General features: G+C 67.1%; 92 protein-coding genes, 1 tRNA gene and 2 pseudogenes (1 of these 95 running past the window's edge). 66 read left to right on the forward strand and 29 right to left on the reverse strand.

Annotated features, from left to right (window positions below; translation table 11 throughout):
- Positions 1 to 187: 187 nt before the first annotated feature.
- The 3 genes from ACWPKK_RS13445 to ACWPKK_RS13455 all read right to left on the reverse strand — a co-directional run bounded on the left by ACWPKK_RS13445 (position 188) and on the right by ACWPKK_RS13455 (position 4,445).
- Complete coding sequence (locus ACWPKK_RS13445; RefSeq protein ID WP_149168370.1) at positions 188 to 1,201, reverse strand: NAD(P)-dependent oxidoreductase; 1,014 nt, start codon at positions 1,199 to 1,201, stop codon at positions 188 to 190.
- A gap of 722 nt (positions 1,202 to 1,923) precedes the next feature.
- Positions 1,924 to 3,342: a hypothetical protein gene (locus ACWPKK_RS13450; RefSeq protein ID WP_452004823.1), complete on the reverse strand. Its 1,419-nt coding sequence runs from the start codon at positions 3,340 to 3,342 to the stop codon at positions 1,924 to 1,926.
- On the reverse strand, positions 3,339 to 4,445 hold the full coding sequence (locus ACWPKK_RS13455) for a hypothetical protein (protein WP_324865605.1): 1,107 nt from the start codon (positions 4,443 to 4,445) through the stop codon (positions 3,339 to 3,341). Before ACWPKK_RS13455 ends, ACWPKK_RS13450 begins: the two co-directional genes overlap by 4 nt.
- A 414-nt stretch (positions 4,446 to 4,859) precedes the next feature.
- Between ACWPKK_RS13455 and ACWPKK_RS13460 the strand changes: the two genes are divergently transcribed.
- Positions 4,860 to 5,264 (forward strand): 6,7-dimethyl-8-ribityllumazine synthase, encoded by a 405-nt coding sequence (locus tag ACWPKK_RS13460; protein WP_324865607.1) that lies wholly within the window; start codon positions 4,860 to 4,862, stop codon positions 5,262 to 5,264.
- 91 nt (positions 5,265 to 5,355) lie between these two features.
- On the opposite strand, the gene ACWPKK_RS13465 is transcribed toward ACWPKK_RS13460, so the two are convergent.
- The 3 genes from ACWPKK_RS13465 to ACWPKK_RS13475 form a co-directional block, all read right to left on the reverse strand.
- Positions 5,356 to 5,550, reverse strand: coding sequence for a hypothetical protein (locus ACWPKK_RS13465; RefSeq protein ID WP_452004827.1), 195 nt, complete (start codon positions 5,548 to 5,550; stop codon positions 5,356 to 5,358).
- A gap of 138 nt (positions 5,551 to 5,688) precedes the next feature.
- The gene (locus ACWPKK_RS13470; RefSeq protein WP_324865611.1) at positions 5,689 to 8,196 is read right to left on the reverse strand and encodes a hybrid sensor histidine kinase/response regulator; all 2,508 of its coding nucleotides are present in this window, start codon (positions 8,194 to 8,196) and stop codon (positions 5,689 to 5,691) included.
- Between the two features lie 117 nt (positions 8,197 to 8,313).
- On the reverse strand, positions 8,314 to 9,204 hold the full coding sequence (locus tag ACWPKK_RS13475) for a LysR family transcriptional regulator (protein WP_452004830.1): 891 nt from the start codon (positions 9,202 to 9,204) through the stop codon (positions 8,314 to 8,316).
- Between the two features lie 75 nt (positions 9,205 to 9,279).
- On the opposite strand from ACWPKK_RS13475, the gene ACWPKK_RS13480 reads away from it, so the two are divergent.
- Both ACWPKK_RS13480 and ACWPKK_RS13485 read left to right on the forward strand, forming a co-directional pair.
- A complete protein-coding gene (locus ACWPKK_RS13480) occupies positions 9,280 to 10,524 on the forward strand; it encodes an MFS transporter (protein WP_452004833.1) in 1,245 nt (414 codons plus the stop codon).
- 5 nt (positions 10,525 to 10,529) lie between these two features.
- A complete protein-coding gene (locus ACWPKK_RS13485; protein WP_452004835.1) occupies positions 10,530 to 11,075 on the forward strand; it encodes an N-acetyltransferase family protein in 546 nt (181 codons plus the stop codon).
- A gap of 36 nt (positions 11,076 to 11,111) precedes the next feature.
- Here ACWPKK_RS13485 and ACWPKK_RS13490 read toward each other — a convergent pair whose 3' ends face one another.
- Entirely contained in the window at positions 11,112 to 11,405 is a 294-nt protein-coding gene (locus ACWPKK_RS13490) for a HEPN domain-containing protein (RefSeq protein WP_452006635.1), read from the reverse strand.
- A gap of 60 nt (positions 11,406 to 11,465) precedes the next feature.
- Here ACWPKK_RS13490 and ACWPKK_RS13495 point away from each other — a divergent pair, with 60 nt between their 5' ends.
- The 3 genes from ACWPKK_RS13495 to ACWPKK_RS13505 all read left to right on the forward strand — a co-directional run bounded on the left by ACWPKK_RS13495 (position 11,466) and on the right by ACWPKK_RS13505 (position 14,665).
- On the forward strand, positions 11,466 to 11,978 hold the full coding sequence (locus ACWPKK_RS13495; RefSeq protein WP_452004837.1) for a winged helix-turn-helix domain-containing protein: 513 nt from the start codon (positions 11,466 to 11,468) through the stop codon (positions 11,976 to 11,978).
- Between the two features lie 38 nt (positions 11,979 to 12,016).
- The gene (locus ACWPKK_RS13500; protein ID WP_452004840.1) at positions 12,017 to 12,391 is read left to right on the forward strand and encodes an IS630 family transposase; all 375 of its coding nucleotides are present in this window, start codon (positions 12,017 to 12,019) and stop codon (positions 12,389 to 12,391) included.
- A 198-nt stretch (positions 12,392 to 12,589) separates the two neighbouring features.
- Positions 12,590 to 14,665 carry a recombinase family protein gene (locus ACWPKK_RS13505; RefSeq protein WP_452004842.1) on the forward strand — a complete coding sequence of 692 codons (2,076 nt, stop codon included), beginning with the start codon at positions 12,590 to 12,592 and terminating at the stop codon, positions 14,663 to 14,665.
- Between the two features lie 104 nt (positions 14,666 to 14,769).
- On the opposite strand, the gene ACWPKK_RS13510 is transcribed toward ACWPKK_RS13505, so the two are convergent.
- From ACWPKK_RS13510 to pyk, 4 genes are all read right to left on the reverse strand, one after another.
- Complete coding sequence (locus tag ACWPKK_RS13510; protein ID WP_452004845.1) at positions 14,770 to 14,970, reverse strand: hypothetical protein; 201 nt, start codon at positions 14,968 to 14,970, stop codon at positions 14,770 to 14,772.
- A gap of 19 nt (positions 14,971 to 14,989) precedes the next feature.
- Complete coding sequence (locus ACWPKK_RS13515) at positions 14,990 to 15,673, reverse strand: hypothetical protein (RefSeq protein ID WP_452004848.1); 684 nt, start codon at positions 15,671 to 15,673, stop codon at positions 14,990 to 14,992.
- Between the two features lie 156 nt (positions 15,674 to 15,829).
- On the reverse strand, positions 15,830 to 16,084 hold the full coding sequence (locus tag ACWPKK_RS13520) for a hypothetical protein (protein ID WP_452004850.1): 255 nt from the start codon (positions 16,082 to 16,084) through the stop codon (positions 15,830 to 15,832).
- A gap of 95 nt (positions 16,085 to 16,179) precedes the next feature.
- Entirely contained in the window at positions 16,180 to 17,679 is a 1,500-nt protein-coding gene (gene pyk, locus ACWPKK_RS13525) for a pyruvate kinase (protein ID WP_452004853.1), read from the reverse strand.
- A gap of 395 nt (positions 17,680 to 18,074) precedes the next feature.
- On the opposite strand from pyk, the gene ACWPKK_RS13530 reads away from it, so the two are divergent.
- Positions 18,075 to 19,160, forward strand: a complete 1,086-nt coding sequence (locus ACWPKK_RS13530; protein WP_452004856.1) for a LacI family DNA-binding transcriptional regulator — start codon at positions 18,075 to 18,077, stop codon at positions 19,158 to 19,160.
- A gap of 35 nt (positions 19,161 to 19,195) precedes the next feature.
- Here ACWPKK_RS13530 and ACWPKK_RS13535 read toward each other — a convergent pair whose 3' ends face one another.
- Positions 19,196 to 19,375 carry a hypothetical protein gene (locus ACWPKK_RS13535; RefSeq protein WP_324865625.1) on the reverse strand — a complete coding sequence of 60 codons (180 nt, stop codon included), beginning with the start codon at positions 19,373 to 19,375 and terminating at the stop codon, positions 19,196 to 19,198.
- 636 nt (positions 19,376 to 20,011) lie between these two features.
- Between ACWPKK_RS13535 and ACWPKK_RS13540 the strand changes: the two genes are divergently transcribed.
- The 6 genes from ACWPKK_RS13540 to ACWPKK_RS13565 all read left to right on the forward strand — a co-directional run bounded on the left by ACWPKK_RS13540 (position 20,012) and on the right by ACWPKK_RS13565 (position 31,143).
- Positions 20,012 to 21,361, forward strand: a complete 1,350-nt coding sequence (locus tag ACWPKK_RS13540) for an MFS transporter (RefSeq protein ID WP_452004859.1) — start codon at positions 20,012 to 20,014, stop codon at positions 21,359 to 21,361.
- Between the two features lie 98 nt (positions 21,362 to 21,459).
- Positions 21,460 to 22,794, forward strand: a complete 1,335-nt coding sequence (gudD, locus tag ACWPKK_RS13545) for a glucarate dehydratase (protein ID WP_452004862.1) — start codon at positions 21,460 to 21,462, stop codon at positions 22,792 to 22,794.
- Between the two features lie 42 nt (positions 22,795 to 22,836).
- Positions 22,837 to 23,727: a 2-hydroxy-3-oxopropionate reductase gene (gene glxR / locus ACWPKK_RS13550; RefSeq protein WP_452004865.1), complete on the forward strand. Its 891-nt coding sequence runs from the start codon at positions 22,837 to 22,839 to the stop codon at positions 23,725 to 23,727.
- A gap of 15 nt (positions 23,728 to 23,742) precedes the next feature.
- Positions 23,743 to 25,023, forward strand: a complete 1,281-nt coding sequence (locus ACWPKK_RS13555) for a glycerate kinase type-2 family protein (RefSeq protein ID WP_452004868.1) — start codon at positions 23,743 to 23,745, stop codon at positions 25,021 to 25,023.
- 5 nt (positions 25,024 to 25,028) lie between these two features.
- Positions 25,029 to 25,802: an HpcH/HpaI aldolase family protein gene (locus tag ACWPKK_RS13560; RefSeq protein ID WP_452004871.1), complete on the forward strand. Its 774-nt coding sequence runs from the start codon at positions 25,029 to 25,031 to the stop codon at positions 25,800 to 25,802.
- A 499-nt stretch (positions 25,803 to 26,301) separates the two neighbouring features.
- Positions 26,302 to 31,143 (forward strand): NAD-glutamate dehydrogenase, encoded by a 4,842-nt coding sequence (locus ACWPKK_RS13565; RefSeq protein ID WP_452004874.1) that lies wholly within the window; start codon positions 26,302 to 26,304, stop codon positions 31,141 to 31,143.
- 206 nt (positions 31,144 to 31,349) lie between these two features.
- On the opposite strand, the gene ACWPKK_RS13570 is transcribed toward ACWPKK_RS13565, so the two are convergent.
- Positions 31,350 to 32,381, reverse strand: coding sequence for a helix-turn-helix transcriptional regulator (locus tag ACWPKK_RS13570; protein WP_452004876.1), 1,032 nt, complete (start codon positions 32,379 to 32,381; stop codon positions 31,350 to 31,352).
- Between the two features lie 209 nt (positions 32,382 to 32,590).
- On the opposite strand from ACWPKK_RS13570, the gene ACWPKK_RS13575 reads away from it, so the two are divergent.
- Complete coding sequence (locus ACWPKK_RS13575) at positions 32,591 to 34,585, forward strand: TonB-dependent receptor domain-containing protein (protein ID WP_452004879.1); 1,995 nt, start codon at positions 32,591 to 32,593, stop codon at positions 34,583 to 34,585.
- A gap of 26 nt (positions 34,586 to 34,611) precedes the next feature.
- A complete protein-coding gene (locus ACWPKK_RS13580) occupies positions 34,612 to 34,899 on the forward strand; it encodes a DUF2218 domain-containing protein (protein ID WP_452004882.1) in 288 nt (95 codons plus the stop codon).
- Positions 34,900 to 35,473: 574 nt separating this feature from the next.
- On the opposite strand, the gene ACWPKK_RS13585 is transcribed toward ACWPKK_RS13580, so the two are convergent.
- A complete protein-coding gene (locus ACWPKK_RS13585) occupies positions 35,474 to 36,283 on the reverse strand; it encodes a MarR family transcriptional regulator (RefSeq protein ID WP_452004884.1) in 810 nt (269 codons plus the stop codon).
- Between the two features lie 1,063 nt (positions 36,284 to 37,346).
- Here ACWPKK_RS13585 and ACWPKK_RS13590 point away from each other — a divergent pair.
- From ACWPKK_RS13590 to ACWPKK_RS13605, 4 genes are all read left to right on the forward strand, one after another.
- Entirely contained in the window at positions 37,347 to 38,294 is a 948-nt protein-coding gene (locus ACWPKK_RS13590; RefSeq protein WP_149228246.1) for a replication initiator protein A, read from the forward strand.
- A 302-nt stretch (positions 38,295 to 38,596) separates the two neighbouring features.
- The gene (locus ACWPKK_RS13595) at positions 38,597 to 39,619 is read left to right on the forward strand and encodes an AAA family ATPase (protein WP_452004887.1); all 1,023 of its coding nucleotides are present in this window, start codon (positions 38,597 to 38,599) and stop codon (positions 39,617 to 39,619) included.
- On the forward strand, positions 39,609 to 40,463 hold the full coding sequence (locus ACWPKK_RS13600) for a ParB/RepB/Spo0J family partition protein (protein ID WP_452004890.1): 855 nt from the start codon (positions 39,609 to 39,611) through the stop codon (positions 40,461 to 40,463). The genes ACWPKK_RS13595 and ACWPKK_RS13600 overlap by 11 nt, the downstream gene beginning before the upstream one ends.
- Before the next feature lie 248 nt (positions 40,464 to 40,711).
- Entirely contained in the window at positions 40,712 to 42,175 is a 1,464-nt protein-coding gene (locus ACWPKK_RS13605) for an ABC transporter substrate-binding protein (RefSeq protein ID WP_452004893.1), read from the forward strand.
- An 88-nt stretch (positions 42,176 to 42,263) separates the two neighbouring features.
- Here the strand turns inward: ACWPKK_RS13605 and ACWPKK_RS13610 are convergent, their stop codons facing one another.
- Positions 42,264 to 42,956: a hypothetical protein gene (locus tag ACWPKK_RS13610; protein ID WP_452004896.1), complete on the reverse strand. Its 693-nt coding sequence runs from the start codon at positions 42,954 to 42,956 to the stop codon at positions 42,264 to 42,266.
- Positions 42,957 to 43,127: 171 nt separating this feature from the next.
- Positions 43,128 to 45,092, reverse strand: a complete 1,965-nt coding sequence (locus ACWPKK_RS13615; RefSeq protein ID WP_452004898.1) for an ATP-binding protein — start codon at positions 45,090 to 45,092, stop codon at positions 43,128 to 43,130.
- Between the two features lie 441 nt (positions 45,093 to 45,533).
- Between ACWPKK_RS13615 and ACWPKK_RS13620 the strand changes: the two are divergent.
- The 13 genes and pseudogenes from ACWPKK_RS13620 to ACWPKK_RS13680 all read left to right on the forward strand — a co-directional run.
- A pseudogene (locus tag ACWPKK_RS13620) lies at positions 45,534 to 45,911 on the forward strand (LytS/YhcK type 5TM receptor domain-containing protein); the annotation flags it as partial.
- Positions 45,912 to 46,001: 90 nt separating this feature from the next.
- On the forward strand, positions 46,002 to 48,509 hold the full coding sequence (locus ACWPKK_RS13625; protein ID WP_452006637.1) for a response regulator: 2,508 nt from the start codon (positions 46,002 to 46,004) through the stop codon (positions 48,507 to 48,509).
- 95 nt (positions 48,510 to 48,604) lie between these two features.
- The gene (locus ACWPKK_RS13630) at positions 48,605 to 49,954 is read left to right on the forward strand and encodes an AlbA family DNA-binding domain-containing protein (RefSeq protein WP_452004901.1); all 1,350 of its coding nucleotides are present in this window, start codon (positions 48,605 to 48,607) and stop codon (positions 49,952 to 49,954) included.
- A 389-nt stretch (positions 49,955 to 50,343) separates the two neighbouring features.
- Entirely contained in the window at positions 50,344 to 50,667 is a 324-nt protein-coding gene (locus tag ACWPKK_RS13635; RefSeq protein ID WP_452004903.1) for a DUF3800 domain-containing protein, read from the forward strand.
- A 114-nt stretch (positions 50,668 to 50,781) separates the two neighbouring features.
- On the forward strand, positions 50,782 to 51,432 hold the full coding sequence (locus ACWPKK_RS13640; protein WP_452004905.1) for a hypothetical protein: 651 nt from the start codon (positions 50,782 to 50,784) through the stop codon (positions 51,430 to 51,432).
- A 243-nt stretch (positions 51,433 to 51,675) separates the two neighbouring features.
- Complete coding sequence (locus ACWPKK_RS13645) at positions 51,676 to 52,395, forward strand: hypothetical protein (protein ID WP_452004907.1); 720 nt, start codon at positions 51,676 to 51,678, stop codon at positions 52,393 to 52,395.
- A gap of 171 nt (positions 52,396 to 52,566) precedes the next feature.
- The gene (locus ACWPKK_RS13650) at positions 52,567 to 53,472 is read left to right on the forward strand and encodes an SMP-30/gluconolactonase/LRE family protein (RefSeq protein ID WP_452004909.1); all 906 of its coding nucleotides are present in this window, start codon (positions 52,567 to 52,569) and stop codon (positions 53,470 to 53,472) included.
- Positions 53,473 to 53,474: 2 nt separating this feature from the next.
- Positions 53,475 to 54,425: a LysR family transcriptional regulator gene (locus ACWPKK_RS13655; RefSeq protein ID WP_452004912.1), complete on the forward strand. Its 951-nt coding sequence runs from the start codon at positions 53,475 to 53,477 to the stop codon at positions 54,423 to 54,425.
- Between the two features lie 182 nt (positions 54,426 to 54,607).
- Positions 54,608 to 55,144 carry a formate dehydrogenase subunit gamma gene (locus ACWPKK_RS13660; protein ID WP_452004915.1) on the forward strand — a complete coding sequence of 179 codons (537 nt, stop codon included), beginning with the start codon at positions 54,608 to 54,610 and terminating at the stop codon, positions 55,142 to 55,144.
- A complete protein-coding gene (locus ACWPKK_RS13665) occupies positions 55,141 to 56,721 on the forward strand; it encodes a formate dehydrogenase beta subunit (RefSeq protein WP_452004917.1) in 1,581 nt (526 codons plus the stop codon). The genes ACWPKK_RS13660 and ACWPKK_RS13665 overlap by 4 nt, the downstream gene beginning before the upstream one ends.
- A gap of 23 nt (positions 56,722 to 56,744) precedes the next feature.
- The gene (fdhF, locus tag ACWPKK_RS13670) at positions 56,745 to 59,600 is read left to right on the forward strand and encodes a formate dehydrogenase subunit alpha (protein ID WP_452004920.1); all 2,856 of its coding nucleotides are present in this window, start codon (positions 56,745 to 56,747) and stop codon (positions 59,598 to 59,600) included.
- Between the two features lie 20 nt (positions 59,601 to 59,620).
- Positions 59,621 to 60,448: a formate dehydrogenase accessory sulfurtransferase FdhD gene (gene fdhD, locus ACWPKK_RS13675; RefSeq protein WP_452004923.1), complete on the forward strand. Its 828-nt coding sequence runs from the start codon at positions 59,621 to 59,623 to the stop codon at positions 60,446 to 60,448.
- A gap of 25 nt (positions 60,449 to 60,473) precedes the next feature.
- Positions 60,474 to 60,701: a formate dehydrogenase subunit delta gene (locus ACWPKK_RS13680; RefSeq protein ID WP_452004926.1), complete on the forward strand. Its 228-nt coding sequence runs from the start codon at positions 60,474 to 60,476 to the stop codon at positions 60,699 to 60,701.
- Between the two features lie 155 nt (positions 60,702 to 60,856).
- On the opposite strand, the gene ACWPKK_RS13685 is transcribed toward ACWPKK_RS13680, so the two are convergent.
- Complete coding sequence (locus ACWPKK_RS13685) at positions 60,857 to 62,362, reverse strand: L,D-transpeptidase family protein (RefSeq protein WP_452004929.1); 1,506 nt, start codon at positions 62,360 to 62,362, stop codon at positions 60,857 to 60,859.
- 412 nt (positions 62,363 to 62,774) lie between these two features.
- Here ACWPKK_RS13685 and urtA point away from each other — a divergent pair, with 412 nt between their 5' ends.
- The 7 genes from urtA (at position 62,775) to ACWPKK_RS13720 (ending at position 69,247) form a co-directional block, all read left to right on the forward strand.
- Complete coding sequence (gene urtA / locus ACWPKK_RS13690) at positions 62,775 to 64,025, forward strand: urea ABC transporter substrate-binding protein (RefSeq protein ID WP_452006639.1); 1,251 nt, start codon at positions 62,775 to 62,777, stop codon at positions 64,023 to 64,025.
- Positions 64,026 to 64,151: 126 nt separating this feature from the next.
- Positions 64,152 to 65,774 carry an urea ABC transporter permease subunit UrtB gene (gene urtB / locus ACWPKK_RS13695; protein WP_324868181.1) on the forward strand — a complete coding sequence of 541 codons (1,623 nt, stop codon included), beginning with the start codon at positions 64,152 to 64,154 and terminating at the stop codon, positions 65,772 to 65,774.
- A 4-nt stretch (positions 65,775 to 65,778) separates the two neighbouring features.
- Positions 65,779 to 66,942: an urea ABC transporter permease subunit UrtC gene (urtC, locus tag ACWPKK_RS13700; protein ID WP_452004931.1), complete on the forward strand. Its 1,164-nt coding sequence runs from the start codon at positions 65,779 to 65,781 to the stop codon at positions 66,940 to 66,942.
- Between the two features lie 3 nt (positions 66,943 to 66,945).
- Positions 66,946 to 67,692, forward strand: coding sequence for an urea ABC transporter ATP-binding protein UrtD (gene urtD / locus ACWPKK_RS13705; protein WP_452004933.1), 747 nt, complete (start codon positions 66,946 to 66,948; stop codon positions 67,690 to 67,692).
- 14 nt (positions 67,693 to 67,706) lie between these two features.
- Positions 67,707 to 68,402 (forward strand): urea ABC transporter ATP-binding subunit UrtE, encoded by a 696-nt coding sequence (gene urtE, locus ACWPKK_RS13710; RefSeq protein WP_324868187.1) that lies wholly within the window; start codon positions 67,707 to 67,709, stop codon positions 68,400 to 68,402.
- 112 nt (positions 68,403 to 68,514) lie between these two features.
- Positions 68,515 to 68,907 (forward strand): COG4315 family predicted lipoprotein, encoded by a 393-nt coding sequence (locus tag ACWPKK_RS13715; RefSeq protein ID WP_452004937.1) that lies wholly within the window; start codon positions 68,515 to 68,517, stop codon positions 68,905 to 68,907.
- A 187-nt stretch (positions 68,908 to 69,094) separates the two neighbouring features.
- A complete protein-coding gene (locus tag ACWPKK_RS13720) occupies positions 69,095 to 69,247 on the forward strand; it encodes a hypothetical protein (protein WP_188092578.1) in 153 nt (50 codons plus the stop codon).
- 40 nt (positions 69,248 to 69,287) lie between these two features.
- Here the strand turns inward: ACWPKK_RS13720 and ACWPKK_RS13725 are convergent, their stop codons facing one another.
- The 3 genes from ACWPKK_RS13725 to ACWPKK_RS13735 form a co-directional block, all read right to left on the reverse strand.
- A complete protein-coding gene (locus ACWPKK_RS13725) occupies positions 69,288 to 70,184 on the reverse strand; it encodes a 5'-nucleotidase, lipoprotein e(P4) family (protein ID WP_452004940.1) in 897 nt (298 codons plus the stop codon).
- A gap of 83 nt (positions 70,185 to 70,267) precedes the next feature.
- Complete coding sequence (locus tag ACWPKK_RS13730) at positions 70,268 to 71,167, reverse strand: pyridoxamine 5'-phosphate oxidase family protein (protein WP_452004943.1); 900 nt, start codon at positions 71,165 to 71,167, stop codon at positions 70,268 to 70,270.
- Positions 71,168 to 71,203: 36 nt separating this feature from the next.
- A complete protein-coding gene (locus ACWPKK_RS13735) occupies positions 71,204 to 71,848 on the reverse strand; it encodes a glutathione S-transferase family protein (RefSeq protein WP_452004945.1) in 645 nt (214 codons plus the stop codon).
- Positions 71,849 to 71,956: 108 nt separating this feature from the next.
- On the opposite strand from ACWPKK_RS13735, the gene ACWPKK_RS13740 reads away from it, so the two are divergent.
- The gene (locus tag ACWPKK_RS13740) at positions 71,957 to 72,856 is read left to right on the forward strand and encodes a LysR family transcriptional regulator (protein WP_452004947.1); all 900 of its coding nucleotides are present in this window, start codon (positions 71,957 to 71,959) and stop codon (positions 72,854 to 72,856) included.
- Between the two features lie 22 nt (positions 72,857 to 72,878).
- Here ACWPKK_RS13740 and ACWPKK_RS13745 read toward each other — a convergent pair whose 3' ends face one another.
- Positions 72,879 to 73,841 carry a formylglycine-generating enzyme family protein gene (locus tag ACWPKK_RS13745; protein WP_452004949.1) on the reverse strand — a complete coding sequence of 321 codons (963 nt, stop codon included), beginning with the start codon at positions 73,839 to 73,841 and terminating at the stop codon, positions 72,879 to 72,881.
- Between the two features lie 242 nt (positions 73,842 to 74,083).
- On the opposite strand from ACWPKK_RS13745, the gene ACWPKK_RS13750 reads away from it, so the two are divergent.
- Complete coding sequence (locus ACWPKK_RS13750; RefSeq protein ID WP_452004951.1) at positions 74,084 to 74,605, forward strand: ferritin-like domain-containing protein; 522 nt, start codon at positions 74,084 to 74,086, stop codon at positions 74,603 to 74,605.
- A 93-nt stretch (positions 74,606 to 74,698) separates the two neighbouring features.
- On the opposite strand, the gene ACWPKK_RS13755 is transcribed toward ACWPKK_RS13750, so the two are convergent.
- Positions 74,699 to 74,866 carry a hypothetical protein gene (locus ACWPKK_RS13755; RefSeq protein ID WP_324868203.1) on the reverse strand — a complete coding sequence of 56 codons (168 nt, stop codon included), beginning with the start codon at positions 74,864 to 74,866 and terminating at the stop codon, positions 74,699 to 74,701.
- Between the two features lie 187 nt (positions 74,867 to 75,053).
- Between ACWPKK_RS13755 and ACWPKK_RS13760 the strand changes: the two genes are divergently transcribed.
- From ACWPKK_RS13760 to ACWPKK_RS13790, 7 genes are all read left to right on the forward strand, one after another.
- Positions 75,054 to 75,800 carry a glycine zipper 2TM domain-containing protein gene (locus ACWPKK_RS13760; RefSeq protein WP_452004954.1) on the forward strand — a complete coding sequence of 249 codons (747 nt, stop codon included), beginning with the start codon at positions 75,054 to 75,056 and terminating at the stop codon, positions 75,798 to 75,800.
- A 74-nt stretch (positions 75,801 to 75,874) separates the two neighbouring features.
- Positions 75,875 to 76,393, forward strand: a complete 519-nt coding sequence (locus ACWPKK_RS13765; RefSeq protein WP_452004957.1) for a PaaI family thioesterase — start codon at positions 75,875 to 75,877, stop codon at positions 76,391 to 76,393.
- 182 nt (positions 76,394 to 76,575) lie between these two features.
- Positions 76,576 to 77,040 carry a 50S ribosomal protein L13 gene (rplM, locus tag ACWPKK_RS13770; RefSeq protein ID WP_014187880.1) on the forward strand — a complete coding sequence of 155 codons (465 nt, stop codon included), beginning with the start codon at positions 76,576 to 76,578 and terminating at the stop codon, positions 77,038 to 77,040.
- A 2-nt stretch (positions 77,041 to 77,042) separates the two neighbouring features.
- Positions 77,043 to 77,531, forward strand: coding sequence for a 30S ribosomal protein S9 (gene rpsI / locus ACWPKK_RS13775; protein WP_324868211.1), 489 nt, complete (start codon positions 77,043 to 77,045; stop codon positions 77,529 to 77,531).
- A 122-nt stretch (positions 77,532 to 77,653) separates the two neighbouring features.
- Positions 77,654 to 78,730, forward strand: coding sequence for an N-acetyl-gamma-glutamyl-phosphate reductase (gene argC / locus ACWPKK_RS13780; RefSeq protein ID WP_452004961.1), 1,077 nt, complete (start codon positions 77,654 to 77,656; stop codon positions 78,728 to 78,730).
- Between the two features lie 166 nt (positions 78,731 to 78,896).
- Complete coding sequence (locus ACWPKK_RS13785) at positions 78,897 to 79,433, forward strand: gamma carbonic anhydrase family protein (RefSeq protein ID WP_111068422.1); 537 nt, start codon at positions 78,897 to 78,899, stop codon at positions 79,431 to 79,433.
- Positions 79,434 to 79,603: 170 nt separating this feature from the next.
- On the forward strand, positions 79,604 to 80,200 hold the full coding sequence (locus tag ACWPKK_RS13790; protein WP_149228278.1) for an OmpA family protein: 597 nt from the start codon (positions 79,604 to 79,606) through the stop codon (positions 80,198 to 80,200).
- A 123-nt stretch (positions 80,201 to 80,323) separates the two neighbouring features.
- Here ACWPKK_RS13790 and ACWPKK_RS13795 read toward each other — a convergent pair whose 3' ends face one another.
- On the reverse strand, positions 80,324 to 81,001 hold the full coding sequence (locus ACWPKK_RS13795; RefSeq protein ID WP_452004964.1) for a pyridoxamine 5'-phosphate oxidase family protein: 678 nt from the start codon (positions 80,999 to 81,001) through the stop codon (positions 80,324 to 80,326).
- 121 nt (positions 81,002 to 81,122) lie between these two features.
- On the opposite strand from ACWPKK_RS13795, the gene pdxR reads away from it, so the two are divergent.
- Entirely contained in the window at positions 81,123 to 82,604 is a 1,482-nt protein-coding gene (gene pdxR, locus ACWPKK_RS13800; protein ID WP_452004967.1) for a MocR-like pyridoxine biosynthesis transcription factor PdxR, read from the forward strand.
- A gap of 9 nt (positions 82,605 to 82,613) precedes the next feature.
- Here pdxR and ACWPKK_RS13805 read toward each other — a convergent pair whose 3' ends face one another.
- The 3 genes from ACWPKK_RS13805 to ACWPKK_RS13815 form a co-directional block, all read right to left on the reverse strand.
- A complete protein-coding gene (locus ACWPKK_RS13805; protein ID WP_452004969.1) occupies positions 82,614 to 83,204 on the reverse strand; it encodes a hypothetical protein in 591 nt (196 codons plus the stop codon).
- A 9-nt stretch (positions 83,205 to 83,213) separates the two neighbouring features.
- Positions 83,214 to 83,381 (reverse strand): hypothetical protein, encoded by a 168-nt coding sequence (locus tag ACWPKK_RS13810; protein ID WP_452004971.1) that lies wholly within the window; start codon positions 83,379 to 83,381, stop codon positions 83,214 to 83,216.
- A gap of 90 nt (positions 83,382 to 83,471) precedes the next feature.
- Entirely contained in the window at positions 83,472 to 84,401 is a 930-nt protein-coding gene (locus ACWPKK_RS13815) for a glycosyl transferase (RefSeq protein ID WP_452004973.1), read from the reverse strand.
- Positions 84,402 to 84,683: 282 nt separating this feature from the next.
- Between ACWPKK_RS13815 and treS the strand changes: the two genes are divergently transcribed.
- The 7 genes from treS (at position 84,684) to ACWPKK_RS13850 (ending at position 98,390) form a co-directional block, all read left to right on the forward strand.
- Positions 84,684 to 88,061, forward strand: coding sequence for a maltose alpha-D-glucosyltransferase (gene treS, locus ACWPKK_RS13820; protein ID WP_452004976.1), 3,378 nt, complete (start codon positions 84,684 to 84,686; stop codon positions 88,059 to 88,061).
- A gap of 266 nt (positions 88,062 to 88,327) precedes the next feature.
- Positions 88,328 to 90,616, forward strand: coding sequence for a 1,4-alpha-glucan branching protein GlgB (gene glgB, locus ACWPKK_RS13825; protein ID WP_452004978.1), 2,289 nt, complete (start codon positions 88,328 to 88,330; stop codon positions 90,614 to 90,616).
- A gap of 273 nt (positions 90,617 to 90,889) precedes the next feature.
- Positions 90,890 to 92,350 (forward strand): class I SAM-dependent methyltransferase, encoded by a 1,461-nt coding sequence (locus ACWPKK_RS13830; protein ID WP_452004981.1) that lies wholly within the window; start codon positions 90,890 to 90,892, stop codon positions 92,348 to 92,350.
- A gap of 138 nt (positions 92,351 to 92,488) precedes the next feature.
- Entirely contained in the window at positions 92,489 to 94,627 is a 2,139-nt protein-coding gene (gene glgX, locus ACWPKK_RS13835; protein ID WP_324868231.1) for a glycogen debranching protein GlgX, read from the forward strand.
- A gap of 158 nt (positions 94,628 to 94,785) precedes the next feature.
- Positions 94,786 to 95,859, forward strand: coding sequence for a response regulator (locus ACWPKK_RS13840; RefSeq protein ID WP_452004984.1), 1,074 nt, complete (start codon positions 94,786 to 94,788; stop codon positions 95,857 to 95,859).
- A 108-nt stretch (positions 95,860 to 95,967) separates the two neighbouring features.
- A complete protein-coding gene (gene malQ / locus ACWPKK_RS13845; protein ID WP_452004986.1) occupies positions 95,968 to 98,157 on the forward strand; it encodes a 4-alpha-glucanotransferase in 2,190 nt (729 codons plus the stop codon).
- Between the two features lie 159 nt (positions 98,158 to 98,316).
- A tRNA-Gln gene (locus ACWPKK_RS13850) sits at positions 98,317 to 98,390 on the forward strand.
- 180 nt (positions 98,391 to 98,570) lie between these two features.
- Here the strand turns inward: ACWPKK_RS13850 and ACWPKK_RS13855 are convergent.
- A pseudogene (locus ACWPKK_RS13855) lies at positions 98,571 to 99,185 on the reverse strand (IS3 family transposase); the annotation flags it as partial.
- Between the two features lie 757 nt (positions 99,186 to 99,942).
- On the opposite strand from ACWPKK_RS13855, the gene ACWPKK_RS13860 reads away from it, so the two are divergent.
- From ACWPKK_RS13860 to ACWPKK_RS13880, 5 genes are all read left to right on the forward strand, one after another.
- Positions 99,943 to 100,656, forward strand: a complete 714-nt coding sequence (locus ACWPKK_RS13860; RefSeq protein WP_324868237.1) for a hypothetical protein — start codon at positions 99,943 to 99,945, stop codon at positions 100,654 to 100,656.
- 28 nt (positions 100,657 to 100,684) lie between these two features.
- A complete protein-coding gene (locus tag ACWPKK_RS13865; RefSeq protein ID WP_452004988.1) occupies positions 100,685 to 101,530 on the forward strand; it encodes a response regulator transcription factor in 846 nt (281 codons plus the stop codon).
- Positions 101,531 to 101,588: 58 nt separating this feature from the next.
- Positions 101,589 to 103,118 carry a sensor histidine kinase gene (locus tag ACWPKK_RS13870; RefSeq protein ID WP_452004990.1) on the forward strand — a complete coding sequence of 510 codons (1,530 nt, stop codon included), beginning with the start codon at positions 101,589 to 101,591 and terminating at the stop codon, positions 103,116 to 103,118.
- A 135-nt stretch (positions 103,119 to 103,253) separates the two neighbouring features.
- Positions 103,254 to 103,748 carry an Lrp/AsnC ligand binding domain-containing protein gene (locus tag ACWPKK_RS13875; RefSeq protein ID WP_324868243.1) on the forward strand — a complete coding sequence of 165 codons (495 nt, stop codon included), beginning with the start codon at positions 103,254 to 103,256 and terminating at the stop codon, positions 103,746 to 103,748.
- 275 nt (positions 103,749 to 104,023) lie between these two features.
- A complete protein-coding gene (locus ACWPKK_RS13880; RefSeq protein ID WP_452004994.1) occupies positions 104,024 to 107,005 on the forward strand; it encodes a methyl-accepting chemotaxis protein in 2,982 nt (993 codons plus the stop codon).
- A 40-nt stretch (positions 107,006 to 107,045) separates the two neighbouring features.
- On the opposite strand, the gene ACWPKK_RS13885 is transcribed toward ACWPKK_RS13880, so the two are convergent.
- Both ACWPKK_RS13885 and ACWPKK_RS13890 read right to left on the reverse strand, forming a co-directional pair.
- Positions 107,046 to 107,609, reverse strand: coding sequence for a TetR/AcrR family transcriptional regulator (locus tag ACWPKK_RS13885; protein ID WP_452004996.1), 564 nt, complete (start codon positions 107,607 to 107,609; stop codon positions 107,046 to 107,048).
- Between the two features lie 90 nt (positions 107,610 to 107,699).
- The gene (locus tag ACWPKK_RS13890) at positions 107,700 to 109,430 is read right to left on the reverse strand and encodes an AMP-binding protein (RefSeq protein WP_452004998.1); all 1,731 of its coding nucleotides are present in this window, start codon (positions 109,428 to 109,430) and stop codon (positions 107,700 to 107,702) included.
- 200 nt (positions 109,431 to 109,630) lie between these two features.
- Between ACWPKK_RS13890 and ACWPKK_RS13895 the strand changes: the two genes are divergently transcribed.
- From ACWPKK_RS13895 to ACWPKK_RS13915, 5 genes are all read left to right on the forward strand, one after another.
- Complete coding sequence (locus ACWPKK_RS13895) at positions 109,631 to 110,518, forward strand: ABC transporter ATP-binding protein (RefSeq protein ID WP_211102933.1); 888 nt, start codon at positions 109,631 to 109,633, stop codon at positions 110,516 to 110,518.
- Positions 110,518 to 112,476 (forward strand): AMP-binding protein, encoded by a 1,959-nt coding sequence (locus ACWPKK_RS13900; protein WP_452005001.1) that lies wholly within the window; start codon positions 110,518 to 110,520, stop codon positions 112,474 to 112,476. The genes ACWPKK_RS13895 and ACWPKK_RS13900 overlap by 1 nt, the downstream gene beginning before the upstream one ends.
- A 159-nt stretch (positions 112,477 to 112,635) precedes the next feature.
- On the forward strand, positions 112,636 to 113,523 hold the full coding sequence (locus tag ACWPKK_RS13905) for a branched-chain amino acid ABC transporter permease (RefSeq protein WP_014187949.1): 888 nt from the start codon (positions 112,636 to 112,638) through the stop codon (positions 113,521 to 113,523).
- A gap of 7 nt (positions 113,524 to 113,530) precedes the next feature.
- The gene (locus tag ACWPKK_RS13910) at positions 113,531 to 114,604 is read left to right on the forward strand and encodes a branched-chain amino acid ABC transporter permease (protein WP_452005004.1); all 1,074 of its coding nucleotides are present in this window, start codon (positions 113,531 to 113,533) and stop codon (positions 114,602 to 114,604) included.
- Positions 114,605 to 114,657: 53 nt separating this feature from the next.
- Positions 114,658 to 115,343 carry the 5' portion of an ABC transporter substrate-binding protein gene (locus tag ACWPKK_RS13915; RefSeq protein WP_452005006.1) on the forward strand. 607 nt of this gene lie beyond the right edge of the window, so only the first 686 of its 1,293 coding nucleotides appear in the window; it begins with the start codon at positions 114,658 to 114,660; the stop codon falls past the right edge of the window.

A 115,343-nucleotide genomic window follows, 5' to 3' on the forward strand; every position in this document is an offset into this window, starting at 1 on the left:
TGAACACACCACGTTCCAGGCCTTGCACCCTCTTCTGATCGGCACAACGCCTATCATCGAGGCCGACTACCAGCCCTGGCCAAGGCAATCCTCGACCTTCGCGAACACTTCAAGGCCCGCCGCAACAGATCCATGCGGTGATCCCGGGGAATCGGTGAAGGGTGCGCTCACACCGCTTACGTCGCAACTATAGCTGTGCGCTGTCCTGTTTTCTCAGCCACGTTTCGATCACAGACGGATTGACAACGTATTCAGGCACCCGCCACTCTGCCACCGCTAGAAGGTTCTCGCAGAATGCCTCCGGCAGGCGCATCTGAGACTCTACCGTATGTCCTACCATGTGTGGGGTAAGGATGGCGTTTGGAAGGTCGCGCAGCGGACTATTCTCTTTCAGCGGCTCTGGGTCGAACACATCGAGGGCGATGCGCATAGCAGGTCGCTCTGCGGCGAGCGCGGCGAGCGTATCGTCGGGGACGATGCCGCCCCGCGTGATGTTGACAAACACCACGTCCGGTTTCATCCGGCGCAACGCGTCAAGATCCAGCATTCCTCGTGATTCAGGATTGAGCGAAGCCGCCATGATAACGACATCGCTTGTCGCGAGCACCTCATCGAGGCTCTGCGCGGCGACATATGCGGGCATCGGTCGCGTCGTGCGCACCGAGGCGACGAGCCTCACACCCCATGCAGACAGCCGTTCCGCGATAGCCTGTCCAATTTTGCCAAAGCCTATCAGGCCAACTTTCTTTCCCATGAGCATCCGCGCACGGACCTGCGAGGGACGCGGCAGGTTTTCGCGAAGGTAGCGCTCAGTGCCATGAAGGTCATAGAGCGAAGCCAGCGTGAAGAGAACTGCGGCCTCGGCCATGCTGACGGAGTTTTCCGTAATTTGGCCATTCGCCACGAGTATGCCGTTTGCTGTCGCGGCCGAAACATCGAACCCTTCGACCCCTGTGAACGGGGAAACCAATGCGCGCAAACGCGGCATCTTGGCAAACAACTCCCGGTCGGCTGTAAAGCTTGAGGACGCGCCAAGGATTTCCAAACACTGCAGCGCGTCAACTGCGGCAAGCAGATCGTTTCGTGTTAAGAACCGCGCCACACTATGGCCGCGCCGTTGCAACTCGTCATGGGCTGGATTGAAGAATCGATCAAAGGAGGACGATCCCACTAAAGCAACAATCAAGATTTTAACCTCCACATGAGTTACCTAGGACAATCCTAGATGGCAGGTCCCACCATTCAAGACCGAGCGTACGTTGTAGTCGTAGACTGCGACCAGATCTGGCTAAATTGCATATCTTCGCTTAGTGTGTACGAACACAGAAATCCAGTGGACCTCACGGCCGATCACCCCGTCGTCCATGAAACCTATTTCGCTACGTCGCCGAGCCACTTATCAGCGGCAACCTCAATGTGATCCACCACCGTTCCGAAAAAGAACTGTCAACGAGCCATATTCTGTCGACACCGCCTTGATTGTCCCGCGGGACAAGCTCGATTTGCCTGCCGCTGTTTCCGGCGACTGGCTTTTCTGCCCTGCTAACCCTTGCAATCGGCACGAGAAGATGACAATCCCAAAAAAATCCAGCTTCTAAGCCAATTCATTTAATCTAGTACCGGCGACCTCGCGCCTCACCTTCAGGCCATGATTGGCTGGAGAACCCAAAGCATCTGCTGACCTATAGAAACGGATAGCTCGGCTCCTGATCAAAAGACTTAATCTACCACAACTGCACCGGCTATCGATACCTGTCCTGGTGGCTTATCCCCGAGTGTCCGGTGGCACAACGAGGCTCTCGCCTTCATTGCCGACGAGGCCACCTTCTGGATCGGCGCATGATAGGAATTATAACCCACAACGCGCAAAGTCGAGATATCCCCTCTCCCCAGGGGGGAGAGGGGGATTAGCCTCCCTATCCCCTACTCCGCGAACTCTCCCGTCGCGGCCATGATGACGGTGCGGAGCCGGTCGGCCCTGGCGGGGCCGGCGACCATTTCCAGCAGGCGCAGGGCGTAGAAAAGGTTGATCTCCGCCGTCTCCGCATCGTCCGGGTCGCCGGCCGCCCTGGGATACTGCGCCAGCAACGCCTGTGCCCGCTCCAGCAGGCCTTTTTCCATCGACGCCATGGCATCCTTCAGCGGCTGGTGCAGGCCGAGCGCGTCGGCCAGCCCCTCGCACCGGCGCAAGGCGCGGGCATGGTCCTCCGCCGCGCTCTGGGCGTCGTCGTCCACGGCAACCGGCCGCCCATTGGCGGCGGGGGCCGCTACCGCGGTCAGGATGCCCTGGGGCGCGGTGTCGAGAACGCTGCCGGTCACCATGGTCCGCACCGCCGCCTTCACCGCGTCCAGCCGCTCGCGATAGACCGGCTCGGCCAGGAAATCCATGACGGCGGAGGTGGTGTTGACGCTGGCGACCAGCCGTTCGGCAATGGCGATGGCCTCCTCCGGAGCGATGGAGACGGCAGCCTCGCCGCCGTTGCCAAAGCCGTTCCCGTCCAGGCGGGCGCTCCGCTCCTCCAGGTTGGTGACCACCAGCCCGCTCAGTTGGGCGAAGATCACCGGCTGTTCCCGCCGCGCCTTGCCGAGGTCGATGTCGTTCAGCACGGTCAGCAGGTCGGCCGGGTTCGCCATGCGGGAGGAGGCGACCAGCAGCAGGTCATAGACCAGCGTCGGCGATTGGCGCGCCGCCGCCTGGGCCGCCTGCTCGATGGCTTCCACATGGTGGTCGTCCAGCTTCGGCAGCGGCTTGGGCGCCAGCGTGTCCTTCAGCGCCTCCACCGTCAGGCCGATGTCCAGGAAGGCGGCGACGTCCAGAACCTGCCGCCGCAGCTCCTCGTCGCCGTGAAGCAGCCGCCACACCATCTGGCGCGATCCGTCCTGCTCCACCGCGCTCCGAATGGCCTGGGCGGCCATCGGCCACAGCCGACGCCCGATGTTGCGCAACGCGTTGATGTTGCCGGGCGCGGTCTCCTGCACCTGCCGGTCGAGCTGGTCGATCAGGGCGGTGTCGCCGCATTCCGTCACCAGCCGCCAGACCGGTTCGATCACCCGCCGCTCGATGCGGCCAAGCGGCACGTCGACCCCGCTGAAGCTCTCCAGCACATCCTCGAACGGCATGCACAGGACACGCTTCATCGTCGGGCGGCGGCCGGGCCGCACCTGGACCAGCCGCGGGCGGATGGCGGCGAAGGTCTGGCGCACGTCGGGATGGTCGCGCACCCGCTCCAGCAGGCGGACGACCTCGATGAACTTGTCCTCGGGGATGTCGAACAGCCGGCTTTCCAGCCCCGGCAGGCGGTCGACCTTGCCCTGTCCGCTTCCGTCCGCCGGTTCCGTCATGGCGAGCGCGCTTTCACCGCCTCGATCCGGCGGATGGCGTCCATGTCCATCTGGCCGGTGCGCCAGTCCTCCAGCATGCGGACGGAGCGGCGCTGGGCCAGCCTCACCTGCTTGGAATCCTCCACGAAGTCGCGGCTGGACTCCTTCCTCGGCAGCAGGGGCAGGATGCGGAACAGGTCGTTGACGGTCGCGGCCTGCTGGTGGTGGTCCTCGGTCTGCGCCACTTCCCAGGCCCCGGTGATGTGGCTCCAGCCGTCGAGCAGCCACGCCATCCGCGCCGCCTGGGCGCGCACGCGGACGATCTCGCTGTCCCAGTCGCGCATCAGCGGACCGATCGCCTCGATGCGGCGGTGGAAGTCGCCCAGCACCTTGTCGCCGATGGCGATGGTGTGCTGCGCCACCTCCGCGCAGAAGGCCGCGACCGGGGCGGCGTCGCCCGGCACCTCGCGCGCCCAGTCGGTCAGGCTGTCGCGGAACCCCTTCAGGTCCATCAGCCCGCGCGTCAGCCGGCCGGGCTTTGGCGAGCGCGCCAGCCCGACCGGGGCGGCGACCGCGGCGACGTCGGCCAACCGGGAATAGAGCAGGGTCGCGTCCATCCGCAGGCTTTCCGCCGCGCGGGTCATCAACTGGCGGGTCAAGCGCTGCCCTTCGTCGGTGTCGATGCCGGCCTTCAGCATGTCCGGCGATTCCAGCCCGACCGCCTTCAGGATCGACAGGATCAGCAGGTAATGGGTGAGGGTGCTCTGCTCCTCATCATCCTCCAGGGCGCGGCGGGCGGCCTGCGCCGCCTTCGGCCCGGCCAGCCCGCGCCGCGCCGCCTTCAGCGTCGCCCGGCGGATCTCGTGGGGGGAACAGGCGTCCTCCTTCACGATCAGGTCGTGGAGATAGCGGTCGTGCATGGTCATCGACACCATGTCGGGCACCGATTTCCAGGCGACCACATAGATGCCCATGCCCTGCGACAGGCTGGGAATCAGCACCTCCAGCTTTGACCGTTCGCCGCGGCGCACGCGGGTCTGGGACAGCAGCGGCGTGGTGAAGGCCACCGCGGCCCCCCGTTCCTCGAAGGTCGACGGCGCGTATTCGATCGCACCCTTCAACATGATTGCCGTTCCGGATTCGCCTGACCGATCTGTTACGGCCGCGCCGCCCTTCAGGCCAGGACCGGCGCGAACCTCACGCTCCCATCATTACATGGTCGCAACACAAGCGGCGGCGAGCAATTTGTACCGATTTGTAGCACGCTGCGACGGCCTGCCGCAGTTGGGAGCGAACCGTAGGCGAAACTTAACCTTGACCGCAAAGGGCTATCCTTCGCCGAAGCCTTGACGTAATGCGGCGGAAGACGGGCCGCATTTGAGAATCCGAGCCGGAAATCTTTCGAAGGTCGGCGGAAATTTTCAAACAGGCGACGCCCCTTGCGCTTTGCGCGGCGACGCGACAGTTTGGGCGCAGGTTCAGACCGTAATACTTCAGACCGCCGGACTTCGGGCCGCCAATCAGGGGAGAGACAGAGGGTGAGCAACATCGGCATCGTGCTCGGACGGTTCCACCGCAAGGAAGGGGAAGAGATGTTGGACGAGGCGCGCGCGGTCGCCGCCCGCCGCGGCCTCGGCATCGTCGCGGAGGTTTGGGTTCCCGGCTCGATGGAAAAGCCGCTGGCGATCAAGCGCCTGCTGATGCGCGACGACGTCGCCGGCGCGGTGGCGCTGGGCATCATCGAGCGGGGCGAGACCGAACATGGCAACGTCATGGGCCATGCGGTGATCCGCAGCCTGATCGACCTGCAGCTTCAGTTCATGAAGCCGGTTGGCGTCGGCATCCTCGGGCCGGGCATCAACCCGTCGCAAATCCCGGCGCGCATCCGACCCTACGCCGCCGCCGCGGTGAACGCCTGCGCCGACCTGATCGAGCAGGGCTGACGCGGTTGCATTTCGGCGGGGCTCCAGCGATGCGCAACACGCATCGCCCCGCCGAACGGCAGGCCGCCCCCGGTCGTCGGGGCGCCCGCACCTAACGGGACCGCCGCGACGCTCCCAAAGCATTCGCAAGGACGACCAGCCCCAGCCCAAGCAGCGCCAGCAGTGCGCCGGGCATGGCGATCAGCAGCGCCAGGGTGCTCTCCGGCGCGTCCAGCCCCATGAACATCACCGCCAGCACTGCCCAAGCCCCTCCGCAGAGCATGGCGAGCCATCCGAGAATACTCACGATCCCTCTTCCCACAGAGCCCCCGCACGACAGCACAACTGTCCAGCTTAAGGCCGCGCGGCGGTCGAACAAAGTCCGAGCCGGACCCGGAGCCGCGACATTTGCGCCTTTCCAAATGGCGAAGGGGCGCAGGCCCGATCACTGCAATCCCAGCAGTTCGCCGAGCGCATGGCTGAGCTGGCGCGGCGTCACCGGCTTGTGGATGATGCCCAGCCCGTGGGCGGCGGCGTCGCGTTCGCACTCGGGGCCGGTCTCGCCGGTCAGGATCAGGCCCGGAACCGGCGGCTCGTCCGCCTGCTCGAACAGGGCGCGGATGCCGGCGACGGCTTCCGTGCCGTAGCGGCCTTCGCGCAGGCGGTAGTCGGCGACGACCAGATCGGGGCGGCGGCCGCTGCGGCGCAGCGCCTCCACCGCCTTGTCGGCGGAACCGGCGACCAGCACCTCATAGCCCCATTCGCGGAAGATCGTCTCCAGCCCCAGCAGCACGATGGCGTCGTCGTCCACCACCACGGCGAAGCGGCCGTGGCCGGTCGTCGCCGCTTCCGCCGGGCTGAGCGGACGCTCGACGGTCCGGCCGAGCGGCAGGGCGATGACGAAGCTGGTCCCCTGCCCCGGTTTCGACTGGACGTCCACGGGATGGTTCAGCAGCTGCGACAGCCGCCGCACGATGGCAAGGCCGAGGCCGAGGCCGCGGTTGCGGTCGCGTTCCGGATTGCCGACCTGATGGAACTCCTCCCAGATGCGTTCCAGATGGTCGGGCGGGATGCCGATGCCGGTGTCGCGCACCTCGATCAGCAGGCGGCCGCCGGTCTGCCGGCATTCGATGTCGATCCGGCCGCTCTCGGTGTAGCGCAGCGCGTTCTCCACCAGATTGCGCACCATGCGGGTCAGCAGCGTGCGGTCGGTGCGGGCGGAAGCGTTGCAGGACAGGACATGCAGGTCCAGCCCCTTGGCCGCCGCGACCGGCCGGTAGGAGGCGGCGATGTGGTCGAACAGCGGGACCATGGGCACGGTCTCGATGTTCGGCTGCACCACCCCGGCGTCGAGCCGCGACATGTCCAGCAGGCTGTCGAGCAGCTCCTTCAGCGCGTCCAGCCCGCGGCCGAGATGCATCAGCGCGTTGGCACCCTGGCTGCCCTGCACATGGGGCTTCAGCACGTCGACGAACAGCAGAAGCGCCTGAAGCGGCTGGCGCAGGTCGTGGCTGGCGGCGGCCAGGAACTTGCCCTTGGCCTGGTCGGCCGCCTCCGCCGTTTCCTTCGCCTGCATCAGCGCCTGCTGCGCCTGCCGGCGGGCGGTGATGTCGCGGAAATAGACAGAAAGCCCGTCCGGGCTTGGATACATGCTGATCTCGACCCAATCGCCGAGGATGGGCGACTTGACCTCGACGGTCATCTCCCGCCCTTCGCGCACCGCCTGCTTCTGCGCCTCGAACGCCTCGCTGCCCAGCACCTTGGGGAAGGCGTCCCAGATGCGCCGGCCCAGCAGTGTGTCGCGCGACCGGCCCCAGAGCTGCTCCGCCTTGCGGTTGATGTAGGTGAAGCGCCAGTCGTGATCGATGGCATAGAAGGCGTCGCTGATGCTTTCCAGGATCATCACCGCCCGCTCGTGCGATGCGCGCGCCTCCTCCTCCGCGCGCTTGCGCATGGTGATGTCGCGGGAGAAGCAGCCGACCCCCTCCGCCGTCGGCAGCATGCGGATCTCCAGCCACAGCGTGGTGTCCTCGCCGTCCAGGCGTTTCTCCATGCTGGTCGGCACCCGTTCCGTCATGGTCTTGCGGCACAGCGCCTCGAGGTCGGAGCCGGCAAGCTGGGGCCAGATCTCCCACAGGCGGCGGCCACGGATCGCCGACAGCGGCTGGTGGTCAAGCTGTTCGGCCCGCCGGTTCTGGTAGATCACCCGGTAATCGCGGTCGAGCGCCACCAGCGCCTCGTCGATGCTGTCCAGGATGTCGCTTGCACGCTTGCGCGCGTCGGCGATGGCCTCCTCCATCCGCCGCTCGTCGGAGCGGTCGTGCAGGATCCACAGGTAACCCTCCTCGTCGCCCTGCAGCGGCAGGATGGTCAGCGCCCCCCAGACCGTGCCCCCGTCGCTGCGGCGGAAGGCGCGCTCCTCCTGGATGCGTCCTTCGGCCAGCGCCCGCAGCCTCAGCGCGTCGGGCACGCCGGCCACGACATCTTCCGGCGGGAAGAGAAAGGCAACCGGACGGCCTTGCGCCTCTTCCTCCGTCCAGCCCAGGATGCGGACGGAACCGGGATTCCAGCTGGTCACCCTGCCGTCCGGCGATAAGGTCAGGATGGCGTGGCCGACGGCGCTGTCCAGGATGGCGCGCAGCCGCCTTTCGCTGTCGGCGTGGGCGGCACGGCTGTGCTCCAGGGCATCGAAGGCGGTTCGGAGATCCTCGTTGAGCGCGGTGACCGTCAGCAGGTCGTCGCAGCCGGTGCAGGCGTTGGCGAGGGCGGCGCTCAGCCGCGCGTTTTCCCGCTCCAGCTCTTCCACCCGCGCCGCCAGCTGCGCATCGGGAGCGGTACCCGGTTGGACAGTCGGCTGAGTGTTCGGGGAAGCGTTCGGTTGGGCATCCGGACCCGCCCCGCCCCCCATCCGGCTGGTCGCGGGCTCATCCGGGAGAGACTGCGGCTTGGTCATAGGCGCTCAAGAAAAACGAAAGTCTCAGTAGACGAGAGTGCGCAAGACCGAAAGCCCCTGTAAACCCTCCAAAGGAAATAGGACTGATGATTGAAGAAGCGATCAATTTTATCTTTATCAATACCGCATATTTGTAATCGCCCCGACCATTGCCCGCACACCGGGATCAGGCACTTTGTCACGCCGCAAAACCAACCCTAGCGTGCGAACCAGCGGCGGAGACAGGGATTGGACTGCGAAGCGGTCGCAGTCGCTTGGTCCCTGGACGGTGACCGACGGCAGGATCGACCGGCCGAGACCGGCGGCGACGAGGTTCTTGATCGCCTCGACATTGCCGAGTTCCATCGCCGGGCGCGGCTGCACGCCGCCGGCCATGAACCAGCCGTCGATCACCGCCCGCATGGTGCCGCCGCGCTCGTAGAGGATCAGCGCTCCGTCCGCCAGCGCCGCCGGGGCGATGCCGTCCGGCGCCGGCCCATCCCCGATCCGCGGCCCGACGCAGACCAGGTCCTCGCTGCACACCGGTTCGATGGACAGGCCGGCGCGGACGGCCGGCAGCGTGACCAGCGCGAGGTCCAGCGTTCCGGCCTCCACCGCGTCCAGGATGTCGGGCGTGTTGCCGGTGACGACGATGATCTCCAGCCCCGGATGGGCGGCGCGGAGCGCGGTCAGGATCGGCGGCAGCCGGTAGATGCAGGCGGTCGCCCCGGTGCCGATGCGCACGCGTCCCGACTGCCCGGCGCGGTGCCGTCCCATGGCGGCGGATGCTGCCTCCACCTCGTCGCGCATGCGGCGGATGAAGGGCAGCAGGTCGCGGCCGGCCGCCGTCGGCAGGGCGCGCTTGCCCACCCGCTCCACCAGCCGCACGCCGAACCGCTCCTCAAGATTGCGGATCTGCATGCTGACCGCCGGCTGGGTCAGCCCGAGCCGGCTTGCCGCCTCGGTGAAGCCGCCATGCTCGATGACGGTGGCGAAGGTGATGAGTTGGTCGAGATTCAGGCCGCGCATACCCACAGCCTTCCTTATGATTCCGATCAAATCAATAAGTTTGCCTTTTCCGCGATGCTCCGCGACGGTGGGGCCATGACGACCGTCTCCCCGGCCCCTTCCCCGCCCCCCTCCTCCACATGGCTCGTGCTGCTGTGCGCCAGCCGCTTCGCCACGTCGCTGTCCTTCATGGTCTATGCCGGCGCGCTCGTGCCGGCGATGCAGGCCTGGGGCATGTCGGCGGGGGAGGCCGGATCGATCCAGACCGTCTTCAACATCGGCTATGCCCTGTCGCTGGTGGGGTCCTCTTGGTTCGCCGACAGCCTGGGCGCCAAGCGCGTGTTCCTGTGGGCAAGCTGGGCGACGGCCCTGACCGGCCTCGCCTTCGCCTTCTTCGCCCGCTCGGCGGAAAGCGGTCTGCTGCTGTTCGCGCTGATGGGCCTGACGCAGGGCGGAACCTATGCCCCCTCCATCATGCTGGTGGCGCAGGGCGTGCCGACGGCGCGGCGGGGTGCGGCGGTCGGCTGGCTGCTGGGGGCGGGGTCGCTCGGCTATTTCGCCTCCATCGCGCTTGCAGCATGGTTGGCGGAGCGGTTCGGCTACGAGGCCGCCTTCATCGCCTGCGGGCTGGGGCCGCTGCTGGCGGCACTGCTCGCCACGCCGGGACTGCGCGGGCGCGCCAATCTGGTCGCCGGCGGTAGCGCCCGGCGGCTGCGCGGCGCCTTCCGCTTCCTGGCCGACCGCCGGTCCTTCCTGCTGACCGCCGGCTACACCACCCATTGCTGGGAACTGCTGGGCATGTGGGCCTGGCTTCCGGCCTTCCTCACCGCCAGCCTTTCCGAGTCCGGAGGCGCCGGCATGCGCGGGCTGTGGATCGCCGCGGCCATCCATCTCTCGGGCTTCCTGTCGTCGCTGCTGATGGGGCGGGCGTCGGACCGGCTGGGCCGGCGGGCCGTTCTGGTGGCGATGGGGCTGCTGGGGGCGGCCTGTTCCTTCACCATCGGCTGGATGGACGGGATGCCGCTGGTCCTGGTGCTGGCGGTGGCCGCCCTCTATGGCTTCTCGGCGCTGGGCGACTCCCCCGTCCTGTCCACGGCGATGACGGAATCGGTCGAACCCGGCAGCCTCGGCGCGGCGCTGGCCGTGCGCTCCATCCTGGGTTTCGGCGCCGGGGGCGCCGCACCGCTGGCGGTCGGGCTGGTGCTGGACCAGGCCGGCGGCATGGGTGGCCAGATGGGCGGCTCGTCCTGGGGCTGGGGTTTCGCGCTTCTCGGCGTTGGCGGCGGGTTGGCGACCGTCTGCGCCCTTCTTCTTCCCGCCGACCGTCCTCACCGGAGTTGATACATATGCCTGCCATCACCGTGCGGGCGTCCACCGACGCCGACATCCCCTCCATCGCCGCGATCTATGCCCGCCATGTCCTGCACGGCACCGCGTCCTTCGAGGAGGTTCCGCCGGACGAAGCCGAAATGGCCCGCCGCCGCGCCGACATCCTGGCCCGCGGCCTGCCCTATCTGGTGGCGGAGTGCGAGGGGCGACTTGCCGGCTACGCCTATGCCGGGCTCTACCGCACACGCAGCGCCTACCGCTTCACGCTGGAGAATTCCGTCTACGTCGCCGACGGCATGGGCCGGCGCGGCATCGGCCGGGCGCTTATGGAGCCGCTGATCGAAATCTGCGAGGCGGCGGGATACCGCCGGATGATCGCGGTGATCGGCGACAGCGCCAACCAAGGCTCCATCGGCCTGCATGCCGCCTGCGGCTTCCGTCCCGTCGGGGTGCTGCCGGCGGTCGGCTTCAAGTTCGGCCGCTGGCTGGACAGCGTCCTGATGGAACGCCCGCTGGGCGAGGGCAGCGACGGGCTGCCGGCGGAACGAGGAGAGAAAGTGTAGGCTGGCAGACTGAACGGCCAGAATAGCCAGCCGCTGTTATCTGCCAGAGGGAACAATCACCATTTGAGCCAACTGAAGCGCCCGGTCGGCATCATCGGCGGAAAAATGCTCTTTGACGTAATAATCCGCACGTACCCTCAGGCGCTTTAGTTCCCCATGGACCCGCTTGGCTGCAACAATGTAACGCGGTGGATTGGAGTCCAACTTCATACCCTTCAGGAGATCATGTACGTCCGAATGCCGGGCGTACTCTCCTGTCGCATCAAGACGGAAATAGGCAGCGGATGCGTGATATACCGGCTCACGCCTGAACTGACTCTCGGGCCGCAGGGGGTTCCCAAATTATAGCGAGCATGATTCACTGAAGCTCCACCGGGAGTGGGGGTGACCATGTCGGCAATCCTGAAGATCGCGGACGGGATGACGGCGGCGGACCTGCGGCTCTGGGCACGGCGGTGCGGCAACGGTCGGGCGGCAGCGCGGGCGTATGCCATCGCCAACGCCTTGGATGGGCTGGACCGGGCGGAGGCCGCACGCTTGGCTGGGATGGAGCGGCAGGCGCTGCGGGACGCGGTGCGGCGCTACAACGTGGAAGGGGTCGCGGGCCTGTTCGACCGGCCCAAGGGGCACCGGGCGGAGTGGCTGAGCGACGCGGAGCAGGCGGCCTTGGCGGCCGCGGTCTTCAAAGGACCGGACCCCGCCGTAGATGGGGTCTGCACCTGGACCTGCGAGGCCCTGGCGGTGTGGATCGCCGCCAAGTTCGGCAAAACCTTTCATCCGCACAGCGTCGGGCGGACGTTGCGGCGGCTGGGCCTCTCGCGCCAGAAGGCCCGGCCCGTTCACCCGAAAACCGAGAGCAAAGCGCAGGAGCGCTTCAAAAAAGGGGGCTTCGCCGCGCCCTGACGGCGGCCGCCGAGGCGCACCCGGGCAAGCGCCTGCGCGTGTTTTTCCAAGATGAGGCGCGGTTCGGGCAGAAGGGGCGGCTGTGTCATCGCTGGTGGCTGAAGGGCCAGCGTCCCCCCGGCCTCTGCGACCAGAGGTTCGACTGGACTTACCTCTATGCCGCCGTCGAACCCAAGACGGGGGAAGGCTTTGCCCTCGTCCTGCCCACGGTGTCCACCGTCGCCATGAACCGCTTCCTCGCCGACTTCGCCGCCACCCTGGCCCCGGACGACCACGCCGTCATGATCCTCGACGGCGCCGGTTGGCACGCCAGCAAGAGCCTGGTCGTGCCCGCCAATCTCACCCTCGTGCCCTTGCCGCCCTATTCGCCCGAGTGCAACCCGGTCGAAAACACACCGGCAGGGAACCTCTGAAACGACGGTTCTGTTGACACCACGGCTGGGGCATGAGGCTCTTCATGCTCTGGCCGTCTGGATGGCGCGACATCATGAGCAGTTCAAGGCAGGAAGCGATCCAGTGGCTGGAACTGCCGCCCGACCGGCGGCGGCGACTGATCGTGCTGGTGGCCAGCCTGATCCGAAGCCGCCTGGTTGCGGCCCAGGAGGCCAGTGATGAACCAAGATTCGCCTCTAACCGAGCCGCCGTTCCCCGACAAGGTCCGATCCCGCCATCGTGATCGGCAGGCGGTGGTCTATGTCCGCCAGTCAACCATGCGGCAGGTCGAGCGGAACCAGGAATCGACCCGCCTGCAATATGCGCTCGCGGAGCGGGCTTGCCGGCTCGGATGGCGCCGCGAGCAGGTGATGGTCATCGACGATGATCTCGGGCGCTCCGCCGTCTCCACCTTGGACAGACCCGGCTTCCAGCGCCTTGTTGCCGAAGTTGGCCTCAACCATGTCGGCCTCGTGCTCGGCATTGAGGTGTCCCGACTGGCGCGCTCGTGCCGCGACTGGCACCAACTGCTGGAAATGTGCGCGCTCTTCGACACCCTGATCGGCGACGCCGATGGGATCTACGACCCGTCCATTTACAACGATCGTCTGCTGCTGGGGCTGAAGGGCACGATGAGCGAGGCGGAGTTGCACATCCTGAAGGCCCGCATGCTCGAGGGTCGGCGTGCCAAAGCCGCGCGTGGCGCCTTGGTCGTGGGCTTGCCGCGTGGTTTCGTCATCCGACCGTCCGGCGAGGTTGCCCTCGATCCGGATGAGCAGGTCCAGGCCGCCGTCCGGCTGGTTTTCGCTGTGTTCGAGCGTCGGCGCTCGGTGAACGGGGTGCTGCGCTATCTGGTCGAGCATGATCTCAGGCTCCCCGACCGCATCCGAACGGGACCGCGCAAGGGTGAGGTGCGCTGGAGCCGTCCCAACCGGGCCACCATCGGCGACATGCTCCATCATCCCGCCTATGCCGGCGCCTACGTGTATGGCCGGCGGCGACAAGATGCCCGACTGCGGCAACCGGGCAAACCCCACAGCGGCCGGCGCCTCGTGCACGATCCCGCCGCGTGGACGGTACTGCGCCGGGACTGCTGGCCGGCCTATATTGACTGGAACACCTTCGAGCGGAATCAGGAGCAGATGGCTGCGAACCGCTCCCGACAGAATGGCGTTCCCCGCGGTGGACCGGCTCTCCTCGCGGGGCTGGTGCGGTGCGGCCGATGCGGGCGGCGCATGTCCATGAGCTACCGCGACGGGGGAACCGAGGCGCGCTATCTGTGCTGCCAACTCCAGACGACGTTCGGTGGACCGCGCTGCCAATCGGTCAGCGCCCGACCGGTGGACGCGCTGGTCGCCGCTCTGATGCTCGAGGCGCTTGCCCCCTCGGCGATCGAATTGAGCCTCCAGGCCGCCGAGGACCTCGAACTCGAACGCGAGCAACGGCACCGGCAATGGCGGCTTCGGCTCGAGCGCGCCGATTATGAGATGACATCGGCGCGACGGCGCTACGAGGCCGTGGACCCGGAAAACCGTCTGGTTGCCCGCACCCTGGAACGGGACTGGGAGGCGGCCATCGCCGCCAGAGATGCCGCGCAAGCCGAGCATGACCGAGCCTTGGCGCGGGAACCTTTGCGCCTGAGCGAAGCCGAAAAGCAGGCGGTGCATCAGTTGGCCGCGGACGTCCCGGCGCTGTGGAGAGAGGCCACGACCACAGCAGCGGATCGGCAGGCGATCGCACGGGCCATGCTGGACCGGGTGGTCATCCGCGTCGAGGAGGACACCGAATGGGTCCGGGTCGAATGCCACTGGGCCGGCGGCGTCCAGACTCACCATGAGGTCACGCGCCCAATCCGCCGTTTCAAGCAGTTGAAGAATTATGAGCGGCTGATCGCCCGCTTGAGCGAACTGCGCGGTGAAGGGCGAACGGCGGAGGTGATCGCCGAGGTTCTGAACACGGAGGGCTGGCGGCCAGCGAAACGGGCGATGTTCAACGCGCCCATGGTCCGCCGTCTGCTTCAGCGGCACGGGATCGCAGCCCTACGACCAATCTGGTCACAGGACGTGCCGCGAGGCGCGGAGGACGAGTTGACCCTTCAAGAGGTTGCCGAACACCTGGGAGTGCATCGCCAAACGGTCTACGGCTGGCTCCGACGCGGACGCATCAAGGGCCATCTGGCACAGGTCGGCGGCCAACGGATTTGGCTTGTCCGCTTGCGGGATCTCCCAACTCAGGACGCCTCCGTTACCGGCTGAGCCCTTCAGCAGGAACCCAACAGAGAGAGGTCCCATGGCAAAACTATCGAGCGGGTCTGGCTCTTCTTGCGTGAGAAGCTGATGTCGCTGCGGGTCTTTCCCGATCAGGACGCCATCATCGACGCTTGCTGCGACGCCTGGAACGCGCTCGTCGCCGAAACCGGCCGCATCAAATCCCTCTGCTTCCCGCCTTGGCTCCAGAAGGTCATTTCATAGGAGAGGCGGTAATAAACCGCGTAGTAAGCCGCGTGAGCGGCAGAGCGCCAATCTGCTTCATTCTGGTCATCTTTGGTCAGCAGGCACATCGCAACCGCCACCCATAAACTAGGCTGCATCAGCTCCCCGCATGTATCGCAAATGTGCCCGCCCAAAGAGTTCCGGCTTTATTTCCTCGACCAGTCTTTGTATATGATCTTCCTGCTCGGCAAACTGCCTATGTGGCTTTTCCACATCCGCACAGACTAATACTTTTACAAAATAGAGACGCTCATCGCCGAGGTCTTCGGCACCCACCTCACAATCAACCCCAAAGGCGCGATCGGCGAAATATTTATAAACCTGCGCCGCGAGCTGATCGAGGTCGTCCTGCTCTTTTTTGCCTTCAGGCAAGGTAGAGGAAAACGTTTCAGGAAACCTGACTGCCTTTTCCGCACCCCCTGCGGCCAATGCATCCCTGGTTTGAGCCAGAACCCCTTCACAGGCGTTCTTTATACGCCGCCAAACCTCACCGACAGTTGCGCGATACTGTGGCGTTCTACGCTCGATGTCAGCAAGCTCGCGATTTGCTCGATCGATCCACGGGACAAGGTCGCTCTGCGAATATCTGACGAATTCAGAAAACCCCGCCACGAAAAGGTCGAGGTCGCGAGCACTTGCACCGGGCAGCTTTTCCAGAATTTTCCTGACCGATTCGATCCACCCTTCCGCCAACCGCTCGAAGTGCAACATCTGCGAAACAGCGGCACGGAACTGCGGCTCAGCCTCCTTGAGGGCAAGGCGCAGAATCACATCATCCACCTCCGCCTGGGTAGGCGGTGGTGGGTTCGGTATTAAGTTCTCAATCTTGAATGCCGTTTGGCTCATACAGCCCAAGGTGATGCTTCCTCGAAAACGAGTCAACCTTCTGCGCACTGGGTTTCGGCTGACCCGATCAATCCGTCCACCTCAGTCCGCCCCCAGCAGCTCGTCCCGGTGCGAACTGGGCGCCTTCGCCATCGGCACCGTCCGCGGCAGCTCCACCGTGGGCAGCCGCCAGTCGACCGGCGGTGCCGATCCCGGCGTCGGCCGATGCTGGTCCAGCACCGCCAGCAGGGTCAGCAGCGCCAGGGCCAGCGCCACCACCAGCAGCCGACGGTCCACCCCGGCCAGCGGGCCTTTCCCGTCGCCGGCTCCGGCGTCGTTGCGATCCGGCAGGGCCATGCTGCGTCCTCCCCTTCCCGTCGGGCCTCTTTCGACAGGCCTCATGTGCCGGGATCAGATTGAACCATACGGCCGATCGTCACAACAGGCGGCGCTCACGGAAAACACGCCGCGGTCTCGCGTTGCATCGAGGAGCCCTGCGACGGCCGCTCCACCCAGGCGATCCGCAGGATGTTGGTGTTGCCCGGAACTCCGAAGGGTACGCCGGCGGTGATGACAACGCGCTGGCCTTCCTGGGCAAGCCCGCTGGCATGGGCATAGCGGACGGCTTTCTGCACCATCTCGGAGAAGCTGCCGATGTCGCGCGTGTGGAGGCTGTGCACGCCATAGGCAAGCTGCAGCCGGCGCGCCGTGGCCATGTTCGAGGTCAGGCAAAGGACCGGCACGTCCGGCCGTTCCCGGCTGGCGCGCAAGGTCGTCGAGCCGGAGGTGGTGTAGGTCACGACCGCCGCCGCATGGATCGTCCTGGCGACCTGCCCGGCCGCCGCGGTGATCGCGTCGGCGGAGGTTTCCTGCAGGCTCGGGTGCTGGGATTCGACGATCTTGCGGTAAAGCGGGTCGGCTTCGACGCGCTGCGCGATGCGGTCCATGATCGACACCGCTTCCACCGGATACTCGCCCGACGCCGTTTCGGCCGACAGCATGACGGCGTCGGCTCCGTCATAGACGGCGGTCGCGACATCCGATGCCTCGGCCCGCGTCGGCGCCGGCGCCGACACCATCGATTCCAGCATCTGGGTGGCGACGATCACCGGCTTGCCGGCCAAGCGGGCCTCGCGCACGATCCGCTTCTGAAGCGCCGGGACATCCTCCGGCGGCAATTCGACGCCGAGGTCGCCGCGCGCGACCATCACGCCGTCCGACAGTTCGACGATCAGTTCCAGATGCTCGATCGCCTGCGGCTTCTCCATCTTCGACAGCAGCGCGGCACGCCCGCCGATCAGGCGGCGCGCTTCCGCCACGTCCTCCGGCCGTTGCACGAAGCTGAGCGCGACCCAGTCCACGCGCTGCTCCAGCGCGAAGTCCAGATCCAGGCGGTCCTTGGCGGTCAGCGGCGACAGCGGCAGCACCACGCCCGGCACGTTCACGCCCTTGCGGTCCGACAGGCGGGTGCCGCTGACCACAACCGTATCGGCATGGTCCGACCCGCAGGCGGTGACGCTGAGCCGGACCCGTCCGTCGTCCAGCAGCAGTTCGGCCCCCGGCCGGAGGGCCGCGAAGATTTCGGGATGCGGCATGCCCACGCGCGTCCCGTCACCCGGTTCGGACGACAGGTCCAGCCGCAGCGCCTGCCCCGGGCTGAGGGTGATCGACCCGTCGCGGAAGGTGGCGAGCCGCAGCTTCGGCCCCTGCAAATCGGCCATGATCGCGATGGGACGGCCGAATTCCTGCTCCATCTCGCGGATCACCCGCAGCCGCTCGCCATGGTCCGCGTGGCTGCCATGACTGAAATTCAGGCGGAAGACGTCGACCCCGGCGACGAACAGCTCGCGGATGCGCTCCGGCGTGGAACTGGACGGTCCGAGTGTCGCCACGATCTTGGTCTTGCGCTGACGCGGCGGAAGGCCTGACGGACTGCTGCGGAGAAGGGCCATGGGCTGGTTACTCCTGAACTTGGTGCCTGGAACATTGGGCATGGCGGAATGCGGCACGGCGCGTGGGCTGCGGCATCGCCGGAACGGCGGAGCACCGGCGCCGCCCGGAACGGGGCCGGCGCAGCGGGCGAAGGATCGTGGACCGCGCTTCCGGCCGGCGGCGGATCGGATCCGATCTCAGCCACGCCGTCTTATGACAGCGCTGTCAATCGGCACCGTATCGCCGTGCCCATGGCTTGAGAAGAATTTTCTTCGTCGTTTCCTGCGACAAGTCGCCCATCCTCTCGTTCATCTTGCCGAAGGGGCTTGGACTGGACCCTCGGGAACTTGGCAAACGGCGCTCGACAGCCCTATGTTGTCCTGAACTCTTGAACCGGCTTACCGAAGGTACACTCGTGTCGGATCCCCTGCCCACCCATGCCAAACGGAAGCCGGGCAAGAAGGCGCCCCAGCCGGATCAAAAAAAAGCCGCGCCCCGGACTTCCAGCCGCTCTTCCGGCAGCGTCACGCTGGAAGAAGTGGCGCGGATGGCCGGGGTGGCGCCGATCACCGTCTCACGGGCGATCAACCGGCCGGAACTGGTGACCAAGGACACGCTGGAGCATGTGCGGGAGGTGATCGCCCGCAGCGGCTATGTGCCGAACCTGCTGGCCGGCGGCCTCGCCTCCAAGCGCAGCCGGCTGGTGGCGGCGATCGTCCCGACCATCGGCAACTCGATCTTCGCCGAAGCGGTCGAATGCCTGACCGACCGGCTGGGCGAGGCCGGCTACAAGGTGCTGCTGGGCCTGTCGGGCTATCCGGCCTCGCGGGAGGACGAACTGCTCGCCACGGTGCTGAGCCGCCGCCCCGACGCGGTGTTCCTCACCGGCATCACCCATTCGCCGCAAAGCCGGCAGCGGCTTCTGGCGGCGAAGATTCCGGTCGTGGAGACCTGGGATCTCACGCCCACGCCCATCGACATGCTCGTCGGCTTCTCGCATGAGAAGCTCGGGCGCGCGGTGGCCGCCTATCTGATCGGCAAGGGATACCGCCGCCTCGGGCTGGTCTGGGCGAGCGACGAACGCGCCGCCGTCCGCCGCCGGGGCTTCGAGGAGGCCGCGGCCGAACGCGGGGTCACCGACATCCAGGTCGCGATCCTGCCGGCGCCCGGCAACCTGAAGCTTGGGCGCGAAGGGCTGGCGAAGCTGCTGGATGGGCCGCAGCCTCCGGATGCCGTCTTCTGCAGCTCCGACGCGCTTGCGCAAGGTGTCCTGACGGAAGCCCAGGCCCGCGGCCTGTCGGTGCCGGGCGATCTCGCGATCATGGGCTTCGGCGACCTGGAATTCGCCCCCTACACCTATCCCGCCCTCTCCACCGTGCGGATCGACCGGCAGGCGATCGGCCGGCTGTCGGCCGAAGCGATGCTCGCGCGGTTCGAAGACAAGCCCGTCGAGAAGATCGTCGACATCGGCTTCGAGATCGTGGAGCGGGAAAGCACCTGAGCCCGGTCTGTCCGCCAGTCAGGTGAAGGACCCGATCAGGTAAAGGGAAGATCGATGCCGAGCACCGGAACATTCCGGACCCACTCCGCATGGCCGGTTTCGGCCTCGCCTGAGTCGAACCCGTGCAGCACGGCGAGTTCCACCGCCGCCGCGAGTATCGCCATGACCATGAACTTCAAGGCGAAACGTTGAAATTCCGCCGGCTGTTCTGACATTTTGCGCTCCTGATCACGATGCGCAGGCATCGGGTGAAAGGGTGGCGGGGCCATTCCCGCCGTTGCCCGAGATTATTGACAGCGCTGTCACTATGCACAACAGCCGGTGCCGCATGACTGGCTTTACGATGCTGCAGCGCAGCGCAGCGCTATTATGGGTCCCGGCCCCTCCGCTCCTTACCGGTCGCAGCGCTATTATTTGGCCATGACTTGCGGGCTTCATAGAAGAACCCCGGACATGGCCATGAATATGCCCTCTCCCCAGAAGTATAGCCTGACCTAGGCAAACGATGCGGCGCCCTGCCGCAGATCCCAAGAAGAGCTTTTTATTTTCAGCATCTTAGGGGCTGCGCGCCCCTTTTTTCTTTGACAGCGTTGTCATAGACGCCGCGAAAGAGGCGAATTTTGCCCTTGGATCTACCGAATGGCAGCGCTATCAATTCGTCACTGATAGCGCTGCGAAACCAAGGGACCGCCCGCTGGCAGGACCCGCAGAAGCGCCAAACCGTGACCTTCCGCAAGGCACACGCCAAAGCCCCCAAAAAGCAAGAATCGGGCTGGAGCCGGGCGGTATCATAGGGAGCAATGTCCATGTCCGCTGAAGCCTCCATACCAACCGACACGGTGGTTGACGGAATGGCCACACCGCCAACAGCAGAAAAGGCAGCAGCCGCCCAGGCGAAGCCGACGCATGTGCGCTACCTGATCGTGCTCATGCTGTTCATCCTGACCGCCGTGAACTATGCCGACCGCGCCACGCTGTCGATCGCCGGTCCCGCCGCCTCCAAGCAGCTCGGCCTAGACGCCGTCGCCATGGGGTACGTCTTCTCCGCCTTCGGCTGGGCCTATGTGATGGCCCAGCTTCCCGGCGGCTGGCTGCTAGACCGGTTCGGCTCCAAGACCATCTACTTCTTCAGCCTGATCACCTGGTCGATCTTCACCCTGCTGCAGGGCTTCGTCGGCTTCCTCGGCGCCGGCACGGCGATCCTCACGCTGTTCGCCCTGCGCTTCATGGTCGGCCTGACCGAAGCGCCGTCCTTCCCGGCGAACTCGCGCATCGTCTCCGCCTGGTTCCCGACGGCGGAGCGCGGCACCGCCTCCGCCGTCTTCAACTCGGCGCAGTATTTTGCCACCGTGATCTTTGCCCCGCTGATGGCGTGGATCACCGCGACCTACGGCTGGCAGTACGTCTTCTACGTCATGGGCGTGCTGGGCATCGTGCTCGGCTTCGTCTGGATGAAGGTTCTGTACAGCCCGAAGGACCACCCGCTCATCAACAAAGCCGAGCTCGATCACATCGAGCAGGGCGGCGGTCTGGTCGACATGGACAACGCGAAGAAGGCCAAGGCCGGCGGCGGTCCGAAGCTCGGCTACCTGAAGCAGCTGCTGTCCAACCGCATGCTGCTGGGCATCTACATCGGCCAATACGCCATCACCACGCTGACCTACTTCTTCCTGACCTGGTTCCCGGTCTACCTCGTCCAGGGCCGTGGCATGACCATCCTGAAAGCCGGCCTGATCGCCTCGGTTCCCGCCATCGCCGGCTTCATCGGCGGCGTGCTGGGCGGCGTGATCTCCGACTGGCTGATCAAGAAGGGCTACTCGCTGTCCGTTGCCCGCAAGACGCCGATCGTGCTCGGCATGCTGATGTCGATGAGCATGATCGCCTGCAACTACGTCGATGCCGAATGGCTGGTCGTCGCCATCATGGCGCTCGCCTTCTTCGGCAAGGGCGTCGGGGCGCTGGGCTGGGCCGTCGTCGCCGACACCTCGCCGAAGGAGATCGGCGGCCTGTCGGGCGGCCTGTTCAACACCTTCGGCAACACCGCCGGCATCACCACCCCGATCGTCATCGGCTATCTGGTCGCCGGTTCCGGGTCCTTCGACGGTGCGCTGATCTTCGTCGCCGCCAACGCCGCCGTCGCGATCCTCAGCTACCTGTTCATCGTCGGCGAGATCAAGCGCGTGGAACTGAAGACGCTCTGACCCCTCCACGCCGCACCCCGATCCGCCCCCCTCATCTCACGATCATCCGAAAGCGGAGCGCGGCTCCGATGGCCGCGCCCCTTCCCTGGAGACCCACCATGGCTTCCCAATCCTCCCCCAAAGTCACCGAAATGCTGGTCGTGCCGGTCGCCGGCCATGATGGCATGCTGCTGAACCTGTCGGGCGCCCACGCCCCCTTCTTCACCCGCAACGTGGTGATCCTGAAGGACAGCGCCGGCCACACCGGCGTCGGCGAGGTCCCCGGCGGCGAGAAGATCCGTCAGACCCTGGAGGACGCCCGCGCCCTGGTGGTCGGCCAGCCGATCGGCGCCTTCAACAACATCCTGAACGCCGCCCGCAAGGCCTTCGCCGACCGCGATTCCGGCGGCCGCGGCCTGCAGACCTTCGACCTGCGCATCGCCATCCATGCCGTCACCGCTCTGGAAGCGGCCCTGCTCGACCTGCTGGGCCAGTACCTGGAGGTTCCGGTCGCCGCCCTGCTCGGCGAGGGGCAGCAGCGCGACGCGGTCGAGATGCTGGGCTACCTGTTCTATGTCGGCGACCGCACCAAGACCGACCTGCCCTATCGCAGCGAACCCGATGCCAGGAACGACTGGTTCCGCCTGCGCCATGAAGAGGCCCTGACGCCCGAGGCGGTGGTCCGGTTGGCCGAGGCCGCCCATGACCGCTACGGCTTCAACGACTTCAAGCTGAAGGGCGGTGTCCTGGCCGGCGAGCAGGAGATCGAGGCGGTGACCGCGCTCGCCAAGCGCTTCCCCCAGGCGCGCATCACGCTCGACCCCAACGGCGCCTGGTCGCTGGAAGAGGCGATCCGCCTGTGCAAGGGCAAGGGCGACGTGCTGGCCTATGCCGAGGACCCCTGCGGCGCCGAAAAGGGCTATTCGGGCCGCGAGGTGATGGCGGAGTTCCGCCGCGCCACCGGGCTGCCGACGGCGACCAACATGATCGCCACCGACTGGCGCCAGATGGGCCACGCCATCCAGCTGCAGTCGGTCGACATCCCGCTGGCCGACCCGCATTTCTGGACCATGCAGGGCTCCGTCCGCGTCGCCCAGATGTGCCATGAATGGGGCCTGACCTGGGGGTCGCACTCCAACAACCACTTCGACATCTCGCTGGCGATGTTCACCCACGTCGCCGCCGCGGCGCCGGGCAAGATCACCGCGATCGACACACACTGGATCTGGCAGGACGGCCAGCGCCTCACCAAGGAGCCGTTCCAGATCAAGGGCGGTCTGGTTGCCGTGCCGCAGAAGCCGGGGCTGGGCGTCGAGATCGACATGGACCAGCTGGCGAAGGCGCATGAGCTCTACAAGGAACACGGCCTGGGCGCCCGCGACGACGCCATCGCCATGCAGTACCTGATCTCCGGCTGGACCTTCGACAACAAGCGCCCCTGCCTGGTTCGCTGAACCCCGCCCCGCGACGACAAGATTGCTTTGGAAGGAAAAGAGATGAGCAAGATCGGCTTTATCGGACTGGGGATCATGGGCGCGCCGATGGCGGGCCACCTTCAGGCGGCGGGTCACGCGCTGTTCGTCCACACCGTCGGCCCGGTGCCCGACAGCCTGACCGCCGGCGGCGCCGTGACCTGCGGCTCCGGCAAGGAAGTGGCGGAACAGGCCGAGATCGTCTTCATCATGGTCCCCGACACCCCCGACGTCGAAAAGGTCCTGTTCAGTGCCGACGGCGTCGCCGAGGGCCTCGGCGCCGGCAAGATCGTGGTGGACATGTCCTCGATCTCCCCGGTCGCCACAAAGGACTTCGCCCGCCGCGTCAACGAGCTGGGCTGCGACTATCTCGACGCGCCGGTGTCCGGCGGCGAGGTCGGCGCCAAGGCCGCTTCCCTCACCATCATGGTCGGCGGGCCGGAGACGGCCTTCGACACCGTCAAGCCGCTGTTCGAGCTGATGGGCAAGAACATCACCCTGGTCGGCGGCAACGGCGACGGCCAGACCACCAAGGTCGCCAACCAGATCATCGTCGCGCTCACCATCGAGGCGGTCGGCGAGGCCCTGCTGCTCGCCGCCAAGGCCGGCGCCGATCCGGCCAAGGTCCGTCAGGCCCTGATGGGCGGCTTCGCCAACTCCCGCATCCTCGAGGTCCATGGCGAGCGCATGGTCAAGCGGACCTTCGATCCGGGCTTCCGCATCGAGCTGCACCAGAAGGACCTCAACCTGGCGCTCGCCACCGCCCGCTCGCTCGGCGTCAGCCTGCCCAACACCGCCACCGCCCAGGAGCTGTTCAACGCCTGCGCCGCCAATGGCGGCAAGGCCTGGGACCATTCCGGCATGGTCCGCGCCCTGGAGATGCTCGCCAACTTCGAGATCGGCCAGAAGGTCTAAAAGGAGGCTCCGTCCATGTCGACCGTTCCGCGCGATCTGCTGCGCCAGATGTTCGATGCCGCCATCGCCGCCGCCCAGCCGGCGCTGTGCGTGCCGGCCAACCTGCCGGACCCGCCGAAAGGCCGGCTGGTGGTGATCGGTGCCGGCAAGGCCTCGGCGGCGATGGCGCGGGCGGTCGAGGACCATTGGCCGGGAGACCTCTCCGGGCTGGTGGTCACCCGCTACGGCTATGCCGTGCCGTGCCGGCGCATCGAGATCGTCGAGGCCGCCCACCCGGTGCCCGATGCCGCCGGGCTGGCCGCCGCCGAGCGCATCCGGGCGCTGGTCTCCGGCCTCGGGGCGGACGATCTGGTGCTGTGCCTGATCTCCGGCGGCGGCTCGGCGCTGCTGGCGCTGCCGCAGGGCGGCGTGACGCTGGCGGACAAGCAGGCGGTCAACCGCGCCCTGCTCGCCTCCGGCGCCACCATCTCCGAGATGAACTGCGTGCGCCGCCACCTGTCGGCGGTGAAGGGCGGCCGGCTCGCCGCCGCCTGCGCCCCGGCCCGGGTGCTGACCCTGCTGCTGTCCGACGTGCCCGGCGACAATCCGATGGACATCGCGTCGGGCCCCACCGTCGGCGACCCCACCAGCTGCGCCGACGCCCTCGCCATCCTCCGCCGCTACGGCATCACAGTGCCGCCCGCGGTGCTGGAGCTGCTGGAAAGCGGGCGCGGCGAAAGCGTCAAGCCGGACGACCCGCGGCTGGCGGGCTGCGAAGCCCGCCTGATCGCCACGCCGCAGATGGCGCTGGAGGCGGCGGCGGCGGTGGCCCGCAAGGCCGGCTACCCGGTGCACATCCTGAGCGACCGCATCGAAGGCGAGGCGCGCGACGTCGGCAAGGTGCTGGGCGGCCTCGCCCTGCAGGTGGCCGACCGCGCCCAGCCCTTCACCGCGCCCTGCATCCTGCTGTCGGGTGGCGAGACCACGGTGACGGTGCGCGGTGGGGGCCGCGGCGGCCGCAATGTGGAGTTCCTGCTGTCGCTCGCCATCGCGCTGGACGGCCATGCGGCCATCCACGCCATCGCCGGCGACACCGACGGGGTGGACGGGCAGGAGGAGATCGCCGGCGCCATCATTGGCCCCGACACGCTGGCGCGGGCCTGGAGCCTCGGCCTCAAGCCGCGCGACAGCCTGGCCGACAACGACGGCCACGGCTTCTTCGAGGCGATGGGCGACGGCGTGGTGACCGGCCCGACCCTGACCAATGTCAATGATTTCCGCGCGATCCTGATCGACGCGTGCCGAGCGACGAGGTGACAGCCATGACCATTCCCCAGAATACCTTCAAGCGCGCGATCGACGCCGGCCGCTTGCAGATCGGCCTGTGGTCGATCCTGTCGAGCCATGTGACGGTGGAGATCATCGCCGGCTCCGGCTTCGACTGGCTGGTGCTGGACACCGAGCATTCGCCCAACGAGCTGCCGATGGTCTACAGCCAGCTGCAGGCGGCGGCAGCCGGCGGCCGGGCGCATCCGGTGGTGCGGGTGCCGTGGAACGACATGGTGACGCTGAAGCGCTACCTGGACATCGGCGTGCAGTCCTTCCTGATTCCCTATGTCGAGAGCGCGGAGGAGGCGGCGAACGCGGTGGCCTACACCCGCTATCCGCCGCATGGCGTGCGCGGCTATTCGGCGGCGCCGCGGGCGAGCGGCTTCGGCCGGATCAAGGACTATCCGCAGCTGTGCGAGGCGGAGCTTGCGGTCCTGGTGCAGGTGGAAAGCCGCCGTGGCCTGGACAACATCGAGGAGATCGCGGCGGTGGACGGCGTGACGGGCGTCTTCATCGGCCCCGGCGACCTTGCGGCGGCTCTGGGCCATGTCGGCAACCCCAAGCACCCGGAGGTGCAGGCGGCGATCGAGGACGCCATCGCCCGCATCCGCGCCTGCGGCAAGCCGGCCGGCATCCTGTCGGCGGACGAGGCGCTCGCCAAGCGCTACATCGAGCTGGGCTGCAGCTTCGTCGCCGTCGGCTCCGACCTCGGCATCCTCGCCCGCACATCCGAACAGCTCGCCGCCAAGTTCAAGACGAACGCCTGACGCTGCGACCGCTTCCCCAAGGCTGGCGTGCGTCCGCAATTTTTACGATCTTTCCGCGAACGCACGCCGTCCCATCGACACCCTGTCGCAAAACTCTCCGGCGGAGATCGGAACCGCCGTCCGGTCAGCACCGCTGACCTTCTTGCGAGCCCATTTTCCAGGCTTTCCGCCGATTTGCCGGTAGAAGGCCGAACTGCCCGAATCGATTCGGCTTCCCCACCCCCGCAGGCCCCCGGCGACCACCGGGAGGTGCGGCAGAAGGGCACTGTGCGTCTTTGCCGCGGTACCGGCGGCGGGAGCGCGGTGGCGGGGATGTGAACGGGCTATGGATAAATTCGGCGACTATGTCACTGGGTTGTCCGAATCTTTGGGGAAATAACCCGAAAGGAGTGCGAATCGCCGCTTGGTCAGAAATCCTGCCGTTTATTTGCCGTCGAATTGATTGGGTGGGGATGGTACTACCAATCCAAAGAAAACCCGAGAGGAGACATCCACCATCATGCGGACGGCGACGAAGGATCTGGCGGGCGACTTGCGGCAGCAGCTGGCCGAACTGGTGCGCAGCCGGGTTCCGAACGCGCGGGCGGAGCGCTTCGTTAAGCGTTTCTACGCCAACGTGCCCCCCGACGACCTGCTGCGCGGCACACCGGAACAGCTTTACGGTGCGGCGCTCGCGATGTGGCAATGGGCACAGCAGCGCACGCCCGGCAAGCCCAAGGTTCGGGTCTATGCGCCGCGGCTGGACGAGCACGGCTGGCAGTCCGAACGCTCGGTGGTGGAGATCGTCAACGACGACATGCCCTTCCTGGTCGATTCCGTCACGGCGGAGCTGAACCGGCAGGGCGTCACCGTCCACCTCGTCATCCATCCCGTCACCCGCGTCGTCCGCGACGCCGAGGGCCGCATCGTCGAGCTTCTGGAAGCCGACGAAGAGAAGGACGGCGCGCGCGACGAATCCTTCATGCACTGCTCCATCGACCCGTTGTCGGATCCGGCCGCCCAGGCCCGTCTGCGCGCCGGCATCGAACGGGTGCTGGCCGATGTCCGCGCCGCGGTGGAGGACTGGAACCCGATGCGCGAGCGCGTCCGCGCCGCCCGCGACGACATCGCCCACGCCCCCGATGCCGAGGAATCCAAGGAAGCCACCGACTTCCTGACCTGGGTCGACGACGGCAACATGACCCTGCTGGGCAGCCGCCTCTACACCGCCACCATCGGCGGCGACGGGCGGGAGCCCTGGCTGGAGCTGGTCGAGGGCAGCGGGCTGGGCGTGCTGCGCGACCCGGAGATCACCGTCTTCGACGAGCACGGCCACGCCGCCGTCCTGCCCGCCGAAATCCGCGCCTTCCTGCACCAGCCGCGCGCGCTCCTGGTGACCAAGGGCACCCGGCAGGCCACCGTCCACCGCTCGGTGCCGCTCGACGCCATCCTGGTCAAGCGCTTCGACGGGCAGGGCAATGTCCTCGGCATCACCCTGTCGGTCGGCCTGTTCACCTCCGTCGCCTACAACCGCAGCCCGCGCGAGATCCCGTTCCTGCGCCGCAAGGTCGCCCGCGTCATGGGCCGCGCCGGCTTCGATCCGTCGGGCCATGACGGCAAGGCGCTGCTGAACATCCTGGAGACCTATCCGCGCGACGAGCTGTTCCAGACCCCGTCCGACGAGCTGTTCGAAACCGCTCTCGGCATCCTGCACCTGCAGGAACGCCAGCGCCTTGCCCTGTTCGTCCGCCGCGATCCCTTCGAACGCTTCGTCTCGGCGCTGGTCTTCGTGCCGCGCGACCGCTACGACACGGCGCTCCGCCGCAAGATCCAGGGCGTGCTGGAGACGGCCTTCCACGGCAGCTGCACCTCCTACTTCACCCAGCTGTCGGACAGCGCGCTCGCCCGCCTGCACCTGATGGTGAAGACGGAGCCGGGCAAGATTCCCGCCGCCGACATCAGCGAGATCGAGGCCCGGCTGGTCCAGGTCTCCCGCAGCTGGGCCGACCGGCTGCGCGATGCGCTGGTCGAGGCGCATGGCGAGGAAATCGGCAACGCCCGCCTGCGCCGCTATGCCGACGCCTTCCCGGCCGGCTACCGCGAGACCTTCACGGCGGAAACCGCCGTCCACGACATCGACCGCATCGAACGCGCGCTCTCCGAACAGCGGCTCGGCATCGTGCTGTTCCACCCGCTGGAGGCGGACGGCGACGAGCTGCACGTCAAGATCTACCACCAGGGCCGGCCGGTGCCGCTGTCCGACGTGCTGCCGATGCTGGAGCACATGGACCTGAAGGTGATCACCGAACAGCCCTACGAGGTCCGCCCGGCCGGCGGCGCCCCGTCGGTCTGGATCCACGACTTCTCCGCCCGCACCCAGACCGGCCTGCCCGTCGACTGCGTCAAGGTCAAGCAGACCTTCCAGGAGGCCTTCGCCGACATCTGGGACGGCCGGATGGAGGATGACGGCTTCAACCGGCTGGTGCTGCGCGCCGGGCTGGGGGCCCGTGAGGTCACGGTTCTGCGCGCCTATGCCAAGTACCTGAAGCAGGCCCGCTTCGCCTACGCCCAGGACACCATCGAGGCGACGCTGTCCGGCCATCCGCAGATCGCCCGCCTGCTGTCCCGCCTCTTCGCCGCCCGCTTCGACCCGGCCAACCAGGCAGACGAAGCGCCGATCCTTGAGCAAATCGAGGACGCGCTTGACGCCGTCACCAACCTGGACGACGACCGCATCCTGCGCCGTTTCGTCAACCTGATCCGCGCCACCCTGCGCACCAACGCCTACCAGACTGCCCCGGAGGGCACGCCGAAACCGCACCTGTCCTTCAAGCTGGACAGCGGCTCCATCGAAGAACTGCCGCTGCCCCGCCCGTGGGTGGAGGTCTTCGTCTACAGCCCGCGCATGGAAGGCGTCCATCTGCGCGGCGGCAAGGTCGCCCGCGGCGGCATCCGCTGGTCCGATAGGCGTGAGGATTTCCGCACCGAGATCCTCGGCCTGATGAAGGCGCAGATGGTGAAGAACACCGTCATCGTGCCGGTGGGATCCAAGGGCGGCTTCGTCGTCAAGCGGCCTCCCGCTCCCAGCGCCGGCCGCGAGGCGGCGCTCGCCGAAGGCATCGAGTGCTACAAGACGCTGATGCGCGGCCTGCTGGACATCACCGACAATCTGGCCGCCGACGGCTCGGTGGTGCCGCCGAAGAACGTGGTGCGCCACGATGTGGAGCGTTGGGGGGACGACCCCTATCTGGTGGTCGCCGCCGACAAGGGCACGGCCACCTTCTCCGACATCGCCAACGGGGTGTCGGTCAACCATGGCTTCTGGCTGGGCGATGCCTTCGCCTCGGGCGGCTCGGCCGGTTACGACCACAAGGTGATGGGCATCACCGCCCGCGGCGCCTGGGAGTCGGTGAAGCGCCATTTCCGCGAGATGGGCACCGACATCCAGACCACTGACTTCACCGTGGTCGGCGTCGGCGACATGTCGGGCGACGTGTTCGGCAACGGCATGCTGCTGTCCCGCCACATCCGCCTGCTGGCGGCCTTCGACCACCGCCACATCTTCCTCGATCCCGATCCCGACGCCGCGACCAGCTGGGAGGAGCGCAACCGGCTGTTCGCCCTGCCCCGCTCCTCCTGGGCCGACTACGACCGCTCCAAGCTGTCGAAGGGCGCGATGATCGTGGAGCGCAGCGCCAAGACGGTGGAGCTGACGGCGGAGGTCCGCGCCTGCTTCGGCATCGAGCAGACCCACCTGTCCCCGACTGAACTGATGCGCCGCCTGCTGACCGCGGAAGTCGATCTGCTGTGGTTCGGCGGCATCGGCACCTACATCAAGGCGTCGACCGAGACGAACGCCGAGGCCGGCGACAAGGCCAACGACGCGCTGCGCGTCGACGGCGGCCAGATCCGCGCCAAGGTGGTCGGCGAAGGCGCCAATCTGGGCGTCACCCAGCGCGGCCGCATCGAAGCGGCGCAGAAGGGCCGCGACGGCAAGGGCGTGCGGCTGAACACCGACGCCATCGACAATTCCGCCGGCGTCGACACCTCCGACCATGAGGTGAACATCAAGATCCTGCTGGGCGACGTCATGGCGCGCGGCGACATGACGCTGAAGCAGCGCGACACCCTGCTGTCGGCGATGACCGACGAGGTGGCGGGTCTGGTGCTGGCCGACAACTACCGGCAGACCGGCGCGCTGACCATCGCCGAGGCGCAAGGCGCCGCCCTGCTGGAGGCGCAGTCCCGCTTCATCCGCAACCTGGAGCGCAACGGCCGGCTGAACCGCGCCATCGAGTATCTGCCGACCGACGAGGAACTGGCCCAGCGCATGGCCGAGCGTCGCGGCCTGACCCGGCCGGAGCTGGCGGTGCTGCTGGCCTACGCCAAGATCACGCTGTATGACGATCTGCTGGCGTCGGAACTGCCGGACGATCCGGCGACGGTCGAGGACCTGCTGCGCTACTTCCCGCAGCCGCTGCGCGATGGCCATCGCGAGGCGATCTTCCGCCACCGCCTGCGCCGCGAGATCATCGCCTCCGCCGTCACCAACAGCCTGGTCAACCGCGTCGGCCCCACCTTCGTCCGCGACATGGTGGAGAAGACCGGCCTCGGCCCGGCGGACGTCGCCCGCGCCTATGCCATCACCCGCGACGTGTTCCAGCTTCGCCCGCTGTGGGATGCCATCGACGGTCTGGACAATGCGGTCCCGGCCGCCCTGCAGACCACGCTGATGCTGGAGACGGTCCATCTGATGGATCGTGCGGTCGCCTGGTTCCTGGCCCACAGCCCGCATCCGCTGGATCTGGGCCGGGAGTCCGCCGCCTTCCGTCCGGGGGTGGAGGCTTTGGCCGCCGGGCTCGACCATTTCCTGGATGCCGAGGAATCCTCCCGCCTCGCCGCCCGCGTCGCCGACGCCACCGCCCAGGGCGTGCCGGAGGATCTGGCCCGCCGGGTCGCCGCCTTGCCGGTGCTGGCCGCCGCCCCGGATCTGGTGCGGATCGCCGAGCGCACCGGCCGTGCGGTGGAGGGCGTCGCCTCGGTCTATTTCGGGCTGGGCCGCCGCTTCGGCCTGGAATGGCTGCGCGACCGCGCCGACGGCGCCAAGGTCGACAACCACTGGCAGCGTCAGGCGGTCGCCGCGATCATCGACGACCTGTTCGCCCACCAGAGCGCGCTGACCATCCGCGTGCTGGAGAGCGAGGGCGACGAGTCCGCGGCGGTCGATGCCTGGATCGCCAGCCGCAGCCTGGTGGTGGAGCGCGTCGAGCAGCTTCTGGCCGAGTTGCGCGCCCAGCCGGCGGTCGACCTCGCCATGCTGGCGGTCGCCAACCGGCAGCTGCGTGGCCTGATCGCGGGGTGATGAGCACACAGGGATAGGAGACGCTCGGTTCGGACGGCCCGGTCGCGCAGGTCTGCGCAGCTGGGCCGCCGGAACGCCGGCGCCTTTGCAGGCACGTTCGGGCGCCGGTTTTCAGTCTCCTCGCCTTGGGCGGATCCGCTTGACCGCGGGTCCGCCCATTTTCTATTTCGAAAGCAACCTCTGCGGATAGCGGACCGCTCTGCGATTCAACTTCTGCCCGCAGCCGGCGGGAGGGCGATGCGGGTCGCCCGCGCCTCCCGCGGACAGCGGCCGAAGTGCCGCTTGAAGGCGGTGGCGAAGTTGGCCGGGCTGGAATAGCCGGCGAGATAGGCGGCCTCCGTCACGCTGACGCCGTCGCACTCCAGCGCCGTCCGCGCCCGCTCCATCCGGCGCGCCCGCTCATACTCGAACACCGACATGCCGTGGCCGGCCCGGAACAGCCGGTGCAGCGTGCTGACGCTCATCCCGGCATGGCGGGCGACCTCCTCCAGCCGCAGCGGCGCGTCGTCGTCCGGGTCGCGGCTTTCCAGATACTCGCAGGCGATGCGCAGGCGGGTGCGGTCCCGGCTGCTCAACGGGTTGGCGGCCGGCATGTCGACCATGCCCAGCGCATCGGCGACGATCTCCAGCGCGTGGCTTTCCAGATAGAGGCTTTCCAGCATCGGCGGGCAGGCGATGGGGCCGGTCAGCCGTTCCGCCAGCGCCACCTGCCGCGGCGTCGGCCGCAGCGTCAGGCTGGCGCCATGCGTCCGGCAGAAGCGCCGCAGGCTCCCCTCCCCCGCCACCTCGCGGGCGACAGGGCCGCCATCGGTGTCGAACCAGTCCGGCGGCAGGCCCAGCGTGATCTTGCGCACCCAGTTGCCGCGCATCGCGCGGCGCTGGAACCGGTCCTCCTCCGTGCGGGACAGCAGGAACAGGACGGGCTCCCGCGCGGCCGACAAGGCATAGCGGCGCTCGCCGAGCGAGATGTCGACCTCGCCCCGCAGGAACAGCGCCACCGTCAGCCCCGCCCCGGCCGCCGCCGCCGTCGTCATGTCGCGCAGATCGACCGCGTCGGTGGCGTGCAGCGACAGGCCGCTGCGCAGCATTTCCATGCGGAACCGGCCGCGCAGCACGATGTCGTCGGGATCGAGCGAGGGGACGATCGCCGGCAGCGCCTCGCCCCCGCGGTTGCCGCGCGCCACCAGATCCCGCCAGCGGAGCGGACTTTCAGCCCCTAATACGTCGCCATCCGTCATCGCCCCATCCCCGTCATCTGGCGAACCGGCAAAGGAGTTTGACCGGCACGCAAAGGCATCGTCGGCGCAGTGCGGGCTATACCAGCGTGAACAGCGTCCAGCACGCTGGAACCAAGTTGCGAATGCGTCGCATTCTCGGATATCACAGCGGGGGCCGATGGTCCAGCGGGCGTGATCCGGGGGTGACGCGAAAGGATGGACTGCCGACCATGACCAGCCGATTCCGTCACCGGATCACCAGCACGACCGCCCTCCTCACCCTGTCGCTGATGGCGCAGGCCGTCCCGGCCCTGGCCCAGGACAAAGTCCAGGATAAGGCCGTCACCCTCCCCTCCGTCGCGGTGGAGGGAGAGGCGCCCCGCCCGGTGGAGGCGGCGACCGTCATCGACCGAAAGACCATCGACCGCGAGGTGCCGCAGACCCTGCGCGACCTGTTCCAGGACGAGCCGAGCATCACCGTCCCCGGCAGCAGCACCGCGGCGCAGAAGATCTATCTGCACGGCATCGACCAGAGCAAGCTGAACGTCACCATCGACGGTGCGGCCCAGCGCAACGGCATCTGGCACCACAACGGCAACCTGACGCTCGACCCGACCTTCCTGAAGTCGGTGCAGGTCGATCCAGGCGTGTCGCCGGCCGATGCCGGTCCGGGCGCGCTCGGCGGCGCGGTCGCCTTCAAGACGAAGGACGCCACCGACATGCTCCTGCCGGGGCAGGATGTCGGCGCCACCGCCATCCTCGGCTACGACACCAACTCCAAGACCTGGCGGACAACCGGCGCCGGCTATGCCGCCAAAAACGGCTTCGAGATCCTCGGCATCGGCACCCTGTCGCGCGGCAAGAACTACGAGAACGGCAACGGCGTGACCGAGGCCGGCACCGGCACCGATCTGGTCGGCGGCCTGGGCAAGCTGGCCTACGAGTCCGACAGCGGCCACCGCTTCTCGGTGTCGGGCGAACATGTGCGCGACGACGCAGTGCGCCGCCTGCGCTCCAACCTCGGCATCGTCGGCGGGCCGACCGGGCCGCTGATGAACAGCAACACCGCGACCCGCACCACCGCCGTCGTCAGCTATGAGACCACGCAGCCGACCGACTGGTTCAATCCCGGCGTCACTTTCACCTACACCCGCAATCGGCTGGAGCGGCCGAACGAGAACCGCCGCACCACCGCGCACGGCGCCTTCAATAGCGAGGTCGACACCATCGGCCTGACGGTGAAGAACAGCTTCGCCATCCCCACCGGCACCCTGACCGCCGGCTTCGACCTGTCCCGCGACGACATCCACATCGACCGCTTCCACTTCACCACCGACGCGGACGAGCGGATCACCAATGTCGGCGGCTTCCTGCAGGCGCGTCTGGCGCCGGTGGAGCGGCTGCGCCTGTCGACCGGCGTCCGCATCGACCACCAGAGCTACCGCTCGGTCGACAAGAAGACCTTCGACAACACCGGCATCAGCCCCAACCTGTCGGCCGACTACGCCGTGACCGACCGGCTCACCGCCTTCGGCGGCTACAGCTACAACTGGGGCGGGCTGGAGATGGCCGAGGCCGCCCTGTTCCACGCCGCCAACTATCGCTATACCAGCGACCTGGAGCCGGTGACCGCCCACAACATGCGCGCCGGCCTGCGCTACGCCCACCAGGGCCTGCGGCTGGAGGCGGCGGCCTTCCTGACCTACATGGAGAACCCGGTCGCCTGGAACTATACCACCTACACCCGCGTCAACGGCGAGGATCTGCGCACGAGGGGCTTCGACCTGACCGCCGGCTATGACTGGAGCAATGCCGGGATCAGTGCGAAATACACCCACACCGCCGTGAAGTACGGCAACCGCATGGCGCTGTCGTCGGACTACAATACGGCGGTCCCGGTCGGCGACCTCTTCGCGTTGCGCGGCCATTACGGCTTCGAGGATCTGCGCCTGACGCTGGGCGCCTCGGCGGAGATCGCGCTGAAGGTCGAGGACGACGCGCTGCGGGCCAACGGGTTCCGGTCGATCGACGGCTATCAGGTCGTCAACCTCTTCACCGAATGGAAGCCGCTGGCGACGGCGCCCAACTGGACCCTGCGGGCCGAGGCCAACAACATCTTCGACGCGGCCTATGTCAGCCGGTCCAGCTACGGCCAGACCTCCACCGTGCAGCCGGCGCTCGCGGAGGGGCGGACCTTCTATCTCACCTCCACCGTCAAGTTCTGAGCGGGCCTACGATAGGGAGCGCATCCATGCTGACCGAAACGGCCACTGTTCCGACGGCCCTTGCCAGCCGGTACCTGCAGCAGCTCTGCAAGCATTTCGCCCACAAGATCGCGGTGCGCTACGACGCCGCCAGCGGCGAGGCGCAATTCCCCTGGGGACGCTGCACGATGACGGCGTCCGACGGCATCCTGACCCTGCGTTGCGAGGCGGCGGACACCGAGGCGCTGGCCCGCGTCAAAGCGGTGGTGGACGACCATCTGGTCCGCTTCGCCTGGAAGGAGGGGCTGAAGCCGGACTGGACTCCCGCCGGCTGACGCCCGCCGGTCCGATACCGCCCGGTCCGGCATTCGGCGGTCTTCATCAGCCGCCGGATCCGGGCCCTTCGCCGTTTCCGTTCCATCCGCCAGCCGGCACCGCGCCAGTTCGCGCTGCCGCTCGGCCATCGCCGCCTCGCGGGCACGGGCACGGCGGCGCTGCTCCTCGGTGCGGGCGCGCAAGCACTGTTCCTGGCGCAGGCGGGAGGCCAGACGCCGCAGGTCGTCGGCGGCCCGGCTCTCCGCCACCGCCGGCAGTGCGGCCAGAGCGTCGCGGAAGTCGCCCAGCGTCGGGAACCGGCTCCAGCCGCTGCGGAAATTCGACCAGACCGCCTCGAATGCCGCCATCCAGCGGTCGGCCGGCCAATCGGCCATCGCCCGCACGTCCGCCTCCAGCAGCTCGGCATCCGGCAGTTCCAGCGCGAAGCGGTCGGCCAGCTTTTCCAGCCCGATCAGCACATTCTCGATCCCGATCGGCGGCGTCAGCGTGCCGATCGCCTGCTCCACCCGGTCGGCCAGCGCACCGATCTCGTCGGGCGACAGATCCTGTGTCTCGAACCGCAGGTCGGCGACCTCAAGACTGGCCAGCGAGGCGAAGGCGCAGGGCAGCGAGGGTTTCGCGGTTGCGGACGGCAGCATTGGACGCTGCGTCGGGCGCGGATCCGCTGCGGGGAAGGACGGAACGGCGATCATGGCGGGGCTCCCGGCGGTGGTTGCGGATGGCGGACGGAATGGAGGGGGACGGCTCGGTTGCGGGATCGCGGGGCTCATCGGTCGGAGCGACCAGCTCGCGGAGGATCCAGCGCCGCCATGCGGCCCCCGGATCCGGCGGGCGGTAGCCGTTGCGGGCATGGGCCTTGCGGCACCAGGCCACGAACTTTGCGGTCACCCGGCCGGCATCGACCTCCGGCCGCTCCTGCGCCGCCCAGGCGAGATCGGCGGCATCGGGCTGCCAATCGACCGGCAAAGCCCCATCCCGCAGACCCATCTTCCCAGTCGCCATCTCCCCGCCAGATGGGGAGGAGGAGGATTCAGGATTCTGAGATTCCAAGGAGAAGCCGGCCGGCGAACCGCCCATGTCAGCCGGCTGACAGGACAGGCCGGCGGTGACGCCCTCCATCCCCACCAGCTGATAGGCGAAACCGCGCAGGCCGCGCCGCGGCTTGGCGCAGACCAGCGAAGCCGACGAACCCTGCAGGCTCTTCAGCACGGCATTGAACCAGGCGCGGCTTTGCCCAAGCTCCTCCGCCAGCTCTCCTTGCGTGGCGGTGCAGACACCGTCGCGGTCGGCATGGGCATAGAGCGCGGACAATACCGCGATGTCGGCGGCCTGGATGCCGGGCACGGCAATCCAGCGCCTGTACATGTCGATGTACGACTTCATTGAGACACCCGTCTGTCGGTCGATCCGTGGACGGGTGGAGACAAAGGGAGAGCGTCGACGGACTCGGGATGAATCCGCTTGGCTTCACGGGCCTGCCCTGCCATCATGGAGTCGCCAAACCGCCAGATGTGGGGTGCCCGGGTTTCCCTCGGTCTCCTCCGTCCGACACGAAGGGCCCGGAGCAATCCGGGCCTTTTGTGTTTGCGGAGGTCGGTCCTCCGTTACGTCATGGTGCTCTCCTTCAAGATGCCAGGATTCACACTGGCTCGTGGCGTCGGCCAGGAACTGGCATGGACGCAGGTTGATGGCGTGAGGGCGGTTTTCGCCCGTTTTTTGAAATGTGTACGTGCCGTTGCGCGTCTGTCCACGGTCTTCGGAAAGTGGCACATCAGCGACGTCGCAATGGGCGGCGGCGGGATTCTTCAGCGGGAATCAATCACTTGTGGCGGCATGTCGTCGGCCGTCCCGCTGCGAGTGTCGCCGTTGTGCCGAAAGATTCGGGTCCGAACGTCGCCGTTGTGCCGAAAGATTCTTGAGGATGAGAGCTTTGTGTCTGCCGGATCCTGGTTCCGAACGTCGCCGTTCTGCCGAATAATGGAGCCCTCCCCACCCCCGGCCTGCCAGAATCGGCGGAGAATCGGGCGGGAATCGGCCCTCCGGCGGATCGTCCGAACGTCGTCGTTCTGCCAGTCAGGGGCCGTTCAGGGGGCATTCCGACCCTGGCCCAGGCAGTGATGCAGGGCAATAATCCAACGAATACAACTACTTATGACGAGCGCCACCCGTTCCGCCACCCCCCGGCACGGCAGAACGCAGACGTTGATGCCGCCACCGACCGGGTGAGAGCCCTCAGGGGCACCCCCGACCGCCTCCCATGGCCGCCCGCCGGCCCCCATCGGGAAAACTGGCAGAACGGCGACGTGCGACCGGGCAAATCGCACCGTTCGCGGGAATCTTTCGGCAGAACGGCGACGTTTGGGCCGGAGCGGTGGAACAGGGGGGCGGGCTTGTGGATTATGGCTGCAACCCACTTGAAGCCGCACAGCACCCGCGGAGAGATCGCATGTCACAGACCACCAACGCCGAGCTGCTCGACCGGCCGCTGCAATTGGCTCTGCGGCTCGATTCACCGCTGACCGGCGATGTCCAGAACGACCGCCACATGATGGTCTACAGCCTGTTCGGCCTGTCGAAGGACAAGGCGGAATCGCTGCCGACCTATGACGACGGCAAGGTGCGGATCGAGGTGCGGGCACCGAAGAATGTCGGCGTCGCCACCATCTGGGACAAGGCGGTGCTGCTCTACGCCATTTCCCTGCTGCGCGAGAAGATGGAATCGGGCAAGGGCCCGTCCAAGCTGGGCGAGCTTCACTTCACCACCAGCGACCTCCAGCGCATCGTCGGCAAGACCGCGGGCGGCAGCGCCTATGACAAGATCGAAGGGGCGCTGGAACGGCTGCAGGGCACGCAGATCAAGACCAACCTGGAAACCGGCGGGGAGGGCGAAAGCGGCGCCTTCTCGTGGATTTCCGACTACAAGCTGCTCTACCAGCGCAAGAAGGACGGCGAGCGTGCGGTGCGCGGGCTGAAGCTGACCCTGTCGGGCTGGGTCACCCGTGCGGCTCTCGGCCACAATCTGCTGAGCTACGACGACCAGTATTTCGCGTTGAAGCCGGTGGAAAAGCGCCTTTACGAAATCGCGCGCGCCCACCTCGCCCGCGGCCATGCCTTCTGGATGGCGCTGGAGCCGTTGCGCAAACGCGTCGGTTCCGACAACGACCTGCGCAAGTTCAAGAACGCGCTGGGTCCAGTCCTGGCCGCCGACCGCATCCCCGGCTATGGCGTGCGCATCGTGGAGACGGCGGAATACAAGGAGACGATGAAGGCGCGCGGCGCCGTTCTGGGCCGCGTGCTGAACGCCGACCTGCCGGTGCTGTTCTGGAAGAAGGACCAGGGCCAGCCGGAAAACTGGATCGACGTTCCCAAGGTGGAATACGACGAGACGGTGTGAATGGCAGCTGGTCCTGATACAGCCATCACGTCTGGAGATCGTTCGCAGGCAAAGCCCCTCTCCCCTTGTGGGAGAGGGGTTGGGGTGAGGGGTTGCAAATTCCAATAGTTTCAATGGTCTGCGACCGCCGCACCCCTCTTCCCAACCCTTCTACCACAAGGGGAGAAGGGCATTCGAAGTGGAACGCCGTCACCTGAATCCCAAAAGCGATCCCCCCTTCCCCCTTCGGTAGACACCCGTTGCCGGAGTGGCGACGACTTGGTAGGGTCGCCGTAACCGGTGCCGGGGCAGGAGGACGGGGCGTGACAGGGGAACAGTTGAAGGCGTTGCGGGAACGGCGCGGCCTGACCCAGACGCAGATGGCGGCGTTCGTCAACGAACTCACCGGCCGCAAATACGACAAGCAACGGCTCAGCAAGTGGGAAACCGGCAAGGAAGCCCTGCCCCGCGACGTGCTGGGACGGCTTCTGCTGCTGGATCTGGAACGGCCGGAAAGCGCCCTGCCCCGCCGCGGCACCACGGTCGCCGTCGGCCTGCAGAAAGGCGGCACGGCCAAGACCGCGACCTCCATCAACCTCGCCTTCATCCTGGCGCGCGCCGGCAACCGCGTGCTGCTGGTCGATGCCGATCCGCAGGGCAACGCCACCGTGCATGTCGGCGTGCCGCAGACCGACGTGGTGGCGCTGACCGAGGCCGGGAAGGTCCTCTATCACGCGCTGATGGGCAAGACCCCGCTCGACGCGGTGATCCGCCCGACCGGCGTCGAGGGGTTGGACGTCGTGCCGTCCAGCATCGCGCTGGCGAGTGCCGATACGGAACTGCCGGGCAACCTGACCAATGCGCAGACCGCGCTGGCCGAGATGCTGGACGGCGTGCGGGAGCGCTATGACGTGATCGTCATCGATTGCGCCCCCAATCTGGGTGCCGTGACCATCAACGCCCTGACAGCCGCCGATTATGTGCTGGTGCCCTGTCAGGCGGAGCCGCACGCCATCCTCGGCGTCAGCGCCTTTCTCGACACCGTCGCCAAGATCCAGCGCCGGCTGAACCCGCGGCTGGAGGTGCTGGGCATCCTGCCGACCATGGTCAACCCGCGCCAGACCCAGGACCGGTCGTCGCTGGACGACATCCAGCGGCTGTGGGGCGACAGCCGCCGCGTGTTCCCGCCGGTGCCGCGCGCGACCATCTATGCCCAGGCGGCCGGCGCCAACGTCATCACGCTGGATGCCGACATCGGTGCCCCCGGTGTGGAGAGCTATGCCGCCATCGCCGCTGCGCTGCTGACCGCCATGGGCCGCCTGCAGGAGACCGTCGATGCCGCCTAAGAAGCTGACCCGCCAGACAGCCGCCACCGTGCTTCAGGCCAAGGAGGCCGGCTTCGCCGCCGAGACCGACCGCATGTTCGGGCTGAGCGGCGTGCTGCCCCGGCTGGTCGAGATCGATCTGGCTGCCGTCGAGACCAACCCCGGCCAGCCGCGCACGGTGTTCGACGACGAGTCCCTGCGCTCGCTGGCGGACTCCATCGCCCATCACGGGTTGCAGCAACCCGTGCTGGTGCAGGAGGGGGCGGAGAAGGGGCGCTACCGTCTGGTGGCCGGCGAGCGGCGGCTGCGCGCCCACCGTCTGCTCGGCCGCGGCACCATCGCCGCGATCATCACCAAGGGCCGCCCTGAAGAGATCGCGCTGATCGAGAATGTCCAGCGCGTGGATCTGGACGCCATCGACCTCGCCCGCGGCCTGTCGCAGCTGATCGAGGCGCACGGCTACACCCAGGCGGAGGTGGCGGCGGCCGTCGGCTGTTCGGAGGCCGAGGTGTCCAAGCGCCTGAAGGTGCTGCGCCTGCCCGACGACATCCTGGCCGACTACCGCGCCAACCCGGACGCGGTCTCCCGCTCCGCCCTGGTCGAACTGGCCTTCGTCGAGGACGAGGCGGAGCTGCGCCGGCTTTGGCAGACGGCCCGCACCGGCGGACTGACGGTGGGCGCGGTGCGGGCGGCACGGCCGGCGGCATCCTCCACGGCCGAGCCGATGCGGGTGCTGGGCAAGGCGATCAACCGCATGGACAAGGATCTGGCCGCCATCGACACGGTCGCCCAATCCCTGCAGCGCGAACATCGCGAAAGACTGCAGGCCCTGCGCGACCGCATCGACGCCCTGCTGAACGGCTGAGGGTTTCGCACTCGAAAGCACGCAAGGGTTGCTCGGCCGATAGCACGCGACCGCCGGTTGCTTTCGAGTGCGAAAGCCTCTGGCGGTCGTCCAGGGTGACCGCCTGCCCTGCCCCATGGTAAGGATTGCCGGCAAGACTACGACGCGACGGATCAGCGATGCCGGCTGTGCAGAGACGACATTTTCTTGGCGCGTTCGGGGGCCTTCTCGGAGCCGCCGCGCTGTCCGGCGCGGTGCCGCGACCGGCGTTGGCCGCCGCCGGCACCCTGCGGATCGGGCTGAAGTCACTGCCGGCGGCGCTCAATCCGCTGACCGTCAGCGATCTGGTCGCGCGGCAGATCCTGGGCTCGATGTATGAAAGCCTGACCAGCGTCGATACGCAGGGCCGCATCCTGCCGGGTCTCGCCACCGCTTGGGAAGCCTCGGAGGACGCGCGGCATTGGCGGCTGACGATCCGCGACGGCGTGACCTTCCACACCGGACGCCCCTTAACCGCCGCGGCCGTCAAGCGCAGTTTCGAAGCGGCTCTGGCGGGTGACGGCGCCAACTTCGCATTGCTGGCCCTGTCCAAGGTCCGCGGCTTTCGCGAACTGCGGGCAAAGACGACCAGCGAGCTGTCGGGCGTCACCGTGATCGACGACCGGACGCTGGAGGTGGTCTGCGACGAACCCAACGCCGTCTTCCCCTTCGCCCGCATCCACATCGTCGATGTCGAGGCGGCCGAGCAGGCCGGTCCCGACTGGTTCCGCACCATGTCGGCGGGCACCGGCCCCTACCGGCTGGCCCGCTCGACCGAGGGCATCCGCATCGATGTGGAGGCCAATCCCGGCTGGCGCGGCGGTGCGGTGCCGTTCGAGCGGGTGTCCTTCCTCGCCACCGGCATCGGCAATGACGGCATCACGCTGTTCAACGACAGCCAGGTCGATTTCACCTTCGTCGACACCGATGCGCTGCGCGGGGTGATGGACGATCCCGGATTCAAAAGGTCGCTGTCCAACGTGCAGCGGATGCAGATGCGGGTGGTGGCGCTCGATCCGCGCCGGGTGAAGGCCTTTGCCGATTTGCGGGTGCGCCGGGCAATGTCGCTGCTGATCGACCGCAACGCGATGGCGGAGCGCTTCTTCCGCGGCGTGGCTGCCGTCCATAATGGCGTCGTTCCGCCGGCCCTGCTGTCGAACGAAAGGCTGGAGCCGCTGGCCTACGATCCGACCTTGGCGGCACGCCTGCTGGAGGAGGCGGGTTATCCGGCTGGGCGCGGCATCGATCCTTTCACCGTCACCGTCGTGCCGGAATACCGGCGCGAGTTCGTCTATTACGTGTCGCAATGGAACAATGCCGGTATCCCGGCGAAGCTGGTCACCGCCCCGCGGCAGGAGTTCATCGCCCGTTCCCGCCGGCGCGACTATGATTCCTTCCTGTTCGGCTGGACCGCCACCTATCCCGACCCGATGAACTTCCTGGACGAGCTGTTCAGCAGCCGCAGCCGCTTCAATCCCGTCGGCTGGTCCAATGCGGAGTTCGACGGCTTGGTCGAACGCGCGATGGCCATCGCGGACCCTGACCGCCGCGCCGAGGTCTACAAGGACGCCGAGTGTCTGGTGATGAAGGATCTGCCGGTGATCCCGCTGGTGGTGCCTGATTACGTGGCGTTGCGCGGCAATGTGCTGAGCGAGAATTTCATCACGCCCTTCGGCGGCCTCAACTTTGGCTGATCAGGCGAAGGGCAGGGCGGCGCCGACAAGAAAAAAGCCCCTGTCCGGCTGACGGACAGGGGCTTTTCGCTGAAGCCGCCGGGTGGTGTCAGGCGTCCTGTGACCGCGCTTCGCGCAGACAGTCGGCGCTCTTGGCCTCGCGGAGGCAGTCGGCAGCCTTCGCTTCACGCAGGCAGTCGGCGCTCTTGGCCTCGCGGAGGCAGTCGGCCGCCTTCGCTTCGCGCAGGCAGTCGGCGCTCTTGGCCTCGCGGAGGCAGTCGGCCGCCTTCGCTTCGCGCAGGCAGTCGGCGCTCTTGGCCTCGCGCAGGCAATCGGCAGCCTTCGCTTCACGGAGGCAATCAGCGGCCTTCGCCTCGCGCAGGCAGTCGGCAGCCTCCGCCTCACGGAGGCAATCCGCCGCCTTCGCTTCGCGCAGGCAATCCGCGGTGGCGAACAGGCGAGCGGTGTCGGCGCGGGCGGCGGCCATGCGGTCGGCAGCGACGGCGACGCCGTTGTGGTGGAGGTATTCGCCATACACCGCCTCGCAGAAGCGGAAATAGGCGCGGGTGTCGGCGACGATGAACTCGTGCCACAGATCGTCGCAAGCGGCGGACTGCGGAACGATGTCGCGGTCCGGATGCTCGGCGCAGGCCAGCAGGAAGGCCTTCAACTGGTGCAGCGCGATCTCGGACGTGGCGCGGGTCATGCCCGCGGCGACCGCCCGGTCAACCACATATCCGAAGTCGAAACCGGCGATGATGTCCCGGGCACGCGTGATGTCGGTCGTGGTGGCGCCGCGCATGGGATCCTCCGAGGTTGCTTGTTTCCAGCCCGTGACGCGGGTTGCAAGACTGGTTCCGGGCATGGCGTCAATGTTGTGCCACAGCACAGCCGGATATGTGAGATTATTTTTAGTCCTAAGCGTCCGGCGGCCGGCCGATGACTTCGGCCGACCAGGGTATCGACCAGGGTATTATGCGGGGCGGGAGGTATCGGCGGTGACGGACAGGGCCGGCCGCGAGGCGGTCATCGCCTCCACCAGCGTCGACAGGCGGTCGGGCATGATCGGCTTGGCGGCCACGATCACGCCCATCTCAGTCGCCCGGCTGGTCACCGCCCCGTCGAGCCGGCCGGAGATCAGCACCGCCGGAATGCGCAGGCCCAGCCGCGTCCACACCTCGGCGATGAAATCCAGGCCGTTTTCGGTGGCGGACAGGTGATAGTCGGCGATCACCGCATCGGGACGGACGGTCCCGTCCTCCACCGCCCGCAGGCCCTGCGCGACGGTGGAGGCGCCGACGACGCGATGGCCGGCACTGGTCAGGAACATGGAGATGGCGGACAGCACGAAACTGTCGTCGTCGATCACCAGGATCGCGATCTCCCCCTCCTTCGCCGGTGCGTCCGCCAGCGTCGCCATCGTGGCGGCAGGGGCAGGGGCAGGGGCAGGAGCAGGAATTGAGGTAGGGCCGGGTGGAGCGGCGGAGACGGCCGGCCGGGCCACCGGAACGGGGGTCCCAGGCTCCACTGCAACGCTCTCCACCGCAGCGGCCTCCACCGGGGCCAGCGGAATGGTGACGGAGAAGACCGATCCCTTGCCCAGCGTCGAGCGCACCTTCACCGGGTGGTCCAGCACCGTCGCCAGCCGCTTGACGATCGACAGCCCAAGGCCGATGCCGTTGTCGCGGTTGCGCTCCGGGTTGCCGATCTGGTGGAACTCCTCGAAGATGGCGTCCAGCCTGTCTTCGGGGATGCCGATGCCGGTGTCCCGCACCTCGACGATCAGGTTGCCGCCGGATTCCAGACAGGCGACCTGCACCTGCCCGCTGGCCGTGTAGCGGATCGCGTTGTCGATCAGATTGCCCAGCAGGCGCAGCAGCAGAATGCGGTCGGTCACCACCGGCGCCCGGTATTGCGGCACGGCGAAGGCGAGCCCCTTGTTGCGGGCCACCGGGCCGTACTGCGATTCCAGCGCGTCGAACAGGTCGGCGACCTCGTGCACGGCCTTGTTCGCCGCAACGCCGCCGGCGTCCAGCCGCGACACCTCCAGCAGCTCGTCCAGCAGCTGTTTCAGGGTCATCACGACCTGTTCGATCTTGCGCGCCGATTCCGCCACCTTCGGGGTGGGGGCGGTGGCGCGCAGCATCGCGGTCAGCATCAGCAGCGATTGGGCCGGCTGGCGCAGGTCGTGGCTGGCGGCGGCCATGAACTTGGCCTTCGACGCCACCGCCTGCTCCGCCCGTTCCTTGGCGACGCGCAGGTCGATGGCGTTCTGCCGGAAGGTGGCGAGTGCCTTTGCCATGCGGCCGATCTCGTCGTCGCGGTGGCGCACCGGCACGTCCACCGACACGTCGCCCGCCGCCAGATCGGCCATGGCGCGGGTCATGCCGGCGATGGGCAGGGTCATGCCGCGGGTCGCCCACACCACCCCCAGGATCACCAGAAGCAGCGTGACGGCGCCGGTCCCGCCCAGCACCAGCACATGGTGGCGGATGGCCGCGTCGGTCGGACCGGTGTCCAGCCGGACCAGCAGGGTGCCGATGTTGCGGACGGCGCCGGTCCGGTCCTGGTGGGTCAGCGGCACGGCGGCGGCGGTGGCGGTGGCGTCGCTGACGATGGCCGCGCCCGGCTTGCGGAAGGTGGCGAAGCGTTCGCCATGGGTCCCCAGGATCACCGCCTCGGCGAAGCTGTCGATCGAGCGCAGCGGCATCAGCGCCGTCGCCGCCTCTTCGGGATCGAGGTCCCACAGCGCGTTCGCCACGTCGTCCAGCACGATCCTGGTCGCCATCTCCGCCCGGATGGCCAGCTCGGCCCGGGTGTTGCGCACGTCGGCCTGGATCAGGACCACCATGGGCACGGCGATCAGCACCGACACCAGCAGCACCGCCGATGCCGTCGTTCGGGCGACCAGGCTCCGTGAAAAAACCTTGAACAGCATGCCGAAGCCCACGAAAACACGACGACCACGAACAATTCGCGCGGGGCATCCTAGCCGAAGCGGCGGCCAAACACGACAGCCGCGTGGTGCCGATCCTGCCGCCGGCATCGTTCCGGCGACCAAAGGGGCGGTTCGACCGCTTTCGGCAGCGGGACTATATAAAAAGCCCATATGACTGTTTCGAATCGTTTCTTTTTCTTGTTGCATTGCCTGTGTAAAAGTTCGCTTCCGATTTCGGACCCCGGAATTGGGAGCGGGATCGGGATTGCCGCTGGGGGGCGGAGCATGGGAACCGGCATCATCATCGCCCTTGCGCACGGCGTCGGGCTGCTGGCGCTGGTCCTGCTTGCCTACCGTTATGTGCTGCGGCGGTTCGGGACGCGGCGCCTGCCCTTCGCCCTGATGTCGGGCCTGCTGTTCGGCGTGGCCGCCGCCATCTCGATGCTCGACGCCTACCCGGTCGAAGGCGGGGTGCTGGTCGACCTGCGCAACGTGATGATCGGGCTGGCCGGGCTGTTCGGCGGCTGGCCCGCCGCCCTGATCTCCGCCGCCGCCGCGGGCGGGGTGCGGCTGTGGCTGGGCGGCATGGGCTCGCTGACCGGTCTGGTGGGCATCCTGCTGACCGCGCTGGTGGCGCCGCTGCTGGCCCGGCCGATGGAGCGGCGAGCCGCCGGCGCAGCCAACCGGGGAGAAGGGAAGGGCGCCTACGGCTTCGGCCTGCTGTCCCTGTTCGGTCTCGCCATCACGCCGCTGACCCTGCTGGCCTTCCTGCTGCTGCCCGACCTGGGGCTCGCCATGCGGGTGCTGGAGGAGGCGGCGCTGCCGCTGACCGCCTTCACCACGCTCGGCATCGGCCTGCTCGGCACCATGCTGGCGCGGGAGCACCGCCGCGTCGACGACGAGAACGCGCTGACCGAGAACGCCGCCCTCTTCCGCGCCGTGTTCGACAGCTCCGCCGACAGCCTGGCGATCATCCGCGTCGGCGACAACGGCGGCTTCACCCTGCACAGCGCCAACGCCGCCGCCATCCGGACGATGGGAGACCGCGCCGCCGACGCGCCGGGCAAGCCGCTGGACAGCCTGCTGCCGCCCGATCTGGCCGCCAAGGCGATGGCCGACCTGCAATCCTGCATCGACGCCGGCGCCCCCACCCGCTTCGAGGAGCAGCACACCCACGACGGCGTCACCCGCTGGTGGGAGGTGTCGCAGGTGCCGATCCGCGACGACAGCGGCGCCATCGTCATGCTGTCGGTCGGCGCTCGCGACATCACCCGCCGCCACGAGGCCGAACGCGCGATCCGCGCCAGCGAGGCGCGCTACCGCCTGCTGGCGCGCGGCGTCACCGACATCATCGGCCGCATCGGCCTGGACGGCGTGCGGCATTTCTGTTCGGAGGCGACGCGCGACAGCCTGGGCTGCGCCCCCGCCGACCTGATCGGCCGCCCGCTGGTGGAGCGGGTGCACCCCGACGACCGCGACGCCCTGTCCGCCGGTCTGGCCCGCCTGACGCCCGACCGCCCGACCCTGAAGACCACCTACCGCCTGCGCCATGCCGATGGCCGCTGGGTGTGGATCGAAGCGGCGGTGCGGCTGGTCACCGACGACTGGGGCGCGCCGCAGGATTACGTCAGCGTCGAGCGCGACGTCACCGCCCGCAAGATCATGGAGGCCGAGCTTCAGGACGCCCGCCAGGCCGCGGAATCGGCCAGCCGCAGCAAGACCGAGTTCCTGGCCAGCCTGAGCCACGAGCTGCGCACCCCGATGAACGCCGTCATCGGCTTCGCCGACCTGATCGCGCGGGAGTCGGAGGGGCCGGTCGGCAACGCCCATTACCGCGACTTCGCCGTCAACATCCGCGACAGCGGCCAGCATCTGCTGGAGCTGATCAACGAGATCCTCGACCATGTGCGGGCGGAGGCCGGGCAGCTGGTGCTGGACGACGAGGTGGTCGATCTCGACGCCGCCGCCACCTTCGCCATCCGCCTGCTGACCCCGCGCGCCGCCCGCGCCGGCATCGTCCTCTCCGCGCGCGTCGACCCCGCCGCCCGCCACTTGCGCGGCGACGAGCGCCGCATCCGCCAGATCCTGCTGAACCTGCTGTCCAACGCCGTCAAATACACCCCCTCCGGCGGCGCCGTCTCGCTGACCGCCGGTCCCGCCCCGGCCCCCACCTACGATGGCGGCCTGCTGCTGGAGGTGAGCGACACCGGCATCGGCATTCCCGAACAGGATCTTGGCCGCGTCCTGCTGGCCTACACCCGCGTCGAGAGCCCGGCCAACCGCCAGACCGAGGGCGCCGGGCTTGGCCTGCCGCTGACCCGCCGCTTGGTGGAGCTCCATGGCGGCACCATGACCCTGTCGAGCCGGGTGGGGCAGGGCACCACCGTCACCGTCCATTTCCCGCCCGACCGCATGGCCGACGAGAGCGGCCGCAGCGTCCGCCCCGCCGTCGGCCGGCCCGGCCTGTCGATCCTGATGGTGGATGACGACCACAACATCCTGGAGCACGGCTGCGCCCTGCTGCGCAGTTGGGGCCACCGGGTGATCGGCGCGGCGGGCGCCGGCGAGGCCCTGGTGGTTCTGCGTGGGCCTGAGCCGCTGGACCTGCTGTTCAGCGACATCGTGATGCCGCCGGGCATGAACGGGGCGGAGCTGGCGCGCGAGGCGCGGCGCCTGCGCCCCGACCTGCCGGTTCTGCTGGCCTCGGGCTTCGCCGCCCATGCGGTGGTGGCCGACGACGTGGCGCTGGGCGGCTACGACCTGATCGCCAAGCCCTATGACCCGCTGGAACTGCGCGACCGCCTGAACCACCTGCACCCCTCGGCGCCCTCCCCACCGCAACCGCCCCCCGAAGCCGCCCCGTCCCCCTCCGCCGAGGCGCCCCCTCCGCCGCCCCCTCCGCCGCAGGCGGTCGAGCCGCCGTCCCCCGCGCCCGCTCCCGAGCCATCGGCGGAGCCCACGCCGTCACCCCCGCCGCCGCCCGCGCCGACCGCCGTGGCGCCCCAGTCCCTGCGCATCCTGGTGGCGGAGGATGTGGAGATGAACCGCATGCTGGTCGTCACCCTGCTGAAGCAGGCCGGCCACAGCGTCGCGGCGGTGGAGGACGGCGCCCAGGCGGTTGCGGCGGCCGCGGCGGTGGATGGGTGCGAGCCCTTCGACGCGATCCTGATGGACGTGAACATGCCGGTGATGGACGGCCTGGAGGCGACGCGCGCCATCCGCGCCATGCCCGGCCCGGCCGGCCGGGTCGCCATCGTTGCGCTGACCGCCAACACCTTCCCCGACGACATCGCCCGCTGCTACGAGGCCGGCATGGACTGCCATGTGCCCAAGCCCATCGACCGCGTGCTGCTGCTGACCGAGATCGCCCGCTGCGTCGCGTCACGGCGGGCGGTGGAGGCGATGGGGGAGGGGTAGGAGGGGTAAAGGGCTATCGAGCTGTATGGGGCACACGGCTGTTGCGGGCACGCCCTAAAGGTGTATAATTTCGCCGTCAGTTCGTCGGGGCGGATATGGCTGAGATCTTTACGGAACTCCTGGCGCTAGTTAATAGCCCGCAAGAAAGCTTGAATATCGAGGTCAAGCGCTGGATCGACCTTGGTGATAAGGCTGGAGCCGCAACCATCGCAAAGGCCGCCATCGCCCTAGCCAATCATGGGGGTGGATTTATCCTGCTCGGCTTCGAGGAGTTGAGTGACGGTTCGTTCCGGGTAGGTCAGCCGGTCCCTCCAGCTTTGGACGCTTATAGTCAGGATGCGATTGCGCGAATCGTTGCCAGCTATGCAGAACCTTCCTTCCAAGTTCAGGTGACGCATATCCGGCGGAGTGGGACTGACGGTACAGTTCACCCCGTCGTCATTGTTCCAGGCAGCCACCGTGTCCCGATACAGGCCAAGAAGGGCAGTCCGGATCAGAAGACCCTGATTGCGGGCCGCGTCTATATCCGTCGCCCGACGCCCGAGAGTGCCGAACCGGCAACGGCTGCGGATTGGCGTGATCTTTTCGATCGCTGTATCCGCGCTGGCCGCGACGATCTTTTGGATGCCATCCGCGGGATATTGGATGGCAGGGGTGTGGCTGCAGAGGAGTTGCCTCCTTCCAAATTGGAAAAGTTAAAGGTGTGGCGGAATAGAGGGCTGATGCGGTGGCGCGAACTTGTAGCAGATGGAGCCGATCCGCAATCCGCAGAGTCTCTCGGTTACTACACGGTTGCCTATCAGATTGACGCTCCTTTGCCTGGCCGCACGCTGTCAGAAGTTCATGATCTTCTTGATCGCGCTACGGTGCGGCACACAGGATGGTCCCCTTGGTGGGTGCCGACACGAAACGGTATCCGGCCATATATTCATGATGATACTGTCGAATGCTATCTTGGTGATGAACCTGGGCATTGGTTGGCCGACCCAGCCCATACTGATTTTTGGCGAGTGACTGCGGAAGGGCAGGCGCTGCTTGTGCGTGGGTTCGACGAAGATTCCATTCCTGATCGTCTATCACGGGGCAAAGGGTTCGATATCACTATGCCTGTCTGGCGGATTGCCGAATGTTTTCTTCAGGCGGCATCATTCACCAAACAGTTGTCTTCGACGCCCGCACCGCTTACCATTATGGTTACTTGGACTGGATTGCAAGGCCGCGAACTGGTACATATTGAGGGGCGCCGGTTGGTGTATCCCGGTCAAATTTCACGCCAGAATACATTCGAGCGTAGTTTAAGCATTATGAGCGACAAGATAGAGGACCAACTTCCAGAGCTTCTTTTTGAATTTCTCCTGCCACTCTACGCGCTATTTGATTTCTTTAAATTGCCAAAGCAACTTGTCGACGAAGAGGTGCGGCGGTTGCGGTCAAATCATTTCTGAAAGCAGCGGTGTTCTGCAAAGTGTCGGCGACACCGTTGCAGCCAAAACTTCTGTCAAAATGCGGCGGGTCTTAATTGTCACAGTCGGAGGATAGAAGCGAAATCTCTCGATCGTAGTCGGCCCACGGTCAGTCACTTCAGAGTGTCGGTTAAGCGCCAGAAGCGGACAGGAAGCCTCCGGCCCTGAGTTTATCCCGCGCGGCTGGAACGAGCTTCATAGTGGTCATTGCCGACGCCAGCAGTTACCATCGTGAAAGCGGACATGAAGGAACAGAGAGTGCTGTATGTAGCAGGCTTTTATCTAATCAACACGGACGCCGTGTACTGCGCGTTTCTGAAATTTTATATCATGTCTTTTAAGGTTATAATCGCAATGGATGGAGAAAAGGCATGCGGTTTTTTATAGACGAGAGCGGAAATACAGGCGATCTTGCAAGAGCAGATGCCGAATTTGATTTTGCGGGGCAGCCTGTTTTTAGCTTGGCTGCAATAGGAATTACTGATGAAGTAAGTATTACAGAGGAAATAAAGTTCCTCAGAAGTAAGCACAATATTCAAGCAAACGAACTGAAGCTTAGCAGAATCCTGAAACGGAAACCAGAATTCGCTATTGATGTAGTTAGTGTTATCGCGCGGAATAATATTCCTTTTTTCATTGAAATTGTAGATAAAAAATACCAGATCGCAATTAGTATTATTAACGGGATTGTTTAGCCTCCCTACTTTAGCCCAAGCGATTCCGAGGAAAGTCTATGGATTAAGAAAATTTTCGCTGACTATATTTACTATAGAGTTCCAAACGAAACTATATTCCATTTTGTTCAATGCATGAACGAGCCTTCAAATAAGAAGGTAGAGAAATATTTTGACCTACTAAAAGAAGTGGTTAGCAAAGATAACCATGAAGTAGCTCAGAGCATGGTCTCAGCGATTGAAGAAAGTAAAGATGATTTTCGATTAATGGTTGGGAAGGAGAAAGAATGTGCCTATAAAAGGTTTCTTCCGCTTCCAGATATTGGAAAACGAGATCAAATAGTGTGGATGCTTCCGAATTTCGCGTCGTTCACAAATATCTATGCGAGAATGAACCTTTTTCTATCAGGGTCCTTGCAAGGGCAGCAAATTTTCCACGACGAACAAACTCATTTCGATGAAATCATTGCTTCTGCAAAATCACAAGTAGAGAATCTGGAACTTTATAGCGCTAGGTTTAGATTGCCGTTCTCAGATTACAATTTCACGCAAGCCTCTGATTTGCTTTTCAAAGCATCGCCTGAGATGATAGGAATACAAGTTGCTGACATAGTGGCGGGACTGTCTATGAGATGGTATTTTGCAAATATGCAGAAAGGTAACAACGCGGAAACTTTGAACAAATCAGCCAAAATACTGCTTCACAAAAGCAATCCAACAAAGGGAATTGGTATAAATTTAGTGGCCCCAAGCTATATGGCCGAAAAACTATTCAATAACAATTAGTGCTACTCCTTGCTAAGGAAGTGTTTTTATTTTTAGGAATCTTATCGGGTTGCCTTGGGTGTGAAAGGGGGCGGAACGCAATGGTTTGGTGGGTACTTTCGTTGTAGCTCCAGTGTCGGTTCTGGATTAAAGCCAACCGTCCCCACCCACCGTCCACCCCCACTTTTCCCGAAACCTCCCCAACCCTGGACCAAATTCCTATACCCTCTCCGCCCAGGTCCCACCCCTTCGCGGAGCCGCGCCATGCCCCTCGACAGCCGTACCCTCGCCAACGACCGTTTCCCCCGCTGGGCCGAAGAGCCGCCGGTGCCGTCCGAAGGCTCGCTGGTCCCCGGATCGCAGTTCCATGACGAACAGTGGATCATGGCCGCCGGCATGCTGGCGCGCGGCAACAGCTTCCTTCAGGTCTCCCGCGCCATGGGCTGCAGCCGCACCACGCTATGGCGCGCCTATTACGGCTCCAAGGATTTCCGTCACAGGGTGTGGTGGGAGCGGCAGGCGCTGAACCGCGAGGCCGAGCTGCGCCTGTTCTCGCTGCGCATCCTGGTGGCGGAGCAGATCGAGCGGCTGGTCACCTCCGGCGATGCCACCACCGTCCGCTGGATGGCCGAACGGCTCGGCCTGTTCGACGGCCTCGACCTCCCGGCGTCCCGGCGGCAAGCCGCCGAACGGGACTCCCGGCCGGGCGACGAGCCGGCGCCCCGGCCCGCCGCCAAGCCCGCTCCCAGGCCGGAGGACCCGCCCGCCGTCACCGTCCCCGAACTGGACGACGATGTCCCCGGCGCCCTGCGCGAGCGCCGGCTGCCCGAACCCGAGATGGTCGCCGCCATCCTGGCCCGTCCGGAGGGCGAAGGTCCGAAGGGCGTCTTCCCCTGGACCGTCAACGAGTACGAGCATTACCCCAACCTCAACCCCGGCCCGGTCAGCCGCCGCGCCGCCGGTCCCTTCTCCCATCCCCGCTGACGGCTCCGCCGGAGGATGGAACAGCCGCGGGCTCCTGTTCCACGCTGTTCCACCCGCCGCCCCTCCACCCATCGATGAGGCCGCCGACCCGACCGATCCCCACTCCCGCGCTTGATCGCGCCGCCGTTCTGTCCGACCCTGCGGGTCCGTTCGAACACCGAGGATCACGCGATGACCGCCGGCGCCGCCTTCACCTCAGCCTTCACCTGCGTGCTCGATGCCCGTGCCAAGCTGGGGGAGGGGCCGGTCTGGTCGGTGGAGGAGCAGGCGCTCTATTGGGTCGACATCAAGGGCCGGGCGCTGAACCGCTTCGATCCGGCCACCGGCACCAACCGGGCCATGGCTCTGCCGGAGGAGATCGGCTGCGTCGCCCCGCGCAAGGGCGGCGGCTTCATCGCCGGCCTCCGTTCCGGCCTGTGGCAGCTGGACGGGGAGGGCAGGCCGGTCGCCTGTCTCGCCGCCAACCCGGAGGACCAGGGCGCCAGCCGCTTCAACGACGGCAAGACCGATCCCGCCGGCCGCTATCTGGCCGGCACGCTGGACGAGCCCAAGGCCGGCGGCAAGGCGCATCTCTACCGCTACGACCGGGGCGGGCTGGCGGTGCTGGCCGGCGGGCTGCTGACCTCCAACGGTCTGGCCTTCAGCCCGGACGGGCGGACCCTGTACCACGCCGACACCCCGACCTTCACCGTCCGCCGCTATCGCTACGATCCCGCCACCGGCGCTGTCTCGGACGGCGAGATCTTCATCCGGCTGGAGCCGAAGGACGGCGACCGCGGCCGGCCGGACGGCGCGGCGGTGGATGCGGAGGGCTGCTATTGGACCGCTCTATACGAGGGCGGGCGGGTCGCGCGCTTCTCCCCCGCCGGCGAACTGCTGTCGGAGCATCCGGTGCCGGCGCGCTGCCCGACCATGGTGGCCTTCGGCGGTCCCGACCTGCGCACCCTCTACGTCACCAGCGCCAGCGCCGGCCGCCCCGCCGACGAGCTGGAGCGCCTGCCGCAATCCGGCGGCCTGTTCGCCATGACGGTCGATGTGCCGGGCCTGCCGGTCCCGCCCTTCGACCCGGCGGCCTGAGCATGTTCCGCAAGTTCGTCTATCTGCTGGCGTTGTCCCGCGAGAAGCATTTCGGCCGCGCGGCGGAAAGCTGCCACGTCTCGCAGCCGACCCTCTCCAACGCCATCCGCCAGTTGGAGGAGGAGCTTCAGGTCCCCATCGTCGAGCGCGGCCAGAAGTTCGAGGGCTTCACGCCGGAGGGGATGAAGGTCCTCGAATACGCCCGCCGCATCGTCGGCGAGCGCGACAACCTGCGCCACGAGCTGCTGGCCCTGGCCCAGGGTGTCACCGGCCATCTGCGGGTCGGCGCCATCCCCACCGCCCTGCCGGTGGTGCCCCATGTGCTGACGCCCTTCACCACCCGTTTCCCGCACATCCGCTCCAGCGTCGTGTCGCTCAGTTCGCGCGAGATCCAGCGCGGCCTCGACGAGTTCGAACTCGACGCCGCCATCACCTATCTCGACAACGAACCGCTCAACAACGTCCGCACCCTGCCGCTCTACACCGAGCACTATTACCTGCTGGCCCACCGCGATGCCCTGCCGGAGGAGCTGATCGCCGAGGGGGCGGTCACCTGGGATACGGCGGCGGACCTGCGGCTCTGCCTGCTGACGCCCGACATGCAGAACCGCCGCATCGCCGACACCGCCTTCCGCATGACCGGGCGGACGGTGCAGCCGGCGATGGAGACCAACTCCATCGTCACCCTCTACACCATCGTCCGCGCCGGCACCTGCGCCAGCATCGTCCCCGGCCAGCTGCTGACCTTCGTGCCCCCGCATCCGGACATCGTCGCCCTCCCTCTGGTCGATCCGGAGCTGAGCCACGTCGTCGGCCTCGCCTATGCCGACCGCGACCCGCCGCCGCCGCTGGCCAAGGCCCTGGCGGTGGCAGCATCCGACGCCGACATCGCCCAGCGGGTGGCGATCAGCGTCGCCGAGGCCATGATCCCCTGGCGGGTGGCGATCCGCTGACGGGCCGTTCTTGATAGCCAAAAGCTATCAGCCCATCGGAAAATACAATTTGCTGGCATACCGTATCCTCCGCCACTCTGATGGTGCCGGGCGCTGAGAGACGCCCGGAAAAAGCCAACAGAGCCAAGCCAGAACGACGCCGACCCCAAGTGCGGCGCGGACGATCGCAAGGAGGGATACCCGTGAACGCAAGCCATCCGTGGAGCGCTGAGCGCGCCATGACGATTGTCGAAAACAATCGGCATCTGCGCGGCGCCCTGCTGCCGATCCTTCACGCGCTGCAGGAAGAGTTCGGCTACATCGACGAACAGGCCATCCCCCTGCTGGCGACGGAGCTGAACCTCTCGCGCGCCGACGTGCATGGCGTGGTGTCCTTCTATCACGAATTCCGCCGCGAAAAGCCCGGCCGCCACATCATCAAGGTCTGCCGGGCCGAGGCCTGCCAGTCGATGGGCGCCAACGCCCTGGTCGACCACATCAAGAAGAGCCTGCAGGTCGATTTCCACGGCACCACCGCCGACGGCTCCTTCACGCTGGAACCGGTCTTCTGCCTCGGCAACTGCGCCCTCTCCCCCGCCGTCATGATCGACGAGAACCTGCACGGCCGGGTCTCGCCCGACCGTTTCGACGATTTGGCGGCCGAGACGCGGACCAACCCGACCGCCCACCAGCAGATCCCCCGCGCCCTCAGCCACTCCCACAAGGGTCACGCGCAATGAGCGGCCATCTGATCACCGTCTTCGTCCCGCGCGACTCCGCCGCCCTGTCGGTGGGCGCCGATGCGGTTGCCGCCGCCATCCGGGCCGAGGCCGCCAGGCGCGACCTGCCGCTGCGCATCGTCCGCAACGGCTCGCGCGGCATGCTCTACCTGGAACCGCTGGTCGAGGTGGAAACCCCGGCGGGCCGCGTCGCCTACGGCCCTGTCACCGCGGAGGATGTCCCCGGCCTGTTCGACGCCGGCTTCCTGACCGGCGGGGAGCATGCGCTCGGCCACGGCCTGACCGAGGAAATCCCCTATTTCAAGAAGCAGGAGCGGCTGACCTTCGCCCGCTGCGGCATCATCGATCCGCTGTCGGTCGAGGACTACCGCGCCCATGGCGGTTTCCGGGGCCTCGAGAACGCGCTGGCGATGTCCCAGGCGGAGATCGTCCAGGTGGTGACCGACAGCGGCCTGCGCGGCCGCGGCGGCGCCGGTTTCCCCACCGGCATCAAGTGGAACACGGTGATGCAGGCCAAGGCGGACGAGAAGTTCGTCTGCTGCAATGCCGACGAGGGCGACAGCGGCACCTTCGCCGACCGCATGATCATCGAAGGCGATCCCTTCTGCCTGATCGAGGGCATGACCATCGCCGCCATCGCGGTGGGGGCGACCTCCGGCTACGTCTACATGCGCTCGGAATACCCGCACGCCACGGCGACCCTGCGCCATGCCATCAAGCTGGCCTATGACGAGGGCTGGCTCGGCGACAACATCCACGGCACCAACCGCAGCTTCCATCTCGACGTCCGCGTCGGCGCCGGCGCCTACATCTGCGGCGAAGAGACGGCGATGCTGGAAAGCCTGGAGGGCAAGCGCGGCATGGTCCGCTCCAAGCCGCCGCTGCCGGCGCTGGAGGGCCTGTTCGGCAAGCCGACCGTGGTCAACAACGTGCTGTCGCTCTGCTCGGTGCCGGTCATCCTTGACAAGGGCGGCCAGTATTACCGCGACTTCGGCGTCGGCCGCTCGCGCGGCACGCTGCCCTTCCAGCTCGCCGGCAACATCAAGAATGGCGGCATCGTCGAGAAGGCCTTCGGCATCACCCTGCACGAACTGCTGTACGAGTATGGCGGCGGCACCATCACCGGCCGGCCGATCCGCGCGGTTCAGGTCGGCGGGCCGCTGGGCGCCTATCTGCCGCCCTCGCAGTTCGACCTGCCGAAGGATTACGAGGCCTTCGCCGCGCAGGAGGCGATGGTTGGCCATGGCGGCATCGTCGTCTTCGACGACAGCGTCGACATGGCCCGGCAGGCCCGCTTCGCCATGGAGTTCTGCGTGGCGGAATCCTGCGGCAAGTGCACCCCCTGCCGCATCGGCTCCACCCGCGGGATGGAGACGCTGGACAAGATCATCGCCGGCAAGAACGTCGACGCGAACCTGGAACTGCTCGCCGACCTCTGCGACGTGATGGTGGACGGCTCGCTCTGCGCCATGGGCGGCATGACGCCCTATCCGGTGCGCAGTGCGGTGAAGCACTTCCCGGAGGACTTCCGCAAGAAGACGCACGCCGTCCGCGTCACCCACATCGCCGCCGAATAACGAGCGACCCAGGAGCACCCGAGATGACCCTCATCCACGAGACCGACTACGGCACCCCGGCCCGCGTCTCCGAGACCCTGGTGACGCTGGAGATCGACGGCCGCGCCATCACCGTTCCCGAAGGCACCTCCGTGATGCGCGCCGCGATGGACGCCGGCATCACCGTGCCGAAGCTCTGCGCCACCGACAGCCTGGAGCCCTTCGGCTCCTGCCGGCTCTGCGCGGTTGAGATCGAGGGGCGCCGGGGCACCCCGGCGTCCTGCACCACCCCCGTCGCCCCCGGCATGAAGGTCCACACCCAGACCGACAAGCTGGCGAAGCTGCGCCGCGGCGTGATGGAGCTGTACATCTCCGACCATCCGCTCGACTGCCTGACCTGCGCAGCAAACGGCGATTGCGAGTTGCAGGACATGGCCGGTGCCGTGGGCCTGCGCAACGTGCGGTACGGTTTCGACGGCGAAAACCATCGCGCTGCCGCGAAGGACGAGAGCAACCCGTATTTCACCTTCGACGCCTCCAAATGCATCGTCTGCTCGCGCTGCGTCCGCGCTTGCCAGGAGACCCAGGGCACCTTCGCGCTGACCATCGACGGGCGTGGCTTCGCGTCGTCGGTGTCGCCGGGCGCCAAGGAAAGCTTCATGGACAGCGAGTGCGTGTCCTGCGGTGCCTGCGTCCAGGCCTGCCCGACCGCGACCCTGACCGAGAAGTCGATCATCGAGCACGGACAGCCCGAACACAGCGTCATCACCACCTGCGCCTATTGCGGCGTCGGCTGCTCCTTCAAGGCGGAGATGCAGGGCACCACGGTGGTCCGTATGACGCCGTGGAAGAACGGCGGCGCCAACGAGGGGCATAGCTGCGTCAAGGGCCGCTTCGCCTGGGGCTACGCCACCCACAAGGACCGCATCATGAAGCCCATGGTGCGCGAGAAGATCACCGATCCGTGGCGCGAGGTGTCGTGGGAGGAGGCGATCGCCTATGCCGCCGAGCGGCTGAAGGCGGTGCAGGCCAAGTATGGCCGGGGCTCCATCGGCGGCATCACCTCGTCGCGCTGCACGAACGAGGAGGTCTATGTCGTCCAGAAGATGATCCGGGCCGCCTTCGCCACCAACAACATCGACACCTGCGCCCGCGTCTGCCATTCGCCGACCGGCTACGGCCTGTCGCAGACCTTCGGCACCTCGGCCGGCACTCAGGATTTCCGCAGCGTCGACAAGTCCGACGTCATCCTGGTCATCGGTGCCAACCCGACCGACGGTCACCCGGTGTTCGGCTCGCGCATGAAGAAGCGGCTGCGCGCCGGGGCCAAGCTGATCGTCATCGACCCGCGCCGCATCGATCTGGTGCGCAGCCCGCACGTCAAGGCCGAATACCATCTCCAACTGCAGCCCGGCACCAATGTCGCGGTGGTGAACGCCATCGCCCACGTCATCGTCACCGAGGGGCTGGTGAACCGCTCCTTCGTTGAAGGCCGCTGCGATCCCAAGGAGTTCGCCAAGTGGGAGGCGTTCATCGCCGAGCACCGCAACTCGCCGGAATATCTGGAATCGCGCACCGGTGTCCCGGCCGATCAGGTCCGCGCCGCCGCCCGCCTCTACGCCACCGGCGGCAACGCCGCGATCTATTACGGCCTGGGCGTGACCGAGCACAGCCAGGGCTCCAGCACGGTGATGGCGATCGCCAACCTCGCGATGGCGACCGGCAACATCGGCCGCGAGGGCGTCGGCGTGAACCCGCTGCGCGGCCAGAACAACGTGCAGGGCTCCTGCGACATGGGCTCCTTCCCGCATGAGCTGCCGGGCTACCGCCATGTGTCGGACGACCTCGTCCGCCAGGAGTTCGAAGCCGCCTGGGGTGTCACGCTCGATCCGGAACCGGGCCTGCGCATCCCCAACATGTTCGACAGCGCGCATGACGGCAGCTTCCGCGGCCTGTTCGTGCAGGGCGAGGACATTGTCCAGTCCGATCCCAACACCACCCACGTCACCTCGGCGCTGGAATCACTGGACATCGTCATCGTCCAGGACCTGTTCCTGAACGAGACGGCGGCCTTCGCCCACGTCTTCTTCCCCGGCACCTCCTTCCTGGAGAAGGACGGCACCTTCACCAACGCCGAGCGCCGCATCAACCGCGTCCGCAAAGCGATGCCGTCCAAGGTCGGCAAGGACGAGCATTGGGTCGCCTGCGCGCTGGCGACGGCGATGGGCTACCCGATGCATTACGAGACCACGTCCGAGATCATGGACGAGATCGCCCGACTGACCCCGACCTTCCGCGGCGTCAGCTTCGAGAAGCTCGACCGCGTCGGCAGCGTCCAGTGGCCCTGCACCGGCTTCGAGGATGACGACACCGGCATGGCGATCATGCATGGCGAGACCTTCGCCCGCGGTCTCGGCCGCTTCATGATCACCGAATATGTGCCCACCGACGAGCGGACCACGCGGATGTACCCGCTGGTGCTGACCACCGGCCGCATCCTCGCCCACTACAATGTCGGCGCCCAGACCCGCCGCACCGCCAACGTGGCCTGGCATCCGGAGGACGTGCTGGAGATCAACGCGGTGGATGCCGAGATCCGCGGCGTCAAGGACGGCGACATGGTGTCGCTCGCCAGCCGAATGGGGGCCACGACGCTGCGCGCCGTCATCTCCGACCGCATGCCGGCTGGCGTCGTCTACACCACCTTCCACCACCCCGTGACCGGTGCCAACGTCATCACCACGGAGAATTCGGACTGGGCGACCAACTGCCCCGAATACAAGGTGACCGCGGTGCAGGTCGCCCGCAGCAACCAGCCGTCGGACTGGCAGGTCGACTATGCGAAGAACGACGTCGAGCGCAAGCGCATCGCCGCCGCCAACGTCCTCGCCGCCGAATAACGTCCTGGGGAGTGGGAAGCATGACCGCGATGCCTTCGGGTTCCATCCGTCCTGACGACAGCCTCATGTGCTCCATCGCCGTCACCGGCACCGGCTTTCCCGCCGGTGTCGGGGTGGAGGAGGGCGCGGACGTCGAATGGCAGGTGCCGGAGGAAACCGCGGTCGCCTTCGAATACAACGGCCGGTCCCATGCCGTGATGATGGCGACCCCCGCCGATCTGGAGGATTTCGCGCTGGGCTTCAGCCTTGCCGAGGAGATCGTCGGGTCCGCCGCCGATATCGAGAAAATCTTCGTGCGGGAAACGCCGCTGGGTTTCGTCGTCAACCTGACGGTCGACCCGCTGCGTCTCCTGCGCGGAAGTCTGCGCAGCCGCTCCATGGAGGGGCGGAGCGGCTGTGGCCTGTGCGGCGTGGACAGTCTTGTCCACGCCGTTCGGGAGCCCCGCAAAATCGAAACCTCGCTGGAGGTGGACCCGGCCGCGGTGGCCGCCGCCTTCCGCGCCCTGCCGGACCACCAGCCGATGAACCGGGCCAACCGCTCGGTCCATGCCGCCGCGTGGTGCGCGCCGGACGGGACCATCCGGCTGGCCCGCGAGGATGTCGGCCGCCACAACGCGCTGGACAAGCTGATCGGCGCCATCGCCGGTTCGGGTGCCGACCCGGCGACCGGCTTCGTGGTGATGACCAGCCGCTGCAGCTTCGAACTGGTGCAGAAGACCGCGGCGGTGGGCATCCCGCTGCTGGCGACCATCTCCGCCCCGACGGCTCTGGCGCTGGAACTGGCGCGCAACGCCAACCTGACGCTGGGCGCGCTGTCGCGCCGCGACACCGTCATCCTGTTCCGTTGATTTTCAACCCATTCCGGAGACACCGATGAGCCACACGAACCATGCCAAGGATCTGGTCCGGATGGCGAACCAGATCGCCGTCCATTTCGCCACCTACCCGCATGAGGAAGCGGTGACAGAGACGGCGACCCACATCCGCAAATTCTGGGATCCGCGCATGCGCGCCGGCCTGTTCGCTCATATCCAGGCCGGCGGCGAAGCCGACCTGCACGAGGTTGCCCGCGGTGCGGTGGGGGTGCTTCAGGCGCGGTGAGGGGGTACCGATGATAACGGACCAAATCCCCTCTCCCTCCCGGGGAGAGGGTTAGGGTGAGGGGGACGCGTGGCAAAGATTGTCGGGAAAGTCACGCAGTGCCTCCCCCTCACCCCGACCCTCTCCCCGGGGGGGAGAGGGGGATTCGCCCAATTTCACATCCCGGTCGATGACGGCAACGGCTTGGCCGGTGCCGGGACCGAGGCGGAGGACAGCGGCGTCGGCGCATGGGCGGCTGGGACCGGCAGCGGAGCCGGCTTGGACAGCGGGCGCGGCGTCGACACTGGGGTCGCCGCGGTGCTGCCCGCCGGATTGGCCGACATCGCCGGAGCCGCCGAACCAGACTGGCCGGCCGGGGTGGAAAGGGTGGGCGGGTCCTCGTAGATGTCGGGATGGACGCGCACCACGCCCGCGGTGTCGACCGAGGCGTTCCAGTAGACGAAGCGCACGGGGATGGCGTTCGGCAGCCGGATCGTCTTGGTCTCCCCGGTGTCGAGTTGCTGGCCGATGCTGGCCGGCGTGATCTTCGCCGCACCGAGCAGCGTTTCCGCCATCATCCGGGCATCCTCCAGCCGCACGCAGCCGGAACTGGCGGCGCGCAGGTCGCGGCTGAACAGCCGCGGGTCGTTGGTGCCGTGCAGGAAAATGCCGTCGCCGTTGGTCAGGTTGAAGCGGAAGCGGCCAAGCGCGTTGTCGTCGCCCGGCTTCTGGACGATGCGGACACGGCCGGGATCAACCCCCCACCAGTTGACGGACTGCGTGTTGACCACCTCCGTCCCGTCCAGATAGACGGCGGCGTTCTTGATGCCGGTGGTGCCCTTCTTGCGCAGGGCCGGCAGCTTGTCCTCGCTCAGCACCGTCGGCGGAACGGTCCAGGTCGGGTTGATGGTGACGCTGGTGACCTTGTCCTGCAGCAGCGGCGTCTTGCGCGACGGGCGGCCGACCACCGCGCGCATGGTGAAGCTCGGGCGGCCATGCTCGATCAGGGTGACCGACTGGCCGGGCAGGTTGACCAGGATGGTGGTCTCGGGGATGGAGGCCTGTTGCGCCCGCATCGCCGTCGCTGCACGGCGCAGAAGCGCGACGGTCTGGGCCGGCGTGCGGTCCATCGCCTGGCGCGTCACCTCGCCCACCTTGCCGTCGGGCTGCAGCCCTTCCGCCAGCTGGAAGGCGCGCACGGCGGTCTCGACGTCGTCGTTGAAGCTGTCGGTCCACTTGTCGGCGGGCAGGAAGCCCAGCTCGATCAGGCGGCGCGACACCCGGCCAACCCGATCGGCCAGCGGCGAGCGCACGGTGATGACCACCGGCGGTGCCGGCTCCACCGGTTCCAGGCCGGGCAGGGTGGGGGCCTGGGCCTGCTGGACCTCCGCCGGCGGCAGCTCCACCGCCGGGGCGACGCTCTCAATCATGCCGCCGTCGCTCTTCTTGACGACGGCGCCATAGCCGATGCGGGTGGCCTGCGCCTTGGGCGCGTTCTGGATTTCCAGCGCACGTCGTTCCAGCGCCGCGGCCCAGCCGGCGACCAGCGGAGGCTTGGCGGCCTGCGCCGCCTCCTTCTGCGGTGCGGCCAGCGCAGGACCGCTCAGGATGACGCCGACCAGCCCGCCGACCATGCAGAGGGCGGCGGAGCGGCGGGAGATCAGGCGGCGGTGATCATGCATGGCGATGGGACCGGAACGTGAACGGATAGGATCGAGCGCTGTATCCTTCAGCCAGCCATCCGGGATCCGCAAGCGACATTTGGTGTCGTCAGCTCTGCTGTTCACACTGTTGCTCCCGTGCATCGCCCCGTCACTCGCTGGAGGCCATCATCGTTACACGCGTTCATCAGACAGGTGGACGCCGCCGCATCGGTTTTATTCCGAACCGCCGCCGGTGGTACCGCCGGAAATGCTGGGGCGTGGCCGTATGTGTCATTTGACGTAGATACGGTCTTTCGCATGCGCGGTAGCCTTTCTTCCGACGATGTGGCGAAGCCCCGGAGCAACCGGGGCGCCAAAGGAAGGGGGCAACTTCATGCGGACCAAGCAACTGACGTCGAGCTTCGGGATCAGCGCGCTGGCCGGTCTGGCCATGGGCGCGATGGCTGCGATGTCCGCGCCGGCGATGGCGCAGGACACGATCAAGGTGGGCATCCTGCACTCCCTGTCCGGCACGATGGCGATCAGCGAGACGACGCTCAAGGACGTCATGCTGATGCTGATCGACGAGCAGAACAAGAAGGGCGGGCTGCTGGGCAAGAAGCTGGAGCCGGTGGTGGTCGATCCCGCCTCCAACTGGCCGCTCTTCGCCGAGAAGGCGCGCGAGCTGATCAGCAAGGACAAGGTGTCGGCTGTGTTCGGCTGTTGGACCTCGGTCAGCCGCAAGTCGGTCCTGCCGGTGTTCGAGGAGCTGAACAACATCCTCTTCTACCCGGTCCAGTATGAGGGCGAGGAGTCCTCCCGCAACGTCTTCTACACCGGCGCCGCCCCGAACCAGCAGGCGATCCCGGCCGTCGATTACCTGATGCAGAAGGAGAAGGTCCAGCGCTGGGTGCTGGCCGGCACCGACTACGTCTACCCGCGCACGACCAACAAGATCCTCGAAGCCTATCTGAAGGGCAAGGGCGTGAAGCCCGAGGACATCATGATCAACTACACGCCGTTCGGTCATTCCGACTGGCAGTCGATCGTGGCGGACATCAAGAAGTTCGGGTCGGGCGGCAAGAAGACCGCCGTCGTCTCCACCATCAACGGCGACGCCAACGTCCCCTTCTACAAGGAACTGGGCAACCAGGGCGTGAAGGCGCAGGACATCCCGGTCGTCGCCTTCTCCGTCGGCGAGGAAGAGCTGGCCGGCATCGACACCAAGCCGCTGCTGGGCCATCTGGCCGCCTGGAACTACTTCCAGTCGGTCGAGACTCCGTCGAACAGCGACTTCATCAAGGCCTGGAAGGCCTACACCAAGAACGACAAGCGCGTCACCAACGACCCGATGGAAGCCCATTACATCGGCTTCAACATGTGGGTGAAGGCGGTCGAGGCGGCCGGCACCACCGAGCCGGACAAGGTCATCGACGCCATGGTCGGCGTGGCCGTGCCCAACCTGACCGGCGGCTATTCGGCGATGCTGCCGAACCACCACATCACCAAGCCGGTCCTGATCGGCGAAGTGCAGGAGAACGGCCAGTTCGACGTCGTCTCCAAGACCTCGGGCCTCGTCCCGGGCGACGAATGGTCGGACTTCCTGCCGGACAGCAAGGACCTGATCGCCGACTGGCGCAAGCCGATGTCCTGCGGCAACTTCAACGTGAAGACCGGCAAGTGCGGCGGCAAGGGGTCGTGAGGGCTGGCGTTCCCTCGCTGATCTGAGTGGTTGCGACGCTTGCCCTTTCCCCTTTCCCGCCGGGCGGGGGAGGGGAGAGAGCAAGCGTTTCGCGTTGTTAGCACCCCCCGCACCGAAGGACCCGCGATGCGACGCGCTCTCCGCTGGCTGATGGCGCTCTGTGTGGTGGTCGCCACATCGACCGCCGCATTCGCCGCCGACCTCCGTCCTCTCGTCCAGGCCCTGGGCAGCGGCGGCTATTCCGGAACCGAAAAGGCCCTGGCGCAACTGTCGGAGGCCGGCGACCCGGCCGCCGTGCCGGTGATCGAAGCGCTCCAGGCCGGCGACCTCTTCGTGCGCAAGGCCGACGGCACCGTCGTCATCGCCCGCAAGGCCGGCGACGCCTATACCCTGACCGACCCGCTGACCCGCGCCGCGCTCGGCGATGCGCCGGCCGCCGCGGTCGAGAAGATTCGCATCAACAATGCCCTCCGCCGCGCCATCAGCGCCTCGCTGGGTGCCCTCACCCTGATGAGCCCCGATGCCGGCGTCCGCCGCTCCGCCGCCGATGCGGTGTTCAAGAGCCGCGACGCCCAGGCGCTGGAGACGCTGAACGCCGCCATCGCCAAGGAGCAGGACAAGGGCGTGCGCGCCGCCATGGAGCAGGCACGCGCCGCCATCCTGCTGACCGGCGAGGCCGCGTCGAAGATGTCCGACGCAGAAATCCAGTCGGCGACCGACACGCTCACCGCCCGCGGCGACCGCGACGCGCTGGTGCTGCTGAACATGGTCGCCGGCTCCGGCGCGTCGGACGTCACCAAGCGGTCGGCCGCCGCCGCCGTCTCCACCCTGGAGCAGAAACTGGCCTTCTGGGCCGCTCTGCAGAATCTCTGGTACGGGCTGTCGCTGGGCTCGGTGCTGCTGCTGGCCGCCATCGGGCTCGCCGTCACCTTCGGCGTGATGGGCGTCATCAACATGGCCCATGGCGAAATGGTGATGATCGGCGCCTACACCACCTTCCTGGTGCAGGAGGCCTTCCGCGCCTACGCCCCCGGTCTGTTCGACCTGTCGATCCTGGTGGCGCTGCCCGCCGCCTTTCTCGTGTCGGGCGGTGTCGGCATCATCATCGAGCGCAGCGTGATCCGCTGGCTTTACGGCCGTCCGCTGGAAACGCTGCTCGCCACCTGGGGCCTGTCGCTGGCGCTCCAGCAGGCGGTGCGCAGCATCTTCGGCCCGACCAACCGCGAGGTCGGCGCGCCCAGCTGGATGTCCGGCGCCTTCGAACTGGGCGGCCTGACCATCACCTATGGCCGGCTGTGGATCGTCATCTTCGCCTTTGCCGTCTTCGCGGCCCTGCTGGTTGCGCTGAAGCGCACCTGGTTCGGCCTGTCGATCCGGGCGGTGACGCAGAACCGGCCGATGGCCAACGCCATGGGCATCCGCACCGCGCGGGTCGATGCGCTGACCTTCGGTCTCGGCTCCGGCATCGCGGGTCTGGCCGGGGTGGCGCTGAGCCAGATCGACAATGTCAGCCCGAACCTGGGGCAGGGCTACATCATCGACAGCTTCATGGTCGTGGTGTTCGGCGGGGTGGGCAACCTGTGGGGCACGCTGGTCGGCGCCCTGACGCTGGGCTCCATCAACAAGTTCCTGGAACCCTATGCCGGTGCGGTGCTGGGCAAGATCCTGGTGCTGATCTTCATCATCCTGTTCATCCAACGGCGTCCGCGCGGCCTGTTCGCGCTGAAGGGCCGCGCGGTGGAGGCCTGATCCGATGCTGCTGCGCTTTTTCCTGATGGGGCTGGACCGCAAGGCCGGGATCGTTCTGACGATCCTCGCATTCCTGGCGGTGGCGGTCCCGGTGATGACGCTGTGGGTGCCGGCGGACTCGCCCTTCCACCTGTCGGTCTTCACCGTCTCGCTGCTGGGCAAGTACCTGTGCTTCGCGCTGCTGGCGCTGGCGCTCGATCTGGTGTGGGGCTATTGCGGCATCCTGTCGCTCGGCCATGCCGCCTTCTTCGCGCTCGGCGGCTATGCCATGGGCATGTACCTGATGCGGCAGATCGGCCCGCGCGGCGTCTACGGCAACCCGGAGCTGCCCGACTTCATGGTCTTCCTGAACTGGACGGAGCTGCCCTGGTACTGGTGGGGCTTCGACCAGTTCTGGTTCGCGGCGCTGATGGTGCTGGTGGTGCCGGGCGCGCTGGCCTTCGCCTTCGGCTGGTTCGCCTTCCGCAGCCGCGTCACCGGCGTCTACCTGTCGATCATCACCCAGGCGCTGACCTTCGCCCTGCTGCTGGCCTTCTTCCGCAACGACATGGGCTTCGGCGGCAACAACGGCCTGACCGACTTCAAGGACATCCTCGGCTACGACATCCAGGCCGACACCACCCGCGTCGCGCTGTTCGTGGCGACGGTGGCGGCGCTGGCGCTCTCCTACATGATCGCGTCGGGGGTGATCGCGTCCAAGCTGGGCAAGGTGCTGGTGGCGCTGCGCGACGCCGAAGGCCGCGTGCGCTTCATGGGCTACGACACCGAAAGCTACAAGCTGTTCGCCTGGACCCTGTCGGCCTGCATGGCCGGCGTCGCGGGTGCCCTCTACGTCCCGCAGGTCGGCATCATCAACCCGTCCGAATTCGCCCCGGCCAGCTCGATCGAGGCGGTGATCTGGGTCGCGGTCGGCGGGCGCGGCACGCTGGCCGGCGGCATCCTGGGCGCGGTGCTGGTCAACATGGGAAAGAGCTATTTCACCGGCGCCCTGCCGGAGCTGTGGCTGTTCGCGCTCGGCGGCCTGTTCGTGGCGGTCACCCTGTTCCTGCCCAAGGGCCTGCTGGGACTGTGGGGCCAGCTGACCGCGAAGCTGCCCCGCCGCAACAAGACCTCGCCCCTTCCCAACGCCCAACCTGCAAACCAGACCGCTGGCCAGAAGGGAGCCTGACCCATGAGCGCGGAATCGACCCTTCTCTATCTCGACGGCGTGTCTGTCAGCTTCGACGGCTTCAAGGCGCTGAACAGCCTGTCACTGGTGATGATGCCCGGCGAGATGCGGGCGATCATCGGCCCCAACGGCGCCGGCAAGACCACCATGATGGACGTCATCACCGGCAAGACCCGCCCCGACATCGGCACCATCCTGTTCGAGGGCCAGACCGACCTGACCCGCCTGCGCGAGGCCGCCATCGCCAATCTCGGCATCGGCCGCAAGTTCCAGCGCCCGACCGTCTTCGAACCCCACACGGTGTGGGACAACCTGGAACTGGCGCTGAAGGCGCCGCGCCGGCCGCTGAAGACGCTGACCTACGCCATCAGCCGCGACGACCGCGCCCGGATCGATGAGATCCTCGACATCACCCGCCTGTCGCCCTTGCGCGGCCGTCAGGCCGGCAGCCTGTCGCACGGGCAGAAGCAGTGGCTGGAGATCGGCATGCTGCTCGCCCAGGATCCCAAGCTTCTGCTGGTGGACGAGCCGGTCGCCGGCATGACCGACGCCGAGACCGAACAGACCGCCGAGCTGCTGTGCAGCATCGCCGGCAAGCATTCGGTGATCGTGGTGGAGCATGACATGAGCTTCGTCCGCGCGCTGGGCGTCAAGGTGACGGTGCTGGCCGAAGGCTCCGTCCTGGCGGAAGGCTCGCTGGATTCGGTCAGCGCCAACGCCCAAGTCATCGACACCTATCTCGGCCGCTGACGGGAGACCCCACGATGTTGGACGTTCGTTCCCTCGATCTGCATTACGGCGCCGCACAAGCCCTGCGCAGCGTTTCCATGAAGGCCGAAATCGGCAAGGTCACCTGTCTGGTCGGCCGCAATGGTGTCGGCAAATCCAGCCTGCTGCGTGCCATCGTCGGATTGAAGCCGGTGTCCGGCGGCTCCATCGGTTGGGATGGCGCCGACGTGACCAAGTTGGCCCCGGCCGACCGGGCGCGCCGCGGCATCGCCTATGTTCCGCAAGGGCGCGAGATCTTCCCGCTGCTGACGGTGCGGGAAAACCTGCTGACCGGCTACGCTCCGCTGCCGCGCTCGCAACGTTCGATCCCCGACGAGGTGTTCGAGCTGTTTCCAGTGCTGAAATCCATGCTGGACCGCCGCGGCGGCGACCTGTCCGGCGGTCAGCAGCAGCAGCTCGCCATCGGCCGCGCCCTGGTGACCCGCCCACGCCTGCTCGTTCTGGACGAGCCGACCGAGGGCATCCAGCCCTCCATCATCAAGGACATCGGCCGCGCCATCTCCTACCTGCGCGACAAGGGCACCATGGCGATCCTGCTGGTGGAGCAATACTTCGACTTCGCCCGCGACCTTGCCGACGACTGGGTGGTGATGGAACGTGGCGAGGTGATGCTGTCCGGCCCGCGCAGCGGCCTGGACGAGCAGGAGGTGCGCAAGTACCTGACGGTATAACACTGCTTGCGGTAATTTTCTGTGGGCGAGCTGCGGAATAACCGGACCGCCATTGCGTCTTTGATCCATCGGGCCTGCCATCCGGCGGGCCTGCTTTGGGAGGAACCGCGCAATGAAATCCGCAATCCGTGTCGCCGCAGTCGCCTTTCTGGGGGTCGCCCTGTTTGGCGCGCCTGCCTTCGCTCAGGATAAAGAACCGGCCATGATGGGGAAGACCGCAATGGGTCCCGTCCTGACCGACGCGAAGGGAATGACGCTCTACGTCTTCGACAAGGACACGGCAGGCAAGTCGGCCTGCAACGGGCCTTGCGCAACGAACTGGCCGCCGCTGATGGCTTCTGCCTCCGCCAAGCCGATGGGCAAATACACCGTGGTCACCCGCGACGATGGATCCAAGCAATGGGCGTATGACGGCAAGCCGCTCTACACCTGGGCCAAGGACGCCAAGCCCGGCGACACCACCGGTGACGGTGTGAACAACGTCTGGCATGTGGCGAAGCCGTAACATCCGTTCCATCACGGCGCCGCGGCGGCTGTCGCTCAGCGCCGCGACGCCGCGTTCGCCGGGAGTATACTTATCCGGTCGAGGTAATGCACAAACGTCGACTTGGCAGGCGGTGCTCTTTAAAGGTCGTTAAGGATCGAAACCGCATGATGGCGTCACCGTCATCTTGCTCATGGAGCAGCAGGCCATGTCGATCTACAACGCCACCTCTTTCGAAGCCGCCCCGTCCGCCGAGCCGAAAATCCGCAAGATGCGCGGTTTGCCGCGTCTGGCCGTGTGGACGGTGATGATCGGCGCGCCGTGGGTAGTGATCGTGCAGGCGGTGCGCCTGATCTTCTGAGAGTTCGTCTCAGACCGGCGCACCCCCATACTTCACGCGCTTACTGGGCCGGCGCCACCCAGGGTTCCAGCGCACCGATTTTCTTGGCCCGCTTCTCGTCGGCCGAGAGTTTGAAATTGTGACCGTAGGGCGCGCTCTCGAACGAGCCGTAGCCGGGATTGGCCAGCATCAGCCAGTCGCGCCCGAAACGCTCCTTCGCCGACTCATAGGCCTTCAGCCTCTCTGCGTCGCTGCCGTTGTAGGCGTCGGAGAAGTCGCCGAAATTGTCGCCGAACAGCAGGACGATCCGGTAATCCTTGGCGATGGCCGCGCGCCGCGTGCTCTTCGCCGAACCCCAGTCGGGCTTTTCCTTGGACATCAGGAAGGTATCGACGTTGCCGCCCATCGGGAAGCCCAGCGCCTGCGCGTTGCGGCGGGTCGGCTCTTCCTGGTCGGCGCTGCGGTTGGTGACGTAGAAGACCTTGACGCCCTTCGACTCGGCATATTGGGTGAACTCCACCGCGCCCGGCACCGCCGTAGCCTTTTCCGCCTTCACCCATGCGTCCCAGGTCTTGGGCGAGAAGTCGGTGCCGGTGGTCACGAGGCCGGTCTGATAGGCGGAGTTGTCCATCGCCGTCTCGTCCAGGTCCAGCACCACGGCCGGCGGCAGGTCCTGGTAATTGCCGGTCTGTTCGGTCGCCGCCGTCCAGGTCTTGTCGGCCAGCGCCTTGTCCAGCTGGATCCTGCCCAGCGCATAGACCGCCAGCGCGTTGGCCTTGTATTCGACCGACCGCTGCATCCACAGCTCGGCGTTCAGCAGGTCGTTCTGGGGCACCGGACCCTGTTGAGCCGGGCTCTGAGGAGCAGGATCGGCCGCCAGGGCAGGCCCGGCCAGTAGGGAGAGGGCAACCGCACCGGACAGCAGCGACCAGCGCCCGGAACAGGCGGATTTGCGCATCGACACACCCATCCATCAAGTGTCATGGAACCGTCATCGAAGCATAGTTTCGGGTGCTTGGCGATGGTCCAGTGACGCTTGCGTCAGGGTGTCCCGCTACCGTCCTCCAATCGGAACCAGCGCAGCGGGATCGCGGCCTTCCGCCGCCACCCGCGCTCCACATGCAGGCTCCAGCTTCGCTGGGCATTGGGCAGGGCAGGGTCGGGGTGCCAATCGATGCCGACCGCCCCGGTCAGGTGCAGCACGTCGCCGCTGGCGGCCTCGGCCAGCAGCAGCCCGGCGCGGGGGTTCAGCAGCATGTTGCCCAGCGTGTTGAAATAGCGGTTGCCGGCATAGTCCGGAATGATCAGCCGGTCGCCGTCGATTCCGATGAAACCCGCCGGCCCTCCCCGGTGCGACATGTCCAGCCGGCCGTCATGGCCAGCCGACGAGGCGGAGGCGACGAAGGCGGTGTCGGCTGTACCGATCAGGCGCCGGGCCTCACCGTCCAGTCCGGCCAGCGCCTCCACCGCTCCGGCGGGGGAGGGGGGTACGGCCTCCGCCCGGCGGACATGGATGTATTGCGGGCAGTTGCCGAAGCTCTCCTCCACCGCGATGGCGAATGCCACCCCGTCGCGTGCCGCCACCCGTCCGTTCACCCGGTTGCGGCGGCGGGTGCCGAGGTCGATGCCCAGCGCCGCCACCGGCTCCCCCACCGCCGGTCCGGTCGGCCAGGGCTGCCACGCGCCGTGGTCGGGCCGCACCCACAGCGTCCGCGGGTCGGCTGCGGCGACGAAGCCGGGGGCGCCGGTCAGCACCCCGGCCGCCGGGTCACCGGCCTCGTCCCGTGCGGCGACCAGCAGCCAGGGCAGCAGCGGATAGAAGTCCTGGTGCTGCGGTATCAGCCGATCGCGGATCGGCGCCGACGGCACGCGGAACCCGGCCCGCGCCTGCGCCTCCCGCTCGCCGGGATGGAAGGGATCGGGGATGCGGTCCTGGTCCATGGCCGTGCTCCTTTGTTCGGAATGGCGGGAGAATGTTCAGGCGTGCTGCGGAATGGCGCTTGGAATGGCGCTCTGGGGCATCGGTGTCAGCGCCGGGATCGCTTCCACCCGTTCCAGCCAGCGGCGGACCGCCGGATAGGGATCGAGCGGGATGCGGCCTTCCGGGGCGCGGGCGACATAGGCGTAGCAGGCGATGTCGGCGATGGTCGGCCGCTCCGCCGCCAGCCAGTCGCGGCCGGCCAGATGACCGTCCATGAAGCGCAGGACGCGCTCCGCAATTCTCTGCGCATCGGTCAGCGAACCAGCCCCGCCCCACAGCGTCAGGATGCGCGCCAGCGCCGGCCCGAAGCGCAGGTCGCCGGATGCGATCGACAGCCAGCGCTGCACCTGCGCCGCCTCTTCCGGCGCCTTCGGATTCCAATGGCCGGAACCGTCGTAGCGGTCAGCGAGATAGACGAGGATTGCGACGGAGTCCGGCAGGACGAGGTCGCCGTCGACCAGCACCGGGATCTGCCCGAAGGGATTCAGGGCGAGGAAGGTCTCCGATTTCCGCACCTCGGCATTCGCATCGACGTAACGGTATGGCAGGCCGAGGATGTTCAGGAATGCCTCCACCCGGTGGGCATGGCCCGACAGCGGCGTGCCGTAGAGCGTGATGGCGGGTTGGGTGCTGATGCTCATGACAGGGCTCCTCTCTCTCGGATCGCGGATGCCCATAGCCAACCACTTGCACCCCGGCGCAGGAATGCGCTTTGATCAAAAGGCACTCTTTCGGAAAACGGAATAATCGTGGACCGGCTGGACGAACTGGCGATCTTCGTCGCGATCCTGGAGGCCGGCAGCCTCGCCGGGGCGGCCAAGCGGCTGCGGCGGTCGGCGCCCGCCGTCACCCGCGCGCTGTCGGGGCTGGAGGAGCGGCTGGGCCTGCGGCTGATCGAGCGGACCACCCGCAACCTCGCCCCCACCGACGCCGGGCGGCGGTTGGCCGAGCAGGCGCGCCGGCTGCTGTCCGACTATGACGAGGCGCTGGCCGCCACCGGCACCGACCGGCCGCTGCGCGGGCGGCTGCGCGTCACCGCTCCGGTGATGTTCGGGCGCAAGCATGTGACCCCGCTGGTCCTCGACTTCATGCGCGCCTTTCCCGACATCCGGGTCGAGCTGGTGCTGTCCGACGGCAATCTCGACCTGATCGAGGAGGAGTTGGACGTGGCGATCCGCATCGGCCCGCTGCCCGACTCCGGTCTCGTCGCCCGGCGGGTGGGGCAGGTCGCGCGCTATCTGGTCGCCAGCCCCGGCTATCTGGCGCGGTGCGGCACGCCCTCGATGCCGGAGGATCTCGCCGGCCACGACATCATCCTGTCCACGGCCCGTCCCGGCCCGCCGGACTGGCGATTTCTGGTCGACGGGCGGGAGCGGGTGGTGCGCGTCACCCCGCGTCTGGCGGTCAGCCACATCGAGCCGGCCCTGCTCGCCGCGCGCGACGGGCATGGCATCGCCCGGCCGCTTTCCTATCAGGCGGCCGACGACATCGGCGCCGGAACCCTTGTGCGCCTGATGCCGCATGCCGAGCCGGCGCCGCTGCCGGTCCATGTCGTGGTGCCGACGGCGCGGCTGATGCCCGGCCGGGTGCGTGCCTTCCTCGACCATGCGGTGCAGGAGCTGTCGGCGCTGGCTGTGCTGCGAACCTGAGCGAACGGCATTGGCCGGAGGATCAGGGATCGCGGACGACGCGGAATCCGTAGGCGGCAAAGCCGATTTCGGCCTCGTTCTCCCGCTGCACGGCGGAGCGGATGTAGCGCGGGTGGCTGTGCCACGACCCGCCGCGCATCCGCCGCCGCGGGCAAGCCTCTCCGGCCTCCACGGACCCGTCCGTCGCGCAATCCTCCACCCACTGCCAGACATTGCCCAGCATGTCGTAAAGGCCGAAGCCGTTGGGCCGATAGCTGCCGACCGGGGCGGTGAACAGGGCGCCGTCGCGGCAGGCCGCCACCTCCCAGTCGGTGAAGCGGTCCTTGGCGGTCAGGTCGGCGCCGTTCGCCGCGCCGCATCCCGTCGCGGGATCGTCGCCCCACCAGCGGGCGGTCGCGGTGCCGGCACGGGCCGCATACTCCCACTCCTCCTCCGTCGGCAGGCGATAGGCGTGGCCGGTGCGGCGGCTGAGCCAGTCCACATAGGCCTTGGCATCGTACCAACTGACGCAGACCGCCGGGTGGGCGTTCGTCTGGTCGAATCCAGGCCGGCGCCAGGAAAAATGCCAGCGCGGCAGCAGTTCGGTTTCGCCGGCATAGCCGCGGCAGATGGTCTGCGACCGGTATCCGCTGTCCTCGACGAAGCGGGCGTACTCGCCACGGGTGACCGTGTATTTGCCGAGCGCGAATGCGTGCCGGATCGTCGCCGGCCGCTGTATCGCTTCTCCCGGAAAACGCTCCGCCTCCGTCTCCGGCGAACCCTGGAGGAAACTGCCGGCCGGCACCGTCACCAGCACCGGCGCGTCGGGATGGTCCCAGATCTCGCGCGCCGCGCCTCCGGCCTGCCAGACTTGGAAGGCGGCCAGCCGTTCGGCGCGCCAGCCGGTCAGGTCCACCGGTTCGGCCCGGCGCCAGGCGGTCAGACCGGTCAGCAGAAGGATGAGGACGGCCACGACGCCCAGCGAACCGGGCAGGGCGCATCTCATGGTGCGGATGTCTTTTGCAAGAGAGGTGCAGTGGGTCATCCCGTCATTTCCCCGGTGCAACCCGTTCCCGGCAACCGTGCGTCCGTGTCCTGGTCGGGGCACCTCCCGCCCGGTCCGGCAGCCGAGGGACCGTCCGCCTGTGCCATCGGGGTAGGTCGAAAGCGGTGGGGCGTCGAAAGCGTGGCCGCCCTGTTGGTGCGGGCAGACGTTCAACGGAACATTGACACCACAGGAGCATACTCATGGCCGCCTATCCCGCGGATCTCACGCGCGCGCTGTTCGTCACCGGTCTGCGCAACGCCCATGCGGTCGAACAGCAGGCGCTTGCGCTTATGGACCGCCAGCTTGATCGTCTCGTAAATTATCCGGAAGTCGCCGACCATCTGCGCATGCACCGCGGCGAGACCGAGGCGCAGATCACCCGTCTCGACCAGATCCTGGACCAGTTGCAGGAAAGCCATTCCGGCCTGAAGGACACCGCCCTGTCGATCATGGGCAATCTGGCGGCGCTGGGCCACAGCTTCGCCGAGGACGAAATCCTCAAGAACTCCTTCGCCAACTACGCCTTCGAGAATTTCGAGGTGGCGAGCTACCGGTCGCTTCTGACCGTGGCGGATGCCGGCAACTTCGCCTTCGCCGTGCCGCTGCTGCAGACCTCGCTGCGCGAGGAGGAGGCGATGGCGTCCTGGGTGATCGAGAATGTGCCGACCCTGACCCTGAAATACCTGTCGCTGAAGGCCAGCGACCAGACCGCCGGCCGCTGACGCCGGACTCTATCCGTCCACATGGAAACGGCCGGGGAAGACAGGCTCTTCCCCGGCCGTTTCCATTGCACCCCGCCCGTGGCGCCGGGGGGATCAGACGTCGTAGATGGGCCCCGGGGTCTTCTTGTTGGCGCCGCCGGCCTTTTCCTCCGATTTCTCGGTCAGGGTCTTGTCACGGTCCTGGTCGGTGCCGGCGGTGGATGGTTTGCCGGACTTGGCCGTATCGTTTTCCGGTTTCCCCTGCTTGGACGCTTCGTTCATCGTGGTTGCTCCCGGTTGTGACGATGCCTTCCCAACAGTGCAGGGGCGCAGCCGTTGCCGACGATCCGTCACCGGGCATCGCCGCACCGCAATGCAGCCTTCCGGCCTTGTCCGGATTTTGCCCGGTGACGAGCAGGCTTGCTTTGCCGTAAGAGACAGGACGGGTCTCAAAACGGATGGATCCCCCGTGCTCAGATCGGTTTCCCTTTGCCTGTTCGTCGCCGTGGCCGGCGGTCTTGCGGGCTGCACCTCCGACTATTCGCCCAACACCTACTCCTCCAGCGCGGTCCAGCAGGCCAACAAGGTGGAGCCGGCGGTCGTGGTCGGATTTCGTCAGGTGGCGATCAGCGCCAACGGCACGGTCGGCGCCGTCAGCGGCGGCGCGGCCGGTGGCATCCTGGGCGCGCAGGTCGGCTCCGGCGGCATGAACGCCGCGCTGGGCACCGTCGGCGGCACGGCGATCGGCGGACTGCTGGGCACGGCGATGGAGCACATCGCCGGCGACACCACCGGCTGGGAGTACATCGTCCGCAAATCCAACGGCGACCTGCTGTCGCTGACCCAGAAGGAACCGCAGCCGCTGCCCATCGGCCAGAAGGTTCTGGTCATCACGGGCAGCCAGGCCCGCATCGTGCCTGACTATTCGTTGCCCGCCGAGTCCGCGACCGCCAAGGCCGATTCGGCCCAACCGAACTCTGCCAGGACAGACGCCGCGGCGGAGCCCCCGAAGCCGGAAACGCCGAAATCGGACATCAAGGCGGTGCCGCTCGCCCCGCCTGCAGCACCGGCTCCGTCGGAATCCGCCGCCGGCCCTGCGCCGTCCAGCGGCGGCGGTCCCATCCGCCTGACCGCCCCCACCGACAACGTTCCGGCGCCTGCAGCCTCCACCCCGTCCGCCGCCCCCGTCCCGGCGGAAGAGAAACCGGCCGAATAGCTCCATACTTGTCCGAATGGACGGGATGGCGCACAGTCCGGTGGTCCAACCGTAAGACCACCGGCCGAGGGTCCATGTCCGCCGTCGATTCCGCACACAGCGCCGCTCCCGCCCCTACTCCGGCCCCTACCCCGGCAATGACCAGGGAGGAGTTGGAGGAACTGATCCGCGAGGGGGTTCCCCTGGTCGGCAACTTCGGCATCGTCGTCGACAGCCTCGGCGCCGGCACGATCCGCCTGCTCCTGCCCTACAAGGACGATTTCGTCCGGCCCGGCGGCACGGTAACCGGTCCGGCCATGTTCGGGCTGGCCGATGTGGCGCTCTATGGCGCGGTGCTGAGCCTGATCGGGCGGGTGGAGCTGGCGGTGACCACCAGCATGACCATCAACTTCCTGCGCCGCCCGCCTCCCGTTGCCATCATCGCCGAGGCGCGCGTCCTGAAGCTGGGCAAGCGGCTGGCCTATGGCGAGATCCTGCTGTTCTCCGAAGGCGATCCGGAGCCGGTCGCCCATGTCACCGGCACCTATTCCATCCCCCCGCACGATCCCGTCACCGTTGCGGTATCTCATTACCGTGTGGATGAAGCCTTATAAAAACCTGTTTATTATCAATAGGTTTGGCGGAGCGGTATCTAATTACCGCTCTCGCAAAGCATTGATTCAAAAGGGAAATTTTTCGGTTGACAGAGGTGTGCCGCTGCCCGTAGAAAGCCGTCCGCTTCGGCGCCCCGGATTCGGCGGCCTGCCGATCCGTATTCGAAGAAACGAGTGTGGCGATGAAGACCTTCAATCTGAAGCCGACCGAAATCGAGAAGAAGTGGTACGTCGTCGACGCCGACGGCCTCGTTCTCGGCCGGCTCGCCAGCATCCTGGCGAACATCCTGCGTGGCAAGAACAAGCCGACCTACACCCCGCACATGGATTGCGGCGACCATGTCGTCGTGATCAATGCTGAGAAGGTGAAGCTGACCGGCAACAAGCGCGATGCCGACATCTTCTACTGGCACACCGGCTATCCGGGCGGGATCAAGGGCCGTTCCAAGGGCCAGATCCTGGACGGCAAGTATCCGGAGCGTGTGATCGAGAAGGCCGTGGAGCGTATGGTTCCGCGCGGTCCGCTCGGCCGTCAGCAGATGACCCATCTCAAGGTCTACAAGGGCGCCACGCATCCGCACGATGCGCAGCAGCCGGTCGCCCTCGACATCGGCGCCCTGAACCCGAAGAATAAGCGGAGCGCGTAAGCATGGCTCAGGTCACCACCACCCTCTCCAGCCTTAAGGATCTGACGGGCGCCGCCGCCACCGCGACCGTCACCGAAGAGCTGGCCGCTCCGAAGCTGGACGCCCAGGGCCGCGCCTACGCCACCGGCAAGCGCAAGGACGCCGTCGCCCGCGTGTGGATCAAGCCGGGCACCGGCAAGGTCACCGTGAACGGCCGCGACCAGACGGTCTATTTCGCCCGTCCGGTGCTGCGCATGATGATCGCCCAGCCGTTCGGCGTGACCGAGCGTCTGGACCAGTTCGACGTCGTCGCCACCGTCGCCGGTGGTGGTCTGTCGGGCCAGGCCGGTGCCGTTCGCCACGGCATCTCCAAGGCGCTGACCTACTTCGAGCCGGCCCTGCGCCCGCCGTTGAAGGCCGCCGGCTTCCTGACCCGCGACGCCCGTACGGTCGAGCGTAAGAAGTACGGCCGCGCCAAGGCCCGCCGCAGCTTCCAGTTCTCGAAGCGCTAATCCCTACACGGGCCCGCGGCTTTACGGTACAAGCGAGGGGCGTCCCGAAAGGGGCGCCCCTTTCTTTTTGTCCGGTATCACCAATCAAGCGTTCCTCCCGTCAAGCGAAGGACATCGCCTCCATGGCCTCGATCAGCATTCCGGGCAGCACTCCCGGCGGTTCGAAAATCCGCGTCGGCATCCTGGGCGCCTCCGGTTACACCGGCGCCGAACTGGTGCGCATGCTGCTGCGCCACCCGAACGTCGAGATCGCCGCCCTGACCGCAGAACGACAGGCCGGCAAGCCGATGGCGGAGGTGTTCCCGCATCTGGGCGGCTATGGCCTGCCCGATCTGGTGAAGATCGAGCAGCTGAAGTGGGACGGCCTGGACTTCATCTTCTGCGCCCTGCCGCACGGCACTACGCAGGAGGTGATCGCCGGCCTGCCCAGCGGGCTGAAGGTGGTCGACCTGTCCGCCGATTTCCGTCTGAGCGACCCGACCGAATACGCCACCTGGTACGGGCATGAGCACCGCGCCGTCGGCCTGCAGAAGGAGGTCGCCTACGGCCTGACCGAATTCAACCGCCAGGGCGTGCGCAAGGCGCGGGTGGTGGCGAATCCCGGCTGCTACCCGACCTGCTCGCTGCTGCCGCTGCTGCCGCTGCTGATGGAAAACCAGATCGAGCCGGGCGGCATCATCATCGACGCCAAGTCCGGCGTGTCGGGCGCCGGCCGCGACGCCAAGCAGGCCAACCTGTTCACCGAGGTGTCGGAGGGCTTCAACGCCTATGGCGTCGGCCACCACCGCCACATGCCGGAGATCGAGCAGGAGCTGCGGCTGGCCGCCGGCCGGCCGGTCACCGTCTCCTTCACCCCGCATCTGGTGCCGATGAACCGCGGCATGATGGCGACCATCTATGTCCGCATGGCCGATGGCGTCACCGCCGACGACCTGCGCACGACGCTGGCCGCCCGCTATGCCGACGAACCCTTCGTCGGGGTGACGCCGGCCGGCGTGGTTCCGGCGACGCGCCATGTCCGCGCGTCCAATCACAATCTGATCGGCGTGGTCGCCGACCGCACCCCGCGCGGCGCCATCATCGTGTCGGTGATCGATAATCTGGTGAAGGGCGCCTCGGGCCAGGCCATCCAGAACATGAACGTCATGATGGGTCTGGGCGAGACCACCGGCATCGATCAGGCGCCGCTTTTCCCGTAACAAGTCCGCACGAGGGGGCTGTGACAGCGTTGTGGCCCCCTGTCCGCACTGTTGCACGGAGGCACCAATCGGGATTTGCTTTGCCCTGTCAATGCGAAATCAGGTGGTGCCTTAAGCCTTACGGTGCTTCAATCCGGCCCGTCATGCACGACTTCGGTACGACCTGATGACCGGCCTTGTCCGCGCCTTCAACGGCATCCTGCCCACCATCGACCCGACCGCGTTCATCGCGGAAACGGCGGCGGTGATCGGTGATGTCGTGATCGGGGCGAACAGCAGCATCTGGTACGGCTGCACCGTGCGTGGAGACGTCAACGAGGTCCGAATCGGCGCTCGCACCAACATTCAGGACGGCACCGTGATCCACGTGGCCTCTGAAGGGCAGGGCACCTACATCGGAGACGACATCACCGTCGGCCATATGGCGCTGCTGCACGCCTGCACGCTGGAAGACGGCTGCTTCATCGGCATGAAGGCCTGCATCCTGGATGGGGCCTATGTCGAGTCGCGGGCGATGGTCGCCGCCGGTGCTCTGGTGACGCCCGGAAAGCGGGTGACGTCCGGATTCTTGTGGGCCGGCAGCCCTGCTAGACCGGTTCGCGAGCTGACGGAGCGCGATCTCGCGGTTTTTCCGGTTCTCAGCCACCGTTACACGGATTTGGCGGAAACCTACCGGAAAAGCTGCTATGGAAGTGGAGCATAGGTCCAAGAACAGGTACGGTTCGGCCAATCGGCTGAGGTGTCGGAACACCACCGCACACCACATGTTGGGATGGTCGCTGCCGCGCTTGCACATGGGCGGATGCTTCGATTGATAGGTTCATCCCCCGCAGGCACTCTGATGGGGAAGGGTTCTGGAAGGGAGTGAAGACAATGAAGACTATTGTTCGCGCGGGTCTGGCTGCCATCCCGGCCGCCATCGTCGCTTTCGGTCTGTCGGCGGCCGCCAATGCCCAGGACGCGAGCCTGGTCGGCAAGGGCACCGAGTGGTGCAACCCGGTCATCGGCTGGGGCAACGTCGCCGCCCGCACCGGTGACGGCGGCTACGTCATCCATCAGGGCAGCTATCCGTGCCCGCCGGCCGCCGCTGCTCCGGCTCCGGCCGCCGTCGCTGCGGTCCAGAGCGAATATCTGGTGTTCTTCGACTGGGATAAGTCGACCATCACCCCGGCCGCCGATCGCGTGATCGGTGACGCGGTGTCGGCCATCCTGAAGAACGGTGGCGCCAAGATCCACGTCGTCGGCCACACCGACACGTCGGGCTCGCCGGCCTACAACCAGAAGCTGTCGCTGCGTCGTGCCGACGCGGTCAAGAAGGCTCTGGTCGCCAAGGGCATCCAGACTGCCAACATCACGACCGAAGGCAAGGGCGAGAGCCAGCTGCTGGTCCAGACCGGCCCGAACGTGCGTGAGCCGTCCAACCGTCGTGCGCAGATCCTGCCGCGCCTGCTGAACGCTCCGTCGTCCTAAGGACGGCAGGCAGGGGGCCGCTCCGGGGGTTTCGGATCGGCCTTCCCGCCAGCGGAAGACTCCGCAAGAAAAAGGCCGCGCCGGGTTTCCCCGGTCGCGGCCTTTTTCCGTTCCCGCCTGGTCTCAAGCCTCGGTTTGGGCCTGGGCTTGGTCCTGCTCCGGCTCCCCGGCGGTCAGCCGCAAGGGCACCACGCCCGCCCACACCGGGTGGGCCATATCCTCCGGATCGTCGCTTGGCGGGCCGGACCGCCGCTTGGCCGACGCCTCGGCGATCGGGAAGGCCAGCACGGATGTGGCCTTCAATTCCTGCACATTGGGCGCCCGCACCTTGGCGCTGCGGCCGGGTTCGATCTTTTCCATCAAGGCATCCAGGGCGGCGCGCTTCTCCGCCTCCTCCATCACCAGCCGCGGCCGGCCGAACAGCATGACCGAGCGGTAGTTGACGGAGTGATGGAAGGCCGAGCGCGCCAGCACCCATCCGTCGATCAACGACAGGGTGATGCAGGCCTCGCCTCCCTCCTGCAGCCGTCGGATCATCCGGCTGGAGGATGCGCCGTGGATCATCAGTTCGTCCCCCACGCGCCAGGGAACCGTCGGGATCACCATGGGGGAGGGCGCGCCATGGCCCTTGATGGCGTCGTCGACGAAGCCGACGTGGCAGATCGGCGCCTCGTCGATGATGGCGTGGATCAGCGCGACGTCATGGCTGCCGCGGTCGCCCAGCCGCACCGGGCGGGTGCGCGGGGTCTGGGCCAGGGCGGTGGCGGAGTCGGCGGGGGTATCGGCGAGAAGGCTGGTCATGGTCGTGCTCAAGGCCGGGACTGTTGCGATGGCCCAGAATTGCCCGCAGAATGGCTCTCTCGAAAGGTCCGGAATGTCGATTTCATAGGGACCAATTTGCCTACCCTTTTGGAGGATCGCCATGGCCCGTGCGGCAGTTCCGGTTCTGTCCAGCCTTGGACCGGTGGCGCTCGACCGTGACGGGGCGGAGCCGCTGCATCGCCAGCTCTACCGTGCGCTGCGCCAGGCGGTGCTGGACGGCCGGCTGCGCCCGGGAGAGAGGCTGCCGCCCAGCCGGGCGCTCGCCACCGACTGGGGGCTCTCGCGCAACACCGTGGTGACCGCCTACGACACGCTGCTGGCGGAGGGTTACGTCACCGGGCGGGTGGGGGCCGGCACCTTCGTCGCCGCCTCCCTTCCCGATGCGGCGCCCGGCAGCCTTCCCGCCCGCGACGAGGTCCGCCGGGGTGTCGGCCTGTCCGTCCGTGGCCGTGTGTTGGCCGAGGCGCCGGCCATCGCCCGCGACCAAGTGGGGCGGCCCTTCGCGCTCGGCACGCCGGATCTCGGCGTCTTTCCCTTCGCCCTGTGGGCGCAGCTTCTCGGCCGCTGCTGGCGCCAGGGCGGGCGGACGCTGGCGACCGAGCCGGACCCGCTGGGCTACGCTCCGCTGCGGGCGGAGATCGCCGCCTATCTGCGCGCCGTCCGCGCCGTCCGTTGCGATCCGGAGCAGGTCGTCATCGTCTCCGGCGCGCAGCAGGGGCTGGCGCTGTTGGCGCAACTGCTTCTCGACCCCGGCGATGAAGCCTGGGTGGAGGAGCCCGGCTGGCCCGGCAATCGTGCCGCCCTGCTGGGGGCCGGGGCACGGCTGGTCCCGGTGCCAGTGGACGGGGAGGGGATCGACGTCGCCGTCGGCATGGCGCGTGGGGCCGGCGCCTGGCTGGCACTGGTCACCCCCTCCCACCAATTCCCCTTGGGCGTGACCATGAGCCTTGCGCGCCGCCTGCGCCTGCTGGACTGGGCGGCGACCCGCGACGCCTGGATCGTCGAGGATGATTACGACAGCGAGTTCCGCTATGCCGGCCCGCCGCTGGCCGCCCTCCAGGGGTTGGACGGCGCCGGCCGGGTCATCTATGTGGGCAGCTTCAGCAAGGTGATGTTCCCGGCGCTGCGGCTGGGCTATGTCGTGGTGCCGCCCGATCTGGTCGAGCCGGTGCGCGCCGCGCGGCGCCATTTCGACGGCGGAACCAGCGTGGTGCCGCAGGCGGCGCTGCACCGTTTCCTGGCCGATGGCCATTTCGCCTCGCACCTGCGGGCCATGCGCTCCCTCTACGCCGCCAAGCGTACCGCCATCCTGGAGTCGATCGCAGGCGCCTTCGACGGCTTCGCCACGGCCGAGGCGGGGGAGGCCGGCATGCATGTGCTGCTCCGCCTGCCGCCGGACTGCCCCGACCATGCCCTGGCCGAGCGCGCCGCCCGCATCGGCCTGACCACGCCGGCCCTGTCCAGCTACCACCGTGCCGCCGATGGGAATGCCGGCAACGGCCTGCTGCTCGGCTTCGCCGCCCACGACCCGGCGACGCTCGACCGAGCGGTGCGCGATCTGGCCCGGCTGGCGGCCGGGTGAGGTCGTTTTTTACGACCGGTATTGGCTTTCCGGCACGCGGATGTAACCCTTTATGCTCTCATCGGGTGTCCGCACGCAGATCTGAACATGCGTCTTGGACATGATCATCGAGTTATCGAACACCGGAGGCTCTTCCTGATATAGGCCACGCACGGTGTTGAACGGCTGGAGAGGTTCCGGCCAACTGGTCGCCCGGTAATCGTGAAGTGCGTTGATTACAGCGCAATCAAGGGCATGGGAGGGTCCACGCATGGTGCGCCTGTTCTCCGGCAGAGGCGTGCCTGCCTTTTCATAGATACTGACCAAGCTTTCATAAGCGGGCTTCAGAAGGTCGATTGGTCCACGCGACATCAGGTCGAGACAATAGCCGAGATGGATGACAGCGCCGATGACGAACGCCTCACTGGCACCGTAGCGGTCAAGCGCCCACTCGTATCCCCGCCGTGGGTCGGCTTCCCAAAAATACACTCCTGACCCAAGCCAATCCCACTTGTTCCTGCTGTCCAGCAGATGGGGAACCCTCCCGGCGAGAATATCCTCACCGACTGCCCTTCGGCATCCGTGATAGCCGAGAACGAACGGATTGGAGAGATCGGTCATTGCGCAGGATCAGTCTGCGTCGCCTTGATGGTTTGCAGGAGGAGCGGAGATCCGTTCGATGAACCGGCGGGCAGCTTCCGGCGATTCCAAAGCACGTTCCGTTGCCTGCCGGATCGCCTCCTTCATCGCTTTCAGATCTTCGTCGGTCATCGCCGTGCTCCTGTTGAAGGTCGCCATCTCGTTTTCTCCACCCAGGTCGCATCTGGAAACCGACCGGCACCTGACAACAAGATAACATGAAACTGCACGAACAGGATTGCCAAACCGCTAGACCGCCTCCGCCACCCGCTCCACCGCCGGCAGGTCCCAGGCCGGGTAGCGCAGGCTCAGCTGGTGCGTGCGGTCCTGCATGTCCAGCACCGGGCGCAGCACCGACGGGTCGGCGCGCATGGCGTCCTCGCCGGCCATGTGGACGATGCCCAGGCGACGGTTGGGCAGGTAATACTCCACCAGTTCCCCCTGCTCCGGGTCGAAACGCCAGGGACCGATGTAATTGCACCATTCCGGCAGCAACTCGACCGGCAGCCCGTCCAGATAGATGGCACCCGCCATCGCCAGCTGGTCGGAGGTGAACAGGCGCCCTTTGCGCAGCACCCGCTTCTGCCAGCGCTGGAAGGCCTCCCAATGGGGAGCGTCGGCCTTCAGCGCATAGGCGCCGGCATTCAGGGTCGGGCGGGTCGCCAGTGCGCGGCATTCCGCCTTGCTCAGGCCGGCGCGGCAGGAGTTCTTGAACAGGATGGACCGCACCCGGGCGAAGCGGCCGAACAGCCAGTCCAGCCGCAGCTCCGTCTCCGAAAAGCGGCCGAATTGGGCGACGATGGCGAAGCGGTTCAGCGCCGCCCCCCGCCGCAGCATCTCCACCGCCTCCCAATCCTGCACCCAGGCGTCGGCGTCGATCCAGATCAGCGTGTCGTAGCCGGGGAAGTAGGTCGGCAGGTGCAGCTTGGCGAGGTTGGCCTTCAGGTGGATGCGGTTGCGCAGCTTGTGCGCCGGGATGCCGACCGGCCAGGGCGGCGTCACCACCGCGGCGCCTTGGGCCTTCAGCTCCGTGATCTGCTCCTCGGTCAGCCCGGCGTCGATTACGCCGACGGGGCAATCCGCCGCCGGCCTCAAAGCCCGCAGCGAGATGATCAGTTCGCGAATCAGCGGATGGTAGCGGGAATCGCCGCCGGTCACGACGATAAAGGAACCCAGCATGGTCTATCCAATACGCCTTAGGCGTAAAGTTGTATGTAGGCCTACCCTGCCCGGATAACCCTTCGGCGTCAATCCATGTCCAGTCCGGATTGCTGCGCATTTGGAATGTCGGCCCGAAAGCCCCTCCAACCGTTGCGGCCCCTGACTTTCGCCGTCGAGCATATCCGGAAGTCAGGGGTTGCCTGATGGCTTGCCGGGTGAAACCTTCGACCCGGTGGCTTGTTTCCGTCCCGTGTTCCCGCGACACGTGTTCCGTCAATCGCTTGCGAAAGTGCTGGACCCATGATCGATCGGCAGGACCGGCTCTGGTACAAGGACGCCGTCATCTACCAACTGCACATCAAGGCGTTCTTCGACGCCGACAACGACGGCATCGGCGATTTCGCCGGCCTGACCCAGAAGCTGGACTATATCCAGGATCTGGGTGTCACGGCGGTGTGGCTTCTGCCCTTCTATCCGTCCCCGCTGCGCGACGACGGCTATGACATCGCCGACTACACCTCGGTCAACCCGACCTACGGGAACCTGGACGACTTCCGGCGCTTCATGGAGGAATGCCACAACCGCGGCCTCAGAGTGATCACCGAGCTGGTCATCAACCACACCTCCGACCAGCATCCCTGGTTCCAGCGCGCGCGGGAGGCGCCTCCCGGCTCCAACCACCGCGACTATTATGTCTGGTCCGACAGCGACCAGAAATACCAGGGCACGCGCATCATCTTCTGCGACACGGAAAAGTCGAACTGGACCTGGGATCCGGTCGCCAACGCCTATTACTGGCACCGCTTCTATTCGCACCAGCCCGACCTGAACTTCGACAATCCCGAGGTTCTGGAGGAGGTGCTGAAGGTCATGCGCTTCTGGCTGGACATCGGGGTGGACGGGCTGCGGCTCGACGCCATCCCCTACCTGAAGGAACGCGAGGGCACCAACAACGAGAATTTGCCGGAAACGCACGATGTCCTGAAGGCGATCCGCACCGCGCTGGACGCCGAGTATCCCGACCGCATGCTGCTGGCCGAGGCTAACCAGTGGCCGGAGGATGTGCTGCCCTATTTCGGCGATCCGGAGAAGGGCGGCGACGAATGCCACATGTCCTTCCACTTCCCGCTGATGCCGCGCATCTACATGGCGGTCGCGATGGAGGACCGGCATCCCATCGCCGACATCATGCGCCAGACCCCGGACATCCCGGCCGACTGCCAGTGGGCCATCTTCCTGCGCAATCATGACGAGTTGACGCTGGAGATGGTCACCGACAGCGAGCGCGACTATCTCTGGAACTTCTACGCCGCCGACCGGCGCATGCGGATCAACCTGGGCATCCGCCGCCGCCTGGCTCCGCTGCTGGAGAACGACCGCCGCAAGATCGAGCTGCTGAACAGCCTGCTGATGTCGATGCCCGGCACGCCGGTGCTGTATTACGGCGACGAGATCGGCATGGGCGACAACATCTATCTCGGCGACCGCGACGGCGTGCGCACGCCGATGCAATGGTCGATCGACCGCAACGGCGGCTTCTCGCGCGCCGACCCGGCGCGGCTCTACCTGCCGGCGGTGCTCGACCCGATCTACGGCTTCATGGCCGTCAATGTGGAGGCGCAGGCCCGCAACCCCTCCTCGCTGCTGAACTGGATGAAGCGGCTGGTGGCGGTGCGCAAGCAGCGCCAGAGCTTCGGCCGCGGCAGCTTCTCGCTGCTCTATCCCGGCAACCGCAAGGTTCTGGCCTATGTCCGTTGCCTGGAGACGGAAAACGGGTCGGAGATCGCGTTGTGCGTCGCCAACCTGTCGCGCTCGGCCCAGGCGGTGGAACTGGACCTGAAAAACTGGAAGGGCCGCATCCCGGTCGAACTGCTGGGCCGGACGGTCTTCCCGCCGATCGGCGACCTTCCCTATCTGCTGACCCTGCCGGCCTACGGCTTCTACTGGTTCGCGCTGACCGCGGAGGCTGAACTGCCGACCTGGCATGAAACCCCGCCGGAGCCGGTGCCGGACCTGCTGACCGTGGTGGTGCGCGACGGCTGGCACAGCCTCACCACCGGCAAGGCGGCGGACGAGCTGGGCCGCGACGTCCTGCAGGCCTTCTTGCCCAAGCAGCGCTGGTTCTCCGCCAAGGATCGCCGGATCACCCGCTCGCACGTCACCATGGCCGCCCAGCTGCCGGGCCCCGGCGACGGCTTCATGCTGGTCCGCACCCAGGTGGGCCTCAGCGGAGTCGGTGTAGACGGCGACGCGGCCGACCAGAGCTATTTCCTGCCGATGGCGATGAGCTGGGAGAATGGGGCGGGCGGCACCGGCTGGCCGCTGCTTCCCTACACGCTGGCCAAGGTGCGGCGGGGTCCCCGGACCGGCGCCATCTATGACGCGGTGCAGGCGGACAGTTTCGCGCTTGCCCTGATCGAGGCGCTGCGGCGCGGCGAGACGCTGCAGGCGATGTCCGCGCCGGGGATGGCCGGCAGCGGCAGCATCCGCTTCACCGCCACCGACGCGCTGGCCGCCATCGAGCTGTCGGAAGAGACCGAGGTGCGGCGGCTGGGCGTGGAGCAGAGCAACACCTCCGTCCTCGTCGACAGCCAGATCGTGCTGAAGGTCCTGCGCCGGCTGGTGGAGGGCGAGCATCCGGAGGTCGAGATGGGCCGCTTCCTGACGGAGGTCGGCTTCGCCAACACCCCGGCCCTGCTGGGCACCGTGGAGCAGGTTGCGGCCGACGGCACGCCGACCGCGCTGGCGGTGGCGCAGGCCTTCGTCCGCAACCAGGGCGACGGCTGGGCCAGCACGGTGGAGGAGTTGGAGCGCCAGCTGGAGGACATCCGCCTCGGCGTCGCCGGCACCACCGAGGACGCGGCGGAGGCGGGCGAGCCTTTCGGCATGCATCTGGTGATGATGACCACGCTGGGGCAGCGCACCGCCGAACTGCACAGGGCGCTGGCGCAGGCCACCGGCAAGCCGGCCTTCGATCCGGAGCCGATCTCGGCCGAGGATGTGGCGGGTTGGGCCGCCGCCGCCCGCGCCCAGGCGGAGGCCGCCTTCGCCGCCCTGCCCGGAACGCTGGACCGTCTGCCTGCCGACGTGCGCGCCGACGCCGAACAGCTGCTGGCCCGCCGGGCCGAGGCGATGGGGCGGCTCGACGCGCTGGCGGGGATGCGGATCGACGGCGTCAAGACCCGCATCCACGGCGACTATCACCTGGGTCAGGTCGTGCGGGCGCAGAACGACTGGTATATCCTGGACTTCGAAGGCGAGCCGGCGAAGACGCTGGAGGAGCGCCGCGCCAAGTCCAGCGCCCTGCGCGACGTGGCCGGCATGCTGCGCTCCTTCAACTATGCCGCATGGGCGGCGCTGTTCCGGCTGGACAGCGCGGGCGAGGGTGCCAACAGCGGTGACAGCCCGGCGCTGGCCGCCGCCCTCGACTGGGAACGCCGCAGCATCGACTCCTTCCTCGACGGCTACCGCACGGCGATCGAGGGCTGCCCGGCCTGGCCGGCGGAGAATGGGGCGGGGGACGAGGCCGCGCGCGGCCTGCTGACCCTGTTCCTGCTGGAAAAAGCCTTCTACGAGATCGGCTACGAGGCGGCGAACCGACCCAACTGGATCGGCATCCCGGTCAAGGGCGTGCTGGGCCTGCTCGACGATGCACGGGAGGACGGCGCGAAGGGGTGAAAGGCCAGATCCGCGGCGGGCATGGTGTGACGAAACCGCCGCGGGTATGTTCACGTGCGGAGAAGGCGATCCGGCGAGGCTTGCGCTATGCGACTCCTCGTCGGCCGTCATTCCCGCAAAGGCGGGAATCCAGGGCTCCTCAAAATGGAGCTTGGCGCGTAAGCCTGGATCCCCGCCTTCGCGGGGATGACGGGGTTGGGACAATAACGGTCCATGAAGACGATAGGGCCTCCACGAAGAAGGGCACTTGGCCAATGGCGAGCGACATGACGACGGACACCCGCAAGGACCAGGCGCAGACCGGCGTCTCCGAAAGCCGTTCCAACGAACAGCGCTCCACCGACCGGCGGGCGGAGGCCCTGCGCGCGGCGGCGGACGCCGTCGCGCGGGCCGACCATGGGGATCCCTTCGCCGTGCTGGGCATGCAGCAGGAGGCACCCGGCCGCCCGGTGGAGGTCCGCGCCTTCGTGCCCGGCGCCGAGCGGCTGTGGGTGATCGACAGTGCCACCGGCGAACCGGCGGGCGAGGCCGAGCGCATCCACCAGGACGGCTTCTACCTTGCGGTGATGCCCGACCGGACGGAACGCTTCCGCTACCGCCTGCGCGCCCAATACCCGCTGGCAACCCAGGAGTTCGAGGACGCCTACCGCTTCGGCAACATGCTGGGCGAACTGGACGTCCATCTGCTGGCCGAGGGCACCCACCTGCGCAATTACGAGAAGCTGGGCGCCCACCCGCGCGAGGTCGACGGCATTGCCGGCGTGTCCTTCGCCGTCTGGGCGCCGAGCGCGCGCAGCGTCAGCGTCGTCGGCGACTTCAACAACTGGGACGGCCGCCGCCTGCCGATGCGCCGGCGCGTCGAGGTCGGCGTCTGGGAGATCTTCGTCCCCCACGCCCATGCCGGCCAGCGCTACAAGTTCGAGATTCGCGGGCCCAACGGCAACCTGATGCCGGCCAAGGCCGATCCCTACGCCTTCCAGGCGGAGATGCGCCCGGCCACCGCCTCGGTCGTGCACGGCCTGCCGTCCTACGAGTGGCGGGACCAGGAGTGGCAGAGCCGCAAGGTCGCCACTTCCGACCGCACCGCGCCGATCTCCATCTACGAGGTGCATCTGGGCTCCTGGGCGCGGGTGCCGGAGGAGGACAACCGCTTCCTGACCTATCAGGAGCTGGCGGAGCGGCTGATCCCCTACGCCAAGGACATGGGCTTCACCCATATCGAGCTTCTGCCGATCACCGAGCATCCCTTCGACGGCTCCTGGGGCTACCAGCCCATCGGCCTCTATGCGCCGACCGCCCGCCACGGCTCGCCGGAGGATTTCAAGGACTTCGTCAACGCCTGCCACCGCGCCGGGCTGGGCGTGCTGCTGGATTGGGTGCCGGGCCATTTCCCGACCGATCCGCATGGGCTGGGCGATTTCGACGGCACGCATCTTTATGAGCACGCCGATCCGCGCCAGGGCTTCCACCAGGACTGGAACACCCTGATCTACAATTTCGGCCGGACGGAGGTTCAGAACTTCCTGCTGGGCAACGCGCTGTTCTGGCTCGACCATTACAAGCTGGACGGGCTGCGCGTCGATGCCGTCGCCTCCATGCTCTATCTCGACTACAGCCGCAAGGAAGGGGAGTGGGTCCCCAACAAGTTCGGCGGGCGGGAGAATCTGGAATCCATCGCCTTCCTGAAGCGCATGAACGAGCTGGTCTATGGCCAGCAGCCGGGCGCGATGACGGTGGCGGAGGAATCCACGTCATGGCCGATGGTGTCGAAGCCGACTTATCTCGGCGGTCTCGGCTTCGGCTACAAATGGAACATGGGGTGGATGCACGACACGCTGCATTACATGCAGAACGACCCGATCCATCGCCGCTACCATCACCACCAGATGACCTTCGGGCTGATCTATCAGTTCTCCGAAAACTTCGTGCTGCCGCTCAGCCATGACGAGGTGGTCCACGGCAAGGGCTCTCTCATCAACAAGATGCCGGGCGACGACTGGCAGAAATTCGCCAATCTGCGCGCCTATTACGGCTTCATGTTCGCCCATCCCGGCAAGAAGCTGCTGTTCATGGGCGGCGAGTTCGCCCAGTGGAGCGAGTGGAGCGAGGCGCGGAGTCTGGACTGGCATTTGCTGGACCAGCCCATGCACCGGGGCATGCGCGACCTCGTGCGCGACCTGAACGGCGTCTACCGCGAGTTGGAGCCGCTGCACAAGACCGACTGCGACCCGTCCGGCTTCGAGTGGATCGAGTCGAACGACAACGAGAACTCGGTGTTCACCTTCCTGCGCAAGGCCGACGACCCCGAGCACATCGTCATCGCCGTCTGCAACTTCACGCCCATTCCCCGGTACGGCTACCGCGTCGGCGTTCCGCTGCCCGGCCGCTATGTGGAGCGGATCAACACCGACGACGGCAAATACGGCGGCAGCGGCGTCGGCAATCCCGGCGGCGGCGTCTATGCCGAGGAAATGCCCTGGCACGGCCGAACCCACTCGCTGGACCTGACCATCCCGCCGCTGTCGACGCTGATTTTGGAGCGGAAGGCGGAGTAGGAGGGCGGAAGGCGCGCTGGGCCCGGCTGGATTGACGTGTCGGGCTTACTGCCGCCGCCCATCCGTGGTAGGAAGAATCCCCGATGGGACAAGTCCGATCCCGGATGAAGGAGGCTTCCGCATGTCCAGCCAGACGACCGAGTGCCGGATGCGCCGCTCTTCCGCCGGGACGAAGGATGGAACAGTGAAACAGGGGCTGGAAACATGTTCCATCCTGTTCCAATCCTCCATCGCGACTCCATCGACCCAACCCGACGGATCACGGTGGCGCCCATGAACGACTATTGCATCGCAAGCGGTTACCGCCACCGGGTCGACCCCGCCTACACCGAGGATACCGCCGACAGCCGGGTAGTCTGGCAACCTGATGTCTATGCCACGGCCGCGGTGCTGGCCGACCGGTATGGCGCCGCCACGATCATCGATATCGGCTGCGGCGGTGCCAAGAAGCTGGGACTGCTTGCCGGACGATTTTCGGTGGTTGGCATCGATTACGGCAGCAACATCGATTATTGCCGCGCCACCTATCCATTCGGCCGCTGGTTGGCGGTCGATATGGATGGGGAGGAGGCGCCGGCGCTGGCCGAAGCCCTGCGGTCGCTTGGGCCGGAAATCCTGGCCGGCGCCGTCGTCGTCTGTTCCGACGTGATCGAGCATCTGGTCCAGCCTGACGGGCTGCTGAAGGTGCTGGCCGGCATTGCGCCTGCAGTGCGGGCCTGTGTGATTTCGACCCCCGAGCGCGAGCGCACCCATCACCCCGGCCATGCCGGGCCGCCGCCCAACCCCTGCCATGTGCGGGAATGGACTCTGGCGGAGTTCCGCGCCCTGCTGGACCGCTTCGGGCTGCCGGTGATGTATGCCGGGCTGACCGCTTCGCACAACCGCGGCCGGCCGAAGAACACCATTCTGACGGTGATCGACCGCAATGCCCGGACGGCCGCGACGGCCCTGCAGGAGCGCCCGGTGACCGCGGTGCTGGTGGCCCGGGACGATGCCGAGCATGTCGAGGGGCTGGTCGGCCGGCTGCACGCCGACGGCATCCGCATCCACGCCATCGATCTGGGATCGACCGACGGCACCCATGAATTGCTGGTCGGCCAGTCGGCAAAGCTGGCGGCGTTGGAACGCATCGCCACCCCACGGGTCGCCGATGACGGCAAGCTCGACAGCTTCTGGCATCATGTCGAGGATGTGGCGATGTCCTGCCCAGGTCATTGGATGCTGCTGCTGGAAGGCAACCAGCGGGTGGTTCCGACCGGCTTCGGGCCATCCTTGCGGGCGGCCCTTGCCGGGGTTGAGGCCAGCGGCTTCAACGCGGTGAGCTTCACCGGGCTGGATTTCCATCCCGTCGACGGCGGCTTTAGCCGGGCGCTCGATACCGAGGCTTATTTCGGCATCTGTTCCTTCGCCCGCTCGACGGCCTCCCGCCACTTGACGCGTGCCTGGATCCAGCCGGATTCCCATCCCGTCGGGTTGGCCGATACTGGCGGCTGTGCGCCGCTGTTCATCGGCCGGCGTGATTTTCCGTACCGGTTCCTGATGAAATCCTATCCCAAGCGACGGTTCCTGCCGGAGGATCCCTGGCTGCCCGCTCGCATCGCACACAATGCCACCTGGGGCTTTCCGCCGGGCGGGCTGGAACTGATCGATTTCCACCAGCCCGATTTCATGGACCGCCATCTGACCGAATGCGTGTTCGGCGTCGGAGTGCTCCGCCATGATTTCGGTCTTTAGCCAGGACCGGCCGATCCGTTCCGCGGGCGCCATTGACTGCGGAATTTTCGGGACCCGGCAGTGTCGGGTCGCGTATCCGCTTGAACCGGCTGTGGTTTTCCCGCCATCTTCTTCCGTCTTCCCACACCGGTAGTCCGCATGCCCCCCACCCCCGCACGCACCCCGGTCTGGCCCGGCAAGCCCCATCCGCTCGGCGCCACCTGGGACGGGTTCGGCGTCAATTTCGCCCTGTTCTCCGCCAATGCCGAGCGGGTGGAACTTTGCCTGTTCGACAAGACCGGCCAGCGTGAGGTCGAGCGGGTCACGCTGCCCGAACACACCGACGAGGTCTGGCACGGCTACCTCCCCGACGCCCGGCCCGGCCTGCTCTACGGCTACCGCGTCCACGGTCCCTACGAGCCGGAGGAGGGGCACCGCTTCAACCCGAACAAGCTGCTGATCGATCCCTATGCCCGGGCTCTGTTCGGCGGCTTCAAATGGTCGGACGCCCATTACGGCTACCGGGTCGGCTCGACCAAGGAGGACCTGTCCTTCGACCGGCGCGACAATGCCCGCGGCATGCCGAAATGCCGGGTGGTGGACGGCGCCTTCACCTGGGGGCATGACCGCCACCGCCGGGTGCCCTGGACCGAGACGGTCCTCTACGAGACCCATGTCCGCGGCTTCACCATGCGCCATCCGGAGGTGCCGGCCCATCTGCGCGGCACCTTCGCCGGCATGTCGACCCAGAACGTGATCGAATATCTGCGGGCGCTCGGCATCACCTCGGTGGAGTTTCTGCCGGTCCAGGCCATCGCCGACGAGCAGCATCTCGTCACCCGCAACATGACCAACTACTGGGGCTACAACACCATCGGCTTCTTCGCGCCGGAGCCGCGCTACATGACCACCGGCGTCCTGTCGGAGTTCAAGACGATGGTCGCCCGTCTGCATGAGGCGGGGATCGAGGTCATCCTCGACGTCGTCTACAACCATACGGCCGAAGGCAACCATCTGGGGCCGACGCTGTCCTTCAAGGGCATCGACAATCTCAGCTATTACCGGCTGATGCCGGACAACCCGCGCTACTACATCAACGACACCGGCACCGGGAACACCCTGAACCTCAGCCACCCGCGCGTGGTGCAGATGGTGATGGACAGCCTCCGCTATTGGGTGACGGAGATGCATGTCGACGGCTTCCGCTTCGACCTCGCCACCGTGCTGGCGCGGGAGCCCTACGGCTACGACCCCGGTTCCGGCTTCCTCGACGCGGTGCGCCAGGACCCGGTGCTGGCCGACGTGAAGCTGATCGCCGAGCCGTGGGACGTCGGTCCCGGCGGCTATCAGGTCGGCAATTTCCCGCCGGGCTGGGCGGAGTGGAACGACCGCTACCGCGACACCGTTCGGCGCTACTGGCGCGGTGACGACGGCATGCTGCCGGAACTGGCCGGCCGCATCGCCGGCTCCGCCGACCTGTTCGAGAAGCGCGGGCGCCGGCCCTGGGCCAGCGTGAACTTCATCACCGCCCATGACGGCTTCACCCTGCACGACCTCGTCGCCTACAACGACAAGCACAACTGGGCGAACGGCGAGGAGAACCGCGACGGCCATTCCGCCAACTGCTCGTGGAACCACGGGGTGGAGGGCGAGACCGCCGATCCGGGCATCAACGAGCTTCGGGCCCGGCAGAAGCGCAACCTGCTGGCCACGCTGATGCTGTCGCAGGGCACGCCGATGATGCTGGCCGGCGACGAGCTGGAGCACAGCCAGGACGGCAACAACAACGCCTATTGCCAGGACAACGACATCACTTGGCTGGACTGGGCGAAGCGCGACGGGGCGCTGGTGTCCTTCGTCCGCCGGCTGATCGCGCTGAGGCGCGCCCACCCGGTCCTCCGCCGCCCCACCTTCCTGCACGGGCGCGAAACCGCGGCCAACGGGCTGAAGGACATCGTCTGGTACAATGCCCAGGGCGTCGAGAAGACCGCCGAGCATTGGCGCAACACCCAGGCGCGCTGCATCGTCCTGCTGCTGAACGGCCGTGCCGGCACCCATGCCGGGCCGGACGGGCAGCCGCTGTCCGACGGCGTGATGCTGATCGTGCTGAACGCCCATGCCGACATCCTGACCGTGACCCTGCCGGACGTGCCGGGCGGCCGGGGCTGGCGCTGCCTGCTCGACACCCGCGTCGCCGACGGGGCGGGGGACGAACGCCTGCATCTGGCCGGCCGGTCGGTGCTGGTCGATGGGCGGACGGTGCTGGTCTTCACCCTGGTGGAACAGGCGGGGATGTGAGCAACGGCATGGCTTTGGCTGAGCGTGCTCCGCCCCTGCGATCCTTTGCCCAATGGTATTTTCCCCGGTGAAGATGCTACCGCGACGGGCGGAGACAATGCGTGTTACCCTGCGGGACGTGTTGCCGTCACGATCGCAGCGGAGCTTCGGGTAGGGCGATGCCGGATTACGATTTCTCGCAGGTCGACGCCGCGATCATCGACAGCCAGCTCAACACCGCGCGCGTGTTCCGCGACGTGTTGATCCGCCTGGGCTTCCGCCGGGTGGAACTGTTCGATTCGGTGAAGGCCGCCGCCGGGCTGCTGACCGCCGGCATGCCGGATCTGGTGCTGCTCGACGCCGACGGCGAGGATTCGGAAGCCTTCCGCTTCATCCGGTCCCTGCGCAACGAACCGGCCGTGCCGAACCCCTTCGCCTGCGTCATCGTCACCACCTGGGCGCCGACCCCGGCGCTGCTGACCCGCGTCACCAATGTCGGGGGCGACGATCTGCTGATGAAGCCGGTGTCGCCCAAGCAGGTGCGCGACCGGATCGTCAGCCTGATCGAGGCGCGCAAGGGCTTCGTCGTCACCGCCGACTATACCGGCCCCGACCGCCGCAAATCCCCGCGCGAAGGCGCACAGGTGCCGGTTCTGGACGCCCCCAACACGCTCCGCCTGAAGGCTGTCGGCCAATGGACCCAGTCCGCCGCCCGCATGCTGCTGAACGAGGCGATTTCGACCGTCACCACCCAGAAGCGGCTGCGCGCCAGCATCCAGGTCGCCTTCCTGGTGGAATTCGCCCTGGACGGGCTGGCACGGCCGGCGCCGGACCGCATGGCCATCGACCATGTCGGTCGCATCGGCGGCTTCCTGGACGACCTTCTGCGCCGGCTGGGCGAGGACGGCGACCACGCCCCGGTGGAGGCGGTGGCCCGCGCCATCAAGACGCTGGCCGACAAGGTCCGCACCGCCGCGGAAGCCGGACCGGTCCCGGTCGACGACCGGGAGCAGCTGCAGGCCCTGTCGCGCGCCCTGATGCAGGCCGTCGATCCCGACCGTCCGTTGGAGGCGATGACGCGCGAGGTGTCCGCCGCCGTCACCGGCTACCGCAGCCGGCTGGAGCAGATCGCCCAGGCCAAGGCGGCCGCCGCCCTGCCGGCGGTTCCCGCCGACGACGCTTCCACCTCCTCTTCCTCCGCCCCGCCACCGGGTGCCGGAGGGCAGGCGGCATCCGCCCTTCCGGCCGGGTGACGGGGGAGGCGCCGATGGCATAGGCCGCCGGTCTGCATTGACGCCACGCACCGCGCCCCCCAATCCCTTAGCCCCACACCCTTTCCGTACAACCCGCGGGGACCCTGCATGAGTGATCTCGACCGGCTGGCCGATCTGCTTGGACTAGAACCCCTTTATCATGACATCTGGGGCAACCGGCGCGAGACCTCCGCCGCCACCAAGCGGGCGCTGGTCGCCGCCATGGGGTTGGCGACCGCCACGGACGAGGAGGTCGCCGCCAGCCTGCGCACGGTGGAGCGGCGGTCCTGGAGCCGCCCGCTGCCGCCGGTCCTGGTCACCGGGGAAGGGCAGGGGATCGGGCTGGGCGTCGCCCTGCCTGCCGGCCTGGATGACGCCACGCTGGTTTGGGAACTGACGCCGGAGGGCGGGGTCGCCCAGGGCGGTCGCGTCGCGGTCCGCGATCTGCCGGTGGAGGAGCGGGCCACGGTGGACGACACGGCCTATAAGCGCCGCGCGCTCGGGGGCCTGTTGCCGGTCTCGCTGCCCATCGGCTATCACCGGCTGGAATTGCATGTGGAGGTTCCCGGCGGCGCCGGTCCATCCGGTGCCACCACCCTGATCGTGGCGCCCGACCGCTGCGTGACGGTGGAGGAGATGGTGCCGGCCGGCCGCTGCTGGGGCATCGGGCTGCAGGTCTATTCCCTGCGGTCCGCCGTCGATTGGGGCATGGGGGATTTCGGCGATCTTTCCGGCTTCGCCGAGGTCGCCGGCCGGCTGGGCGCCGGGCTGGTCGGGCTGAACCCGCTGCATGCCCTGTTTCCGGCCGACCCGAACCATATCGGCCCCTATTCGCCGTCCAGCCGCCAGTTCCTCAACATCCTCTACATCGACCCGTCCTCCGTTCCCGAGTTGGCGGACGCCGACGACCTGCGCGCCCGGATCGCCGACCCCGCCTTCCAGGCCGCCCTGACCGCCGCAAGGCAGGCGGAATTGGTCGATTACCCCGCGGTCGCCGCGCTGAAGCTTCCGGTTCTGGAGGGGCTGCACGCCCGCTTCCGCAGCCTGCCCGACGGCCACCCGCGCAAGGCTGCCTACGCCCGCTTCCGGCAGGAGATGGGGGCGGCCTTGGACCGCCATGCCCTGTTCGATGCCCTGCACGAGCATTTCTTCCGCAAGGACCCGTCGCTGTGGATGTGGCGCAGTTGGCCGGCGGTCTTCCAGGACCCTGGGAGCGCCGAGGTCGCCGCCTTTGCCGCCGATCATGCCGGCCGTGTCGATTTCTTCGCCTGGGCGCAGTTCGAGGCTGACCGCCAGTTGGGGGAGGCGGCGGCGCGCGGCCGTTCCGCCGGGCTTGCCATGGGCTTCTACCGCGACCTCGCCGTGGCCGTCCATCCCGGTGGCGGCTCCGCCTGGGCCGACCCGTCGATGCTGGTGCAGGGCGCCAATGTCGGCGCGCCGCCCGACCAGTTCAACCTGAAGGGCCAGAACTGGGGTTTGGCGCCGCTGTCGCCGCTGGGCCTGCGCGAGGCCGCCTACCGCCCCTTCGTCGAGCTTCTGCGGGCCAACATGCGCCATGCCGCGGCGCTGCGCATCGACCATGTGATGGCGCTGCAGCACCTGTTCTGGATCCCGGAGGACGGCAGCGACGGCGCCTATGTCGCCTATCCCTTTCACGACCTTCTGCGCATCGTGGCGCTGGAGAGCCGCCGCAACCGTTGCGTCGTGATCGGCGAGGATCTGGGCACCGTTCCGGAGGGCTTCCGGCCGGCTCTGGAACAGGCCGGAATCCTCAGCTACCGCGTGCTGTATTTCGAACGCACTGCCGATGGCGGCTTCAAGTCTCCCGGCGAGTATCCCGCCGGTTCCATGGCGACGGTCAGCACGCATGACCTGGCACCCTTCAAGGGGTTCTGGACCGGCCGCGACCTCGATTGGCGGCAGCGGCTCAGTCTCTATCCCGACGATGCCAGCCGGGACAAGGACCGCTGGGACCGCGGCGTCGACCGCTGGCGCCTGTTGCAGGCCCTGTCCCGCGAGGGGCTGCGCCCGGACAGCTATCCCACCGATGACGGCGACCAGCCGTTCCGCGTCGAACTGTCCGCCGCCGTCCACGCCTATCTGGCGCACACCCCGTCGCGCATCGTGATGGTTCAGATCGAGGACGCGCTGGCGGACGACGAGCAGCCCAACCTGCCCGGCACCGTCGACCAGCATCCGAATTGGCGCCGCCGCCTTCCCCGTATGCTGGAGGAATTGGAGGCCGACTACGACCTCCGCCGGATCATCGCGCCCATGGCGAACGCTGTCCCACGCTGAATGAAAGGCGCCGCCGGTCCAGGGGAAAACCGGACCGGCGGTCAGCGCCCAAAAAAAAGTGCATCGGAAGCGAAAAAAGCTCTTCACAGCCCGGCACGCGGTCGCTATAAACCCGCCCACACCACGGGGCACGGCAAGCGAGCCGCCCCGGTGACGGTCTGGGGGATCGTCTAGCGGTAGGACAGCGGACTCTGACTCCGCCAGCCTAGGTTCGAATCCTAGTCCCCCAACCAACGCTCACGACTTCCCTTTGGAAACAGCCACTTGGTTCCGCCGCCCCTGCAGCGACCCGCAGGTGGTGCCCATGGCTGTAGCCCAAACCTGCTGCCCAGGCATCGCCCGGTCCCGTCAGAGTACCGAGCATGGGCCAAGCCGCTCACCTCGTCCTCCGCCACCAGTCCTGACACTGGCGTCACCAAGCCGCCATGCTGGCTGTCAGTGGTTCGCTTGTACCGGTGCCTTTGGTAGGCCTTCAGGTGGTTGTCGCGCATCAGGCGGGCGACGCGATGGCGACATACCGTCAGCCTTCAACTCGGCATGCATCCGTGAGCTGCCATAAGTTTCGCGCGACGCTGTGAACCGGCTGCGGATATGGGCCAACAGCACCAGGTCGGTTCATTGCCGAACACTGGCCTTGCGCGTCTTCTACACATAGTAACCGCTGACGCTCACACCCGAGAGCTGGCAAAGCCGGGAGACCGGAGCACCCGCTTTCTCTGCATCGATGAGCTGAGATCTCATCGACTTGTCTCCTGCCCCAAGAAAGCGGCTGCCTTCTTTAACAAGTCACGCTCCTGGCGTAAAACCTCGTTCTCACGACGCAGACGGACCAGTTCCTTGTGCACATCGTCATGTGGACCGCACAGAAGTTCAGCTTCCTGGTGGCGCGCTTTCCATCGCGTCAGTGTCGATTTGCCGATACCCTAATCAGCCGCCACGTTCCCGACTATCCGGCCGCTCGTTGCGATAAGCCGAACAGATTCCCGCTTGAGTTCTTCCGTCAGCTTACGCCGATGCCCGTCACCCATGCCAAAACTCCTGGTCTCTCGGACCATAGATGGAGGCTCTCCACCTTCTCCCGGCAAGTCCACCTCCCATACCAGCCGGATAATGGAACCACTAAATTGTACGTACTGCAAACTTGACCGCGCCGTCCGTCCGGCGCATGATGGCGACCGTGATGGATGGTGCCGAAAATGCATTGTTCCCACGACGCCGACCGGCTTGACGGCCGGCCGGAACCACGGCTGGAGTTCCAGAGGCAACGCCCTGCGGCCGCTGTCATGCGCGCCGTTACATGACCTGTTGCCCGTCCGGCTGAGCGGCGGCGGAGCCATACCCGGGTGGCTCCGCCGCCGATTGTTTTTTGGGCTTCGGCCCACGACGGCCCCATTCCCGTCCGATCCCGGCCATCCTCCTGCCTCATTCCTGTCACGTCCTGTCGCCCTCCGCAGGCGCCCCCACGACGTGGTCGATGTAGAATGGGTTTAACCGAATTGAGTACCACTTTTGAGGAAAGCGCCGGGAGTCCCCCGATGCATTCGCTCGAAATTCAAACGAAAATTCGCAAAATATTGGTAGGTTTTCGCAAAATGGGGGTATCTGCTGTGGCTTTAACGCGCCATTAACCAGGATGGACTGAGTTTAGGCTCATCAGACGCGGTCAACTCCAACTCAGACGCGAAGTCAACTTTGCGGTCAGATGGAAACGGCCGGTTCCGTGTTAATGCCGCTATAGCCGACCATCTCGTGTTTGTCCCTCCAGTGTTTGAAAGGCTCGCCCCCATGACCGTGCCGGCAGTCCTCCGCGATGTGGCGCAGTTCGGCGCCTACGCCGCCGGCCGGGGCCGACATGCGGGCCTGCTGGTCGCGGTCCTGCTGCTGGCCGGCTGCCCGGCCAACACGGTCGGACCGGGATGGGGCGGACCCGATGTATCGGCCGCCAACCCGAACGCCCGTCCGGCTTCCCCGCCGGTGCCCAGGCAGAAGCCGGTCCGCAAGATTGCCGACGCCGCATCGCTGGCGCCGACCCTGCCGATGCCGCAGCCGGGCCCGCCGGTGACGAACGGCGACGTGGCGGCGGCCAGCACCGACGCCAACGCCGCCGCCACCCAACTGGCGGCCATCGACCCCCGGACGGCGAACGCCTCGGCCATGCCGGCCGTGGGCCCGGCCGTGGGGCTGACGCCCACCCCTCCCGCAACCACCAACGCCGACCCCGACAGTCTTGTCGGGCTGGACGAAGTCCAGACTCTCAACCTCCTGGGGTCCCCTGTTGCAAGGGAAGAGGCGCCTCCCGCCAAGATCTGGCGGTATTCCAAGGGTGACTGCACCCTCAAGGTCTTCTTCTTCATGGATATGACCTCGTCCCAGGACTTCCGCGCCCTCTCCTACGATATGAAGAGCAGCCAAAATGTCCCTGACGCCGACCACCGATGCTTCGCCCAACTCCTCGCTCACGCTGACGCAGGGCGCCCTGTCCGCCCCGGGATTCAGTAAGGCGGAGTCGAACAAGGGAATGTCCGCAATGACCGAACCGACCATTGCCCGCATCGCTCTGGTGGACGACGACGATCTGTTCCGTGAGTCGCTCAGCCTCAACCTCGGCGACGAGGGATACGAGGTCATCACCTTCGACCGCGGCGAGCCGGCGCTCGATTTCTTCGCTGCCGACGGATCGGTCGACATCGTCCTGCTGGACTGGCGCATGCCCAAGCTGGACGGCATCGACGTCCTGCGCCAGATGCGCGCCCGCGGCATCGCCACCCCGGTGATCTTCCTGACCGTCCTGTCCGACCAGATTTATGAAGAGGCGGCCCTGGCCGGCGGCGCGCTGGATTTCGTGGAGAAGTCGCGCAGCCTGTCGATCCTGCTGAAGCGCATGCGCCTGATCCTGGACGGCACCAAGGGCGATGCGGTCAAGGGTGCCGAGGAGGCGGAGGCCGGCGGCAACGCCACCATGCATCGCCTGGGCGATTTGGAACTGCGCCTGGACAACAGCCGCGCCTTTTGGAAGGGCAAGCGCATCGACCTGACGCTGACCGAGTTCAACATCGTCAAGCTGATGTCGACCCGTCCGGAAGAGGACGTGTCCTACCGCGAGATCTACGACCTCGTCCACGGCAAGGGCTTCGTCGCCGGCTACGGCCCGTCGGGCTACCGCGCCAACGTCCGCGCCTTCATCAAGCGCATCCGCCAGAAGTTCCGCTCGGTCGACGCCAACTTCGCCTGCATCGAAAACTATCCGGGCTTCGGCTATCGCTGGGGCAAGGGCGAGAACCCGGCCCAGGGTGGCGACGAGGACGGCCTCGACACAGGCACGCGCAATGGAATGAGCGAGGACATGCTGATCAATGGCGCTGCTGCCGAGTGACCTCGCGATGCGGGCGCCCAGACAAGCGTCCGCCCGCCTGCTTTGGCTGTGGCGTTCGATGGCGAGCCGCCTGGTGCTGCTCACCGTCGTCTTCGTCGCCGTGCCGGTTCTGCTCTACGACCAGTTCCAGCGCGCCGACGAGGCCTCGCAGCAGCTCCTGCTGAAAAGCGCCCAGCGCCAGGGTGAACTGATCGCCCGGGCGTTGGAACCGGAACTTCTGGGTGTCGACCGCACGGCCCTCCCCAGCCTCAGCAGCGCGCTGGCCCGCTACGGCGACGACCGCACGCGGCTGAAGCTGCTGGTGCGTCCGCGCGTGGCGGCCACCGGGGCCGCGGCGCTCAGGACCGGACCGGAACCCTTCTTCTATGTCGCGGCGGCGCCCAGCCTGTCGACGGCCGACATCGATGCCGAACGGCGCCTGCTGCTCGAACAGGGCGTGCTGGACCGGCTGGGGTCGAGCTGTGCCGGCAACTCCACGCTGGCGATGCGCGTTCCCCATGCCGAAGGCGGGGAGGAGGTGCTGTCCTCCATCACCCCGATCAAGACCAGCTTCGGCTGCTGGGCGCTGGTGACCAGCCATGCGACCGAGGCCTACATCTCCTCCTCCATCGGCCGTCCCTATTGGAGCACGCCGGCGGTCCAGGCCGCCGCGGCGATCTATCTGGCGATGGCGGCCCTGGTGCTGGCCGTGCTTGCCGGCGTCTGGCGCAACCTGAACCGTTTCGGCGAACTGGCCCGCCGCATCGTCGGCGGCGAGGATACCCCCGACCATGAGGGCCGCAGCGCCTCCTTCGCCGCGCGCAACACCGTGCCGGAGTTGGCCGGGGTGGCGGAGGATTTCGACCGTCTCGTTTCCACGCTGCGCGACAGCGCCCAGTCGCTGCGCCGTGCGGCGGAGGACAACGCCCACGCATTCAAGACGCCGATCGCCGTCATCCGCCAGTCGGTGGAGCCGCTGCGCCGCGCCCTGCCGGCGGAGAACGCCCGCAGCCAGCGCGCGCTGATCATGATCGAGAAGTCGCTGGACAAGCTGGACGGCATCGTCTCCTTCGCCCGCCGCATGGACGAGGCGGCGGCCGACCTGCTGGCCCCTGCGCGCCGCCGCGTCGACCTGTCGGCGCTGGTTGAGCGGATGGCCGGCGGCTACACCGGCCTGCTTGCCGAACAGAGCCTGCACATGCGCTCGCGCATCGATGCCGGGCTGGTGGTACGGGCAAGTGAGGAGACGCTGGAGACCATCGTCGAGAATCTGGTGGAGAACGCCGTCAGCTTCTCACCGGCCGACTCCGCCGTCAGCGTCCGCCTGACCCGCAACGGCCGCTGGGCCGAGCTGGTGGTGGACGACGAGGGACCGGGCGTCGATCCCGCCAACCTGGAACGCATCTTCGAGCGCTATTTCTCCCACCGCGAACCCGGCCGCGGCATGCCGGAGGACGAGGCGGCCGCCCATCAGGCGGGGGCCGCGCATTTCGGCATCGGCCTGTGGATCGTCCGCCGCAACATCGAGGCCTTCGGCGGCCGCGTCAGCGCCGAAAACCGCCCGACCGGCGGGCTGCGCATGACGGTGATGCTGCCGCTGGCGGCGTAACCGGGTCCGCCGTCACCGGCAAACAGGCTTCGGAGTGGCGCGGTCGGAGCCGTTCCTGCTATGGTCGGTTCCGGGGTGGCCCCGTTCTTTGCCTGAAGATCGGGACGGCCTGCCGAACAGCATTCCGAGCCGCCGATGGACCGCAGCCTCGATTCCACCGACATCAAGATCCTGCGTGAACTGCAGGAGGATGGACGCCTCAGCAATGTCGAGCTGGCCCGCCGCATCAACCTGAGCCCGGCCGCCTGCCTGGAGCGGGTGAAGCGGCTGCAGACGGACGGCATCATCCAGCGCTATGTCGCGCTGCTCGACCCGCACCGGCTGGAAGCGGGGATGCTGGTCTTCGTGGAAGTGGTGCTGGACCGCACGACGCCCGACAATTTCGACGACTTCAAGGCCACCGTGCTGCGCATGCCGCAGATCATGGAATGCCACATGGTCGCCGGCGGCTTCGACTATCTGGTCAAGGCGCGGGTGCGCGACATGAACGAATACCGCCTGTTCCTGGGCGAACTGCTGTCCACCGCGCGCGGCGTGCGGGAAACCCACACCTATGCCGTGATGGAAGAGGTCAAGAGCGTCACCGCCATCCCGCTCGACGGGTTGTCCGGGGGCTCGTTGCGCGGCTAAGCAATTAGACCGTATAGCTTTTTTCAGTTTGCACCGTCCGCCGCGCCCGCCATTCTTTTCCGGACGCATTTTGCGACGAATTCGGCGGGAGGAGATCGCCCCTCCGTTGTATTCTGCCATGCAAATTGTTCGACCGCTAACAATCCATCGCGGCATGACGCTTGCAGCATGGCCTCCGGTTCGGGGGTGCGACCTATGCGGTTGTCTGGCGCTACAGTTTTCGCCTCCACGCCCGACCGTTTCCTGCGAGACTTTGGCTGGAGCGGAACCGCGTCATGCGCGTCAACACCCCGATCACCGACCGTGAGGTCCATCTGACCGACGGCGTCCCCCTGGTGTCGCGCACCGACACCGGCGGGCGGATCACCTTCGTGAACCAGGCTTTCGTCGAGATCAGCGGTTTCGACGAACATGAGCTGATCGGCGCTCCGCACAACCTCGTCCGCCATCCCCATATGCCCAAGGAGGCCTTCGCCGACCTGTGGGCGACCGTGAAGTCGGGACGACCCTGGGAAGGGCTGGTGAAGAACCGGACCAAGTCCGGCGATTTCTATTGGGTGCGCGCCAACGTCACCCCGGTGATCGAGAACGGCGCCGTCACCGGCTATATCTCCATCCGCTCCAAACCGTCGCGGGACGAGATCTCGGCGGCCGAGTCCCTGTATGCGGCCATGCGCGACGGACGGGCGGCGGTGGCGCTGGAGCAGGGCGCGCTCGTCCGCCGCAGCCGCGCGGGCCATGCCGCCGCCATGGCGTGGTCCAGCCTGTCCGGGCGTCTGGCCGGGGTGATGGTTCTGCTGATCCTGGCGATGCTGGCGGCCGGCTGGCTCGGGCTGGACGGCATGGAGGCTTCCAACCGCTCGCTTCGCACGGTGTATGAGGATCGGACTGTTCCCGCCTATCAGATCGGCGAGATCCAGAATCTCGCCCGCGACAGCCGGCAGCGCCTGACCGATTTCGCCGCCGATCTTCAGGCGGGCAATCTTCAGGCGGGTAAGGGAGCCGGCGACTTCGGTGCCGTCGAAGCGGAGGTTTCCGGCAACACCGCAGCCATGCAGCAACTGCTGACCGCCTACCTTGCCACCTACCTGACGCCGGAGGAGGCGGTCCTCGCCGACCGGTTCAAGCCGCTGGTCGGCTCCTATCTCCAGTCCGGCATCGGTCCGGCCCTGGCACTGGCGCGGGAGAAGAACGGTGCCGCGCTGGACGCCCATTTGCGCGGCACCGTCCGTCCCGCCTTCGCCGAACTGCGCCGGGTGTCGGACGCGCTGCTGGAACTCCAGATCCGGGTGGCGCGGGAGGAGTTCGACAAGGCCGAAGCCGACCATGGGCGGCGCATCGCCGTGGTCGACGCGGCGGTTCTGCTGAGCTGTCTGCTGGCCGCCCTGTTCGGCTGGCTGATCCTGCGCACGGTGCGCCGTCCGCTGTCGGTCCTGGAACAGATGTTCGAGCGCATCGCCCGCGGCGCTCTCACCGATCCGATGACGCCGATCACCGTGCCGGAATTCGCCCGCGTGGCATCCGAACTGAACGCGATGAAGGCGAAGCTGGCCTATGCCGCCCACGAGAAGCACGAGACCGAAGTGCGGCAGAAGGCGCTGACCCGCCAAGCCCTGCTGGAGACCTGCAAGTCGATCGAGAGCGATTTGGATTCCACCTGGATAGGGGTGGAACTGACCAGCAACCGCGCCGGCGACGGCATCCAGCACCTGATGCAGGCCCTGGGCGTGGTGCGGGAGAACACCATGGTGGTGTCGGCGGCTTCGGAGCAGGCCAGCGCCAATGCCCAGTCGGTCGCCGCCGCGACGGAGGAGCTGAACAGCGCCGGGCACGAGATCGCGCGGCAGGCGGCCCGGTCCAGCGAGGTGGCCCGGCGGGCGGTGGACAGCGCCCGCGGTTCCGCCTCCGCCATCGGCCAGATGGAGGTGGCGACGGAAGAGATCGCCAAGGTCGCCAACCTGATCAACGAGATCGCCGGCCAGACCAATCTGCTGGCGCTGAACGCGACCATCGAGGCCGCCAGGGCAGGGGAGGCCGGCAAGGGCTTCGCCGTGGTCGCCAGCGAGGTGAAGGCGCTCGCCAACCAGACGGCACGGGCGACGGAGGATATCGCCCGCCAGATCGACCAGCTGAAGCAGGCGGTCGGCGGCAGCGTCACGGCGATCCAGACCGTCATTTCCGTGATCGAGGAGATCGACGAGGCCGCCGCCGCCACCGCCGCCGCGGTGGAGGAGCAATCCGCCGCCAACGGGGAGATCGGGCGCAGCGCCACCAACTCGGCCGGCGGGGCATCGCAGGTGTCGGTCAGCGTCCTGCATATCCGCGATCAGGCCGACGGGATCACCGGCATCGCCACCGACGTCAGCCGCCGGATGGCCGATACCCAGACCGCCGTCGCCGACCTGAAGCGCCGGCTGGTCATCGCGCTCCGCCAGTCGGTTGCCGGCGACCGCCGCATGTCCGACCGGATCCCCTGCGAAGAGCCCGTCACGCTGGTCCTGGCCGGCGAACGCCGCACCGCCACCATGCTGGACCTGTCGCTGGAGGGGATGCTGGTGGAGGGCATGGGGCTTCCCTCGCTTGCCGAGCAGACGCGGCTGACCGTAACGCTGCGCGATGTCGGCGACCTGCCGGCCGTCGTCGCCGGGATCAGCGACCTTGGCCTGCATCTGGCCTTCGACGAATTGTCCGACGGTCAGGCGGACCGGCTGGGCCGGGCCTATCGCGCGATGGTGGAGGCCGACTCCGACGTCATCCGCACCGCGCAGGACACCGCCGCCGCCCTGTCGAAGGCTTTGGAAAGCGCTCTTTCCAGCGGCAGCATCGGTGAGGAGGCGCTGTTCTCCACCGACTTGGCGCCCATTGCCGGCAGCGACCCGGAACAGGCGCTGGCCCCCTTCACCGAGTTGGCCGACCGCCTGTTTCCCGCGATCCAGGAGCCGGTCCTGGCCTCCAACCCCCGCTTCCAGTTCTGCGTGGCGGCCAACAGCGCCGGTTACGTGCCGACCCACAACAGCCGCTATTCCGAGCCGCAGCGGCCGGGCGACCCCGCCTGGAACACCGCCCATTGCCGTAACCGCCGCGTCTTCGCCGACCGGTCGGGTCTTGCCGCCGCGCGCAACACCCGCCCGTTCCTGCTGCAGGCCTATCGCCGCGACATGGGCGGCGGCCGGATGGTGCGCCTGAAGGAGGTCGATGCGCCTATCGTCGTGCGCGGCCGCCACTGGGGCAATGTGCGGCTGGCCTATACGCCGTGAGGCGTCCCCAAAGGCGTCCCCAGCAGCGCTCCGAGCGGCGCTAAACCTGCGCCTCCGGCACCAGCACATCGGCGCAGATCGCCCGCACCACCTCGGCGCGGTCGGCCACCGCGCCGGGGGCGAGCAGCCCCTGGCCGAAGGCGAAGGCATAGAACAGATAGGCGCGGGCGAAGGCCTGATCGGGCGGCAGACCCAAGGCCACGAACAGGCCGGCGACGCTGTGCAGGCGCTCGCGGTCGACCTCGGCGATCACGCTTTCCGCCTCGGGATCGCGCCGGGCCCAGTCGCGCACCGCCAACTCTATCGCCATGCCCCGCGGCTTGCTGCCGCCATAGAGCGCCAGCAGGTCGCGCAGTTGGTGCGCCGGTTCGCGCCCGTCCAGCCGGGTCTGTTCCTTGATGGCGGCGATGCGTCCCAGCTTCCAGCTGTCGAGCAGGGCGTTCATCAGGTCGGTGCGGTCGCGGAAATGCCAATAGAAGCTGCCCTTGGTGACCTTCAGGGCTTTCGCCAGCACCTCCACCCGCACCTTGTCGACGCCGCCTTCGGCCAGCGCCGCGAAGGCGGCGGCCAGCCAGGATTCGCGGTTCTTCGTCTTGGATTCCATACCCGTCCTTCGCGCTCCCCCGGCGTCCGCCGCCGCATTCCGCCGCAGCGTTCTCAAGGGCGATCTATACCCGAAAACCGGTGCCGCTGCCTATTCGCCCTGCTGCATCTGGATCGCGTCGGATGCCCGGCCGCGGTAATGGATGTTGCCGTCGCCGTCCAGGAAGGCGCGGTCGCCGGTCAGGTAATAGCGCCGGCCGTGGCGGAAGCGCTGGGCGGTGCGCTCCGGGTTGTTGGCGTAGGATTCGAACCAGAACAGCGGTGAATGGTCGACGTCGATGGCGATCTCGCCGGCGCCGCCCACCGGCGCCTCCCGGCCGTCGGGGTCGAGAATGACGACACGGAATCCCGGCATCGGCCGGCCGAGCGAGCCGCTGGGCGGCTGGGCGGACTCACCACCGTCCGCCCCGTCGGATTCGTAACGGCCGATTCCGTCGGGATCGTAGCGATTGACGATGAAGATGCCGGTCTCGCGCTGGCCATACTGGTCGAGCAGGGGGACCTTGACCGTCCGGTTGGCCCAGGCGATCAGGTCGGGCGGCAGCGGTTCGCCCACCACCGACAGGATGCGCAATGCGAACTGGTGCGACACGCCGGGATCGGCGCCGTGCCAGGCGCGGATCTGCGACGGGGCGGCGGTCAGGTTGGTGACGCCGAACTTCGTCAGCATGCGGTAGCCCTGCCGCACGTCGTAGGGGCCGTCGCAGAAGATCGTCGTCCGCCCCAGCAGCAGCGGCCCGACCAGTCCGTAATAGGCGCCATAGGCCCAGCCGGGATCGGCCATGTTCCAGTAGATGTCGTCGTCGCGCAGGTCCAGGCCGATGCGCATGTACTGCTCGATCCCCGACAGCGCCTTGACCGGAAGCGAGACGCCCAGCGGCGTCGGCTCGGATTCCGACGTGTAGATCAGGGCGAAGGCGTCGCCTTCCCGATAGCGCGCCACCTCGGCCAGCGGTGCGGCCTCGTGCAGCGACGACCAGAAGGGCACCGCGTCGGGACCGAAGGCCTCGTCGCCCTCCACCGTCACCACCGGCCGGGTGTTGTCGCGCGGCACCTTGCGGCGCAGGAAGCCGTTGGTGACGATGGCCCGCGCGTCGCTGTCGGCTAGCCGGTAGGCCACGGATGAGGCGGTATAGGTGGTGAACAGCGGCATGTAGACGCCGCCCAGCCGCCAGATCGCCAATGCCGTGATCAGCAGTTCCGGCCCCTTGGGCAGCAGCACCGCCACCCGATCGCCCTGGCCCACCCCCATGCCGGCCAGCACGGTGGCGAAGCGCGCCGAATCATGGGCAAGGCGGGCGAAGCTCAGTTCCGTGGTCTGTCCCGCGACGCTTTCATGCAGCAGCGCCGCCCGCGCGCCGTCGGCGGCGCGGACATGACGATCGCACAGCAGCGACGCCAGCGCGATGGACAGGCCGCGATACTCCGGCCGCAGGAAGGCCGACGGCCTCACCATCAGGGCCGGCGGCGGCTCGGTCACCACCGCCGCCGCTTCCGGCGGCTGGGGCAGGGCAGGGGTAGGGGGAGCCGGCCGGTGCCGCAGCGCCGCCAGATCGCCCAGCGCCACCAGATCCGGCCCCAGGTGGTAGCGCTTGCTGCGCCCGTCCTGTTCCACCAGCCCTTCGCGTGCCAATGCCATCAGCAGCCGGTGGGCGGTCGCCTTCGAAAGACCGACTCCGGCCATCAGGTCGGCCAGCCGCGCGCCGTCGGTGCCCGCGTCGGCGACCGCGCGCAGCAGGGCGATGGCGCGCTCCAGGCTTTGGGTGCCCCCTGCCGCGTTCGGAGCGGCAGGGGGGGTGGCGATGTCGGCGTGACGGCTCATGAGGTCCATCATATGGACCGAGCGGCGGCTTGTCGCGTCAAAAAACATGCAATGGCGGAATGTCAGTGTTGAAAACAGAAAGGAACCCGGTATATAGTGCGGAAGTTGCTCATGAAACGGTCCACAATATGGACCACGCCGGCCACCAAAGAGCCGGGTCGTGACCCCGAGAAGCGGTACCAACAGCAACGGAGGAGGAAATGTCAGGCGCGCCCGTCGCACCACACCCCGGCCCTGCCAAAACGTCGCCCACCACCCAGGCGGAGACCATCTTCGAGGCTCGGGGCGTCAATCTGCGCTTCGGGGGCGTCCATGCGCTGACCGACGTCAGCTTCGGCATCCGCAGGGGCGAGTTGTTCTCGATCATCGGCCCGAACGGGGCCGGCAAGACCTCGATGGTCAACTGCATCTCCGGCCGCTACCGGCCGACGGACGGCAAGGTCTATTTCAAGGGCCGCGACGTGACGGGGATGACCCCGAACCATCGCGCCTCGCTCGGCATCGGGCGCACCTTCCAGAATCTGGCGCTGTTCGGGCACATGACCGTGCTCGACAACATCATGGTCGGCCGCCACCACCTGCTGAAGAACAACTTCCTGACCGGGTCGCTCTACTGGCTGACCGGCGCCAGGAAGGAGGAACTGTCCCACCGCCGCGAGGTGGAGGAGATCATCGACTTCCTCGAAATCCAGCATGTGCGCAAGGCCACCGCCGGCACCCTGTCCTACGGCCTGCGCAAGCGGGTGGAGCTGGCCCGCGCCATGGCGCTGAAGCCGGATCTGATCCTGCTGGACGAACCGATGGCCGGCATGAACCTGGAAGAGAAGGAGGACATGGCCCGCTACATCGTCGACCTGAACGAGGAGTTCGGCATGACCGTGGTCATGATCGAGCACGACATGGGCGTGGTCATGGACATCTCGCACCGGGTGATGGTGCTGGAATTCGGCAAGAAGATCGCCGAAGGCAGGCCGGAGGAGGTCCTGGCCGATCCCCGCGTCCGCCGCGCCTATCTGGGCGAGGACGACGAGGAAGAGGCGCCGGCGGCTCCTGCCGCGGTCGTGCCGCCGCGCAAGGAGGTCGCGTGATGTCGAACCTCACTCTGCCCGATCTGGCCCTTCCCGATCTGGCCGTCTACGACACCCTGCCGAAGCTGGTGGCATTGCACGCCCGCGACCATGGCGGCGACATCGCCATGCGCGAGAAGGATTTCGGCATCTGGCGGACCTTCACTTGGGGCCAGGTGCATGCCCGCATCCGCGCCTTCGCGCTGGGCATGACCAAGCTGGGCGTCGTGCCGGGCGAGGTGGTCGGCCTTCTCGGCGACAACCGTCCCGACTGGGTGATGGGCGAGATCGCGACCCATGCGGTGCGCGGCTACAGCCTGGGCATCTACCGCGACGCGCTGGACGAGGAGGTCGCCTACCTCATCACCTATGCCGACGTGAAAGTGGTGTTCGCCGAGGACGAGGAGCAGGTCGACAAGCTGCTGAACCTCGCCGACCGGCTGCCGACGCTGCAGCACATCATCTATTCCGACCCGCGCGGCATGCGCAAATACCATGATCCCCGCCTGATGCCGGTCACCGACCTGATCCGCATGGGCGAGGAACTGCTGGCGCAGCAGCCGGACCTCTACGACCGCATGGTGGCCGATACGAAGGGCGAGGAGGTCGCCATCCTCTGCACCACCTCCGGCACCACCTCGAACCCGAAGATGGCGATGCTGCCGGCGGGTCGCCTGATCCGCCATGTCGCCAGCTATCTGTCCGCCGATCCCAAGGGTCCGGAGGACGAGTATGTCTCCGTCCTGCCGCTGTCCTGGATCATGGAGCAGGTCTATGCCGTCGGCATGGGCGTGGTATCGCGGATGCGCGTGAACTTCGTCGAGGAAGCCGAGACGATGATGCACGACTTCCGCGAGATCGGGCCGACCTTCGTCCTGTTTGCCCCCCGCCTGTGGGAGGCCATCGCCGCCGACGTGCGCGCCCGGATGATGGACGCATCGCCCTTCAAGCAGAAGATGTACGATCTCGGCATGAAGCTGGGGCTGGAGGCGCTGTCGAAGGGCCAGCGCTCGGCGATGGCCGACGCGATCCTGTTCAAGGCTCTGCGTGACCGGCTGGGCTTCACCAACCTGAAATCGGCAGCGACCGGCGGCGCGGCGCTGGGGCCGGACACCTTCAAGTTCTTCCAGGCACTGGGCGTGCCGCTGCGCCAGATCTACGGCCAGACCGAAACGATGGGCGCCTACACCGTCCATCGCGGCACCGACGTGGATTTCGACACGGTCGGCGTGCCCTTCGACGACAGGATCGAGGTGAAGGTGATCGACGCCGACCACAACGGCGTCGGCGAGATCGTCACCCGCCACCCCAACATGTTCGCCGGCTATTACCGGAACGAGAAGGCGACCGTCGCCGACATGCGCGACGGCTGGATGCACACCGGTGACGCCGGCTTCTTCGACAAGAAGGGGCATCTGGTCATCATCGACCGCATCAAGGACATCGCCACCACCGCCCAGGGCGACCGCTTCAGCCCGCAATACATCGAGAACAAGCTGAAGTTCAGCCCCTATGTGGCCGAGGCGGTGATCCTGGGCGACAAGCGCGAGTATCTGTCGGCGATCATCTGCATCCGCTTCTCCATCGTGTCGAAATGGGCGGAAAAGAACCGCATCGCCTTCACCACATATTCCGACCTGTCGTCCAAGCAGGAGGTCTACGACCTGCTGCGGGCGGAGGTGGAGCGGGTGAACCAGACGCTTCCCGAGTTTCAGCGCATCTCCAAGTTCCTTCTGCTCTACAAGGAGCTGGACGCCGACGACGGCGAGCTGACCCGCACCCGCAAGGTGCGCCGCGGCGTCGTCGCCGAGAAATACGACACCATCATCGACAGCATCTATACCGACCAGCCGAAGATCGACGTGGACACCACGATCGCCTTCCAGGACGGCACCAAGCAGCGCATCCGCACCACGCTGACCGTCATCGACCTGGCTCCGACCGCCGCCAAGGCGCCGCAGCAGCCGGTCGCGGCGTGATCGGCCTATGCGCAAGGAACTGACCCCTCTCCCCCCCGGGGAGAGGATGGGTGAGGGGGATCCGCTTGCCGGACGCTCCTCGCCACGCGTCCCCCTCACCCCGACCCTCTCCCCGGGGGGGAGAGGGGGATCTGGATCCCAATTCGGCGAGGCCACGCCATGACCCTTCTGTTTCAGCTTCTCGTCAACGGCCTGATCGTCGGCGCGCTGTATGGCGTGGTCGCCATGTCCTTCGTGCTGATCTACAAGGCCAGCCGCATCGTCAACTTCGCCCAGGGCGAATTCCTGCTGATCGGCGCCTGGACCTGCTGGTGGCTTCTCACCAGCTGGCAGCTGCCCTTCTGGATCGGCTTCCCGATCACGCTGGTCTTCATGCTGGCCTTCGGCGTCATCCTGCAGATCGTCGTGCTCAGGCCGATGATCGGCGAGCCGATCATCTCCGTCATCATGGTGACGATCGGCTTGTCCATCGTCTTCCAGGCGGCGATGAAGTGGATGTTCGGCGTCTTCGCCAAGCCCTTCCCGCCGATCTTCGCCAGCCCCACCATGAACCTGTTCGGGCTGGAGGTGCAGACCGTCTATGTGATGTCGCTGCTGATCTCGATCCTCATCATGGCGGGCTTTGGCTGGTTCTTCAAATACTCGCGGACCGGTCTCGCCATGCGGGCCACCGCCTTCGACCAGCAGGTGGCGCAGTCGCTGGGCATCTCGGTCCGCCACATGTTCGCGATGAGCTGGGCGATCTCCGCCATGGTGTCGGCGGTGGCCGGCGTCACGGTGGGCGTGGTCAACGGCGTGTCGTCGGCCTTGTCCTTCTTCGGCATCAAGGTGTTCCCGGCGGTGATCCTGGGCGGCCTCGACAGCGTCATCGGCGCGGTGGTTGGCGGCCTGATCGTCGGCGTGCTGGAGAACATGGCGCATTACCTGGACAGCCAGTGGCTGAACTGGGGCAACATGTACGAGATCGCGCCCTTCTACGTCCTGATCGCCATCCTGATGATCAAGCCTTACGGCCTGTTCGGCACCAAAGACATCGAGCGCGTGTGAGGCCCCTATGGCGAACGTCAGCATCATTCCGAGTGGTGATTTCAAGACGTCCTACGGGACCGACACCACCATCTTCCCGACCAAGACCAGCCGCAACTTCGCGATCCTGGGCGTGCTCCTCCTGCTGGCCTGCCCGGCCTTCATGGACCGCTACTGGCTCAGCCTGCTGATCCAGATCAGCTATCTCGGCATCGCCGCGCTGGGCCTGAACATCCTGGTCGGCTTCACCGGCCAGATCTCCATCGGCCATTCCGCCTTCTTCGGCTTCGGCGCCTTCGCCTCGGCCTGGCTCAACAACAGTGTCGGCGTCCCGGTGGCGCTGGCCATCCCGCTGGCGGGCGTGGTCACCACGCTGGTCGGTCTGCTGTTCGGCATGCCGGCGGCGCGGCTGAAGGGCCTGTACCTCGCCATCGCCACGCTGGCGGCGCAGTACATCCTGCAGGACTTCTTCGCCCGCGCCGACTGGTTCACCGGCGGCACCGCCGGCACCATCGCCGAGCCGCTGACCATCTTCGGCTTCGCCTTCGACACCGACGAGCGGTACTTCTACGTCGCCCTGGTGGCGCTGGTGGTCATGTACATCCTCGCCACCAACCTGATGCGGACCCGCGACGGCCGCGCCCTGGTGGCGGTGCGCGACCATTACCTGTCCGCCGAGATCATGGGCATCAACCTGACGAAGTACCGGACGATGTCCTTCGGCATCTCCGCCTTCTACGCCGGCATCGGCGGCGCCCTCTACGCCCATTACCTGCAGTTCGTGTCGGTGGAGGGCTTCACCATCCTCTTCTCGATCCAGTTCCTGGGTATGATCATCATTGGCGGGCTGGGGTCGATCATGGGCACGCTGATGGGCACCGCCTTCATGGTCTTCCTGCCGGAAGCGATGCAGGCGCTCACCAAGCTGGTCAGCGGCACCGCCATCGATACCGCGCTGAACCTGAAGGACAACATCGCCTTCCTGCGCGAGATGTCGATCGGCCTCGTCATCATCCTGTTCCTGGTGTTCGAGCCCGACGGGCTGGCCCACCGCTGGAAGCAGATCAAGGCCTACTGGAAGCTCTATCCCTTCTCGCACTAAGTCCCGACGCTTTGCCGGTCAACAAACAGAACAGAATGGGGAGTCAACGCACCATGTCGATCAAGACCGCGCTCTTCGCCACCACTGCCGTTACTGGCGCCCTCCTGCTGGCGACCACCGCCACCGCTTACGCCGACATCCCGGTCGGCCATCTGGCCGACCAGTCCGGCGCCACCTCCGACGTTGGCGTGCCCTATGCGCAGGGTGTGGCGGACGCGCTCGCCTACATCAACGCCAAGGGCGGCGTCAACGGCACCAAGCTGGCGGTCGACACCGTCGACTACGGCTATCAGGCGCCGCGCGCGATCAGCCAGTACAAGAAGTGGTCGTCGGGCAGCGACAAGATCGCGGCCCTGCAGGGCTGGGGCACCGCCGATACCGAGGCGCTGACCGGCTTCGTCGGCAAGGACGAGATTCCGGCCTATTCCGGCTCCTACTCCGGCCACCTGACCGATCCGACCGGCAAGGGCCCGCACGGCTCCAAGCCGGCTCCCTACAACTTCTTCTACGGTCCGTCCTACTCCGACGCGCTGCGCGGCATGCTGATGTGGGCGGCGGAGGACTGGAAGAAGCAGGGCGGCCAGGGCAAGCCGAAATACGTCCACATGGGCGCCAACCACCCCTATCCCAACGCGCCCAAGGACGCCGGCGAGCAGCTGGCCAAGGAGCTGGGCTTCGACGTCCTGCCGGCCGTGCAGTTCGCGCTGACCCCCGGCGACTACACCGCCCAGTGCCTGAC

This window comes from Azospirillum largimobile, from assembly GCF_977007025.2.

Bases quoted from the DNA above. Each gene is read 5' to 3' on its own strand.
- ACWPKK_RS13785 (WP_111068422.1), top strand. From the start codon at position 78,897: ATGACCGGCCTTGTCCGCGCCTTCAACGGCATCCTGCCCACCATCGAC.
- ACWPKK_RS13755 (WP_324868203.1), bottom strand. From the start codon at position 74,866: ATGAACGAAGCGTCCAAGCAGGGGAAACCGGAAAACGATACGGCCAAG.
- ACWPKK_RS13905 (WP_014187949.1), top strand. From the start codon at position 112,636: ATGACCCTTCTGTTTCAGCTTCTCGTCAACGGCCTGATCGTCGGCGCG.
- ACWPKK_RS13630 (WP_452004901.1), top strand. From the start codon at position 48,605: ATGGCTGAGATCTTTACGGAACTCCTGGCGCTAGTTAATAGCCCGCAA.
- ACWPKK_RS13840 (WP_452004984.1), top strand. From the start codon at position 94,786: ATGCCGGATTACGATTTCTCGCAGGTCGACGCCGCGATCATCGACAGC.
- ACWPKK_RS13720 (WP_188092578.1), top strand. From the start codon at position 69,095: ATGTCGATCTACAACGCCACCTCTTTCGAAGCCGCCCCGTCCGCCGAG.
- ACWPKK_RS13735 (WP_452004945.1), bottom strand. From the start codon at position 71,848: ATGAGCATCAGCACCCAACCCGCCATCACGCTCTACGGCACGCCGCTG.
- glgX (WP_324868231.1), top strand. From the start codon at position 92,489: ATGCCCCCCACCCCCGCACGCACCCCGGTCTGGCCCGGCAAGCCCCAT.
- ACWPKK_RS13635 (WP_452004903.1), top strand. From the start codon at position 50,344: ATGCGGTTTTTTATAGACGAGAGCGGAAATACAGGCGATCTTGCAAGA.
- ACWPKK_RS13580 (WP_452004882.1), top strand. From the start codon at position 34,612: ATGCTGACCGAAACGGCCACTGTTCCGACGGCCCTTGCCAGCCGGTAC.
- ACWPKK_RS13505 (WP_452004842.1), top strand. From the start codon at position 12,590: ATGAACCAAGATTCGCCTCTAACCGAGCCGCCGTTCCCCGACAAGGTC.
- ACWPKK_RS13640 (WP_452004905.1), top strand. From the start codon at position 50,782: ATGAACGAGCCTTCAAATAAGAAGGTAGAGAAATATTTTGACCTACTA.
- glxR (WP_452004865.1), top strand. From the start codon at position 22,837: ATGAGCAAGATCGGCTTTATCGGACTGGGGATCATGGGCGCGCCGATG.
- ACWPKK_RS13540 (WP_452004859.1), top strand. From the start codon at position 20,012: ATGGCCACACCGCCAACAGCAGAAAAGGCAGCAGCCGCCCAGGCGAAG.
- pyk (WP_452004853.1), bottom strand. From the start codon at position 17,679: ATGGCCCTTCTCCGCAGCAGTCCGTCAGGCCTTCCGCCGCGTCAGCGC.
- malQ (WP_452004986.1), top strand. From the start codon at position 95,968: ATGAGTGATCTCGACCGGCTGGCCGATCTGCTTGGACTAGAACCCCTT.
- ACWPKK_RS13815 (WP_452004973.1), bottom strand. From the start codon at position 84,401: ATGCTGGGTTCCTTTATCGTCGTGACCGGCGGCGATTCCCGCTACCAT.
- rplM (WP_014187880.1), top strand. From the start codon at position 76,576: ATGAAGACCTTCAATCTGAAGCCGACCGAAATCGAGAAGAAGTGGTAC.
- ACWPKK_RS13910 (WP_452005004.1), top strand. From the start codon at position 113,531: ATGGCGAACGTCAGCATCATTCCGAGTGGTGATTTCAAGACGTCCTAC.
- ACWPKK_RS13510 (WP_452004845.1), bottom strand. From the start codon at position 14,970: ATGTGCCTGCTGACCAAAGATGACCAGAATGAAGCAGATTGGCGCTCT.
- ACWPKK_RS13450 (WP_452004823.1), bottom strand. From the start codon at position 3,342: ATGACGGAACCGGCGGACGGAAGCGGACAGGGCAAGGTCGACCGCCTG.
- ACWPKK_RS13475 (WP_452004830.1), bottom strand. From the start codon at position 9,204: ATGCGCGGCCTGAATCTCGACCAACTCATCACCTTCGCCACCGTCATC.
- ACWPKK_RS13880 (WP_452004994.1), top strand. From the start codon at position 104,024: ATGCGCGTCAACACCCCGATCACCGACCGTGAGGTCCATCTGACCGAC.
- fdhD (WP_452004923.1), top strand. From the start codon at position 59,621: ATGACCGCGATGCCTTCGGGTTCCATCCGTCCTGACGACAGCCTCATG.
- ACWPKK_RS13790 (WP_149228278.1), top strand. From the start codon at position 79,604: ATGAAGACTATTGTTCGCGCGGGTCTGGCTGCCATCCCGGCCGCCATC.
- fdhF (WP_452004920.1), top strand. From the start codon at position 56,745: ATGACCCTCATCCACGAGACCGACTACGGCACCCCGGCCCGCGTCTCC.
- ACWPKK_RS13685 (WP_452004929.1), bottom strand. From the start codon at position 62,362: ATGCATGATCACCGCCGCCTGATCTCCCGCCGCTCCGCCGCCCTCTGC.
- ACWPKK_RS13865 (WP_452004988.1), top strand. From the start codon at position 100,685: ATGACCGAACCGACCATTGCCCGCATCGCTCTGGTGGACGACGACGAT.
- ACWPKK_RS13575 (WP_452004879.1), top strand. From the start codon at position 32,591: ATGACCAGCCGATTCCGTCACCGGATCACCAGCACGACCGCCCTCCTC.
- ACWPKK_RS13565 (WP_452004874.1), top strand. From the start codon at position 26,302: ATGCGGACGGCGACGAAGGATCTGGCGGGCGACTTGCGGCAGCAGCTG.
- ACWPKK_RS13655 (WP_452004912.1), top strand. From the start codon at position 53,475: ATGTTCCGCAAGTTCGTCTATCTGCTGGCGTTGTCCCGCGAGAAGCAT.
- ACWPKK_RS13715 (WP_452004937.1), top strand. From the start codon at position 68,515: ATGAAATCCGCAATCCGTGTCGCCGCAGTCGCCTTTCTGGGGGTCGCC.
- ACWPKK_RS13875 (WP_324868243.1), top strand. From the start codon at position 103,254: ATGGACCGCAGCCTCGATTCCACCGACATCAAGATCCTGCGTGAACTG.
- ACWPKK_RS13520 (WP_452004850.1), bottom strand. From the start codon at position 16,084: ATGGCCCTGCCGGATCGCAACGACGCCGGAGCCGGCGACGGGAAAGGC.
- urtB (WP_324868181.1), top strand. From the start codon at position 64,152: ATGCGACGCGCTCTCCGCTGGCTGATGGCGCTCTGTGTGGTGGTCGCC.
- urtE (WP_324868187.1), top strand. From the start codon at position 67,707: ATGTTGGACGTTCGTTCCCTCGATCTGCATTACGGCGCCGCACAAGCC.
- ACWPKK_RS13535 (WP_324865625.1), bottom strand. From the start codon at position 19,375: ATGTCAGAACAGCCGGCGGAATTTCAACGTTTCGCCTTGAAGTTCATG.
- treS (WP_452004976.1), top strand. From the start codon at position 84,684: ATGATCGATCGGCAGGACCGGCTCTGGTACAAGGACGCCGTCATCTAC.
- ACWPKK_RS13585 (WP_452004884.1), bottom strand. From the start codon at position 36,283: ATGAAGTCGTACATCGACATGTACAGGCGCTGGATTGCCGTGCCCGGC.
- ACWPKK_RS13665 (WP_452004917.1), top strand. From the start codon at position 55,141: ATGAGCGGCCATCTGATCACCGTCTTCGTCCCGCGCGACTCCGCCGCC.
- ACWPKK_RS13480 (WP_452004833.1), top strand. From the start codon at position 9,280: ATGACGACCGTCTCCCCGGCCCCTTCCCCGCCCCCCTCCTCCACATGG.
- ACWPKK_RS13570 (WP_452004876.1), bottom strand. From the start codon at position 32,381: ATGACGGATGGCGACGTATTAGGGGCTGAAAGTCCGCTCCGCTGGCGG.
- ACWPKK_RS13725 (WP_452004940.1), bottom strand. From the start codon at position 70,184: ATGCGCAAATCCGCCTGTTCCGGGCGCTGGTCGCTGCTGTCCGGTGCG.
- ACWPKK_RS13885 (WP_452004996.1), bottom strand. From the start codon at position 107,609: ATGGAATCCAAGACGAAGAACCGCGAATCCTGGCTGGCCGCCGCCTTC.
- ACWPKK_RS13555 (WP_452004868.1), top strand. From the start codon at position 23,743: ATGTCGACCGTTCCGCGCGATCTGCTGCGCCAGATGTTCGATGCCGCC.
- ACWPKK_RS13805 (WP_452004969.1), bottom strand. From the start codon at position 83,204: ATGACCGATCTCTCCAATCCGTTCGTTCTCGGCTATCACGGATGCCGA.
- ACWPKK_RS13645 (WP_452004907.1), top strand. From the start codon at position 51,676: ATGCCCCTCGACAGCCGTACCCTCGCCAACGACCGTTTCCCCCGCTGG.
- ACWPKK_RS13650 (WP_452004909.1), top strand. From the start codon at position 52,567: ATGACCGCCGGCGCCGCCTTCACCTCAGCCTTCACCTGCGTGCTCGAT.
- ACWPKK_RS13895 (WP_211102933.1), top strand. From the start codon at position 109,631: ATGTCAGGCGCGCCCGTCGCACCACACCCCGGCCCTGCCAAAACGTCG.
- rpsI (WP_324868211.1), top strand. From the start codon at position 77,043: ATGGCTCAGGTCACCACCACCCTCTCCAGCCTTAAGGATCTGACGGGC.
- ACWPKK_RS13485 (WP_452004835.1), top strand. From the start codon at position 10,530: ATGCCTGCCATCACCGTGCGGGCGTCCACCGACGCCGACATCCCCTCC.
- ACWPKK_RS13890 (WP_452004998.1), bottom strand. From the start codon at position 109,430: ATGAGCCGTCACGCCGACATCGCCACCCCCCCTGCCGCTCCGAACGCG.
- urtD (WP_452004933.1), top strand. From the start codon at position 66,946: ATGAGCGCGGAATCGACCCTTCTCTATCTCGACGGCGTGTCTGTCAGC.
- ACWPKK_RS13455 (WP_324865605.1), bottom strand. From the start codon at position 4,445: ATGTTGAAGGGTGCGATCGAATACGCGCCGTCGACCTTCGAGGAACGG.
- urtC (WP_452004931.1), top strand. From the start codon at position 65,779: ATGCTGCTGCGCTTTTTCCTGATGGGGCTGGACCGCAAGGCCGGGATC.
- pdxR (WP_452004967.1), top strand. From the start codon at position 81,123: ATGGCCCGTGCGGCAGTTCCGGTTCTGTCCAGCCTTGGACCGGTGGCG.
- ACWPKK_RS13680 (WP_452004926.1), top strand. From the start codon at position 60,474: ATGAGCCACACGAACCATGCCAAGGATCTGGTCCGGATGGCGAACCAG.
- ACWPKK_RS13900 (WP_452005001.1), top strand. From the start codon at position 110,518: ATGTCGAACCTCACTCTGCCCGATCTGGCCCTTCCCGATCTGGCCGTC.
- urtA (WP_452006639.1), top strand. From the start codon at position 62,775: ATGGGCGCGATGGCTGCGATGTCCGCGCCGGCGATGGCGCAGGACACG.
- gudD (WP_452004862.1), top strand. From the start codon at position 21,460: ATGGCTTCCCAATCCTCCCCCAAAGTCACCGAAATGCTGGTCGTGCCG.
- ACWPKK_RS13745 (WP_452004949.1), bottom strand. From the start codon at position 73,841: ATGAGATGCGCCCTGCCCGGTTCGCTGGGCGTCGTGGCCGTCCTCATC.
- ACWPKK_RS13495 (WP_452004837.1), top strand. From the start codon at position 11,466: ATGTCGGCAATCCTGAAGATCGCGGACGGGATGACGGCGGCGGACCTG.
- ACWPKK_RS13860 (WP_324868237.1), top strand. From the start codon at position 99,943: ATGACCGTGCCGGCAGTCCTCCGCGATGTGGCGCAGTTCGGCGCCTAC.
- ACWPKK_RS13560 (WP_452004871.1), top strand. From the start codon at position 25,029: ATGACCATTCCCCAGAATACCTTCAAGCGCGCGATCGACGCCGGCCGC.
- argC (WP_452004961.1), top strand. From the start codon at position 77,654: ATGGCCTCGATCAGCATTCCGGGCAGCACTCCCGGCGGTTCGAAAATC.
- ACWPKK_RS13470 (WP_324865611.1), bottom strand. From the start codon at position 8,196: ATGACCAAGCCGCAGTCTCTCCCGGATGAGCCCGCGACCAGCCGGATG.
- ACWPKK_RS13870 (WP_452004990.1), top strand. From the start codon at position 101,589: ATGGCGAGCCGCCTGGTGCTGCTCACCGTCGTCTTCGTCGCCGTGCCG.
- ACWPKK_RS13610 (WP_452004896.1), bottom strand. From the start codon at position 42,956: ATGCGCGGCGCCACCACGACCGACATCACGCGTGCCCGGGACATCATC.
- ACWPKK_RS13600 (WP_452004890.1), top strand. From the start codon at position 39,609: ATGCCGCCTAAGAAGCTGACCCGCCAGACAGCCGCCACCGTGCTTCAG.
- ACWPKK_RS13765 (WP_452004957.1), top strand. From the start codon at position 75,875: ATGTCCGCCGTCGATTCCGCACACAGCGCCGCTCCCGCCCCTACTCCG.
- ACWPKK_RS13615 (WP_452004898.1), bottom strand. From the start codon at position 45,092: ATGCTGTTCAAGGTTTTTTCACGGAGCCTGGTCGCCCGAACGACGGCA.
- ACWPKK_RS13590 (WP_149228246.1), top strand. From the start codon at position 37,347: ATGTCACAGACCACCAACGCCGAGCTGCTCGACCGGCCGCTGCAATTG.
- ACWPKK_RS13810 (WP_452004971.1), bottom strand. From the start codon at position 83,381: ATGGCGACCTTCAACAGGAGCACGGCGATGACCGACGAAGATCTGAAA.
- ACWPKK_RS13795 (WP_452004964.1), bottom strand. From the start codon at position 81,001: ATGACCAGCCTTCTCGCCGATACCCCCGCCGACTCCGCCACCGCCCTG.
- ACWPKK_RS13830 (WP_452004981.1), top strand. From the start codon at position 90,890: ATGAACGACTATTGCATCGCAAGCGGTTACCGCCACCGGGTCGACCCC.
- glgB (WP_452004978.1), top strand. From the start codon at position 88,328: ATGACGACGGACACCCGCAAGGACCAGGCGCAGACCGGCGTCTCCGAA.
- ACWPKK_RS13730 (WP_452004943.1), bottom strand. From the start codon at position 71,167: ATGGACCAGGACCGCATCCCCGATCCCTTCCATCCCGGCGAGCGGGAG.
- ACWPKK_RS13750 (WP_452004951.1), top strand. From the start codon at position 74,084: ATGGCCGCCTATCCCGCGGATCTCACGCGCGCGCTGTTCGTCACCGGT.